We start from the raw sequence: 115,343 nt of genomic DNA, 5'->3' as shown, positions 1-115,343 counted from the left end.
AACGGGAATGGCCGCAAGAAAGCCTCGGGTCCTCAAGCTCAGGCCCGCGCTCCTGGACATCACATTGTGGAGATCGCCGACGGATCGGCGGAGATCGGGAGCGACTCGATCGCCCGCCGGTTCGTCGCCGAGCTTGAGAAGACGCTCGTCCTGCTGGCGCGACTGCCCGGCGCCGGGACGGAATGGGTCGACGTCGCGCCGGAACTTCGCGACGTCCGGCGCCACCCGGTCAGTCGGTTCCGTCGACATCTGATCTTCTATCGACCCGTCGAAGGCTGGATCGAGGTCCTGCGCGTCCTGCACGGGGCGAGGGACCTCGATCGCCTGTTTGCCGAGGATGAAGGCGAGTCGTCTTTCGGCCCGACCCTCTCACCCCGGGTTGGCCGCGCGCCAGCGTTCGACGAAGCGGCGGTAGTCCTCGGGGGTGTCGACGCCGATGCTGGGCTCGTCGACGAAGCCCAGCGCGATGGGGAGGCCGGCTTCGAGGACGCGGAGCTGTTCGAGCTTCTCGGCGGCTTCCAGCGGCGAGCGGGGCAGTGCGCCGACCTTCAGCAGGAAGTCGCGGCGGTAGGCGTACAGGCCCAGGTGGAGGAAGGCGGCGGGGGACTTCGGGTCGGCGAAGTCGGGCGAGCCGTCGCGATGGCAGGGGATGGGGCTGCGCGAGAAGTAGAGGGCGCGGCCGCGGGACGAGGCGACGACCTTCACGCACGAGGGGTCGCGGTAGACGGCCTCGTCGCGGATCGGCGTGGCGAGGGTCGCCATCGGGGCCTCGGGGTCGTCCTCCAAAAGCGTGATCAAGCGATCGATCGATGATCCGTCGATCTCGGGCTCGTCGCCCTGGACGTTGACGATGATTCCGGCGCCCGGGATCGTCGCGGCGACTTCGGCCACGCGGTCGGTGCCCGTCGCGTGGTCGGCGCGGGTCATGGCGACTTCGCCGCCGAAGGCCCGCACGGCGTCGGCGATCCGCTCGTCGTCGGTGGCCACGATGACGCGTTGCAGCGATCGCGCGCGTCGCGCGGCCTCGACGACGTGCTGGATCAGCGTCTTCCCGGTGTCGGAAAGGAGGGGTTTGCCGGGCAGTCGGGTGGAAGCGAACCGCGCCGGGATCACCGCGACATTTTCCATTTTTCCTGCGGACCTCGGTTCGCCTCGATTCCGATACAAGGCTCACCGGAGGAGACCCTAGCTCCAACGGGACCTTCCCGAGGCGACCTCAATCTAGTGCGTCCCAAGAGGGGACGCAAGGCGGATGGGGCCGGGTCGGGAGGAGGCGGGCGGTGGCGGTCGGCGTCGAGGCCGATCGGACGCGCCCGTCGCTCCGGCGCCGCAGGACGTGCGTCGGCGGGCCGCCCCGGAAGGGACGGTTCGGAAGGGTCGGGCGTACTGGACGCGCCCGGCCGCCGCTCAGGAGGACGAAGCCGAATCGATGGTCCCGGCCGAGCGCCGAGGGTGTCCCCAGACCCCCGGCCGACCGACCGGACCGCCGTCGATTCTCCGCGCCCGGGCTGAAGGGCCCGTGGCGGAGGAGGAGCGGTCGTCGTCGCGGGGTCTCCGGACCTCGCGGCTCGGCCCGGCCCCTCCCTCGCCCTCGAGCCCCTTCTCGTGCCGAACAACCTTGTCACGCGCTCTGCGGGACTGCGTCCGGGAACCCTCCCGGCCGGGGTCCCCCGGGCCCGAGGGCCTCGCCGGATCCGTCCGGGGGGGCGATCGGCGCCCGCCATGGATGGGGGGCGTTCACATCCGAATCGCGGGGCGGCCTGAGCCAATGGCATGGCGGCCGTCTGGGGAGATTCGTTCCATGGCATGGACCCTGACTGGCCATCGCAGCCGAGATTCTCGACGCAAGCAGCGCCCGGCGCTCGAGGAGCTCGACGTCCGCCGACTGCTCTCGACGGGGCTCGGAGGGGCCCTCTCCGAGCAGGCCGCCGTCAGGCGAGCCGAGGCCGTGCAGCGGATGCGTTCCGCGGCGGTGCACACGACCCACCAGCCCCGCGTCCATGCGGCGGCCGGCGTCCAGAACCTGAGGATCGTGCGGACCGCGACGACCGACTCGGTCGAGTCGCCCGCCGGCTCCGTCGCGTCCGGCGCCACCACCGCCTTCGACCCGATCATCGGCTCCGCCCAGGCACGCCAGGCGTACAACGTCGACGGCTCGGGGCTGACCGTGGCCGTGATCGACACGGGCGTGAACTACAACAACGGCGGCCTCGGCGGCGGCTTCGGCCCCAACGCCCGGGTCGTCGCCGGCTACGACTTCGGCGACCACGACTCCGACCCGATCGCCTCGTCCTCGCAGCACGGCACGGCCGTGGCCGGCCTGATCGCCGGCGGCGACGCGAACCACCTGGGCGTCGCGCCCGGGGTCGACATCGTGGCGCTGAAGGTCACCAACGCCAGCAACACCGCCGACACCAGCAACATCGCCGACGCCCTCCAGTGGGTCGTCGACAACCACTCCAAGTACAACATCAGCGTGGTCAACATCTCGCTGTCCAACGGCAAGAACTACGCCCGCAACTGGTTCGCCGCCGACGGCGGCGTGGGCCAGCGGATGACGCAGCTCGTGGGCCAGCTCAAGGCGTTGAACATCCCCGTCGTCGCGGCCACCGGCAACAGCTTCACCGGCCAGCAGGGCGAAGGGTTCACGGCGGTGCTCGACGGCGTCATCAGCGTGACGGCCAGCGACTCCTCCGACAAGCTCCTGTCCAACGCCCAGCGGTTGGGCTCGGCCCTGGGCGGGGCCACCGCCACCGACCTGGCCGCCCCCGGCTCGGGCCTCGCCGCCCTGATCGACGGCTCGAACTACTCGAACGTCGACGGCACGAGCTTCGCCGCCCCCCTGGTGTCGGGATCGATCGTCCTGCTCCAGTCGATCTACAAGTCGCGGTTCGGCTCGCTGCCCACCGTCGACCAGCTCACGAGCTGGCTCGAGAAGGGCGCGAAGACGATCCACGACGACGTCACGGGCATCGACATCGGCCGGCTCAACGTCCTCGGCTCGGCCGCCCTCGTCCCCGGCACCCCCGTCGTGACGGTCCCGACCACCCCGACGACGCCCGCAACCCCGACGCCGCCCGTGGTCGTGACGCCGCCCGTGGTCGTCACTCCGCCGGCCCAGCAGGTGCTCACGCCGCCGACGATCCCCGTGAACTACACGCCGCCGGCGCAGGCCCCTTCCACGCCGACGCCCCCGGTCACGACGCCGGTCGTCTCGACGCCGCCCCCCGCCGCCCCGACGACCACGCCGACGACCCCGACGACTCCGGTCGACGACGAGGCCGAGCCCACGCCGACGACGCTCGAAGTGCCGGTGTACCTCAACGGCAAGGCGGTCGACGCCCTGACGACCACGTCGGTCGACCAGGCCGCCTCGACCACCAAGTTGGCGAAGGCCGACGTCGGCCAGCTGCTGCGGGCGATGAGCAAGTGGGCCAGCTCCAACGGCTCGAAGTCGGTCCGCGCCTGGAGCGTCACGACGACGAAGTGAGGCGAGCGAGCCCGTCCCGGCCATCGATCGCTTCGACGGCCGGGACGGGTTACAATCCGGGACGACCTCAAGGCCCCGCGCCGGGTGACGAGCGCGGGGCCTTCGTCTTTTGATGAGGGATCAGCCATGAGTCGGAAGCCGGAGACCGCGGTCGTCACGGGCGCGGGGAGCGGGATCGGGAGGGGCGTGGCCCAGGCCCTGGCGGGAATGGGCCTGCGCGTGGCGCTGGTGGGCCGCGACCGCGGCAAGCTCGAGGCCACGAAGGCGCTGCTGGGCGTCGCCGACGACCGCGCGATCGTCGCCCCCTGCGACGTCGCCGACGGCTCGGCGGTGCAGGCGATGGCGACCGAGGTGGAATCGGCCTTCGGCGCGATCGACGTCCTGATCTGCAACGCCGGCACGAACGTCCGCAACCGGGCTCTCGACGTCCTGACGCCCGAGGACTGGGACACGCTGATCCAGACCAACCTGACGGGCCCGTTCAACCTCCTGCGCGCGATCCTGCCCGGGATGCGGGCGCGGAAGGACGGCCTGGTGGTCCAGGTCTGTTCGATCGCCGGCGTGCGCGCGAGCGTCCTGGGCGGGGCGGGCTACTCGGCCTCGAAGTTCGGCCAGGCGGGGCTGGGCATGACCCTGGGCCGCGAGTGCCGCCAGGAGGGGATCCGCTCGACGGTCATCTATCCCGGCGAGGTCAACACGCCGATCCTCGACGCCCGGCCCGTCCCCGTGCCCGCCGAACGCAAGGCCGCGATCCTCCAGCCCGAGGACGTCGCCGCGGCGGTGAAGTTCCTCGTCGAACTCCACCCCCGCGCCCGCGTTCCCGAGCTGGTCATCACGCCGACCGTCGACGACTTTTACTGAGCCGACCGGGTCGCGTCAGCCGGCGACCTGGCCCGCCTCGATGTCGCCGGTGGCGTACTCGTTGAACTCGGTGTAGAGGATGTGGCGGAAGAGCTTGCTCTCGGCCTGGAGCTTCGAGGGGGTGGCGACGCCTTCGAGCCGGCCGTTGTTCAGCAGGATGACGGTGTCGGCCGAGCGGATCGTCGACAGCCGGTGGGGGATGACGAGGACCGTCCGCCCGGCGGACAGGCGCGAGAGCGTGTCGTCGAGCAGCAGCTTGACCTCGTCGTCGACGGCCGTCGGCAGCTCCTCGACGATCAGGATCGAGGGGTCGTGCAGGAACGCGCGGGCCAGGGCGATCCGCAATTGCTCGTCGGGCCGGAGGTAGTGTCCCAGCGGGCCGATGACGGTGTCGTAGCCGTGCGGCAGGTCCTGGATGAAGTAGTGGGCGTGCGACAGCTTCGCCGCCTCGATCACCCGCTGGAGGGTGTTGCGCGGGTCGCCGAGGCCGATATTCACCAGGATGGAGTCGGTGAAAACGAGGTCCGCCTGGAGCACCGTGGCGGCCTGGGCCCGGACCGATTCCAGGGTCATCTCGCGCAGGTCGCGGCCGTCGATCAGCACGCGGCCGGCCTGGGGGTCGATCAGGCGGGGGATGAGGCAGGCGAGCGCCAGCTTCGAATCCTCGTCGACGCCCACCACGACGGTCCGCCCGCCGGCGGGGATCTCCAGAGAGACGTGGTCGAGCAGCAGGCGGCCCGACCGGCTCTCCAGCGTCACGTCGTCGAGGACGATGTTCTCGCGGAGCGGCGGCAGGAACTCGGCCCCGACGTGCTGGTGAAGCTCGGGCGAACGCGCCAGGAACTCGAAGATCTCGGCCGCCGAGCGGTTGGCGTGGCGGACGGCCTGCCGCATCTTGACCCATTGCAGGATCGGGAAGGCCAGCCCCGCGAGCGAGGCGATCAGGATCAGCATCGTGGCGATCGAGATCCGGTCCTTGACCAGGACGTTGTAGCCGAGCAGGCCCAGGGCCGTCGCCAGCGCCGCGCCGTAGAGCAGGGCCGAGGCCGTGGTCAGGTTGTGGTGGGCGAGCATCCGGCGGACGTCTGCGGTCCGGTAGCGTTCCAGGTGGTCGTCGAACCGCTGGCGGTCGTAGTCCTCGACGCCGTAGGTCCGCACCGTCCGCAGCAGGCCCAGGTCTTCGTGGAGCAGGCAGAGCTGGACCGAGGCGTCGCGGAGCGCCACGTCGTAGGCGGTCCGCGCGTCGCGATTCATCGTCCGCGAGATCAAGTAGACCAGGAGGCCGAGCGAGGCGAGGAAGGTCGTGAGGATCGGCGAGGTCGAGAGTGCGATCGCGGCCAGGCCGACGCCCAGGACGATCATCCCGGGGATGACGTGAAAGTCGACGATCAGGGCGTCGCGGATGTCGTTGACCTCGCGGGTCCAGATGTTCACGACCGGCCCTACGCCCTCCGTCGGCAGCGACGACTGGCCCAGTCGGTACATCTGGCGGTGGATCTGGTTGCGCAGATTCGTCGCCAGGTCGGCCACGATCGTCGCAGTCACCGACCGCCGCGCCTGGGTCACCAAGGAGAGGAGCAGGATCAGCGCCAGCCCCAGCGCCAGCAAGGTCGTGAGCGCCCCGATGTTGTTCCGGAGCGGCGGCAGGACGCGGGTCAGCCCGTTGAGCAGCCGCGCCCCGAGCCGATGCACGGGGTTCGGGCTGTAGAGGTTCGACCCGATCAGGGGGAAGAGGCCGGAGTCGGAATACTCCTTGTAGCCGCTCGCGTCGCCGACCTGGCGGCTCAGGGTCCAGGTCGGCAGGGTCGCCGCCGCCTCGCTGGAGATGCTGACTTCGCCCCGCGACGCCATCAGGCCCACGAAGAGGGCGGCCAGGATCAGCAGGAGGAGGATCAGCAGGGCTTCGATGACGCCGAGCGCCCGGGCGAGCAGCGGGGTCCGGCCGGCGGCGAGGAGTTTCTTGGCACGAAGATACGCTTCGGCTTGCATTCAGGAGGCTCCCCGCCAGGCGTCCAGGGCCGGAATTCGGTTCTGCGCTCCGTCTCGCCTCGGACCAACCTCCTGCGGAACGTCGGTCGTCCGTCGGCGGGGCCGCCGCCTGAAATAGGAGGCGGAGCCCGCCGCGTACCTCGCGGGCCGGCCGGGATCAGGCCAGGTCGCGGTCCTCGAAGAGCAGGAAGGCGAAAAAGAGCGCCGCTCCACTGTACAACACGCAGCAGCCCAACGCCGGCAGAACGTAGCCCGCCCAGGGGATGACGGCGCCGGTGGCGATCGACGGGCCGGCGTTGAACAGCTCGAGCGGCGGCAGCACCCAGGCGAAGAGCTGGGCCATGAAGTGGATGAGCTGCTGGCCGTTCTGGGTCGCGGTCACCAGGACCGGGCTCAGGTGGCCCAGGAAGAAGACCATGATGCAGACGATCAGGTTGACCAGCATCGGCAGCCGGGTCGACAGGGCGACGCTGACCGACGTGAGGATGGTGACCTCGAAGAAGCCCAGCACCAGCCCCGGCAGCACCTGCAAGACCTGGCCCAGCCGCATGCCGCTCTCCAGCGTGCCGGCCGACTCGCGGAGGTCGTAGGGGATCTTGTACCAGACGCCGGCCGCGAACAGGCCGCCCAGGATCAGGTAGAGGACCAGGACGCCCATCAGGATGCCCAGCAGCTTGCCCACGATGAACTGGCGGCGGTTGATCGGCTTCGACAGCAGGGTGATCGCCGTCTTGCCCTCGATCTCCTCCGCGACCGTCGAGCTGGCCGTCAGCAGGGCCAGCAGCATGCAGAAGAACGAGATCGTGGTCAGGCCGGTGTCCTTGTACATCTTGATGTCTTCGCCGAACGTGAAGTACGGCACGAAGATCGTGCCGACCAGCAGCGCTCCGGCGAAGAACGCGATCACGAAGAAGGCCGGCTGGCGGATCGTTTCCTTGGCCGTCGCGAGGGCGATCGTGATGGATTTCATGGTGCTCTGATTCGGGGATAAGGATCGGAGGATGCGGAATTCGATGATCGCGGAGCGAGGAGGTCGGCGGGCGGCCGGGCCTCGGGATCAATAACGGACCCCGAAGCCGTCGAGCGGGGGGGCGTCGGTCGTCAGCGGCGAGGCGTCGACGTCGCGGATGAAGCCGCCCAGTTCGCCGCGGACGGCCTCGACGAACTTGTCGAGCTCGGCGTCGTCCCCTTCGGCGACCACCTCGACGCGACCGTCGGCCAGGTTGCGGACGTATCCGGCGACCTCGAACCCCCGGGCCAGCCAGCTGGTCGTCGCCCGGAAGCCCACGCCCTGGACGCGACCCGAGAACAAGATCCGCCTTCGTTCCAGTCCCATGCCGGCCGCGCGACTCGCTCGGGGTGCTTCGCGGCCGGACGCCGCGCCTGGCCGAGGAAAACCTACCGACTCATCGTAGCCGCGTCGGCGAGGGGCCGGCAAGGGCCCCACGCGCGAGGACGCGGCGAGGCTCCTACGACGGCCGCGGCGGGATGGTTCGCCCCGGCCGTCGAATTCCCCGGCCCTCGCCCGGCCGCGGCGGGTGCCGCGGTCCCTCAATACCGCCAGATCAGGTCGGCGATGACCTGGTCGCCGTAGAGCGACTTGTGGTCGGGGCTGACCGGGAACTGGTAACAGAGGCCGAACTCCAGGTGTTTGCTGAAGTTGTACTTCATTCCCGGGGCCAGGGTGACGATGCTGTTGCCCGTGAATCCGGACGTGCCCAGGTCGATGTAACCGGCCCCTTCCATCCCGACCGAGGCCGGCAGGTAGTGCGAGCTCTGGTTGTAGTAGAACCAGTTGGCCTCGAAGAACGGCACGAACTTGCCGATCCGGTAGTCGGTGTGCAGGTGGGTGTAGAAGTAGCCGTTGAGCTGGTTCTGCATGGCGATGTTCTGGCCGAACTGCCCGGAGACGTGGAACGAGTCGCCGAACTGCTTGGCGAAGATGCCGTAGACGCCCAGCAGGCCCGACCCCTGGTTCTGGTAGATGTTGGCGTAACCGGTGGGGGCTTCGTACTGGACGGCCCCGCTGAAGAGGAATTGGTTCTCGACGTCGCGGATGAAGACGTACTTGGCGCCGGCCGCGATGTTCGCCAGGCCCGTCACGGAGCGGCCGGGCTTGGGCGAGAAGCGGACGATGCCGTCCTTGTCCGCGAAGATCTGGAGCCGCTCGGTCAGGGCCAGGCGGAGCTGCAAGGCGTAGACCTGGTAGGTCCCCGAACCGATCACGGGCGTCCCCGGCCGCGCCCAGTTGCCGAGAAAGACCAACCGGGCCTCGGTCAGCGACCGGGCGTCCTTGGCCTGGATCGGGTCGGTCATCGGCCCGACGAAGCCGTCGAAGGCGTGATCGCTCTCGAACGGCCGACGCTCCTGGAAGGCCGCGTCGGCGGCCGCCGTGGCGGCGGGGGCGTAGCTCGGGTCGAAGTAGGTCGGTGGGGCGGCCGGCGCCGCGACCGGAGACGCCGAGACGGCCACGGGCTGCTCGGCGACGCCCGCCTCGTCCATCGCCTGGGACAGGGGCGAGTCCGCCGTCGTCGCCGGCAGGGTCGATTCCGGCAGCGGCGGCGCGCCGGCCTGGCCTATCCACGCGGCCGCCATGAATGCGAGTTCCAGCATCGATCGATCCTCCTTGATCGTCGGGTCGACGTCATCGTCGACTTGCGTCTGCTTCCGGCGAGGCTTGCGGCGTCGTGACGCCCCAGCCGACTCCAGCGGGAAGCTCGATCAGGATCGACGATCCGGCGTTTCGACTTGACGGAGGGACCGATTTTGCAGGTCTCGCGATCCTTCGAAACGACCAGGCGGCGGGACTCGTCGCGAGCCCGCCGCCCTGTTCGGAGCTTTCCGGTCGTGTCGGGGCCCTCGATCAGAGGCCGTTCAACTCGACGCCGGCGATCTGCGCCTGGCCCGCCTGGATCGGCAGCAGGGCGGAACGGGCGGGGCCGATGCCGACGGCGTCGAAGGGGACGATCGGCGAGCCGGCGGACGTCCCGGCGCGGACGGTAAGGCCGGAGACCGTGAACGGCAGCCGGTTCTCGACCCGGAGCGTCGTGCTATTGACGGTCCGCTTGGCCGGCTTGACGGTCACGAAGGTCGCCACCAGCTCCTGCTCGACGAGGCGGACGAGGCTCTGCGCGTCGAGCACGGCGGCGGACGAGCGGTCGCGGAAGGTCGCCTTGCCCAGCGGACGCCACTGGTCGTCGACCAGGGTGTAGCCGACCTGCAGCCGTCCCACGGCCTCGCCGGCCTGCGACTCGCTCAGGGCCACCTTGACGTACAGGGCGGGGGCGTTGGCCGACGGGGGCTCCTCGCCCGAGACGACCTGGATCGGCAGGCCCAGCAGCCTCAGGCCGTCGAGCTTGGCGCCCAGGCGGGATGCGTCGTCCTGGATCGCCGCGCCCTCGGCCTGGAGCCGCAGGAAGACGCGGCCCTCGGTCAGCAGGGCCGGGTTGACGAGGTCCTCGGAGCCGCCGGCGTCGACGGCGTCGACGAACCGGGAAGCGAGGCTGATCTCGTAGTCGTTCAGGGACTTGGAGTCGCGCGAGGCCATCTCCTCGAAGGGCACGTCGTTGCAGATCCGCCACATCGAGGCCTGGGCCACGCCCTGGCTGGTCCCCAGGAGCGCCAGGCTCCGGAGCGCCTTGCGGACGCGGACGTCCTGCGTGAAGTCGTCGACGTCCATCAGGGTGAAGGCGTCGCGCGAGGTGGGGGTGGCGACGCCGTAATTGAGGCAGACGGCCGGGATCGAGACGTCGAGGGTCTCGCCCGCGGGGATCGTCACCGCCGAGGTCTCCGAGCCGGCGACCGGCATGGAGCGGAGCCCCGCGGCCGACGAGCCCTGGAACTGGCCGAAGCTGCCGGGGCGGTTGGTGAGCATCCCCAGGCCCATGCTCTGGAAGCCGCCGCCGCCGCGGCCGCCCTGGCCGACGCCGCTCGACGCGACCAGGCCGGGCGGCACGATGACGTTGAGCCGCTTGGAGGAGGTGTTCTGGATGTTCAGGCGGACCTTGTCCTGGCCCTGGCCGCGGGCAGAGACCTTCAGGTCGCCGGCCTGGGCGGCCTTGAGGAGGCCGACGGTCTCAGTCGTCGACGCGTCGGACGGGGCCGTCGTGGGCTCGGCGTCGTCGCTCGACGTCGCGGCCGCGTGCGGGCTCCCGAGGAACATCAAGCTGCTGACCAGTCCCGCGGCCGAGAGGGCCCGGACCAGGTGAAGGCGTCGCCACGGCATGGGGGTATTCCCTTTCTGGACGAGGCCGCGGACGAAGGGGGGCGTCCCCGCTCCCGGCCCTTGATGCGTCGTCGTTTGACCGAATCCGTCGACCGAGCTTCGCGAATCCGGGCCGTCGTGGCCGTCTCTCGAAGGGACGACCGCCGGCGCGCGGTTATTCGAACTCGTCACCTCAGATTCTTCGGCACGACGGACCCGCGGCTTCGCGCGAAATCATCGCGAGTCCGGACTTTCCGCCTCGCCGCGCGTCATTCCTCCACCAGCAGGAGGCACCAGAACGGCGTGCCGTCGTCACCCTGGGCATAACCGATCCCGACGAACCCGAAGGGGCCCATCACGACCTCCTTGCGCGCCTCGTCCTTGAGGATCGCCTTCACCAGTTCCTCGGCCGTCGGCTCGCCGACCGCCAGGTTCTCGGTGAGGTTCTTGAAGCTGACCCCGGCCTCCTGGAACATCGCGCCCAGGTCGGGCGTCTTCTTCTCCTCGGCCGGCTTGCCCGCAGACTCCGCCGCCGAGACGGCGAGCTTGCGGGCGATCCCCGCCACCTTGGGGTCGAGCTTGAACGGATCCTTGCCCGCCTCCTTCCGCGCGGCGTTCAATTTCTCGAACGCCTCCTTGGAAGCCTCATCGGGGTCGAGTTTGGGAATGGGGGTCCCGAAGACCACGCACCAGTAGGGCTCGCCGTCGTCGTCCTTGGCCTGCGCCGCGCCCATCTGGGTGAACTCGCCCAGGATGTTCTTCTTGTGACCGGGGCTGTCCATCCACGACCGCATGACGGACGCGACGTTCCGCTGGCCCGCCGCCACGTTCTCGCCCGACTTGAGGTAATGATAGCCCTCACGCTTGATGCGATCGAAAGGGGAAGAGCCGTCGCCCCCTTCGTGGCTCATCTTGCGACGCTCGGCCATATCCTGAGCGTGCCCACGCGCCGCCTTCGTCAAGAGGTCATCGAGCGTCATCGGCGCCAGCTTGGCCTCCGCGCGTTCGGCGTTGTGGGCCTTGAGCAAGGCCGTGGCGGTCTCATCGATCACGGGCTCGTCGCCGCAGCCCGTCATGGCCGGGATGGACGCGACGACCAGGCAGGCCGACCAAAGAGCGGCGCAGTTCATACAGGCCTTCCTCCGGGTGCGAACCGGGGCGAGTTTTCATTGACGTGGGTGGATGAACCCCATTACCTTTGAGAGGCGCGATTTCGGTCGGCTTGGGTGGTCCTGGCGAGCAGGCGAGGGACTCTATGAGCTTAGGCGAGGACGGCGGCAGCGAGGTCGAAGTCGAGACGATCCACGGCCGCAACTGGCCCAGCGTGACCCAGTTCTCGGTCTTCCTGGAGAACCGCGTCGGGCAGTTGCTCGAGGTCGTCCGCTCGTTCCAGGGGAGCAAGGTGAAGATCGTCGGGCTCACCATCTCCGACTCCGCCGACTGCTCGATTCTCCGATTGATCCTCAGCCATCCGGAACAGGGTCGCGAGATCCTGTCCCTGAACAAGCACGCCTTCGCCGAGAACGAGCTGGTGGCCGCCGAGCTGCCGGCCTCGGCGTCGTCGCTCGCCGACATGTGCCTGGCGCTGCTGCGGGCCGAGATCAACATCCACTACGCCTACCCGCTGATCGTCCAGCCTCACGGACGACCCTCGGTCGCCATGCACATCGACAACAACGAGCAGGCCAGCCGCTCGCTGCACGACATGGGCTTCGAGATCCTCTGCGAGGCCGACCTTTCCAATTGAACCGTGATGCAGATGCCGCGCCCAGGTGGCCGGTTATCGGCCAGGTCGCCCCTCACGTCGCCGCGTGACGCCGGTCGAAGGGGTTGCGCTCGTCGTCCGTCCCACCGCCCCTTCGCTCGACGAATCGACGTCGCCGTACTGTGGAAGGCGGAGCCATGAGCATCGACGCCGTTGATTCCGAGCAGCCCCTTCCGCCCGAGGCCATCGTCCCGACCCCGGTGAAGCCTTACCCTTCGATCGCCCAGAGCTGGGCGATCGCCGGTATCGTGGTGTTGACGACGTTGGTCTGCTCGCCTCTCGTCCTCTCGGCGCAACTACTCGGCCCCGAGGGGGCCATGCTGGCCTATTATGCCGTCGCCTTCGGGCTGGCGACCTATATCGTCGACGGCATCCGACGACGCAAGCTGGGCCGCTCGGGCTACAACTTCGCGATCGGATCGTGGCGGCTGGGACCTCCGATCGTCGTCGGCACCGTCGGGCTGCTGTTCGGGGTGATCACGCCGCTGCAAAGCCTGATCCCCATGCCGGACGCGATCGGCCAGGGGGTGAAGGACCTCGTCGGGCAGACGAGCGCGGCGACCTTCCTCTACTTCGTGATCCTCGCGCCGATCTTCGAGGAGATGATCTTCCGGGGCGTCATGCTCGACGGCCTGCTGAGGCGGTACCGGCCCTCGACCGCGATCCTGACGTCGAGCCTGCTCTTCGGGATCGTCCACCTGAATCCCTGGCAGTTCGTCACGGCCTTCGTCCTGGGCTGCTTCTTCGGCTGGATCTATTACCGGACCGGCAGCCTGGGCTGCTGCGTCCTCGGCCACATGGCGGCCAACGGGAGCGGCTATATCCTGCGCATCCTCTTGGCCCAGGGCGTCGGCGGCGGCCTGGGCGACGGGAACCCCCTCGTCCACGTCGGGTTCACCGCGCTGGCGGCCGTCTCGATCGAGCTTCTCCGCCGCGAGTTCCGGGCGGACCGCCACCGTCGCGTCGTTCCCGAGGATTGGACCCCTGATCAAGGGGCCGCTCCCGCAGAGATCGATCCGACTCCCATCCCCGAAGATCCGGCCGCTTGAACGGCGAGATCGCTCAGGCGTCGGCCGAGCGCGGGCGGCGCGCGACGAACATGAGGTTGCTGGCGATCAGGTTGACCGGCCACACCCGTTCCAGGACGCCGTTGAGGCCCCAGACCGCCCCGTGCAGCTTGCCGTAGGCCGACTTGACGAGGCGGGGGAAGCCGTTGAGCATCGTCGGAACGAGCAGCCGGCGCTCCCACGCGAGCACCTCGAACCCCGAGGCCCGCAACTGGTCCGACGCCGAGCCGATCGTGTACAGGCGGTCGTGGGCGGCGTGGCCCAGCCGGCGCTGGAGGGCCTCGGTGTAGCTGTAGCGGTTCGGCAGGCAGGCGACGAGGAAGAGCCCGCCGGGCCGGAGCACCCGGAACAGCTCGGGGAGCGAATTGGCCTCGTCCAGGACGTGTTCCCACACGCCGTTGCTGGTGACGACGTCGAAGAAGCCGTCGCGATAGTCGAGCTGATAGGGGTGGCGGACCGTCTGGTACTGCAGGCCGCTGTATTCGTGGAACGGTCGATAGGCTTCGGGCTCGACGTAGTCGCAGCCGTGGAGTTCCAACGAGCTTCCGAAGCGGCGTCGGTAGATGCACGAGTCGACGCCGTGCCGGCATCCCCATTCGAGGACGCGGTCGCCGGGCCGGATCTCGCGGGCCAGCCAGTCGATCATCGCCAGACGACGGCGGAGCGTGAGCGGCATGGCGAAATGGGCGTCGAGGTAGCCTTGCTCTTCCTCGTCGAGCACGTCCGCGGCCGCGGAAGCCTTCTGACGCGCCCAAAGCTCGCGGATGAGGGCGGCCTCGGCCTGGTGGTCGGGCCGGATCGGGATGGTCCCGTCCGCCGCGCGGGGCCGGGTCGCCTTCAGTCCGAGAATGCTCATCGGTCGATCCTTCCTGGCGCGACGTCGGCGGAGGGCGCACGCTCGCTAGGGCGCCCGGAACGCGCCGGGAATGTATCGCCTGGTCGACGATCCGGCAAGGCGGACCGATCCGAAGCTTACCGGCCGGCCGCGGCGATCCAGGCCGGTGCGGCCTGCGCGGGGATGCCGAGGGCTTTGAAGAGGATGCGGACGTCCGACGCGGCGGCGGGCCGCGGGAACAACGCCACGGCCTCGGGAGACCTCGCGAGGACCTTCCGGCGCAGCCAGGAGACCGCCAGGGCCAGGACCTCGTCGTGGTCGAACGCCAGGTCCCGAGCCTGATCGACGGCCCGCCAGGCCGCCTCGGCCGCGTCGTCGCCCCCCCGGATCGCGTGATCGCCTGCCGGGAGCACGGCGACGTGGGCGAGGGTGACGGTCCGTCCCCTCGGATCGCGGCCGGGCGCGGCGAAGAAGCCCAGGGGCTCGACGGCCCCGGGGACGACCAGCCCGGTCTCCTCCTCAAGTTCGCGACGCGCGCCGGTCTCGGCGGCCTCGTCCATGTCGAGGAAGCCGCCGGGGATCGCCCACCGGCCTTCGAACGGGTCGTGCTTGCGGAGGATCAGCAGCACCTGCAGGGCGCGGTCGATCCAGGCGAAGACCACCAGGTCGGTCGTGACGGCCGGGCGCGGGTACTTGTAGCAATACGGGGATGACATGGTTCGCGGCCTTGTGCGACGATGACGTGAGGATAGGCGCGTCCGGACCGACGAGGTCGAGGTTAGCATGGGCGAAGCGGCGGTGCACGAAGGCTTCTGGACCGGACGCGACCCCGAGGAATCCCGGATCCTCGCGCTCAGCGACGCCCTCCGCGCGGCCGACGGGCCGGCGGACCTCGACGGCGGCTGGCCGGCGACGCTGTGGGGCCTGCTCAAGGACGCCGGCGCGATGCGCTGGTCGGTCGCCGAGGGGCAGGGGGGGGAGGCCTGCCCGCGGCCGCTGCTGGTCGAGCGCTACGCGCGGCTGGCCGAGGCGAGCCTGACGTCGGTCTTCATCCTGTCGCAGCACGACGCGGCCGTCCGGCGGTTGACGACCGTGGCCGAGCGCCCCAAGGCGGCCGAATGGCTGCGGGCGATCGCCGACGGCCGGGCGATGGCGACGGTCGGGATCTCGCAGCTCACGACCTCGCGACGGCTCGGGGCGCGGGCCCTGGTCGCGACCGAGATCGGCTCCGGCCGCTATCGGCTCGACGGGAGCATGCCCTGGGTGACGGGGGCCGAACGCGCCGACGTGTTCGTCACCGGGGCCTTGCTGGAAGACGGCCGCCAGCTCCTGATCACCCTGCCCGGGGACCGCACCGGCCTGGTCGTGGAGCCGGCGTTCGAGCTGGCCGCGCTTCAGGCTTCGCGCACGGCCGAGGTCGTCGTGACGGGCGTCGAGATCGAGGCCGACGACGTCCTCATGGGCCCGACGACGGAGATCGCCGCCCAGCCGGGGGCGGTCGGGACGGCCGGCCTGGAGACCTCGGCGCTGGCCCTCGGCCAGGCCGCCGCCGCGATCGGCGGGCTGGCGGGCCTGACGGCCGAACGCGCGGACCTCGTCCACCCCGTCGATCAGCTTCGTGAGAACTGGGACCAGGCCTGGGCCACGCTGACGACCTGCGCCGAAGGACACGGCGACGCGGCGACGGCCGCATCGCTCCGCGCCCAGGCGAACGCGCTGGCCTTGCGGTCGACGCAGGCCTTCCTGACCGCCCGTCGGGGGAGCGGATTCCTCCGCACCGACCCCGCCCAGCGCTGGGCGCGCCAGGCCCTCTTCTTCCTCGTCTGGTCGTGCCCCTCGCCGATCGCCCAGGCGGCCATCCGCGACCTGGCGGGGCTCTGCCCGGCCTGAAGCGAGCCGGTCATTCGGGGAGCTTGCGGTCGCCCTCGGGCGTCTTCAGCTCGATCGTCTTCCCGTCGGGCGTGCCGTTGGGGCCCTCGACGGAGTTCAGCTCGATCGCCGTCGCCGCGTCGCGGCGATCCACCTGGAAGGCCGTCGCCGGGCCGGGGTCGGCGTCGACCGGGCCCCAGAAATAGGCGTGGTTGCGGCGGAAGACGACGCCGTCGGCCCCGGCGCCCGCGTGGTAGCCGACCCGAGCGTCGCGGACCACGTTGAACTCGACGATCGTGCCCGCGACGCCCGCCGCCGCGTCGACGACGCCCTCGGTCGGCCCCCGGCCCTGGAGGATCACGCCGTCGGTCCGGCTGCGGATCAGCGAATTGCGGCGCACGACGTTGCCGAGCGCCCGCGGGAAGTCCACCGGCAGCCGGCCCGATTCGCCGCTGATGACGAGCAGGCCGGGGCTGCACTCGTCGGCGAGGTTTCCCTCGGCCACGTTCCACGACGTCGGCGCGATTCCCTCGTTCCATGTCCGCGGCATCGACGACGCCAGGTTGGTGGCGGTCGCGTAGATGAAGACACCCGCCTTGCGTTGGCGGTGGATGGAGTTGCCGGCGACGACGTTCTCGACGCACGAGATCCAGAGCTGCACGCCGGTCATGCCGTCGGGCGTGGCGTTGCCGACGATCAGGTTCCGATGGAACATGACGCCCACGGCCACGACCGATCCGGCCCCGGGCGCGACGGCCCAGGGGCGGTCGAGCGTCAGCCGACGGCCCTCGCGGCCCACGACCCGACGGGTCTGCCCGCAGCCTCGCCCCGACATCACGGTGACGAAGTATTCGCCCAGCGGCGGCTCCTCGCCGCCGTCGTCGGCCGCGGGGGGCTGGAAAGGTGTTTCGCGGCCTTGCGCGTCGTGTGCGAGCTGCTCGCGCTTGACCTTGCCGAGTCGGTCGTCGGGCGTGTCGGGGACGGTCTCGGGGAGGGTCACGCCCGAGGGGTCGCCGGTCGCGATCGGGCCGAAGTAGGCCGTGCGGTGGTTGCCCTCGAAAAGGATCATCTCGCCGACGTTCTGGTCGGTGCCGGCCACGCCGCTGAATCGGGGCGGCCCCGCGACGCGGTCCGCCGAGGCGACCGCCGGCGGCGCTGGGCCGTTGCGGGCGATCCAGTTGTTCGTCACCGATCCGTGCCCGGTCGACAGCCAGATCAAGCGCCGCGCGGTCGCGCCGCCGGCCTCGGCCCCGACGGGCGAGGCGACGACGTTGCCCTCGATGAGGCAGCGGTCGACCGTCTCGGTCCGGGCCAGGATCGCGGCCTCGGCGTTGCCGCCGAAACGGGTCACGGAGACCAGGCGGTTGTCGGCGATCGTGCAGCGTCGCACACCCGAGAGGAACAGCGGGGCTCGGCCCTGCAAGACGCAGCCGCGCACCGTCGCCCGCTCCGCCTTTCGCACGTGCACCGCGCAGTTCTCGCCCTGCTTGCCGTCGAGATCGGCGACGCGCACTCGCTCGATCCGGACGCCGTCCAGCCAGGTCAGGGGATCGGGCGACCGGATCGCCGCTCCCAGGCTCGTGCGGGCGTCGCCGAGCAAGGTCAGGTCCAGGAGCGCGGCGTGATCGCCCTGGAGCCAGGCGATGGCGCGGTCGCCGCCGGGCAGAGTGCCGGAGGTCGTCCGGAAGGCGTCGCAGTCCTCGCCCTGCCAGACGACGAGGCCGGGCCCGCTGGCGGGGAACGGCGCGGGCGGGGCCGGCGGGACATACGCCGGATCGGCGGCGAGCGCGAAGGCGTCGAGCGACACGCCGCCCCCCTTCACGTTCGCCCAGGTGAGCTTCGAGCGGCCGGCCGGCAGGTCGAGCGCGGCCGCCTTCGTCCAGCGGAACTTGCCGAAACCGCCGGTGTTGTCCATGTCGACGAGCGGGACTCCGGGCCCGTCGGCGACGGCCATCGTGTGGTTGCCGGTCACACCCGGCTGGTTCCAGGGGGCCATGTCGGTCGCATAACGGGCCCAGAGCGACCATTTGCCCGCCGTCGGGACGTCGACGGTGTACTCGATCCGGTCGCCCACCGTGTGGATGGCGCCCGGGGCCTGGTCCCAGCCCGCACCGGCCAGCCGGGGGAATCGCGCGGTCGGGTCGCGGACGATCTGCACCACGGTCCGGTCGCGGCCCGCCCCGGCCACGGTGACGTTCGTCGGGATTCGCAGCGTGGTCGCGATGTCGTAATAGCCCGCCGCGAGCCGGACGGTCCCCCCCCCCGCCGCGGCCGTCGCGTCGACGGCCTCCTGGAGCGGGTGGCCGGGGGCCACGTCGATCACCTTCGCAGGCGCGGCCGGCGGAGGTGCGATCTCGATCACGAGCGGCCCGCCCCATCCGTATTCGCCGCCCGAACCGGCGTGCAGCCAGACTTCGTACCGTCCCGGTTCGGTCGCGGCGGGGACGACGAACTGGACCTCGTACTTGCCCGCCGAGGCGATTGCGGCCCAGTTTCCCAGGGTGCCGCCGGCAGGCTTCAGGTATACGAACGCCCGGACGAAGTCGGGCCGACGCGCCAGGTTCCGGCCGAAGACCCGTACCGTCGAGCCGGGGGCCACGCGATCGTCCGGCGCGCACCACCAGGGCTGAGGTGCGTTGAGGACCACCGGCGACGACGCGCCGCTCGGGCCTTTCACCTGCGCGACGAAGACGCCGTCCGGGGCCGATTCGGGCAGGGTCGCGGCGAGCAAGCCGTCCTTGAGGAACTGGACCTTCGGCGTCCACGCCCTTCCCAGCGGTTCGTCGGCCGAAGGGCCCCAGACCGACAGGTCCTTCGTCAGGCCCTCGCCCACGATCAGGAAGGTCTCGTCGGGCCCGGCCTCGCCGCCGTTCTCGAAGACGGCCGGGCCGCCATCCTTCGCGGGGTCGAGCGAGGGGGTCATGGGCGAGCCGGGAGCCGTCACGCCCGGAGGCCCGTGCTTCGGCCCCGCTACCTCGCCCGGAAAGCCGCCGATCCCCAACGCCGCGACGAGCACCATGACACCGGACATGACAGGCTTGCTCCGACCGCCATCAGTCAATCCTCGACTGGCGGGATCGTAACGCGCGCCGGAGCACCCCGACATAGTCCCGCCGCCGGTCAGCCCGGGAACTTGCAGAGCGAAGCCACGTGGTCCCGGCCGCCGTCGGTGACCCAGCCGTCGAGCTGGGCGGCGTCCTTGAGCTGCTGGCCGCGGCGACGATCGACGGAGAGGTATGAACAAGGAAGGTCCGGCAGCGACGTCAGGTCGCTCCAGAGCTTCTCGAACTGGGCCACCGGCAGAACGTCCTCCTGGCCGTGCCCCCAGCGCCGCTTGACGTCCTTGATGGTGACGTAGGTCGGCACCCGTGCTGCCAGCGACCGTACCGCGGCGGCGACCTTCGCGGGCGAGCGGCCGAGGTCGTCGCGCGTGAGGTGGAGGGCCTGGAGCAGGCCGTCGATGCGGACCCAGGTCGTCATCGAGTTGTAGTACCGCAGCGCGAATTCGGAATCCTCGCGGGGCTGGGCCAGGCCTTCGAGCAGCCGCAGGCGGCCGCCGACGCGGGCCAGGCCGCCGCCGCGGTCCTCGATGCGCCGGGGGATGACCTCGAAGCTCAGCGTCGAGCCGGCCTCGACGACCAGCCCGAGCACGCCCGGATCGACGGTCGCGCCCAGGGTGTCGATGTTGTGGACCATCAGCCATTTCAGGTCCGGGTGCTTCTCCAGCATCTTCGCCAGCAGGCCGTTGCGCAGGAGGTTGGGGACCTCGTAGAAGTGCCCCGGCGGGGTGAAGCGCTGGAGCGGCACGTTGTCGGTGTAGTCGCTCCCCTCGCCCTGCGCCTTCGCCCATTCGAGGATGGCGCGGCGGCCGGCCTCGCGGACCTTCTGCTTGTTCTCGTCGAGCGTCTCGTGCGTCGACTCTTCCCAGAGGAACGTCAGGTCGCGGGCCATCGGCACCAGTCGCTGGCCGATCGACTGGCCGCGCGACAGGTACACCGGGCCGTCGTGGCCGTAGTTCGCCGTCGACCTCAACCGGCGTTCGATGGCCTCGTGGGTCAGGTAGCTGGTCGTGACGATGTGGGGGATCGTCGCCCCCAGGGCGTCCTGGACGGCCTTCGTCTTGGCGAGGTGGACCTCCAGGAACGAGCGGTGACGGCCCTCCAGCATGACGAACGGGTTGATCGCCTTCACGACCCCCGCGCCGCTGGTCCAGCGGCTGCCGACGCCCGCTGCGAGCGAGACCACGGCGACCTCGCCTTTGCGGATCATCCGATCGCCGATTGCGACGGTCGCGCGGGGGATTTGGTCGTGGGCGTCGACCAGGTCGGTGTCGTCGACGTCCTGGATCTGCATGTCGACCGGCAGCCGGTTCCGCGCCAGGCCGATCCGGCCGCGGATCAGGTCCTCGCGGAGCGACTCGTGCTGGACGGGGTCGAAGCCGTTCTCGCGGCGGATCGTCTCGGCCTCCTCGTCCCATCGGGAGGTGGACGAGTCGGCCGCGGCGCCGCGCGCGACGGGGAAGAGCTTGTTGACCATCGTCCGGAAGACGCGGAGCAGCTCGGGCGTCTCGTCGCAGCGGTTGGCGAAGGCGTCGACGTCGGCCATTCGCAGGGAGGCCAGGCCCGCCGTCCCGCCGGCGATCATCCGGGGGATCTGCAAGGTGTAGTAGCGCGGGGGCATCAGGGCCCCGTCGCCTTGCAGAGTGGCCCAGGTGCCGCGGGGATTGATCCGGAAGTCGTAGACGACCGGCTCCATCGCGAACGGCAGGGCGTCGTCGAGCGACCGCTTGACCCGGCCCATGATCTCGCCGATCCGGGCCTGGAACTCCTCGTGCCGCGCGGGGTCGACCATGAAGGCCATGCCGCCGCCGGACATCCCTCCCAGCATGAGGAAGCCCCAGAAATCCTCGCCCATCGCCTCGCGGGCCTCGCGGATGATTCCCTCGGTGAAGGCGCTGGTGATCCAGGGGATGATGCCCTTCAGGGGCCCTTCCCAGTTCTGGGTGGTCCAGCCGCCCAGGGCCCGGACGTCGGCCTGCTCGACGGCCTGAGCGACGCCCTCGAAGATCCGCAGGGCCTCCCCGCGGGCCCGCCATTCGGCCTCGTCGCGCAGGAGGTATTTGGCGGTCACCATGTTCAGGATCGGGCCCACGTTCTGGGCCATGCCGCCGTGGACGAGCACCATGCTGCTCGCGAGGGCCTCGGCGAACGAGGCGCCGGGCGTCCCCTCGGCCTTGGGCTGGACGTCGACCAGGCGATGCTCGGGGAGCAGGCGGCCCCGGCTGACGCCCCACTCGGGGTCGGCCTCGCCGGCCGGCACGCCCATGATCAGCTTCACGCCCGGGAAGACGCCGCCCGAATCCTGCCAGCCGCCGCCCGAGCCGCCGATCCACTCGCCCAGGATGGCCCGCGCGACGACCACCCGCGCCTCCTCCAGCTCCAGGGCGCCGGTCAGGTTCTTCGCCTGGCCGGTCGCGCGCATCAGCATCGCGATCAGCGAGGCGAGCAGGTTCGTCGACACGGCCAGCCGCGAACCCTTGGGGATGTCGTTGACCTTGCTGACGATCTCCAGGCCGTGCCCCGGGCGGACGACCCTCGCCAGCAGGTCCGCGAGCGACGCGGACGTCCCCTCCAGCGACGGCGGCACGAGGCCCGAGGCGATCACGCCGGCCTTCACCAGGCCGAGATAGTCGTTGCCGAAGTTGAACAGCTCGGCGAGCGTGTCGACGTCCTTGGTGGCGTCGAGGTCGATGCTCGTGAGCCGGAGGATGGGCTCGGCGATCACCCGCAGGCGGCACTCGATCGGCGGCGTCGGCGCGTCGTCGCGGCCGTGGACGCCCAGGTCGACCGAGATGTTCATAACCCGGGCCCCCTCGGGGAAGTCCATCCCGAGGAAGAAGATGTCCGACCAGCCGCTGTGCGAGAGGTCGAGCCGCACCGGCGTCTGTTCGGTCAGGATCGGGAATAGATCGTCGGCCGAGGCGCGTTCCAGGAGCCGACCGTCGAGCCGGAGCGGGTGCTCGTCGACGCCGCCGACGCGGAACATCCAGCGGTTGCCGGGACAGCTCCGCACCGACCGCCTCACCTGGTCGGCGAGGGTCTGGAAGGCGATCTGGTCGTAGGCCTGGGCCAGGGCGCTGCAGATCGCCCCGTTGGGACGGTCCGCCTTGAGCACGGCGCGGAACGCCGTCACCGCCTGCTCGTAGCGGCGGCCCATCAGGTCCATGTAACCGTCGAACGGGATCAGCCCGCTGCGACGCACCGAGGGGTCTTCCTGGATGTCGTAGCGGTAGATCGCGTGCAGGAACAACGACGCCCGCACGCGCTCGTAGAGGTTGTCGGCCCGCCGCCGGAAGTGCTCGAGGTCCTCGCAGGCCTGCAGCTTCTCGGCGAGGCTGGCGCCGGCGACGATCGCGCGGACGGAGCGGTCGCGGAGCGCGGGGTCCGCGGCGGTGATGGTCTCGATGAGGGTGGGGCCGAGTGGAGCCATGGTCGTTCGCGGGTTCCGGAGGGTGGTTCGGGGGAGACGCGCGGCGCCGAGCGGGTCTCAGCGCGGGGAGGCCTGCTCGATCCGCGCGGCGGCGTCGAGCAGGACGGCCAGGATCCGCTCGCGGTCGACGCCCGACATCGCCAGCGCGACCTGGGCCTCGATGGTGCCGAACTTGACCCCCAGGTTGAACCGCTGGCCGCGCGTCTCCAGGGCCAGGTACTTCTCGCGCCGGGCGAGGACGTTGAGGGCCGGGGTGAGCTGGATCGCCCCGTTCTCGCGGTCGTCCCGCCGCACGGCCTCGTCGAGCAGCTCGAAGATGGTCGGGGTCAGGACGTGCATGCCGAAGAAGCAGAGGTAGTGCCCCGCGCGGAGGCCGGGGACGTGCAGCCGCAGCTCGGCGAGGGTCGGGTTGGGCTTCTCGATGATCTCGTCGATCGCGTAGACGTCGGGCCGATCGGCCAGGCGGCGGCCGGCGAGCGTGCCGTACTGGTGGATCAGGTGCTCGCGGGTCGCCTGTACGGCGGAGACCGCGCAGCCCTCGGCCGTCGCCAGGTCGAGCAACTGGCGGGCGCAGCGGCGGGGATCCGACGAGACGTAGAGGTGGTCGCCGAGCAAGAGCAGGAAGGGGTCGCCGCCCGCGAACTCGCGGGCGCACCAGACGGCGTGGCCGTAGCCCTGGGGCTCGTCCTGCACGGCGAAGGTGAGCCGTTCCTCCAGGTGGAGCAGCCGCTTCGCCTGCTCGTCGGCCCAGTCCACGTCGCGAAAGCCGGTCCGCAGCGTGTTCGCGTAATTCCGGAAATGGTTGCGATAGACGGCCTCGTCGCCGGGGGCGACGACGACGCAGACCTGTTCGACGCCGCTCTCGAGCGCCTCCTCGGCGATGATCTGGAGGACCGGCTTGGTCAGGCCGTCGCGGTCGACGATCGGCAGCATGGCCTTCTGCACGGTGTCCGAAGCGGGATACTGCCGCGCGCCCCGGCCCGCGGCGGTGATGACGGCCTTCGTGATGAACACGTCGCATTCCCCTCAACCGAAAGTACCGCTCGACGACGCCCGGCCGCGATCGGCGGATCGTCCCCACATGATACTCGACGCGAGGAGCCTCCGCCTCCCGGCCCGCGAACCCGTCGGCGCCGATCCTCGCCGGCCCCCCCACGACCCTCGGTCGCCCGCCTTCTCGCGCCGCGGTCCGGTCCGGGATGCTTAAGCACCGCGAGAGTGACTCCCGGATCTCCTTTACTTGCAAAATTAAATCTGGTAAATCTTATCTAGGATTAATCACTTCGGAGTTCGGCGAGCGTGTCGCGCTCGATCTCTCGCGTCGTCCTAGTTTTCCGAGGAGTCCCCTCTCATGACAGGTTCCTGCGGTGTGAATCAGCCCAGGCGTCGAGGCTTCACCCTGATCGAATTGCTCGTGGTCATCGCCATCATCGCGGTCCTCATCGCCCTGCTCCTCCCGGCCGTACAATCGGCCCGCGAGGCCGCGCGGCGGATCCAGTGCACCAACAACCTCAAGCAGTTCGGCCTCGGGATGCACAACTACCACTCGTCCAACGAGGTCTTCCCGATGGGGGCGTCGTTGTGCAACTACAATTACGGCGGGGGCGTGTACACGACCTGGAACAACTGGTCGGCCCACGCCGCGCTACTCAACTACATGGAGCAGGGCCCGCTCTACAACTCGATCAACTTCAGCCTCGAAGGCCGCGGCAGCGATTACGCCAGCTCCGCGAACTCCACGCCCTATAACGCCAAGGTCGCCATGTTCCTCTGCCCGTCGGATCCCAACGGCGGCCGGGTGAACGACAACTGCTACTTCGGCAGCGTCGGGACCTCGACCAACGCCGGCGGCGACGTCCCGCCCCGCACGGGAGGCGCATCGGCCCCCAATTTCTCCGACCCCACCTCGGGCGTCTTCGGATTCCGGCTGGCCTATGGCATCCGCGACATCACCGACGGGTCGGCGAACACGATCGCCTTCTCCGAGGGCCAGGCGGGGGCCCAGACCCAGATCGTCGCCCCGGGCAACATGATCATGTCCGCAGGGCTTTCGGGCAACGCCTACTACCTGGACGCGAACCAGAACCCGGCGCTGGTGATCGCCGACCTGCAGACCTGCTCGGCGAAGTACGTCGCCTCGAACTCGGGCAACATCTCGGTCGGCCACGGGCACGACTGGGGCATCGGCGGCATGGGGGCCACGCTCTTCAACACGATCGTCCCGCCCAACAGCACCCAGTACACCTGGTCCGCCTGCCGGACCGACTGCAACGGCGGCTGCGACGGGGCGAGTATGGACTATTCCAACGCCCAGAGTTACCACCCGGGCGGCGTGAACGCCCTGCTGGCGGACGGCAGCGTCCGGTTCCTGAAGAATTCCGTCGCCATGCCCACCTACTGGGGCCTCGGCACCCGCGCCGGCGGCGAGGTCGTCAGCTCGGATTCCTACTGAGCCTGCCGAGGCCCGGCGCCCTTGCAATCGATACACTGCAGGCCCCCGGACCGCACCGGGGGCCTGCGTTCGTTTCGGGCCCCGTGGCCGATCTCGCAAGATCCCGTCGGCCGCGCTCTTCGATGAGATCCACCCGCCCGAGCGACTCTGCCGAATTTCTCCGGAGTCGATCGTCATCGGTCTTGAACCGCGACCGCCCGCGGCGTTATACTTCCTCTCGTCGTTGGCACGTGCGACCTGAGACGCGATCGACGCCCCGCCCCACGGGCCAAAACGATCGACGCATAAGCCGACGATGAACGCTCTGGGGATGTAGCTCAACTGGTTAGAGCACCGGCCTGTCACGCCGGAGGTTGCGGGTTCGAATCCCGTCATCCTCGCTTTTCTCGATCTCCCTGCCGCGCCTTCCCCGGGCCGGTAGGTTTCAACCATCGCGGTTGACTTGCAAACCCGGATCGGTGCTCGCCCGTTCGAAGGGGCTTCTCGTCCGCACGCCCCTACGGTCGGCCGGATCGCCCCTCGTACCGATCACGCAGATCGACTCGCGCCGACATTCCGTCGCAGCCGCCAGGCCGGCGTGAAGGTTCGACGGGCGCGCGGGCCGGTCGTAATGGCAAAGGGAACGGGCGGGCACGATCCGAATGGACTCGGCGTGGGTGGCCTTGATGCGGGACGACCCACGCACGATAATCCACACTTCATCAGATCGAGCGCGGCGTGCGGAGACGACGCGGGCCCATCGCATGTAGCGGGTCGGTCGAGGTCCCACCATGGACCCGGCCGGCGCGGGAGGACTCAAGCCAGAGATGTACGTACCAGCGAAGCTGTTCTTCACCAAGGGAGTCGGCACGCACCGCGAAAAATTGACCAGCTTCGAGTTGGCCCTCCGGGACGCCCGGATCGCCTGCTACAACCTGGTGCGGGTTTCCAGCATCTTCCCGCCGCGCTGCAAGGAAGTCTCGATCGAACAGGGCCTGAAGGAACTCCAGCCCGGCCAGATCGTCCACGTCGTCATCAGCGAGTGCGCCACGGCCGAGCCCAACCGGCTGGTCGCGGCCAGCGTCGGCGTCGCCATCCCGCGCGATCGCGACCAGTTCGGCTACCTGTCCGAACACCACGCCTACGGCCAGACCGCCAAGTCGGCCGCCGACTACGCCGAGGATCTCGCCGCCGAGATGCTGGCGACGATCCTGGGCGTCGAGTTCAACCCCAACAGCTCGTGGGACGAGAAGCGCGAGCTGTGGAAGATCGCCGACGTCATCTACAAGACGAAGGAAGTCACGCAGACGGCCGTCGGCCACAAGGACGGCCTCTGGACGACCGTCATCGCCGCCTCCATCCTGCTCCCCTGATCGTCCACTTTTCCGGAACCCCGCCCCAGCCCAGGCCGAGATCGTCGTGATCCACACGCGGGTGATCGCCGTGGCTCGCGACGAGCCCGAACCGGAAGCCCTCGACGAGGCCGCCGCCGTCCTGCTCGGCGGCGGCCTCGTCGCTTTCGCCACCGAGACCGTGTACGGACTCGGGGCCGTCGCGACCGACGCCAACGCCGTGCGGGGGATCTTCGAGGCCAAGGGGAGGCCCTCGTCCAACCCGCTGATCGTCCACGTCGCCGGGATCGACCAGGCTCGCTCGTTCACCGCCGAGTGGACCGACGAGGCGGAACGCCTCGCCCGGAGATTCTGGCCGGGTCCACTGACGCTCATCCTCAGGAAGACCGAGGCCGTCCCGGACGTCGTCACCGGCGGCGGGCCCACCGTCGGCCTGCGCGTCCCCGCCCCGACGGTCGCGCGACGGTTGATCGAGCGCGTCGGGCTCCCGCTCGCCGCGCCGAGCGCGAACCGGTCGAATCGAATCTCGCCCACCCGGGCGGAACACGTCGTGGCCGACCTGGACGGACGCGTCCACCTCATCCTCGACAGCGGCCCCACGAGAGTCGGCCTGGAGTCGACCGTCCTGAACCTGACGACCGACCCGCCCGAGGTCCTGCGACCGGGGCCGATCCGCCCAGAGGAACTCTCCGAGGCGCTACAGTTCGGAACCGTGTGCCGACGCGCCTCGACCGAGGTGGCGGAATCGGGCCGACCGCAGAGCCCGGGGATGCTCGCCGTGCACTACGCGCCGCAGACCCCGGCGGTGCGCGTCGAATCGATCGAACACCTGGCCGGGATCGCATGGCCCGGGGGCTCCGGCTTGCTCGCCTTCGAGCCGATCGGGGCGGAGATCACTCCGCCGGACGTGGTCCGGATCGTGCTGCCGGACCCAGAAGTCGCGGCGCGGGGATTCTACGAGGCCTTGCACGACCTCGACGGCCGTCGTCTGGAACTGATCGTGGCCGTCGAGCCGCCGGCCGGTCCGGCGTGGGATGCGCTTCGGGATCGGCTGAGGCGGGCGACGACTCCGTATCAGAGGAACAGCCGGCGCTGAGGATTGAGGAGGTCGTCCTCGGGGTCGACTTCGGGTTGGGCCAGGCCGAGGTGGCGGTAGGCGGCTGCGGTGGCCACGCGACCGCGAGGGGTCCGCACCACGAACTCGCGACGGAGGAGGTAGGGCTCGACCTCGTCGCGGATGGTGTCGACCGAGAGGGTCATCGTGGCCGCGAGCGCCTCGGCCCCGGTGGGGCCGCCCTTGAACACGCGGATCAGGGTGTCCAGGTAGCGGCGGTCCTGCTTGTCCATCCCCTCGGAATCGATCTCCTGCATCGCCAGGGCGTCGCGCGAGATCGAGAGGTCGATGGCACCGTCGGCGCGGGCGATGGCGTAGTCGCGGACCCAGCGGAGACGGGAGTTGGCGATCCGCGGGGTGCCCCGGCTGCGGCCGGCCAGCTCCCAGGCGGCCTCGTCGCTGATCGTCGCCCGCAGCTTGGCGGCGTTGATGGTGATGATCCGCGCGAGGTCCTCGGGGTCGTAGAACTCCAGGTGCTCGTGCATATGGAACCGCTCGCGGAGCGGCGCCGAGAGCATGCCGCTGCGGGTCGTCGCGCCGATGATGGTGAACTTCTTGAGCGGCAGGTTGATCGTCCGGGCCGCCATCCCCTCGCCGAGCACGACGTCGACGCGGAAGTCCTCCATCACCGGATAGATGAACTCCTCGACCGCCCGGGGCAGGCGGTGGATCTCGTCGATGAAGAGGATTGAGCCCTCGGCCGCGTTGGTCAGGTAGGGCATCACGTCCATCTTCTTGTCGAGCGAGGCCCCGCTGGTCAGGTTCAGCTCGACGCCCAGCTCGTTGTGCAGGACGCCCGCGAAGGTCGTCTTGCCCAGGCCCGGGGGGCCGTCGAACAGGATGTGGGGCAGGGGCTCGTTGCGCTTCTTGGCCGCGGCCAGCGCGATCGAAAGCCGCTCGGCGACCGCGCGCTGGCCGATGATCTCGGAGAGCCGCTGCGGACGCAGCTTCTCCTCGACCGCGTCGGGGGGCGGCGGCGGGGCGTGCCGGTCCTCCCCGGCCCCGGGCTCGCGGTCGTCGTCCGGCTTCCCCTTGATCTTCACTTCTCGCGCCATGGCGTCGTCCTCCCGTGCGGCGTCAAGACCGGACGTCGGCTCAGGACTTCTCCTGCTGGTAGATCGCTTCGATCAAATCGGCCACCGACTTGAATTTCTTCCGACCGGCCAGGACCCGATCGATGGCCGCGCGGGCCTGCATCTCGGTGTGGCCCACGGCCAGGAGCGCAGCGTAGGCGTCGCTCACCACGTCGGGCTCGGCGTGGCGGGCCTCGCCGTTGGTCGCCGCGGGGGCCGTAGCGGTCCCGTCGGGATTGACGATCAGGGCGAAGATGCCGACCTTGCGCCTCAGCTTGGCCACGATCCGCTCGGCCATCGCCTCGCCGATGCCGGGGAAGGTGGCCAGCATCTTCACGTCCTGCTCCTGGATCGTCCGCGCGATTTCGCGCACCGGCCGGACCATGGCCCGCAGGGCCTTCCGCATCCCTACGCCGTCGACCGAGCAGAAGGTGTCGAAGAACTCGCGGTCGACCGTCGAGAGGAAGCCGATCAGCCGCGGCGTCATCCGCGCGCCCATCGCCTGGCCCTCGATGTAGAAGGTCGTGTGCAGCGTGACCGCCTCGCCCACCTTCCCCTGGACCTGCCGCCGCGTGTGCTCGGGGATCAGCACCTCGAGTTCGAAGGGGTCGACCGCCAGGGTCAAACTCTCTTCTCCCACCGCGCGTATGACGCCTCGAATCTGGGTGATCACCGGAACCCCTCGATCTCTCGACGGTCGTGTGGTTTTGTTCAGTCATTGTAGACCGCGATCGACGCCCCTGCAAGCGGGGAAATCGATCGACGTTCAAAGCCGGCGAAGCGGCCCCAGGACCTCGTCGATTGTGACGATCTCGCGGAGCGTCGAGAAGCCGACGTCGGGTCTTTCGGGCCGCGAGTCTCGACGTCCGGTCGTCCCTCACGAACGAAGGCCCTCGTCGGGCCGCATCTCGATCGAGAGGATCAGGGCCGGCCGCATCATGGTCGCGGCGCGTCGCGGGCCCGACGCCTCCGCGTCGATCGGACGCCGTCGTCCCGACAACCTTCCACCAGGCGATGAAGGATGCCCGCCCAGGTCGTCGCGCCATGTCGCATCGATCGAGACCACTCGCTTCGGGTCACGTCGCGTCGAAACGCGGGCACCGTCGACGCCGGTCGTCGGCGCGCCGAAACGACCTCCGCGCGGACCCCTCGAGATGGACGTCGAGGCGACCGTCCCCACCTCGTCGCGCCTCCCCTCGGGCCGTCGAATGATCGGCGGCGAGGGCCTACGCATCGGCGATGGCGGATGGACGCGGCGCGGCCGTCGGGGCCGCGCTCGCGCTCGTCGAGTCGGCACATGGCCGGCGAGGACCATCATCGATACGAGCCTCTCGCGCCCCTTCGGCTCACCGCCCTCGCGGGATCGGAGAGATTCCTGCGCGCGGCGTCGCGCCGCGCCCTTCGAAGGCCGCGCGCGTGGTCGAACCGAGGCCGCATCGCGCAGAGGCTCGACTCGATTCCACGTCAAAAACCCTGGAAAACAGGCGACGAAAGCGTCATACGTGAAAGTACATAGTTTTCAAGAAGTCTTCAATTCATGCAAGGAAAGGGTACCAGACTACGCTGATGCGAAGGGGCCGCGAGGCCGAAAAACCCGAAAATTTCCACGAAAAACGGCGATTTCGGAGGATCTTCCCCTTCCACTATTTCAAAGATTTGGTATGAATTGGCGCAGGGACCGCTCAATGAGAGACGGTCCGTCACGAGAACATGTCTGAGACGAGGTGCCTCGATGGCCACGAAGAAAGCGACACCCAAGAGCAGCGCACCCAAGGCCGCTCCCAAGAAGGCCGCCGCCCCGAAGAAGGCCGACAAGGCCACGGCCCCCGCCCCCAAGGCCGCCGCCCCCAAGAAGGCCGCCGCCCCCAAGGCCGGCGCCGTCAAGAAGGCCGCCCCCAAGAAGCCGGCGATCAAGCTCTCCGACCCTCAGGCGAGCCTCCTCAAGGAGATCGTCGGCGCCGGCGAGGGGGGCGTCACCGCCACCAAGAAGATCCAGAAGCAGCTCGACTCCCTCCAGTCCAAGAAGCTGATCAAGAAGGGCAAGAAGGACGGCGAGTTCTTCAAGTACCACGTCACCAAGATCGGCGAGAAGCACCACTCCAGCTCCGGCTCGACCCCGGGCGCCTCGGCCTGACCCGACGCCCGTCGCGACCGCGACGGGGCGAGCCGAGCCGAATCGCACCGAGCCGCAACGACGGGCCGGGTCCGCATCCTCGACGGGCCACGGCCCTTTTTCCTGCGCGGCGGCGGCCGCCGACCGGCTTCGGCCCGGGCGAAACCCGCTATTGGCGGGACGGGCGATCGTCGCTATGATCCCCGCGCCGCGTCGACCGACGCCGGCCGCTCGCATCGCCCTTTCTCGCGAGGCGGCCCGACCCGAGGACGTCACCGACCCCGACCTCCCCCGAAGGATGGTTCCACGCTCATGGACGACCGAGCTTTCAGGAACGGCGCGACCCGACGCGCGGCGGCCCGATGGGTCGTCGTCCTGGCCGCGTCCGCGGCGGGCTGCAGCACCTACGTGGGCACCACCGCGCGGAGCTTCCTCGGCCACGTCCGCAGCAACCCCGACCCCAACGTCCGCTACGTCGCCTATTCGAAGCTCGCCTCCAAGGACGCCTACGGCACCGACGCCGAGCGCGCCGAGGCCGTGACGACCCTGATCGAGAAGTACGAGAAGGGGAACGAGCCGCTGGCCATCCGCGCGATCATCTGCCGCACGCTCGGCGAGCTGGGCGACCCCCGCGCCCGCGACGTCCTCCTCAAGGCGGTGCACCATCAGGAGCCCGTCGTGAAGATCGAGGCCTGTCGGGCGCTCGGCAAGGTCGGCCGGCCCGAGGACGCCACGGTCCTCGCCCAGACGATGACGCTCGACAACCTCGAGGACGCGCGGATCGCCGCCATCGAGGGCCTCGCCGACCTCAAGAGCCGCGACCCGCGCATCTACAAGGTCCTGCTCGACTCGATGGAGCACGACGACCCGGCCATCCGACTCGCCTCGCTCAACGCCCTGCGGAAGATCACCGGCAAGGACCTCGGCACCGAAATCGCCGACTGGCGGCGCGACCTGGAGCCCATCATGGCCGCCACCCCCTCGGACATGGCCGCTCCGGCCACCATGACGTCCGCCGCCGACGAGGCCGCCGCCAAGACCACCGCCGCCAAAACCGCCGCGCCGCGTCGCTGAACCCGCCACGCCGCGACGCGCGACGCTCCCCGGCCCGCCACTGGGATGGTCCCGGACGGGGCCGGTCCGTCATAATCGAATCATGACGCGAACCCCCTCTCGACCCGGATCGTCCGAAGAGGATTCTCGCGCGGCCGGTTCGCGGCCTCGATCGCGCGTCGGCATCCGAGAGGCGAAATGGACAGGCATACGCTCGAGCTGCTAGGCGTTTCGAAGGTCCTCGCACTGGTCGCCGCCCGCGCCGCGTGCTCGCTGGGCAAGGAGGCCGCGCGGGGGCTGGAGCCCTCGGGCGACTTCGGCGCGATCCACGCGCGTCACGCCGTCACCACCGAGATGGTCGAGGCGATGCGCTCGGGCCTGCGGCCCCCGCTGGGCGGGCTGCACGACATCCGGCCGCTCGTCCGTCGGGCCCAGGTCGGCGCGATGCTCGAGGCCGAGGAGCTGGCCGAGGTCGCCGAGACCCTCCGCTCGATCGGCGGCCTGGCGGTCTGGCTGGAACGGATGGGCGACAACTTCCCGCGGCTCGGCGGCATGCGCGCGGAGGTCGGCGAGTACTCGTCGGTGTCGACCGCGATCGAGGGCTGCCTGGACAATCGGGCCAAGGTCCTGGACACCGCCAGCCGCCGCCTCTCCATGATCCGCCGCGAGATGGAAGAGGTCGAGGAGCGCATCCAGGAGAAGCTCCGCTCGATGCTCCGCTCGCCCGACGTGAAGCGGGCGCTCCGCTATTCCAACTTCACCATGGTCGGCCACCACTACGTCCTGCCCGTCGCCAAGGAGTATCGCGGCGAGATCGCCGGCTCCGTCCAGCGCACCAGCGCGAGCAACGAGACGGTCTACATCGAGCCGACCGCCATCGCCGAGAAGTCGGCGCAGCTCTCCTATCTTCGGGCCCGCGAGTCGAAGGAGATCCGCCGGATCCTCCGCTGGCTCACCGCCCAGGTGGGACTCGTCGCCGACTCGCTGCTCGGCACGATGGAGGTCATGGCCGAACTCGACCTCATCTACGCCAAGGGCCGCTACAGCATCGACTACCAGATGCGCGCGCCCGACCTGAACGAGGACCGCAAACTCGTCCTGAGACGGGCCCGCCACCCGCTGCTCGAGGCGATCCTCCGCAACGATCCCGCGCTGGCCGTCCCGACCGCGCCGCCCAATCCGGTCGAAGCGGCGGGCGAGGGCGGGGCGGACGTCGCGGCGACGTCGGCGCCGCGCGAGGCCGAGGTCGTGCCGATCGACGTCCACCTGGGCCTGCGGTTTCAGACCCTCGTGATCACCGGGCCGAACACGGGCGGCAAGACGGTGGCCCTCAAGACGGTCGGCCTGCTGGCGGTCATGGCGCAGATGGGTCTGCACGTCCCCGTCGCCGAGGGCTCGCAGCTCCCCGTCTTCGACGAGATCCTGGCCGACATCGGCGACGAGCAGAGCCTGGAGCAATCGCTGTCGACCTTCTCCTCGCACGTCCGGAGGATCTCCGAGATCCTCGGCAAGGCCACCGAGCGGTCGCTGGTGATGTTCGACGAGCTGGGGGCGGGGACCGACCCGGCGGAAGGCGCGGCGCTCGGGAGGGCCATCCTCGACGAGCTGGACTCGATCGGCGGGCTGGCGATGGTCACGACCCACATCGGCGACCTCAAGACCTACGCCCTGACCAACCCCCGCGCCGAGAATGCGGCCGTCGAGTTCGACATCGAGACGTTACGGCCCCGCTACCACGTCCACATCGGCGACGTCGGCCAGTCGAACGCCCTCAAGATCGCGCGGCGACTTTGCCTGCCCGAGCACCTCGTCGCCCGCGCCGAGCGCTACCTGGAGCAGGCCCAGGGTTCGACCGTCCCCGAATGGGACCTGATCGCCAGGATGCGGCGCGAGGCCGAGGCGGCCCGCCAGGACGCCATCGCCGCACAGGCCGACGCCGAGCGCGCCCGCGACGTCCTCACCGATCGGCTCCAATCGCTCCACCTCGAAAGCCGTCGCGAGGAAGACCTCGCCGACGCCCGCGCGCGGCTGCAACCGGGCGACAAGGTCGTCGTCCCCAAGATGGGCTACGACCGGCCCGGCCGCATCGTGAAGATCGACCCGCGCAAGAAGACCGCCATCGTCGCCATCGGCCACATGACCTGGAACGTCGCGATCGACGAGCTGCTCCCTCAGGACGCCCCCGCGCCCGCCGCGGGCAAGCCCGCGCGGGCCAAGGGGCCCCGGCTCGAAGACTTCGAAGGCTGAAGGCCGGGCCGATCCGGAGGATTCGCGGCGTCGATCAACTGAGCGACTGCGGGTCGCCGGCTTTCGGGGCCTTGAGGAAGAGTACGCCCAGGGGCGGGACCTTGAGCGAGATGTGGAACGGGCGTCCGGCGTGGGGCTCGCGGACGGCCCAAACCCCCCCCTGATTGCCGACGTTCGAGCCGTTGTAGATGTCGGCGTCGGTGTTCAGTAGCTCGCGGTAGAAGCCGCCGGCGGGCACGCCCACGCGGTAGTCGTAGCGGACGACCGGCGTGAAGTTGCAGACTACGACGATCGCCTCCTCGGGGTCCTTGCCGCGTCGCAGGAAGGCGAGAACGCTGTTCTCCCAGTCGTGCAGCTCCAGCCACTCGTAGCCTTGCCAGTCGAAGTCGATCTGGTGAAGCGCGGTCTCGCTCTTGTACAGCGCGTTCAGGTCGGTGACGAGCTGCGCGACCCCCTGATGGTCCTTCCACTGGAGAAGGTGCCAGTCGATGCTCTCGTCGTGGTTCCACTCCCGCCACTGGGCGATCTCGTCGCCCATGAACAGGAGCTTCTTGCCGGGGTGGCCGTACATGTAGCCGTAGAGCAGGCGGAGGTTGGCGAACTTCTGCCAGACGTCGCCGGGCATCTTGTCGAGGATCGACTTCTTGCCGTGGACGACCTCGTCGTGCGAGAGCGGCAGCACGAAGTTCTCGGTGAAGGCGTAGATCATGCTGAACGTGAGCGCGCCGTGCTCGTATTTGCGGTGGACGGGATCCTTCGCGATGTAGCGGAGGGTGTCGTTCATCCAGCCCATGTTCCACTTGAGGCTGAAGCCCAGCCCGCCGAGGTACGTCGGCCGCGAGACGCCGGACCAGCTCGTCGACTCCTCGGCCATCGTGAGGATGCCGGGGTGCTCGCGGTGGCAGATCTCGTTCAGCTGCTTGAGGAAGTCGATGGCCTCGAGGTTCTCGTTGCCGCCAAAGATGTTGGGGATCCACTCGCCGGGGTTGCGCGAGTAGTCCAGGTAGAGCATCGAGGCCACGGCGTCGACGCGGAGCCCGTCGATGTGGTAGCGGTCCAGCCAGAAGAGGGCGTTGCCCAGCAGGAAGTTGCGGACCTCCGGCCGGCCGTAGTTGAAGATCTTCGTGCCCCAGTCGCGGTGCTCGCCCAGGCGGGGGTCGGCGTGCTCGTAGAGGTGGGTGCCGTCGAAGTAGCCCAGGCCGTGGACGTCGGACGGGAAGTGGGCCGGGACCCAGTCGAGGATCACGCCGTAGCCGTGCTGGTGCAGGTAGTCGACGAAGAACGCGAAGTCGTCGGGCGTGCCGTGACGGGCCGTGGGGGCGAAGTAGCCGACCGGCTGGTAGCCCCAGCTGCCGTCGAAGGGGTGCTCGGTGATCGGCATCAGCTCGACGTGCGTGAAGTGGGTCTTGTCCAGGTACTCGACCAAGTCCTTGGCCAGCTCGCGGTAGCCGAGGAAGCCGTTCTCCTTCTCGACCTTGCGCTTCCACGAGCCGAGGTGGACCTCGTAGAAGGCCATAGGCTTGTCGAGTGCCTGGTTCTCGGTGCGGCGGGCCATCCAGTCTTTGTCGCCCCAGGAAAGGCGGTCGATGTCCCAGACGACGGAGGCCGTCTTGGGCCGCATCTCGGAGGCGAGGCCGTAGGGGTCGGTCTTCTGCACGGTGTACCCGTGGTTCCGGCTCTTGATCTCGAATTTGTAGACCTCGCCCTCGGCGAGATCGGGGATGAAGATCTCCCAGATGCCGGTGGCGCCTCGGCTGCGCATGGGGTGGCGGCGGCCGTCCCAGTGGTTGAAGTTGCCGACGACGCTCACGCGCTGGGCGTTGGGGGCCCAGACGCCGAACAGCACGCCCCGAAAGCCCTGATGCGTGATCAGGTGGGCGCCGAGCTTCTCATAGTTGCGGAGGTGGGTCCCTTCGCCGAGCAAGTGAAGGTCGAAATCGGTCAGGATGGGGTCGAAGGCGTAGGGGTCGACCGACTCCCACGAGTGGCCTTCGTGGTTCTCGATGCGGAGCCGGTAGGGGAAGGGGCCGGTCCGGTCGGGGAAAACGGCCTCGAAGAACCCGTCGGCGTGGGTTTTCTCCATGGGCCCGAGCTTGCCGGGCTCGCCCTTCGACAGGTCGACGATCCCGGCCTTGCGGGCCTCGGGCAGGAACGCGCGGACCGTCCAGGCCTTCTTGCCGTCGCTGGTCGTGACCGGGTGCGGCCCCAGGATCGTGTACGGGTTCCAGTGCTGGGCCTGGGTGATCAGGTCGAGATCCGACTGGGAGACCGTCGAGTACTGCCGTGTCATCAGGGCCATGGTTCGCGACTCGCTCTTTCTTCTCGGAACTCGTTCCGACGTCGGCCACGCGGCGTCCGTGATGCTCTTTCCCTCTTACTTAGCCGTCCTTCGGACGCCATGCAACCGCGCGCCCCCGCCCGGGCTCGCGAATGCACGCGAAGGGGCGGGCCGGTCCGATCGCCCGGGTCACTTCAGCTCGAGCATCCGGCGGAGCGACTCGCGACCCCAACGCTTCACGTCTTCGGGGACGCTCACGCGGTTCGCCGGCGTGCCGCGCGACAGGTTCTCCAGGCACCAGGCCAGGTGGGGCAGGTCGATCCGGTACATCGTGGAGCACATGCAGACCATCGGCGACAGGAACTGGACCTTCTTGTCGGGATGGGCCGCGGCCAGCCGGTTGACCAGATGCAGCTCCGTGCCGACGGCCCACGAGGAGCCCGCCGGGGCCTGTTCGATCGTCTTGAGGATGAACTCCGTGGACCCGACGACGTCGGCCGCGTCGACGACCTCCATCGAGCATTCGGGGTGGACCAGGACCCGGACCTCCGGATCCCGCTCGCGGAACTGCGCCACGTGCGCCGGCTTGAACATCTGGTGGACCGAGCAATGACCGCGCCAGAGGATGACCCGGCTCTGCTCGACGGCCTTGGGCGAGTTGCCGCCCAACTCGCGACGCGGGTCCCAGACGGTCATCTGGTCGAGCGGGATGCCCATCGCACGCGCCGTGTTCCGGCCCAGGTGCTGGTCGGGGAAGAATAGGGCCCGTTTCCGCCGGGCGAAGGCCCAGTCGAGCACCTGGCGGGCGTTGGAGCTGGTGCAGACGATGCCGCCGTGGCGGCCGCAGAACGCCTTCAGCTCGGCCGTCGAGTTGATGTAGGTGACGGGCGTGACGTCCTCGACGTCGATCACCTCGGCGAGGTCGGCCCAGGCCGCCTCGACGGAGTCCAGGTCGGCCATGTCGGCCATGCTGCAGCCGGCGGTCATGTCGGGCAGGTAGACCGCGACCTCGTCGCGGGACAGGATGTCGGCGGTCTCGGCCATGAAGTGGACGCCGCAGAACACGATCGACCGGCAATCGGTGCTGGCCGCGGCGAGCTGGCTGAGCTTGAGGCTGTCGCCGCGGAGGTCCGCGAAGCGGATCACCTCGTCCTGCTGGTAATGATGGCCGAGGATCAGCAGCGACGGGCCGAGTTCGCGCCGGACCGCCTCGATCCGCGCGTTCAGGTCGGCGTCGGGGGCGTTGCGGAACTCCTCGAACGGGAGGCTCTCGGCGGCGACCGCGGTGGTGGTGGCGCTCATGGGTTCAGACCGGATCCTGGGGAGCGAGCGGGGGGACGCGTGGCCCTGATGAAAATCCTGCGCCGAACTCGGGGCGACTCTCGCCTCCGAGCGATTTCGGCCACCGGCATTGACCGGCCCAGGTATTATATCCGAGGATCGGGATATGGAAGCGTCGCCGTCCCTGGGCGACGCCGAGCGGGCGGGGATGCGGGCGTGCATCTTTCGCAGCCGCGAGAAGCCGCCTTCCCGAGCCGCCTGCCGCGATCCCCGAGGAAACCGTCCGTGGAGTCCGAGGCCACAATCCTGGTCGTCGACCCCGTCGACTCCGAACGGACGGCCCTGCGCCAGGTCCTTTCGCGGGGCGGTTACACGGTCCACGAGGCCGTGGGGACGTGCAACGCCGTCGCCGACGCGACGCGGGTCCGACCCCACCTGATCGTCCTGGGCCTGAGCCTCTCGCAGGCCGACGAGACCGCGCTCTGCCGGTCGATCCGGGCCGAGGCCGCCCTGTCCGGCACGCCCGTCCTCATCATGAGCGCGGCGCACGCCGACGCGGTGGTGCTGGCGGGCCTGGAGGCCGGGGCCGACGACTACGTCGTGTTCGACTCCGCGCCCGAGCTGATCCTGGCCCGAGTCCGGCGGCTCATCCAGGATCGCAAGATGGCCGGGCTGGCGATGCTCGACCGCCAGCTCGTGCAGATCGGCCGCCTGCTCGCGGGCATCGTGCACGAGATCCGCGGCCCCCTCTCGGTCATCCGCGGCAGCGCCGAGCTGCTGCGGCTCAGCCTTCAGGAGCGCCCCGACGACCTGCAATGGATCGATTCGATCCTCCGCGGCTCCAGCCTGCTGCAGCTCAGGCTCGAACACCTGATGGGCGCGGTGCGAACCGGCCCGATCCAGATGCAGCCGATCGACGTCTCCTCGCTGCTGACCGAGACCGTCGACCTGTTCGTCCGCGGCCTGCCGCCGAACCACCGTCAGGTGACCGTCAAGGCCGAATGCGCATCGTCCTACCAGATCCAGGGCGACGCCGGCCGACTGATGCAGGTCCTCTTCGACCTGCTGACCAACGCCCACCAGGCGATCGTCGGCACGGGCAAGGAAGGCGCGATCCTTCTGAAGACCCGGCACGTCCACGAGGACGACCGCGACTGGGTCAGGCTCGACGTCCTCGACGACGGCCCCGGCGTGCCGGGCGTCTACCTCCAGCGCATCTTCGAGCCTTTCTTCACCACCCGCGAGGGGGGCAGCGGATACGGCCTCTACCTCGCCTCCGAGATCGTCCGCGACCTTGGAGGGCGTCTGGAGGCCTGCAACAATCCCGGCGGCGGCGCCTGCTTCTCGGTCCTCCTGCCTCTCGACCTCGACGACGAGTCGGACCGCCGACGGGTCTGACGTCGCGCCGCCGATCTGCGTTCACGCCGTCTCCCGGTCGCGGCGCAGCCGCAGGCTCATGAAATCGCGGGTCTGCCGCGCGACGGCCTCTTCGGTCGGGAGTCGTTCCATCGAACTGGCGCCGTAGAAGCCGTCGAGGCCGGCGACGCGGTCGAGGACGTAGCGGGCGTCGTCGGGCATGGCGATCGGGCCGCCGTGGCAGAGGACGAAGACGTCGGGGCGGACCGACCGCGACGCGGCGACGATCGCCTCGACCTCGCGCACGCAGTCGTCGAGCGACCGCGCGGTCTTCGCGCCGATGCTCCCCTTCGTCGTCAGCCCCATGTGCGCGACGATCACGTCGGCGCCGGCCTCGGTCAGGGCCCGGGCCTGGTCGGTGTCGAAGGCGTAGGGGGTCGTGAGCAGGTCCAGCTCGTGGGCGCGACGGATGCAGTCGATCTCCAGGCCGAAGCCCATCCCCGTCTCCTCGAGATTGGCGCGGAAGACGCCGTCGATCAGGCCGACGGTCGGGAAGTTCTGCACCCCGGCGAAGCCCAGGGTCTTCAACTCGGCGAGGAACGGGTCCAGCAAAAGGAACGGGTCGCTCGCGCAGACGCCGGCGACGACCGGAGTCGTCTTGACCGCGGTCAGGACCTCGTAGGCCATCTCCTTGACGATGGCGTTGGCGTTGCCGTACGGCATGAGGCCGGCGAGCGATCCCCGGCCGGCCATGCGGAACCGGCCCGAGTTGTAGATCACGATCAAGTCGATCCCGCCGGCCTCCTCGCACTTGGCGCTCAGACCCGTCCCCGCGCCCCCGCCCACGATGGGCAGGCCGGCGTCCACCTTCTTCCGGAACCGTTCCAGGATCGTCGCACGAGACTCGGCCATGTCGTCTCTCCGGTCCTTCTCGTCGAACTCAATCACGCACCCGGCCTGCAAGCGTCAGGAAGGCTTGCACGAGCGCCTGGGCGAACTCCGGATCGTTGATGTGCCGCGGGCACCTCTGGATCGCCCGATCTTCGGTCGGCACGACGACCTCCTCGATCGCCTCGAGAAGGGCGGCGTCGGCTTCCGGGTCGTGGAATGGCTGGCCGGGAGCGTCGAGGCCCGACAGGCCATGCTCCGGGATCAGCAGCGCGACCGGGGTCTTCCAGCCGTTCAACTTGGCGCCGATCCAGCGGCCCATCCGGCGGTTCTCCTCGGGCGTCGTCCGCATGAGCGTGATCTGGTCGTTGTGGCGATGGAGCCGCCGGCCGCGATACTTCTCGGGGACCGTGTCCAGCGCGCCGAAGTTCACCATGTCGAGCGCGCCGAGGCTCAGGACGCAGGGGACGCCCGCCGTAATCTGAGCTTCGAATCGATCCTCGACGCAGGGGAAGATTCCGCCCATGAAGTAGTCCGCGACCTCCGTGGTGGTGACGTCGAGGACCCCTTGAATCATCCCGGAAGCGACGAGGTTCTCCATCGCGCGGCCGCCGACCCCGGTCGCGTGGAAGGCCAGGGGATCGTAGCCGAGCGCCTCCAGGGCCACGCGTGCGGCGTCCACGCACGGCGTGGTGAGACCGAACATCGTGAGGCCGAGTGCGGGACGTTCGACCTTCACGGGCCTGAATTCCCGGACCATCCCCGCCATCGCGTGCGCGGCGTTGGCGAGCACCGTCCGCGAGACGACGTTCAGGCCGGCCACGTCGACGACCGATGGCGTCATGACCAGGTCGCTGCAGCCGACGTAGGCCGAGACGTCGCCGCTGGCGACGGTCGAGACCATGAGCTTCGGCAGCCCGATCGGCAGGGCCCGCATCGCCGGCGTGATGAGCGCGGTCCCGCCGCTGCCGCCGATCCCGACGACCCCCGCGACCCGTCCCAGGCCGTGCTCGGCGACGAGGAAGCCCGTGAGGACCTTCGACGCGGCCGAGACGGCGTCGGCCCGGCTGGAAGGCCCACCTGATTCGGCCTTGTGCGGCGGGGGGAAAAGCTTGCGAAGGGAGAGGTCGGGCGTCGCCTGGGGTTCGTGCTGGGTGCCGACGTCGACGGTGCGGACCGCGACGCCGGCCTCGCGGAGGCGCTCGGCGACGAACTGCAGCTCGCGGCCCTTGGTGTCCATCGTGGCGATCGCATAGACGGCCGGCTGCATCGCGGGGCTCTCCTCGTCGAGGCGTGGCTCGCGGTCGAGATCATGATGCGCCAACCATCGCCGGGCCCGGGGCCCGCGTCAAGTCGCGGGCGGGCCTTCGTGCAGCGAGGCGGCGAGCCGGCGCAGGCCTTCCTCGATGCCGACGTGGGGGGCGTAGCCGAGGTCTCGGCGCGCGGCTTCGAGGTTGTACCAATGGGCCGTGGACAGCTCGTGGGCGAGGAACCGGGTCATCCTGGGCTCGCCTTTGAGCCGGAAGGTCCGGTAGACGCCCTCGAGGGCCCTGCCGATCGCGATCGCCAGGCCGCGCGGGACGGTCCGCCTCACCGGAGGCAGGTGGGCGATCTCCAGGAAGCGGTCGACCATGTCCCAGAGCGGCACCGGCTGCCCCTGGGCGATGAAGTACACCTTGCCGGCGATCGCCGAGCCCACGTCGAGCTTGTCGGCCGCGAGCAGGTGCGCCGCGGCGGCGTTGTCGATGTAAGTCAGGTCGATCAGGGGGTTACGACGGCCGATCCGGAAGAGCCGATTGGCGCGGGCGCGGGCGTAGATCCGCGGCAGGATGTTGTTGTCGCCGGGCCCCCAGATCAGATGCGGCCGGAGGACCACGGTCGCCAGGGCCTCGTCGTTCGCCTCCAGCACGAGCCTTTCGGCGATGGCCTTCGTCTCGGGGTAAGCGGCCTCGTAATGGTCGGGGTAGGGGACCGACTCGTCGACCCCTTCGAGGTCGGTGCCGTGGAAGACGACGCTCGGCGAGCTGGTGTAGACCGCCTTGCGGACGCCGTGCTTGCGGCAGGCGGCGAGGACGTTCTCGGTGCCGACGACGTTGGTGCGGCGGTATTCGTGCTCGGGGCCCCAGAGGCCCGCCTTGGCCGCGACGTGGAAGACGGCCTGGCAACCTGCCGCGGCGCGGTCGACCGTCGCGACGTCCGCGACGTCGCCCTCGACCTGCTCGGCCCCCAGGGCGTCGAGGCGCGGGTAATGCCTCCGCGTCAGGGATCTCACGGGCTGGCCGCGTTCGCGGAGCATCGCGACCACGGCCGAGCCGAGGAATCCGCCGCCGCCGGTGACCAGCACGGGCCGGTCGGGATCGAGGCTCATGGCGTCTTCCCCGCGGCCCACGCCGCCAGCTTCTCGCGGAAGATCTTGGAATTGTGGCGGATGTCGACCGGGAACGAGCGGTGGAACAGGATCGTCTTGATCTTCCGCGTGTGCTCGTGCTCCGCGCCCAAGGCCGTCAGTTCGTCGCGGACCCGGGCGCGATCCCTCCGGCCGAGGCGACGGGCCGGCTCGACGCAGAGGACCGGGACCCTGCCCGAAGGCCGGTCGACCCCGACGAGCGCGGTGCGGGCCACGTCGGGGTGGGCGTTGAACACCCCCTCGCAGCAGATCGTGAAGAGCGTCTCGTCGACCAGCACGACCCGATGCGACTTCCGGCCGCAGAACCAGAGCCGGCCGCGATCGTCAAGGTAGCCGACGTCCCCCATCCGGTGGTGGAACGTCCCACGCTCGGGGTCGGCGATCTTGGCGAGGGCGGTGGCCTCGGGGCGGCCGAAGTACTCCCGGGTGACGACGGGGCCCGAGACGACGACTTCGCCGATCTCGCCCTGGGCCGTCTCCAGGTCGTCGCTCCAGGTCGCGATCGGGCCGTCGTCGATGCGGATGATGCGGACCTGGACCGTCGAGCAGGGGAAGCCGACGCAGACGCCGCGGCCCCGATCGGTTTCGTGACGAGTCTCGCCGAGGATCTCATCGCTGCCGATCGAGGCGACCGGGAGCGACTCCGTCGCGCCGTAGGGCGTGAAGACCTGCGCGGGGGGGGCGAGCAGCCGGGCGAACGTCTCCAGCACCCGGGGCGAGGACGGGGCGCCGGCCGTGACGACCCGCCGCAAGGTCGGCAGCTTCATCTCCGCGGCCACGCCCGCCGGTCCGACTCGCTTCAGCAGCGCCGGCGAGCCGAACAGGTTCGTGGGCCCGAAGTCGTCGACCGCCTCGAACAGGCTGGCGGGCTCGACCTTCGCCGGCCGCGTCGGGTTCATCCGCGGCACCACCGAAGTCATCCCCAGGGCGGGGGCGAAGAGGGCGAAGAGCGGGAAGGTGCAGAGGTCGACCTCGCCGGGCCGGATGTCGTAGAGGTTCCGAAAACAGGCGACCTGGGCCTCGAAGATCGCGTGCGTGTAGACCGCCCCCTTGGGCGGGCCGGTGCTCCCGCTGGTGAACAGGATGGCCGCCGGCTCGTCGCCGCGGACGCCCCGCATGACCGGGGCAGCGACGTGGCCGCCGGCGATTGCGGCGCGCCCGCGCGAGCGCAGGTCGTCGAGCGATCGCCCGCGGAGAATCGGCAGGCGACCGCCGCGGCCCGCGAGGATCGTCCGATGCACGGTGCGGCCGCCCCATCCCAGCAGGCGGCGGGCGACCAGGGCCTTGCCGATGCCGATGAAGAGCGCAGGCTCGGCCTCGTCCATGCACTGGCCGAGGCTCCTGAGACCCATCCCCGGGTCGATCAGGACCGGGACGACGCCCGCCTTGAACAGGCCGAAGACCAGGGCGAAGAAATCCAGGCCGGGGGGCACCATCACGGCCGCACGCGTCCCCCGCTCGACGCCGTCGGCGATCAGGCCGGCGGCGAGGGCGTCGCTGTCGGCGTCGAGCTGGCGGAAGGTGAAGTGCGCGTAGCGCATCTTCCCCGCCGCGCCCCGGCCCTGCGGGACCACGACCGCAGCGCGGTGCGGCTGGAGCAGGGCGATGTCGTGGAGCCGGCCCGCGATGTTGGTCGAGGCGCCGGGCCTGCCTTCGACGACCGCGTCAGCCCTCGGAGCCATCGGCTCGCCCCCCCGTCGGCCTGGTTCCGGTCCCGGCCAGGAAGTCCCGGATCCGGGGGACCAGGCTCGCGGCCTCGTCTTCCAGGACGTAATGGCCGGCGTTCGGGTAGCGGTGGACCTCGGCGGCCGGGAAGCGACGCTCCCACTCTTTGAGGAACGGCTCGTCGAAGACGAAATCCTTCATACCCCAGGCCAGGAGCATCGGGACCTCCGCGAGCAGCGGAAGGCGGTCCTGGACCCAGCTCACCAGGTCGTACGCCCGGTCGCCGGGGCGGAGCGGGATGTCCTGGACGAAACGGTGGATGGCGATGCGGTTGGACCAGTCGTCGTAAGGCGCGGCGTAGGCGTCGCGGAGCGACCGCGGCATCCGCTCGTTCTTGCAGCCGATCCAGGCCGTGCCGCGTGCGAAGGCGTTCAGGCCTCGGACCGTCCAGGCGCCCAGGGGCGTGTCGCGGCAGACGTGGAGCGCCCAGGGGAACGACTTGGCGGCCGGCATGTGGAAGCCGGCCGTGTTCATGACGACCATCTTCGCGATCCGCTCGGGGTGCCGAGCGGCGTAGGCGGTCCCGATCATCCCGCCCCAATCGTGGACGACGAGCGAGACGCGTTCGCGGACGCCAAGGTGGTCGAGCAGGCGTTCCAGGTCGTCGACGCGGCTCTCCAGGGTGTAGCGGTACCGCGAGTCGTCGGGCTTGTCGGAGAGGCCGCAGCCGATGTGGTCGGGGACGATTGCGCGGTGGGTCGGGCTGAGCGCCTCGACCAGCCGGCGATAATAGAACGACCAAGTCGGGTTGCCGTGGACCATCACGACCGGCGGTCCATGGCCCTCGTCGAGGTAGTGCTGGCGGATCCCGTCGCGCTTCCAGTCGCGGCCGGGGTGGGCGGCGAGGAACGCGGACAATTCGGGGCTCGAAGTGCGAAGCGCGGCCGTCGTCGTCATCCCGATCACCACTCCAACCCCAGCATCAGGCAGTTCAAACCGCTGCCGATCCCCAGGAACGCGGTCCGATCGCCGGGGCGGAGGACGCCGCGGTCCTCGGCGATGGCGGCGGTCAGGGGCAGGGCCACGGTCCCCATGTTGCCGAGGTAGGCGAACGTCGAGAAGTCCTTCTCGATCGGCACCCCGATCGACCGCAGGATGGCGTCGCGGTGCGAGCCCCCCACCTGGTGGCAGATCACGCGGTCGACCTTCTCCTTGATCCAGCCCAGGCTGCCCAGGAACGCCTGCCAGGTCTTGACCCCCAGCTCGACTCCGTGGCTCAGGACGGCGGCGGAGTCGGTCGACGTGAACGCGCGGAGCAGGCCGGGCGTCGCCGGGTCGGCGTCCTCGACGCCCCAGCGGCAAAGCTCGTGGTGCTGCGGGGCCGTGCGCACCGCGCCGCCGAGCAGCCGTCGCCGCTTCGAGCGCGAGAGCGAGGCGTCGGTCAGCAGCACGGCGACGGCCCCCGAACCGCCGGTCAGCGTCGCCAGGGCGTGCTTGAAGAAGTCCATCGTGGGGTTCTGGAGCATCCGCGCGATCATCACGTCGTTGATCTCGCGGGCCGTCTCGCAGGCCACGACGAGCCCCGCGCGGATCTGGCCCAGCTCGATCCGATTGGCGACGTCGATCATGCCGTCGATCACCCCGAGGCAGGCGTTGCTCACGTCGTGGACGACGGCCCCCGGGTTGACGGACAGCTCCGACGCAACCCGGCAGGCCGTGGCGGGCTCGTAGTGCTCGCGGCAGACGCCGCCGTAGACCACGGCCTCGACCTTGTCGGCCGGCAGGTCGGCCGCCTCGAGCGCCCGCGAGGCCGCGACGACCGCGCCGTCGGAGACGCGGTGGCCCACCTCCCACCAGCGCCGCTCGACGATCCCGGTCAGGGCCTCGAGCTGGCCGACGTTGAGGTGCAGCCGGTCGTACACCGGCGCGAGCCGCTCTTCCAGCTCGGCCGACGAGACGACCACCGGGGCGACCTCGTAGCCGAACGCCTCCACGAAGACGTTCTGATATTTCATCGATGCCATCAGGGCGGCCACCGGTTGGCTGGGAGGATGTCGATCACTCGGGGCGGACGTCGAGCGTGTAGTTCGTCATCTGGTAGATGACCTTGCCGTCGACGGAGAGGAGGCCGTCGGCCGTCACGCGCCGTCGCGCGTCGTCGACGCCGGTGATCCACGCCTGGGTCGTCACGACGCGGTTGCCGGGCGTGATCTGGCCGCGGTAGGTCCAGCCGTGCTCCGCGCCGATCCCGGGCGAATCGAACACGGTGCGAGCGTCGACGCCCCATCTCGCTTCAGCAAAGACTTTAAGGAGTTGCAGCAGCGATTCCAAGCCCAATGACCCGGGCCAGACCGGGTCGCCCAGGAAATGCGCCTGGAAGAACCAGGCCGAGGGATCGACGTCGGTCTCGCCCGCCGCGAAGCCCAGCCCGCGCGGGCCGCCGGTCATGGTCAGCGCGACGATACGGTCCACCATCCGCCAGCGCCGCTCCGGCAGCGGCGCGCGATCCGGGAGGGGGAACGACCGCGACTCCGCCCGATCCTCGGGCGTGAGCACGTACGGCGACGCCTCGCGGATCCCGACCTGGTTCTCGAGCGCCTGGAGCGGGAAGAAGCCGAAAAAGGTGTCGCCGTCGAAGACGACGCCCTCGCGGTCGCGGACGCTCATGTCGAAATGGTGGAGGATCATCCCGCCCGAGCGGTTGATCTTGGTCACGCGGACCGTCGTGGTAATAAGGCCGCTGCTCCGGTCGATGACCCGATGCTGCGTCGCCCGGCCGCCGAGGTTGCGGTACTTCATGGGCTCGTCGCTCAACAGCGCCGAGCCCATGAAGGCCGAGACGAAGCCGCAAGGCTGGAGCGCCGCTTCGAGCAGCACCGCGTAGGGCATGTGGGGCTGGCGGTCGGCGTCGAAGTACCAGGCGTCGGGCGGTACGGCGTATTCGGCCACGGCCGTCGTCCCGACGGATTGCTCGCACAGCGCCCCTTGGAGGATCGTCGCTCGGTCGAGGAACTGGTAAGGCGGTCGGGGCAAGCGGGCGATGAATCGGCCCTCGTCGAACGGCCGGAAGCGATCGCCGAAGCACTCCGACGGCTTCCCCTCGACGAACGCCGCCATCTGGTCGGGCCCGTAGACCAGGGCCGACGCGGCCGGGCCGCCTTCCTTGGAACGGGCCGCATCCCAGAGCGTCTCGACCTCGGCGCGGTCGGTCCCGGCGAGGCGGAGGCCCATGTCGGTGAACTCGACGACCGGCTTGCCGTCGGCGTACATCAGGGCGTCGGCGATCGCGAACGGCTCGGGACCGTAGCCCAACTCCTTGATCGTCACCTCGTAGGTCACGACCCGGGTCGACTCCGTCACCTGGCCCCGGCATCGCAGGCGGTTGGCGACGCCCGTCATCGGCTCGAAGCGGACGCGGTCGGCCGCGCCCACCCATCCCATCCTGGTCAGGAGGATGCGGAGCGTGTGCAGGCAGCACTCGTACATGAGCGTGCCGGGCATGACGCGGTCGTCGACGAAGTGGCAGACCATGAACCAGTCGTCGGGATGGACGTCGGCCTCGGCGCGGATCTGGCCCAGGCCGAAGCGGCCCCCCTTCGGGTCCAACGCCTCGACGCGATGCACGAGCGTCATCCGCCCGCCCGGCAACGTCAGCGGATCCGCGAGGTCGAGCCGGTCGAAGGGCGAACCGAACGCCGCGGCCAGGTCGCCGGCGCGGAGGGCGTCGACCTGGGCGGCGTCGAGCCTGCAGGGCGTGGTCGGGGCCAGCTCGCGCCAGTCTTCGGGCCGCTTGCCCGCGCGGGGCTGGGAGTCGAGCGGCCGGGGGACGATCCCCTTGCCGGCGGCCAGCTCTCCGGCCGAGAAGAACCCCGCGCAGCCGTCCTTCATCGTCAGCAACGGCTCGCCGTCGACGGTCCCGACGAACTCGAACCGGAAGAGGTGGGTCTCGCCCTGGCGGAAGAAGCCGCTGATCCGGATGTCGTAGCGGATCACCGAGCCCGGGGCGGGCAGCGGGCCGTGGAACGTCACGGTGGCGTCGAGGAGCCGGTAGACGGCGTGGCCCTTGGTGACGAAATCGATCCCCAGCCAGCCCGAGAGGAAGAGGTCGGCCTGCCCGGCCTCGATCGCCACGCAGGCCGCGATTCGGCCGCCGTCGAGATACCAGCCGTCGTGGAGCACGTCGTGCTCGGTCACGACCCGGCCATGGTCGAGCGAGAACTGGGTCCCCTCGACGCTCATAATCCGGTCGACGAGCATGAGCGGCTCGTCCGGCAACCGCACCCTCGTAGGGTGGGCGTCGATCTCGGCGTACTCGGGCCCCAGAACCGCCGCGATCGAGCCAACGGCGTATTCCAGGCACTGGTCGCGGTCCAGGGCAACGTCGGACCGCCGCGGCGCGAGGGGCGTGACTTCGGCGACGGGCGTCGCCATCGCGGGGCTCCACGACTCGCCCGAGCCGATGGCGTCGAGCACGGCCCCGGCTTGCCGGCCGAGCGCATCGGTATAAGAGCGTGAGAGCCGCAGGAAGACCTCGTGGGCGTCGGCCGTCGCCTGCTGCGAGGCCAGGAAGCTGCGGCTCAACGGCGAGAGGGTCGGCGTGAGGATCGGTTCGGGCATGGCTGGCGTGAGGCTCGCGGCAGGGTCCGGGATGGAGATCGGTTCAGTGACGACGGACGTAGAGACGGCCGCGACGGGACGCGCGATACGGGGAGGCGTCGGCAGCCGAAGAGGCGGGTCGCGGCGCACGACGACGATCTCCCGGACGCCCTCTTCGCGGCCCGCGGCCGGGCGATCCTCTACGCGAGCGTAGAGGAAGTCCAGGTCGACGGGCACGCCCGCGGCGATCAGGGCCCCGATGGCCCGTAAGACGGATCGGAGCGCGTCGCCTTCAGCCTCGTCGGCGGCGACCGCCAGGTGGGGACGGCCCTGGAGGATGCGACCGACGAGGCGGGTGCAGCCGGCGCCGGGCCCCATCTCGACGAACACGCGGACGCCGTGGGCGTAGACCTTCTCGACGACCGCCGGATAATCGATCATCCGCGAGGCCTGCGCGGTGACGGCGGCCGTCGCGGTGCCGTGGTCGGGATGGTAGCCGCTCCCCCAGACGCCGCTGTAAAACGTGACGTCGGGCACGGGCGACGTCTTCAGCTCGTGGAGCGTCCGGTAGGCCGGCTCGACGTCGCGGCCGATCGGGCAGTGGACGGTGCTGACCATCGGCAGCGGCAGGACCGGGCACCCGATCGTCTCGATCACGCGACGCACGGCGTCGCCCCGACCGCCGATCACGACCTCGTCGGCCGCGTTGCGAATCAGGACGTACACGCGAGCTTCGAGACCGATCGCCGACTGCACCTGTTCGAGCGAGCGCGGGACGAGCGCCGCGACCCAGTCGACGGGCTCGTCGTCCGCGAGCCCCCAGACTCGCCGCGCGGCCAGGCAGGGGCCGGCCAGCTCGGTGGCGAAGAGCGGCGAGTCCATCAGCCGCCGAACCATGGCGTCGCGATCGTCCCAGGCCCCGAGCGAGACGAGCGCGGCGGACTCGCCCAGGCTGTAGCCGACCGCGGCGACGGGGCGGACGCCCAGTTTCTGGAACAGCGACGTCATCAGCGAGCCGACCGAGATCTGCCCCAGGATCGCCGGCCGGTGGTCGTCGCACGGGATCGATCCGGGGCCGTTCCACCATCTTTCGGGGACGAACTGGTCGCGCAGCGTCGCGTAGCGCTTCTCCAGGTCGCGCATCAGTTCGGGCCAGAGGGCCGAAACCTCGGCGCCCATCTGGGGATAAGCCGCGCCCAGGCCCGGATAAGTGAACGCGACGAGCGGCGGGCCGTCACCGTCTGCGGCCGGCTCGAAAACCTCGACGTCCGCCGTCGGCCGTGACCGCGAAGCCGGATGGCCGCTCGTCAGGTCGTCGCGAGCCTCGGCGACGGCCCTCGCGAGGGAGGCGGCGTCGGCCGCCAGGAAGCTCAGGCCCGGACCGTCGGATGCATGCTCGCAAGCCACGCGCCACCATGCCGCCGCCATCTGATCGATCGTCCGCTCGCCTACTCCGGAAACGAGGGTCGCCAGCTCGTCGAGCCGGCGCAGCCGCTCCTCGACGCTGCCGCCGTACACCGAAAAAAGGGCGATCGGGGCGGGATCGAGCGGTCGGACGCCGTCGCTCTCGACAGCCTCCAGGACGATCGACCGAGACGTGCCGTCCAGCCCTCGCACTTCGACCCGACTTGATCGTGTCCCCTCGTCGCGGTTATGGGGCCAATAGCTCGGCGACCGACCGTCCGCCGTCCCCCCGGACCAGCGGCCCGAAGGGGGGACGACCGAGCGGTCTAGGGCCAGAGCCGCCGCGGCGACCGTCGCGAGGCCCTCGGCCGCGCCGGTCCAGCCGAGAGAGCCGCGCGGGGCGTCCAGGATGATCGCGGGTAGGCCGCTCTTGTGGTCGCCGAGGATCGCATAGATCCGGTCGCCGTCGCGCAGGGCGTCGTTTCGGCGTTTCAGGACCATTGCCACCACGCAGTCGCCGGTCTTGAGACCCTCCAGCCCGGATTCGGCAGCCAGCCTGCGCGCCGCGAGGCTCGTGCGGGGATCGGCGGCGAGGTCCACGGCGGCGACGATGGCCGAGTCCAGCTCACCCCGCGCCAGCCAGTCGGCGGCGATCCGCAGGGCGTCCAGGCCCGATCCCTCGTCGCTCGACGTGGTGAAGCTGGGCCCGCCGATGCGGAACTCCCTGGCGATCCGGCTGGCGACGAGGCCGCCGAGCGATCCCATCGTCCGGTTGGCGGTGAGCGCGGGCTGGATCGCGTCGCAGGCCTCGGCGACCCACGCCGCCAGCTCGACGTCGGTCAGCTCCCAGCCCTGCTCCCGGTTCCATGCCGACGCCCGCGATTCCAGCCACCAGCGAAGCTGGAAGTTGGTGGCGTTCAGGTCGAGGCCCAGGCCGACGAGCACGCCCGAACTCAGGGCGGACTCGGGCGACCAGTTCGCGTCGGCGATCGCGTCGGCCGTGACCAGGAGCGTCGCCGACTGCTGGAGCAGCATCTCTTCCAGTTCGCGCGGGGGGATCCGAAAGCGGCCCAGCCGGAGGCCTAGTTCTTCGATCCTCGCCTCCCGCCCCACCTCTCCCGGCTCGCCGGCCAGGACTCGCCGCTCGAAGGCGTCCAGGTCGGAATCCCGGCCGAATCGGGCCGCCAGGCCGACGATGGCGACGGCCTCGGCCGCCGAGGCCTCGCGAGCCGTCGCCGGCCCCGCATTCTCGCCCGTCCACTCCTCGATCAGGACGTGGGCGTTGATCCCGCCGAAGCCGAAGCCGCTGATCGCGGCGCGTCGAGGGCGGCCTGCCGCGGGCTCGGGCCAAGGTTCGGCGGCCCGGAGCACCCGGAACGGGCTCCCCTCCAGGGGGACGCGGGCCGAAGATGTCCGATGGTTGGCGGTCGGCGGCCTGGTCCTGTGCTGGAACGCGAGCAAGACCTTCAGCAGTCCGGCCGCGCCGGCGGCCGTGAGCATGTGGCCGACGTTCGACTTCACCGACCCGAGCACGCAAAAGCCCGGCTCGACGGGCCGGGGCAGGTCGGCCCATAGGGTTTTCAGGCTCTCCAGCTCGACGGAGTCGCCGAGCGGAGTGCCGGTGGCGTGACATTCGATCAGGTCGACGTCGTCGGGCTCCCAGCCGGCCTGCTCATAAGCCGAGCGCAAGGCTCGCAACTGGCCCTCGCTGCTGGGGGCGAGCAGGTCGCCGCGGACGTCGTTGGAGAGGCCGACGCCGCGGATGACGCCGAGGACCGCATCGCCCTGTTCGACGGCGTCTTCGAGCCGTTTCAGCACGAACAAGCCCGCCCCCTCGCCGACGATCAGGCCGTCGCCCTCGGCGTCGAACGGAGCCGCGCGGCCGCGGGCCGATAGGGCCCGGAGCTGCGAGAAGCCCATCTGGGTGTAGAGCGCGTCGGGCCGCGAGACTCCGCCGGCGAGCATCGCGTCGGCCCGGCCCGAGAGCAGCTCGTCGCACGCCAGCTTCAGGGCGTAGAGCGACGACGCGCAGGCGGCGTCGATCGTGTACGCCGCGCCGCCCAGGCCCAGGGCCTGCGCCACGAGCCGCGCCGGCGCCCCGGCCGGGAAGGCGTTGCGGGGCTCGAACTGATAAGGTTCGAGGGCGGCCACGCCGAGCGCCTCCTCGATCTCCCGGCCGATCGTCGCGCGCGTGAACGCCGAGGTCGTCTCGGTCGGCAGGACGATGTGGCCGAAGATCACGCCGACGCGCGAGCGGTCGACGGCCGACGTCCGCGCCGAGCGCCACGCCTCGGTCGCCGTGCGGAGGGCCAGCCGGAATGCGGGGTCGAGGCGATCCACCAGCGCGGGATCGACGTCGAGGCCTTCGCAGTCGACTTCAAGAGCCTCGTCGGCCAGGAACGCGCCGCGCGTCGTGTAGACCCGGTCGGGGCGGGCGATCTCGGGGTCGAAGGCTTGCGCCGGGTCGAGCAACCATCGTCCCGGGGGGACTTCGGTCGCCGCGTCGCGAGCCTCGGACACGAGCCGCCAGAAGGCCTGCGCGTCCGAGGCCCCCGGGAAGGCCGCGCCGAAGCCGACGATCGCCACCCCGCCGGTTCGTCGCGTGGTCATCGGGGGTTTGCAACCGCCTGGTGGTGGGTCAGCCGGTTGCGGCGGAAGGCCTGGTTCAGCGAGGCGTCGACGACGCACTCGTACGACTCGATCCGGGCCACCAGCCCGCCTCGATCGTCGAGGAACTCGACGTCGGCGACGGCCGTCAGGTCGGTCGCCCGCTGGATCACCGCCACGACGCGGACCCCCTCCGCCGGGAACCTGCGGCGGAACTGGCGGTACGAGCCGACGGCCGTCGGCAGCGAATTGGCGTTCAACATCTGACGGCACCAGAGGATCATCAACTGGAACGCCGCATCGATCGCCAGCGGGTCCGTCAACCACTCGCGACGGAGGGGCCGGGCGATCCATTCCGCCGGCGCGGGGGACGTCGAGGCCCGGGCCGCGATCATCCGATCGTCGCACCCTTCCACCCGCTCCAGGGCCTGCATCGCCGGGCCGTGGAAAAGGACCCGGTCGTAGATCGCCTCGCGATCGTCGTCCATGGCGAAGAGTGTGCTCTCTTCGAGAGTCCTGGCCCCCTCGACGTGCCGATCGGCGAGGGTGACGGTGGCTCGCGCGTGGACGACCTCGCGGCCTTCGCCGAGCCTGCCACGCATCTCGACGGGGACGACCCACGATCCGTCGCGAAATTCGCCCTTGCCCGCCCGCAGCGACACGGGGACGGCCTTGTGGTCGCGGAGGACGACACCCTTGAATAGTCGGAAGTCGTCGAGACCCGCCACCACCAGTCCGGGGTGTCGATGCACGGCGGCCTCGCAGAGCCATTCCATGATCAGGGCCATGGGCAGGACCGCATGGCCGTCGATGACGTGCGAACGAAGTACGGGGAACGCCTGGACGTCGACGAGCCGCTCGAAGGCGGGCCTCAGCTCGGCGTCGACGGCGTCGGCCTCTCCCGACGTTGCGACTCGCTCCGGCTCCGCTCGACCTTCCGGCCGGCCCGGCCCGGGCTGCGGGGGGTCGGCCAGCACGACGATCTCGATCGGGTTCTCGCGCGATTCCTGAAGCTCGCGTGCGACGAGGGCCGCGCCCTCGGCCATGGGGATCAGGCCGACGCCTTCCCGCTCGAAGACGGTGCGGAGGGAAGGCGTCACCATGCCCCCCTCCCACGGGCCCCAGTTGAAGGCGACGACACGGCATTCCGGCAGCCGACGCGCCTGGGCCTGGCACCACTTGTTGAGGACCTCGTTGGCCGCGGCGTATGCCACCTGGCCGACGCGGCCGAGCCGGGCCGTCGACGACGAGAAGGCCGCGATGGCGCGGAGGTCCCCAGGATCGACGGCCTCGAAGACCGAGAGCAGTCCATCGATCTTGGTGTCGTAGACGAGGTCGAACTGGGCGTCCGTCTGGTCCTCGATGCGGCGATCAGCGAGGACGCCGGCGGCGTGGATGACGCCCCGAACGTGACCGAAGCGGCCCTGCGCCCGGGTGATCGCCGCCCGCACGGCCTCGCGGTCGCGGACGTCGACGGCCTCGTAGACCGCCTCGGCGCCGGCCGCGCGGATGCGGTCGAGCGCGACGGCGATCTCGCGGCGGGCGAGGATCAGGCGAGCCTGCTCGTTGACCTTCGGCGGGGGCGTCGGTTCGGTCGCGTGGCGAAGCAGCGCGGAGCGGACAGCCGCCTCGTCGCCCGCGGCGGCGAGCCAGGCGGGCTCGGGTCCGGTCGGGGCAGGAGTCCGTCCCAGGAGCAGCAGGGCGGGATGGTACGTCTCCGCGAGGGCGACCGCCGCTTCCGCAGCGATGCCCCGCGCCCCGCCTGTGATCACCACGAGGTCGCCGCGATCCAGGACCGGTCGGCGGCGGTGGTTGCCCGAGGTCCACTCGACCCGTTCGAGCGCGATCTCGACCGTCCCCCGGGCCGACAGGCCGATCTCGGCCGGGCCCCGCCGCATCAGCTCCTCGACGATGCGCCGGGCGGCGTCGGCGTGGTCGCTCGTCGCGCGGTCGAGGTCGACCGCCTTGCAGCTCACCTCGGGCCACTCGCGCCCGGCGGTCTTCGCCAGGCCGGCGAGCCCGCCGGATGTCGGCTCGATCGCCGGATCGAGCCCGTTCAGGCCGAACGCCCCGTCCAGCCGCGAGACCGTTAGCAGGGCCGACGCGCGACGACCGCGGAGCCCTGGGCCGACCGTCCGGATGAGCCGAAACGCCTGCTTCAGAAAGTCCGAATCGGCCCGGTCGGGAGCGACGAGGATGAGGCCGCTCGGAGTCGCGGCCGTCACCTGGAGCCCTTCCGGCCCGACGACCCGCGGCTTGAAACCACGCTCTTTCAGGGCCGCATTCAAGGCGGGCGTCAGCGGAGAGCCGTCTTCGGTGATCCAAATCTCGGCACCCGCGGCGAGTTCGACCCGCTCGCGATGATCTACCGACGCGACGGCCCGGGGCCTCGGGGCCAACCGCTCCAGGCGGGTCGGCTGCGGGGAGGGCTCGGCCGCCTCAGAATTCACGCGCGGAACGGCCGCGGGTGCCGGCGCTATCATGGGACCGACCTGGAGGAGGGCGACGATGTCGCCGAGGGAGTGGATGGAGCCGAGCTGGTCGGGCCCGACGGCGGGGGCGTCGGGGAGGCGGTCCTGCAGGGCCGAGAGGATCTCGACCCGCTTGATCGAGTCGATCCCCAGGTCGGCGTCGAGCCGCATGCCCAGCTCCAGCATGTCCTCCGGGTACCCCGTCTTCTCCGACACCACCGACAGAAGCACCGCCGCCACGTCGGGGCCGGCAGCGGCCGGAACGGCGGCCGATGCGGGGGCCGCGACCGGCGTGGCGACGCCGAGGAGGGCGACGATGTCGCCGAGGGAGTGGATGGAGCCGAGCTGGTCGGGCCCGACGGCGGGGGCGTCGGGGAGGCGGTCCTGCAGGGCCGAGAGGATCTCGACCCGCTTGATCGAGTCGATCCCCAGGTCGGCGTCGAGCCGCATGCCCAATTCCAGCATGTCCTCCGGGTACCCCGTCTTCTCCGACACCACCGACAGAAGCACCGCCGCCACGTCGGGGCCGGCAGCGGCCGGAACGGCGGCCGATGCGGGGGCCGCGACCGGCGTGGCGACGCCGAGGAGGGCGACGATGTCGCCGAGGGAGTGGATGGAGCCGAGCTGGTCGGGCCCGACGGCGGGGGCGTCGGGGAGGCGGTCCTGCAGGGCCGAGAGGATCTCGACCCGCTTGATCGAGTCGATCCCCAGGTCGGCGTCGAGCCGCATGCCCAATTCCAGCATGTCCTCCGGGTACCCCGTCTTCTCCGACACCACCGACAGAAGTACCGCCGCGACCGGAGACGCCTCAAATGGGGCCGCGACGGAGACCATGGGAGCCGGCGTCGGCTCGACCCGGCGGGCCTCGACCTTCACGGCTTCGGGGCGAGGGGCGGCGACGGTGGTTCGGGCCGGGATTGGCGGGGACACGACGACGGGCTTCGCGGATTCGACCGCTCGGGCGGCGGCGCGAACGGGCTCGACGACGGGGTGCGGGGCCGTCGGCGAGGGGACGAACGATCCCGGTCGGAGTTGATGTTCGAGGAGAAGCTGGAAGGTGCGCTGGGCGGTCTCCTGACCTTCCAGAAACTGCTGGTGCAGGCGGGCCGTCTGCTGCGCGAGCTGCTGGAACGCGATCAGGTGGTCGTGGGCGTGCTGGAGCGCGGGGGCCGACTCGGGTGCAGGCGCCGGCCGGGGCGATTCGCGCTGCGGCTCGACGGGGTGCGCGAGTCCGTGGGCGTGTCCATTGCCATTCGACGAGGGGAGATGCAGGCGGTCGGGGGCGTTCATGGTCCGCTCGAAGGGGGCTCGTGGCTGGGTTGGCCCGGAAGGCGCGGGAAGGGTCCCGTTGCGCGCCGGCGGTTTCTCGGCCGCGTCGATCGCGACGGTCGGCTTGCTGGCTCGTTGGGGTGTCGCCGAAGGTTTCGGGGCGTGAAGGGCCGGCTCGGGCGGTCGATTCGGGGTCGGGTGCGCGCCGCAGACCGGGACGGTGAGGCCGGCCTTCTTGCCGACGGGCGCCGCGGAGGGGTGGCCCGCGTCCCAGCGAGCGAGGTCGACGGGGCGGCCCGAGGCGGCGATCGCGGCGAGCGTGACGGCCAGACCCACCAGGCCGTTCGTCTCGCGGGCGGCGTCGATCGCGACGCAGGCGTGGTCGCGGCCTTCAAGGATCGCGGCGACGAGCCCGGAGAGCTTGGAGTCGGGCCCCACCTCGACGAACAGGCGGGCCCCTTCGCGGTGCATGGCCCCGATCATGGCCTCGAACTCGACCGGCCGGGCGAGTTGGTCGGCCAGGAGGTCGCGGGCGATGGCGGCCGCGTCGGGATACGGCTCGGCGGTGGAGTTGGCGAAGGTCGGGATCGCCGCGGGGCCGACCACGACGCCGTCGAGCGTTTCCCGGAAAGGGCGGCGGGCGTCGGCGACGAACCGGCTGTGGAAGGCGGCCGCGACCGGGAGCCGCCGGGCGCTGACCCTGGCCTCGCGGAGCAGGCCTTCCGCGCGGGCGATCTCCGCCGCGGGGCCGGACAGGACGCACTGTCGAGGGGCGTTCTTGTTGGCGACGACGACGTCCAGAGCGTGCTCTCGGATCAGATCGGCGAGCACGTCGGCCGGCGCGAACGCGGCGAGCATGGCGCCGGCGTCCTCGCCGCCGGCGCAGCGGCCCATCAAAGCCCCGCGTTCGGCCGCCAGCCGCATCAACGAGGCCGCGTCGATCCGCCCCGACGCGTGCAAGGCGGTCAACTCGCCGAAGCTGTGGCCGCCGGTCATCTCGGGCCGGACGCCGAAGTCCTCCAGGATCCCGAGCATCCCCAGCGAGACGGCCCCGATGGCCGGCTGGGCGCGGCGAGTATCGCGTAGCGCGTCGTCGTCGCGAGCCCGTCGCTCTTCCGAGAAGGACGGCGCAGGGAAGATATGGTGGCTGAGCCTGGTGCCGTCGAGCGCGGCCGCGGTCTCGCGATCGGCGAGTTCCAAGGCGGCGAGCATGCGGGGGAATCGGCAAGCCAGGTCACGCGTCATTCCCACATACTGCGAGCCCTGGCCCGGGAAGAGGAACGCCAGCCGACCGGCGACTTCGCCCTTCCCGAGGAAGATCCGCTTCGTAGGCGTCGCAAGGGTGCCTGAGAGCCGCTCGCGGGCCTCTGCGATCAGCGCCTCCGGCGTCGTCTCGCCGCGCTTCGCCACGATCAGGAGTCGCAGCGGGCGGTCGGCGCGGAAGGCCTCTCGGCTCCTCGCCCCCTCGGTCCGGACCTGGGCCCAGGTCGTGGCGTCGGTCCAGGCCGGCAGGAGGGCCTCGATCGCTCGGGCGTCGTCGGCCGCGTAGGCGAGGACCTGGACGTCGCCGCCCCAGTCGACGGCCGGCCGGTCGGGCCGGGCCTCTTCGAGGACGCAGTGGAAGTTGCTGCCGCCGAAGCCGAAGGCGCTGACGGCGGCGCGGCGGGGATGGTCGGCCGAGCCCAGCCAGGGCCGGATGTCGGTGTTGAGGTAGAACGGCGAGTCGTCGGCCGCCAGGCGTTCGAGGGGCCGGTCGACCTTGATCGTCGGCGGCAACACCTTATGGTGGAGCGCCAGGGCCGCCTTGACGAGCCCCGCAGCGCCGGCCGCCGCCTTCGTGTGGCCGATCTGCGACTTGACCGACCCCAGGGCGCACGAGCGGGCCCCGGTGCCTCCCGCTCGGAAGACTTCTTCCAGGGCCTCGACCTCGATGCCGTCGCCGACTCGGGTGCCGGTGCCGTGGGCCTCGACCAGCTCGACGGTCCCGGGGGCGATGCCGGCCTGCTGATAGGCCCGCCGCAGGGCCTTGGCCTGGCCGGCGGCCTTGGGGGCGTAGATCGCCTGGCCGCCGCCGTCGCTGGCCGAGCCGATCGAGCGGATGACCGCATAGATCCGGTCGCCGTCGCGTTCGGCGTCTTCGAGCCGCTTCAGGACGAGGATCCCCAGCCCTTCGCCCAGGGTCGTGCCGTCGCCTTCGGCCGCGAACGGCCGGGCGTGGCCCGAGGGCGAGAGCGCCGGGGTCTTGCTGAAGCACATGTACATGAAGATGTCATTGAACGTGTCGAGGCCGCCGGAGAGGGCGACGTCGCAACGGCCCGAGGCCAGCTCGTGCAGCGCCAGGTTCACCGCCCCCAGAGAGCTGGCGCAGGCGGCGTCGACGACGCAGTTGGAGCCGCCCAGGTCGAGCCGATTGGCGATCCGGCCGGCGGCCACGTTGCCCAGCAGGCCCGGGAACGACGCCTCCTGCCAGCCGACGTACGAGCCGGCGATCCGGCGGACGACGTCGTCGGCCGTGTCGCGGTCGACGCCCGCCTCGGCCAGCGCCCGCCGCCAGATCGGGTGGCCCAGACGCGCGCCGAGGGGGATCACCAGCTCGAGAGTCCCCGTCACCCCCAGGATGACGCTCGTCCGGTCGCGCGAGAATTCCCGTCCGCCCGCCCCGTAGCCGGCGTCCTCCAGCGCCTGGCGCGCCACCAGGAGCCCCAGGAGCTGCGACGTGTCGGTCGCCTCGATTGCGTTGGGGGCGATGCCGAAGTCGAGCAGCGGGAAGTCGACCGGGGCGAGGAAGCCGCCGCGATGGGCGTAGGTCCGGTCGGGCGCCTTGGGGTCGGCGTCGAAGTAGTCCTCGGCGCGCCAGTGCGTCTCCGGGACCTCGGTGATCGCGTCCAGGCGGTCGCGGATGTTGGACCAGTAGCGCTCGAGGTCTTCCGCTTTCGGGAACAGGCAACCCATCCCGATGATGGCCACCGGGACGGGAGGCGGGGAATCGGCCTGATTCAAGTCACTTCCCTTTCGAGCGTCGATGCGGGCCGGGTGGGGATCTCGGTCGACTGGGCGGTTCAAAGGGGGCGAGGGGCGATCGTCCATCTTAAGGATTCGCCCCCAATTTCTCAATCTCTTCACGGGGCATGGGGGCCAGCCGCGGCGTCCCCTCCGGGAGGGGCACGCCCTGCATCGTCGCCATCCGGGCGCGAAGCAGGACGGCGGCGCCGTACAGGATGTTCAGGGCCACGTCGGCCGCGCGGCGGTTGCCGGGCTCCTGGAGGAACGTCCCTCGCGTCCAGTCGTTGAACGCCGCCATGGCCGGCCCGCACCAGATCTGGTAGTCGACGGCCCGGGTCGGCTCGCCGACGTTCGCCCAGTGCGAGGACCGGCCGAGATACCAACGGAATACCAGGGCCATCTTGACCTTGGGGTCGGCCTCGGCGCGGGCGATCTGGCCCGGATCGCGGCGTGCGAAGAACGTGCGGGTCTGCTCCCAGACCTCGGAGAGGGGCGTCCGGAAAATGGTCTTCTCCAGGGTCGCGCGATCGGCTTCGGGGATCGTCGCGAGCCCGTCGTAGGCCCGATAATACTCGTAGAGCTTGGCCGCCCTCATCGCGAACATGGTCCCGCGCTTCAGGACCTGCACCTTGACGCCCATCTCGAACATGTCGGCCGCCGGGGCCATGGCGATATCGGCCTGCTGGGCCTGGGCGAGCATCGTGCGGACGACGTCCGACGTCCCGGCCTCGACGCACGCCTGGTTCACCGAGCCGGTCACGAGATAGCCGGCCCCCATCGCCAAGGCCCCGGCGGCCGCCCAGGGGGTCGAGATCCCCCCGGCCGCCCCCACGCGGAGCGGACGGTCGTAGTCGTGTTCGGCCGCGAGCCGATCGCGAAGGGCCAGGAAGGTCGGCAGCAGTACGACGAGAGGCTGGTTGTCGGTGTGACCGCCGGAATCGGCCTCGGCCGTCAGGTCCTCGGCCATGGGGATCGTCGCGGCCATGGCGGCCTGGTCGGGCGTGATGACCTGCTGCTCGACGAGGTTTCGCAGCATCTTCTCGGGAGGTGGCGCTAGGAACCGCCGCGCCACTTCGACCCGCGACGCCTTGGCGACCACGCGGTTGGGGACGACGACCCGCCCGCGCTCGTCGCGGTGGATCCCCGCAACGCGGTAGCGGACCACGGGAAGCGTCAGGTTCAGGAAAGCCGAGGCTTCCACCAGCCGGACGTTGCGTCGCAGGTAGAGGTCGACGACGGCCGACTCGATCGCCGGCTCGTTCGGGCTGTGGATCAGATTGAAGCCGTACTGGGCTTTATCGCCCAAACTGCTTTGAAGTCGGTCGACTGCCCGCTCTACGGCGTCGACTCCCAGGCCCGCGGCGCCGAAAATTCCCAACATCCCGGCCCGGGCCATCGCCTCGACGAGCTCGACCGAAGCGATCCCGTTGGCCATGGCCCCGGCGACGCAGGCGTAGCGGACGCCGTGCAGACGGCGGAATGAGGCGTCGCCCAGGCGGTCGATCGGGCAGGGGGGGATGAACGCGGCGCGGTCGGACGTCGCGTCCGGCGTCGGCTCCTCGAAACGGGCGAGGCCGTCCTCCAGAGTCACGGCGACGCCGCGGCCGACCCGGCCGAGGGCCTCCTCCCAACCCGCACGATCCGCCTCGACGCGCTGCACGATCCTGCTCCGCCTTCCGCCGTGTGATGCGAGGCCCGGCGGCGCGAACGACCGGGCGTCGCGCGTCGGGCGCGACGGTCCCCGGGGGGCCGTCGGGAGGGCGTCCGCATCATCAAGGAAACGAGCAGATATACCAGCGCGCGGCTCTCGCCGACAGGGGACATCCGTCGCCTCGTTCGAGGACGGGCCGTCCCTCAAGACGACCGCGAGCCCGTCGTTTCTCGCCTCGACGGGCCCGCATGGCGTCTTAAACCGATCTGGCGTGCAAAGCGTGCGGGTCCCGTCCTCTCAAACCTCGGCGGCGTGTTCGACGGATGCCGGGGAGCGGAGGTGGAAGTGGGGCGCGGGGTAGAGCGGCGTCGGCTCGGCGGCGATCGCCTCGTTCAGCAGGAAGGGGGCCGGGCCGCGGTGGACCTTCTGGGCCACGGCCTGGAACCCCGCACGGTCGAGGATCTCGCGGAACCGCTTCGCCGAGGCGTGGTGGACGTTCCCCTCGCGATAGGTGACGCAGACGTCGTAGATGAACCAACCCCAAGGGGCGTCGCGATAGCCGTCGATCAGCAAGAGCCGGCCGCCCGGCTTGAGCACGCGGTGCATCTCGGAAGCCGCCTGCTCCTGGTTGGGATAGTGGTGGAAGCTGTTGGCGCAGGTGACGAAGTCGAACGCCCCCGACGCGAACGGCAACCGCTCGCTGTCGCCTTGGACCGGATGGACGGCCTCGGCGAGCGCCCGCCAGCGGTGGGCCCCCCGGGTCAGCATGTCGGAGACCAGGTCGACCCCGAAGACTCGCGCCTGGGGCAGCGCCGTGCGGATTCGCGAGGCGAACACGCCGGTCCCGCAGCCCACGTCCAGGATCGTGATCGGCCGATCCCCAGCAACGGCGTCGATCCGCCGTATCAGCGAGCGGTGCGAGGGGCCGAACAGGAGCCATTGCAGCACGCTGCGATCGTAACTCTCGCTCCAGCGACCGAACTCCTCGGTCGCTTGCTTCTTGTCGTACGCCACCTCGGCCTCCTGCCGTGCCCGGCTCGTTGCGTATGGTTGGTCATCCCTGAGGGGCGGCGAGGACGGCGCGAACGCCGCCGGTCGCCTCGCGCGTCGCGGCAATCGGCGTTGTACAGCGGGACTCGCATCGCCGCAACCCGGAGTTGCCGCATTGACGATGGACCAGCCCCCGCGACTTGATCGCCGCAGGCCCCGCGGCTAAGATCAATTGTGCAGTATAAGGTGTGAAAAACCCGCCTCGTGAGGTCCGTCCCCGGTGACCAGGCAGGCCGTCTATCTCGACAACCACTCGACGACGAAGCCCGACCCTCGCGTCGTCGCGGCGATGATGCCGTATTTCACCGAGATCTACGGCAACGCAGCCAGCGTCTCGCACCGATTCGGCTGGGACGCCGCCGAGGCCGTCGATCACGCCCGCGGCCGGGTCGCCGAGGCCATCGGGGCCGATCCCAAGGAGATCGTCTTCACGGCCGGGGCGACCGAGGCGAACAACCTGGCGATCAAGGGGGCCCTGCCGCTCCTGAAGCGCCGCGGCGACCACGTCGTGACGACCGCCGTCGAGCACAAGTCGGTGCTGGACGTCGTTGAACGACTCGGTCGCGAAGGGGGCTGGAACGTCTCGATCGTCACCTGCGACGAAAACGGCCTGGTCGAGGCCGACGCCGTCCGCGAAGCGATCCGGCCCGAGACGGTCCTGGTCTCGGTCATGACGGCGAACAATGAGGTGGGCACGATTAATCCGATCCGGGAGATCGGCGCTCTCTGCCACGAGCGCGGGGTGGTCTTCCACACCGACGCCACCCAGGCGGTCGGCAAGCTCGACCTGGACGTGCAAGCCGACCACATCGACCTGCTCAGTCTCTCGGGGCATAAAATTTACGGCCCGAAAGGAATCGGCGCTCTCTACGTACGACGGCGGGATCCCCAGGTGAGGCTCAAGCCCCTGTTCGACGGCGGCGGTCACGAACGAGGGCTGCGGAGCGGCACGCCGGCCGTCCCCCTCATCGTGGGCCTGGGGGAGGCGGCCGCCCTGGCGATCGCCGAGCGGGCGGTGGACCTGCCCCGGATCCGGACCCTACGCGATCGCCTGGAGGCGGGCATTCGCGAGCGTACGTCGGACGTGCGGCTCAACGGCCACCCGACGGCCCGACTCGACGGAAACCTCAACCTGAGCTTCGCCTACGTCGACGGCGAGGCGCTCATGATGGCGATGCGCGACGTCGCCGTCAGCTCGGGAGCCGCATGCACCTCGGCCGAACCCGAGCCCAGCCACGTCCTCCGTGCGATGGGCCGCGATGAGGATTCCGCACGGGCCAGCTTGCGATTCGGGGTCGGCCGGTTCAATTCGGCCGCGGACGTGGAATATGCGATCGAGGTCGTCGCGAAGGCCGTGTCGACGCTCCGAGTCCACAGCGCCGCCTGGTCTGCCGGGCCTTCCTCGAAAATCCGCGAACACGATTGATGTTGACGTCGTGGTATGATTCGACGTGCGGGAGCCTGCCGCCCCTGGGTGGATTCCCTGCCGTTCCGAGCGAGACACCGAACAAGGAGATCGTGAGATGGGCGTGACGCTGACCGAGAAGGCGGCCGACGAAGTCAAGAAGATCATCACCGACCAGAGCCTCCCCGAGGGGACGGTCCTCCGCATCGGCGTCCAGGGCGGCGGCTGCAGCGGCTTCTCGTATAGCCTGAACTTCGACACGGACACCAGCGAGCGCGACCGCGTCGCCGAGCAGCACGGCATCAAGCTGGCCGTCGACAAGAAGTTCGACCCCTACCTCGACGGCACCGTCCTCGACTTCTTCGACGGCCTGGAGAAGCGTGGTTTCGTCTTCAACAACCCGAACGTCGTCAAGAGCTGCGGCTGCGGCTCGTCGTTCCAGGTTTAATTCAGATAACGACTTGCGATCACGCCACGGCCGGCGCGGGGAATCGTCCCCGCCCGGCCGTCGTGCGTTACGGCCAAATCACCACGTCCAGCCGTCCCGCAGCGAGCCGTCGACCACGCACGGCGACGGCCACCGGCCCTGATAGAGGTCGACGATGCATTGGGCGGCCCCCTGGGCCATCTCTTCCATGGCGCCCGCGTCGGTCCCGCCGACGTGCGGGCTGAGGATGAGGTTCGGAGCCCCCAGCAGCGGGCATCCCGGCGCGGGCGGCTCCTGATGGAAGACGTCGAGACCCGCCCCGGCGAGTCGGCCCGATTCGAGCGCGGATCGCAGATCTGCGTCTACGACCATGCCGCCGCGCGCAGTGTTGATGAGGTACGCCCCCGGCTTCATCCCGGCCAGGAACCGTTCATCGACGAGATTTCGTGTCTCGGCCGTCAGCGGGATGTGCAGACTGACCACGTCGGCGACGGCCAGGAGCTCCTCGACCGTGACGCGCTTGATTTCGAGCAGGGCGTCGGCCTCGGCAGGGGGCTGGAGGTCGTGAGCGACGACGCGCATCCCAAAGGCTCGGGCTCGCACGGCCACGGCGCGGCCGATGCGTCCTAAACCATAAAGTCCCATGATCTTGCCGCGGATCGGGACGCCCACGCGACGGTCCCAGCCGCCGGCGTGGATCGTCGCGTCGTTCGAAACGACGTCGCGGGTCAGTGCGAGCAACATGGCGAAGACATGTTCTGCCACGCTCTCATGGTTCGCGCCCGGCGTGATCGTCACGACGACCCCATGCGCGCGGGCGGCGGGCAGGTTGATCCCGTCGTAGCCGACGCCCGTCCTCGCGGCGACCCGGAGTCGGGGCGCGACGGCGAACAGCTCAGGCGTCAGCCGTTCGCCGCCGACGATGACGGCTTCCACCCGAGGTAGCCAGGTCCGAAGGTCGTCGGCGGTCAGGATGTTCCCGCCCACGGCGTCGATGGGCTCGAAACCTGCATTGGTGAGGATGTCGCGGAAGCGGCCGGGCCGATTCCGGAGCATGTACTGGCAGATGAGCACGGAGGGCATGTCGTCGGCTCGGGGGCGGGTGCAGCGGGGTCGACCCGTCGCAGAAACGTATCCGGACGTTGCGGGGCCTCGCCTTCATCGGCGGCGTGGTGGCGTCGGTCGGGGAACCCGACTCAAGTCGGGTCACGGAATCGTCGACGTCCCTAATGAAGATTAGCGATCGGGAAGGCGAGCGGGAACGGGTCGGGTAGGCCCAGGTCCGCGGCTGGACGGAGCCCGGTCGACTGGTCAACGCCTCGGAACGCCGATATTCTTTTGTAGATGAGGCGGGATCCCCGCGAGGGTGCGAGCCCCCCGGTCGCGACCGACCGCCGCCGCCGCTCGGCCCCGGAACGCAGGCCCAAGATCTCGGGTGGACGCAAGGCATGGGGGTTCTCAAGTTCAGGCTGCCCTCGAACGAGATCGCCGGGAAGTTGGCGAGCCAGCGTCGCGTCTACACGACCGGCCTGGACCGGACCCCGGGCCGGCTGGGCCTCGATTTCCGCAACGGCCTGATGACCTGCACGAGCGATTCGAGCGAGAGCGGCCGGCTGTTCACGCCCTGGCCGATCGCCGGCTTCGGCTCGCCCGTCGTGGGGACCGCCACGCTCGGCGAGCGGGCCGCCCCGTACGTCCTGGCCCTGGAGCTGGCTCGCGGGAAGCTCAACGACGTGCGAAACCAGTCGGCCGACTGGACCCAGCTCGGACTTCGGACCGAATCGACGCTCGACGACCTGATGCGCACCTCCCGCCGCGCCTTCGTGCGCGCGGCCTTGCTCGCCGACGATCCCGACGCCTCCTACGCCGCGGCGCAGGAGAGCCTGGAAGCGTCCAGCCTCGCCGGGGCCCAGCTGACCGAGACGTACCTCGCCCAGGTGCTCCAGAACCGCCTCGCCGTCGCCGGCCGACTTTCCACCAACCTCGGCTGCGTGCTTTCGGGCGATCCCGATAAGGCCGCGGGTTCGGCGACTTGGCCCTCGACCTTCAACACGGCGCAGACGGCGGCGTCCTGGAAGGACGTGGCCCCTTCCGAGGGCAAGCACCGTTGGGACTTGCTCGACGCCCAGGTCGCCTGGGCACGCAAGCATCACCTGAACGTCGAGGGCGGCCCCCTGATCGAGTTCCGGGCGGCGTGCCTCCCGGACTGGATCTGGCTCTGGGACGGCGACGTCGACACGATCAGCAGCTTCGTCGCCGACTACGTCCGCCAGGTCGTCACCCGCTACCGCGGCAAGGTCCCCATCTGGCACGTCGCCCATCGCCCGGCCGGGCACGACGTCCTGGGCCTCGGCGAGGAGGACCAGATCCGAATCACCGCCCGCGCGCTCCAGGTCGCCCGCCAGGCCGATCCGGCGGCGCAGCTCTGTTTGGGTATCGACCGGCCCTGGATGGAATGGATGAGCTCCAGCCGGTTCCAGCTCGGTCCTCTGCACTTATGCGATTACCTGATCCGGTCGGACGTGGGGATCTCGAGTGTCGCGCTGGAGATCGCCCCAGGCTACTCCAACCCGGGGAGCGACGGCCGCGACCTGTTCGAGTTTTCACGGCTGCTGGACCTGTACTCGCTGCTCAACGTCCCCCTCAACGTGACGCTGGTCGCGCCCTCGGCCGCGACGCCGGATCCGAACGCCGACGCGAACGTGAAGGTGGAAGTCTGGCAATGGCCCGCCCCCCCCACTGAGGCGAGCCAGGCCGAATGGGCTGCGCGCTGGACCTCGCTGGCCGTCGCCAAGCCCTTCGTGCGTGCGGTGAACTGGCTCCAGCCGAGCGACGGGATCACCCACCTCTACCCCCACGGCGGCCTGCACCGGCCCGACGGCTCCCCCAAGGCGGCCGTCGCCCGACTCCGCACGATCCGGGGCGACCTGCTGGCGTGATGCACGCCGTTCGACTTCGAGCGAGACCGGTCTGGGAAGCGAGAATCGTCCAGCACCAGGAGACTTGCATGCGCCTCATTCGCCAGCTGCACTCGGACTCTCGGTGGACGACGTCCGCCTGGGCCTTGCTCCTCGCCGTCGCGGCGACGCTCACGGCTGCAGGCTCGGCGTTTGGGGCCTGCCTCCAGGTCCCCCTCACGGTCGAGCTTGACGAGGTTTCGAACTACTCCCACGTCAAGGTGAAACGGGAGGGGAGCATGCGGACGCTCTACTTCGTCCGCGACAACGGCGAGGAGGTCATCGAGAGCCAGGTCGACCTCAAACGTCCCGACGACCTGCGAATCCCTTACACGAGGAACATGTTCCTCAGCTACATCTTAAGGCCCCAGCCGAAGCGAGCCTTGCTTGTGGGACTGGGGGGCGGGGCGATGGTCCATTTCCTCAAGATCCACGACCCCGCGGTCAAGCTGGATGTCGTCGAGATCGATCCCCTGATCGTTAGCGTCGCCGACCGCTTCTTCGGCGTGAAATCGGGCGGGAACGTCGACGTCAAGCTGTGCGACGGCCTGGTACATCTCCGAGAATCCGACGCGAAGTACGACATCATCTACATGGACGCCTTCCTCCGCCCATCGGGGGGCACCGACGCGACGGGTGCCCCGCTGCACCTGAAGACCCTGGCCTTCTACGAGCAGGTGAAGCAGCGGCTCGCCCCCGCCGGGGTGGTCGTCTTCAACCTCAACCCCCACAACTCCGTCCTGCAGGACATGAGCGACATCCGCAAGGCCTTCCCCAACACCTACGCCTGCAAGCTGCCTAACGGCGCCGGCTTCGTGGTGATCGCCTCCACAGCCGAGAAGCCGGAGCCCGCGGACGCGATCGAAGAGGCCGCGACCGCACTGGACGAGCGGTTCAAGGCCCCGTTCTCCTTCCGGACGATGGCCCGCCGCCTCAAGCGGCTGTAACCGCGCCGGCTTGAGACGGGCCCGAACGGTGACGGAGGCCCGCGCTTGAAAACGCGTTGCCAGGCCCGAGATCGGGCGTTATGATGGTCGATTCGCGACCTCCTCCGCCCGTGGATCCCAAGACGAGTCATGTTCGACGACCTGCAAAAGCGCCTGTCCACCGCCTTCAAGCGGTTCCGCGTCAGCGGCGTCCTGACCGAAGCCAACATGAAAGAGGGCCTGCGCGAGGTGCGCACGGCGCTCCTGGAAGCCGACGTGAATTACAACGTCGTCCAGGACTTCATGGCGCGCGTCCAGGAGAAGGCGGTCGGCACCCAGGTCGTCAAGAGCGTCCGGCCCGAGCAGCAGATCGTCAAGCTCGTCCACGACGAGATGATCGAGACGATGGGGCCGTCCGACCCCACGATCCGGTTCGAGAAGTCGGGCCCGACCGTCATCATGCTCTGCGGCCTGCAGGGCTCGGGCAAGACGACGACGTCGGGCAAACTGGCGAAGCTGCTGGTCGCGCAGGAGCGGCGGCCGATGCTCGTCGCGGCCGACCTCCAGCGGCCGGCCGCCGTCGAGCAGCTCAAGGTCGTCGGCGAGCAGGTGGGGGTGCCCGTCTTCTCGGAGACCGGGACGAACCCCGTCAAGCTCTGCCAGGACGCCCTGATCGAGGCCAACCGAAGGGGCTGCGACACGCTCATCCTCGATACCGCCGGCCGGCTCCACGTCGACGACGAGCTGATGGCTGAGCTGGTCCAGATCGAGAAGAAGGTCAGGCCCCATCAGGTTTTCTTCGTCTGCGACGCCATGACCGGCCAGGACGCCGTGGCCTCGGCCGAGGCGTTCAACAAGGCCCTGGAACTCGACGGCGTCATCCTCACCAAGCTCGACGGCGACGCCCGCGGCGGCGCGGCCCTGTCGGTCCGCAAGGTGACCGGCGTCCCGATCAAGTTCGTCGGCAAGGGCGAGAAGCTCGACAAGCTGGAGCCGTTCGACCCCGAGCGGCTCGTGGGCCAGATGCTCGGCATGGGCGACATCGTCGGCCTGGTCGAGGCCGCCCAGTCGGCCGTCGACGCCGAGGAGGCCCGGCTCCAGCAGGAGAAGATGGCCAAGGGGAAGTTCGACCTTGAGGACTTCCGCAAGCAGATCGTCCAGATCAAGAAGATGGGCTCGGTCCAGGACGTCATGGGCATGTTCCCGGGCATGGGCCAGATGTCCGAGAACCTGGGCAACATCGACGCCGACGCCGAGATCCGCCGGATCCAGGGCATCATCGACAGCATGACGCCCCGCGAGCGCAGCCGCCCCGACCTGATCGACATCGCCCGCCGCCGCCGGATCGCCGCCGGCGCGGGGGTCGAGCCGTCGGACGTCTCCGGGCTGGTCAAGCAGTTCGACGCGATGGCCTCGTTCGTCAAGCAGATGGCCCAGATGAGCATGCTCGACAAGATCAAGGCCATGACCGGCCTGGGACGGGCCGCGGCCAGCAACCCGATGGCCAAGCTCATGACCCCCAAGGTCGGCACCGGCAAGCGGCTCTCCCCCAAGGAGCGCGAGAAGCTCCGCAAGCAGCGCGAGAAGGAAGAACGCAAGAAACGCCGCGAGGAGCGCGACCGCCCCGGGGCCTGAGCCCCGCCCCGCACCAGACACGAGGAAGCAACCGCCCCAGCCCGCCCCTGCCGACTTCGAGCACGGCGAGAGCCCCGGGGCATTTTCGGCAGGACCGAGTTCATCCCCGACCACGCCCGAGCCGGTCGTTCCGGCGGGGCCCGATCGGGGGACCTGGAAGTTCGAGAGGAGTCCGCGAGTGGTTCGTATCCGGATGAAGTCGATGGGACGACGGCACAGGCCTTTCTTCAGGATCTGCGCCATGGACTCCCGCAGCCCGCGCGACGGCCGCTCCATCGAGGAGCTGGGCCACTACGACCCGATGTCGCGGAACCCCGAGACCCAGACGGTCCTGAACGCCGACCGCATCCGCTACTGGCTGAGCGTCGGCGCCCAGCCCTCGGACAAGGTCGCGGCGATCCTCCGCCGGTTCAAGGTCGCCAAGCCCGGCCCGGGCGAGCCCTGGGAGCTGCCCAAGCCGGCCCCGACTCCGGCCCCGGCCGCCGTCGCGCCCGCCGCCGAAGCCGCCCCGCAGGCTTCCTGACCCCGGGACGGGCCGGCCCATGTCACCCGCCTCGCCGCCGCTGCGGATCGACATCCTCACGCTCTTCCCCGGCCTCTTCGCCGGGTTCCTGGGCGAGAGCATCGTCGGCCGGGCGCTCGCCAAGGAACTCGTCGCGGTCCACCTTTGGGACATCCGCGAGTGGGCCGAAGGCCGGCACAAGCAGGTGGACGACCGGCCCTTCGGGGGCGGCCCGGGGATGGTCCTGATGGCCCCCCCCGTCGTCGCTGCGGTCGAGGCCGTGCGGTCCGCGGTCGAGCCCCCGGGCGAGTTGATCGTCCTCTCCCCCCAGGGGAGGCGGTTCGATCAGGCGAGGGCCGCGGAGCTGGCCGGGAAGGGACGGTTGACCCTGGTCTGCGGGCGGTACGAGGGCTTCGACGAGCGCGTCGTCGAGATCCTCAGGCCCGAGTTGCTGTCGGTGGGCGATTTCGTCCTGTCGGGCGGCGAGCCGGCCGCGATGGTCGTGATCGACGCGGTCGCCCGACTGGTCCCCGGCGTCCTCGGCGACGCCGAGAGCGCGGTCGACGAGTCGTTCGGGCCCGACGGCGGGCTCGAATACCCCCACTACACCCGCCCCCGCGACTACCGCGGGCTGGCCGTCCCGGAAGTCCTGCTCAGCGGCGACCACGCGGCCATCGCCCGCTGGCGCCGCGAACACCGCCGCTGAACGACGCCGTCGCCGGCCGCGAGCCAAGACAACGCCCAGACACCCCACGAACGAAAGTCCGATGCACGCCGGCCCGCCGGACGGGCCGCTCGAAAGGCAGAGCCATGCAAAATCGATTCATGACCGCGGTCGAACAGAGCAGCATGAAAGACAAGCTGCCCAAGTTCGAGATCGGCGACACGGTCGACGTCCACGTCCGCATCCTGGAAGGCGACAAGGAGCGCATCCAGCTCTTCAACGGCGTGGTGATCGCCCGCTCCGGGGCCAACACCCGCGAGATGTTCGTCGTCCGCCGGATCGTCCAGGGCGAGGGCGTGGAGCGGAAGTTCCCGATCCACTCGCCGCGGATCGCCGACATCGTCGTCAAGCGCTCGGGCAAGGTCCGCCGCGCCAAGCTGTACTACCTCCGCGAGCGTTCGGGCAAGGCCGTCCGCCTCAAGGAGCGGTTCAGCACCGGGGCCGCCGCCGCCGACGCCAAGGCCGCCAAGGCCGAGCGCCGGGCCGCCAAGCAGGCCACCAAGAAGGCCAAGGCCGAGGCCGCGGCCAACGCCAAGTGACCCCCCGCGCCGCGGCGTCCCCGGACGCCCGCGGCGCATCCTCCGACCCAGGGACTCCCGCGAGCATGCCCCAGCGCGTCGTCCTGGCGATGAGCGGCGGAGTCGACAGCTCCGTCGCCGCGCACCTGTTGAAGGCCGACGGTTACGACGTCGTCGGCCTCTTCATGCGCACCGGCTCGCACGGCGAGTCCGAGGAGCGACGCTCCAAGACCTGCTGCAGCGTCGCCGACGCGCTCGACGCCCGCCGGGTCGCCGACCGGCTTGAGATCCCGTTCTTCGTCCTCGACTTCGAACGCGAGTTCGGCCGCATCCAGGACTACTTCGCAGACGAGTACTTCGCGGGGCGCACGCCGAACCCCTGCGTCATGTGCAACATCTGGCTCAAGTTCGGCCGGCTCTGGGACTATGCCAAGCAGGTCGGGGCCGATTTCGTCGCGACCGGCCACTACGCCCGGATCGCCCGCGCCGCCGACGGCTCGACCCGCGTCGGCCGCGGCCTCGACCGGGACAAGGACCAATCGTACGTCCTTTCGGGGCTCGCCCCCGAACTCCTCGAGAGCATCCTCTTCCCGATCGGGCAGTTCGCCAAGGCCGAGGTCCGCGCCCTTGCGAAGGGACGCGACCTCCCCGTCCATGACAAGGCCGAGAGCCAGGAGATCTGCTTCGTCCCGGACGACGACTATCTGGAATTCGTCCGCCGCCGCCGGCCCGAGCAGGAGACGTCCGGGACGCTCGTCGACGAGGACGGCGCGGTGCTCGGCGAGCATTCCGGCATCGAGAAATTCACCATCGGCCAACGCCGGGGGCTGGGCGTCGCGCTCGGGGCGCCCCGTTACGTCGTCCAGATCGAGCCGACCTCCCGGACGGTGACCGTGGGCCGCAAGGAGTCGCTGGCCCGTCCCGGCCTGGAGGCCTCGCGGTTCAACTGGCAGGGCCCTACACCCGATGGCCCCGCGTCGTGCCTGGCCCAGATCCGCGCTCGGCATCACGCCGTCCCCGCCGTGGTGGAGCCGCTGGCGGATGGTCGCGTCCGCGTCCGGTTCGAGGTCCCGCAGCCCGCGGTCGCCCCCGGGCAGGTCGTCACGCTCTACCAGGACGACCTCGTGCTCGGCGGCGGCTGGATCGAGCGAGCCCTCGCCGAGTGATATGGCCCCGCGTTGAAGGACCGCCCGCCTCATGAGCCTCATCAGCCTGATCGTTCCCGGGACCCGAGACGAGCCGTTCCGCAACGGCGAGTTGGCGACGTATCGCCGCCTTCTCCTGGAGCAGGATGGCGTCGACGGGGTCGAGGTGATCTGGGCCGGATCCACGCCGGGAGAGCGCTCGATCGTCGGCGTCCACCCGATGATCCAGGTCGTCGACGAGGCCGCCGACAACGTGAGCCTGCTGCGGCAGGGCCTGACCGTCGCCAAGGGCGAACTGCTGGTGATCCTCGACCCTTCGCGCGAATACGGCCCCGAGGCGCTTCTCCAGGTCCTGAACGCCCTGAGGACGAGCACGGCCGACGTGGTGGTCGGAGTCCCCCGGTCGAGCCGTCGCCTGCTGAGCCCCGGCGGCGTACGCGGCAAGACCCTGTCGATCCTCGGGCGGCTGGCGCTGGGGACGTCCGACGGGCTCTCAGGCCTCGCGGCGCTGCGTCGCTCCGCGGTCCGGTCGCTGGTCATGGAGAACCAGAAGATCTCCGGCTCGCGGATCCTCCTGGACGTCCTCACGTGGTGTTCGGGCCGGCTGGTAGACGTCCCGGTGAACACGGGCCGGAACGATCAGCGCCGGATCGACGCGGTCCGCCTCGACGACGTGAGGCAGCTCAAGCGGGTGCTCGACCATCGCTTCGGGACGCTCTCGCGGCTGGTCCAGTTCTGCCTCGTCGGCGCCTCGGGGATGTTCGTCGACCTCTCGCTCTACGCCCTCCTGCTCTGGTTCCTCGCTTCGGTGGGCTTCGGAGGGACCGTCGACCCGGGCCGGGGCTTCACCTGGCCCATGTTCGTCGCGGGCTCGCTCTCCATCTGGGCGGCGATGAGCTGGAACTTCCTGCTCAACCGCCGCTTGACGTTCAACGACACTCGCGCGGGCTCGATCGTGCGGCAGTATTTGACCTACGCCCTGGGGAACGCCCTGGGGATCGTGGTGAGCCTGACCTTGCGGCTCTACCTGCCGAGCCGGTTCGGCGTGTTCGCGCGGCACCGCCTGGCGGCGGCCGTCGTCGGCATCGTCGTGGCGACCGGGATCAGCTTCTCGATGTCGCGCTGGATCGTCTTCCGCCGCAAGCCCGGCCGGCCGGGCCCGGTGGCCGAGGAAGCGACACCGGACGCCTCCGATCCCGAGAAGGCCCTGGTCTGAGGGCCGACGCTCACGACCCCATGCGGCGGGGCCAGGTGGCCGAAGAGGCGATCAGCGCGATCGCCGGCGTGATCGGGGCCCGCATGCGCAGGTCGGTCCAGTAGAACGAGTGGACGACCGTCAGGCCGAGGATCAGGCTGGGCGCGACGATCCCCGGCCAGCGTCGGAACGTCGGGCTCGCCAGGCCGAGCAAGAGGGCCGCCCAGAGCGGCAGGGTCCAGGCGAGCGTCAAGGCCCGGGCCCGCCCGCCGTACACGCCCGCCGCCGGGGTGGGGCTCCAGAAAGTCGCGAGCCTCGCCGCGCAGGCGTGGGCGAACTTCGCCGGCTCGCGGCGGGCGAGTTCGATGGCCTCGTCGCGCATCAGCCGGTCGGCCGCCGGCTCGCTCATGCCGGCGGTCCGACGATTGACCGAGTCCCACCAGAGCCATTGCTCCCGGCCCGTCCAGACTCCGCCGGCAGGGCCGTCGAGGACCTGCCGGTAGTAGACTTCGTTGTTCGCCAGGGCTAGAGTGTAGCCGCCGTGGGTCGTCGTCCAGACGGCCTCGCCCAGCGCGATCTTATTCCGCACGGCCCAGGGCGTCAGCACAGCCGCGACGGCCACCCCGAGGCCGATCCCGCGTTGCAGTCGCTCCCTGTGAGTCCCAGGTGCTGCGAGCGCCGCGGCCAGGGCGGCCAGGCCCGCGCCCGGCAGGATGCTCGGCCGGCAGAGCGCGGCCAGACCCAGTGCGACGCCCGCTCCGGGAGCGGCCCAGCGACATTCATGCGCGGCCAGGGCGAGCGCCGCGGCGATCAGGAAGGCCGTCGGCGTCTCGGTCATCACCGATCGCGACTGCCAGACCAGGACTGGATCGAGGGCCACGATCAGTCCCGCGACGAGGGAGCGTCGGGCGCTCGTCCCCATCCGACGCGCCGCGAGGATCGTGCACCCCGCGGCCACCGCGCCGAGGGCGATGTGCAGGATCGCCAGCCCGAAGGTCGGCCGATCGCCCGCGACGGCCGTCAGCGGGGCGAGTATCAGGGGGTAGAGCGGCGGCCGGTATGCCGTGGGCCGGCCACGCAAGGTCAGGCCCTCGCCCGCGGCCACCGAGCGCGCCAGGGGCAGGTAATTGTCGGGATCCTCAAAGCGGCCGCCGGCGGCGATCACGACCGCCAGGCGGGCGGCGACCGCCGCGAGGACCACGAGCCAGGCGGCCAGGGGCGGCGACCACGGATTGTCACGAGTCATGTTGGGACTTAATCTAGGACCACCGAACCCGGAGGCGACGTCCGGGATCTTCCCCATGATAGTAGCTCGCGCCCCGGGCGTCAGCGACGCATCGCCGACGCCCGCGCATTCCTCTCAGCTTCCCTGGTGACGCGCCATGCCGGACCGGCCGATCGTTCTCATGCTGACGGGTATGGATGAAGCCGGCCTGCGGCTCGTCAAGGAAGCCGCCCAGGTCCGCATGGTCGACCCCAAGGACCGCGAGGCCGTGGCGGCGGCGGCCCGCGACGCCGATGCGATCATCACCCGCACCGCCGGCGCGATCGACGCGCCGCTGCTGGGGGCGGCGAAGCGGCTGCGGGTCGTCGGACGGCACGGCGTCGGCTTCGACCACATCGACGTCCCCGCGGCGACCGCCCGCGGCGTCCAGGTCGTCTATACGCCGGGGGCCAACACCGAGGACGTCTGCGAGCACGTCATCGCCATGATGATCGGCCTTTCGAAGCACTTCCCGACCATGATCCGCGAGCTGGAGGCCGGCAACTACGCGGTTCGCACCACGATGCGCGGCCGCGAGATCCGGGGACGCACCCTGGGGATCGTCGGTTTCGGACGGATCGGCCGCCGCCTGGGGGAGGCCTGCCACCTGGGTTTCGGGATGCGCGTCCTCTACCACGACATCGTCCAGGCCCCCGAAGAGGTCGAGCTGCGAGCCGGCGCCCTGCGCGTGGGTTACGTGGAGCTGCTGCGACAGTCCGACTACGTGAGCCTGCACCTCCCGCTCGACGCAAGCACCCGCAGGATGATGGACCGTGCGTCCCTGGCGAACATCAAGGAGGACTGCATCCTCATCAACACTTGCCGGGGGCCGGTTGTCGACGAGGAGGCCGTCGCCGACGCGCTCGACGCGCGGCTGCTCTGGGGCTACGGGGCCGACGTGTTCGACGTCGAGCCGCCACCGCTCGACCACCCGCTGATCGGCCGTCGCGACGTCATGCTCACGCCCCATAGCGCCGCACAGACCGAGGAAGGCCTGCGAAACATGGCCACGATGGTCGCGCGCGACGTCCTCAACGTGCTCTCCGGCCGGCGGCCCGACAACCCCGTCAACGACCCGTTCGCGGTCGAACGGGAGCGGACGGCGCTGGGCCTGGAACCGCTCTATCGATGATCCTCTAGCCGTGAAGCGTCGGCTCAACGCGGCTCGCCGACCTGCGCGACGCGTGCCCCCCCCTGGGCCTTGTCGAGAGCCTTGGTCAGGAACTCCTGGAAGACTGCCGGCTCGTTGTAGCCGCCGATCGACGAGACGACTTTACCGTCGGGCGTCATGATGACGTAGAACGGATTCGTCTGCTCGGCGGCCAGGTCGAGCTGCCGCTCCTGGTTGAGGAGCGCCAGGTCCTCGCGCTGCCTGGCCGTGAGCGAGGCGATCGGCACCCGGTCAGTGTAGAGCTGGACCGTGACGAACTTCTTGAGGAGCTTCACGACGTCTTGCCGGGGCAGGACGTTCCGCTCCATCAGCCGGCAGTTGGCGCAGTTGACGCCCGTGAAGTCGATCAGCACCGGTCGCCCCTTGGCGGCGGCCTCCTCCTTCGCCTGGTCGAGGCTCATGCCCCAGAGGACGCCGTGAAGGTTCTTCTGCTCTCGCTCGGCCTTCGCGGGGTCGGTCGACGTCGCCTTGACCTCGTCGACGGCCTCGCCGGCTCCGGTCCCGGCAGATCGGACCTCGGCGACCAACTCGCTCGAGTCGGGGGGGAGTATGCCTACGATCATGCGGTCCCAGATCAGGCCCTGGGGAGGCCGGCCGAAGAGGGCGGGCGTCATGTAAAGGCCCAGGCCGAGGAATAGGCAGCCGAACAAAATCCGGCCGGGGCCGACCTTCACCTCGTCGTAATCGTGGTCGGTGCGGAAGAGGCCGAGGAGATAGACGCCGCAGACGATCGCCAGCACGATCCAGGCGGTCAGCACGACCTGGGCGTCGAACCAGGCGTTCTCGGGGGTGACGTAGCCCAGCTCGGCCGTGTTCAGGAACTTGAGCGCCGCGCCGATCTCCACCAGGCCGCCCACGACTTTGACCGAGTTCATCCAGTCGCCGCTGCGGGGCATCTTCGAGAGCAGGCCAGGAGCCAGGGCCAGCAGGAAGAAGGGCAGGGCGAGGACCGTGGCGAAGGTCGCCAGGCCGATGATCGGGTAGAGGAAGTTGCCACCGGCCGCCATGACCAGCAGCCCGCCCACGACCGGGAAGGTGCAGGTGAACGAGGTGATCGTCAGGGTCAACGCCATGAAGATGACGCCGATCAGCCCGCCTCGGCTCTCGCCCTTCGACGAGGCGTTGAGCAGGAAGCTCGGCAGGCTGATCTCGAACAGGCCCAGCAGGCTCAGGCCGAACGCCAGGAAGAGCGCGGCGACGACCAGGTTGAGCCAGGGGTTGTTCGCCAGGTTCTGGAGGAACGCGGCCGAGAAAAAGAACGAGAAGAAGACGCCGACCATCGTGAAGATGCCGATGATCGCCAGGCAGTAAGCGAACGCCAAGCCCGTCGTCTTCGACTTGCCCTCCTTCCCCTGCTTGAGGAAGAAGTTGACGGTGATCGGCACCATCGGCCAGACGCAGGGCATCACCAGCGCGAACAGGCCGCCCAGAGCCGAGGCGATCAGGAACGGGATCAAGCCCTGCTGCGCCGTGCGGGCGATCTCGCTGATCGGGGCGGCGGCCGAAGCGACCGAGGGTCCTTCGGGTGCCGTGGCCGTAGCGGCCGCAGGTGCGGGAGCGGCCGCGACCAGCGAGGCCGCCGGCGACGCCTGCGGAGGGGCCGCCGCGACGACCGGAGTAGCCGGCGTCTCCTTGGGAGCTGTGAAGAGGGTCGGGGTCACGGCCGACGGCGCCGTCGGCGTCTGCGTCGGCGCGGGACTCGCAAATGCGACGGCCGGGCTGGCGGCGGCCGGGGACCCCACCTTCACCACGACTTCCGGGAGCGTCTGATAGGTCGGCGGGAAGCAGGCGTTCTCGTTGCAGATCTGGTAGGTGATCTGGGAACGGATCGGATGGTCGCCGGGCTTCGCGTCGGCGGGGACCTTCAATTCGACCGTCCAGGCCGCCTCATCCTCGAAGAAGGCGACGACGACGTTCTCGCCGAACGCCGGCTCGGGCTTGAGGATCGGGTCTTGCGAGGCTTTCCAGGTCGTCGGGTCGGCCACGAGGCCCCCCGTCTCAAACAAGTCGAACGAGGTTGGGATCGGGCCGTCGTAGCCGTCCCGGGGCTTGGCGACGTCGTAGATGTGCAGGCCGTGGTCGAGCTTGACCGCCACCTTGTACCTCACCGTACCGCCGGGCTTCACCTCGACGGGCTCGACCGAAGGCGTCGGCGAGACGCCCTTGATGCGGAGGTGTTCGGGCGTGTCCGGCCGCTTCGGGGCGGCGATCGGCGCGGCGGCCGGCGGCGGGTTCGCGGTCTGGCCGCCGACCACGGTCAGGCTCGCGCCGGGAAGGGTCCAGCGGCCGGGGAAGCTGCAGCTCTGGGCGTTGCAGATCTGGTAGCTCGCCTGCACTTGCACCGTTTTCTTGCCCGGGGCGGCGTCGGCGGGGACCTTCAGGTCGAGCGTCCAGGCGACCTCGTCCTCGAAGAATTCGAAGGTCTTGTTGTCGAACGCGGGCTCGGACTTCGACTCGGGCTCCTTCGAGGCGGTCCACGAACCGGTCTTCTCCAGTCCGGCGAGGTCGAAGGCGTCGAACAGGGTGTGGCGCGGGCCGGCGTCGCGCTGTTTCTCCGCATAGGTGTAGATGTGCCAGCCGGGCTTGAGGTTGGCGACGACCTTGAGCTTGACCACATCGCCGGGCTTCGCCTCGCCCGGCTCGACGGTCGCCGTGATGGTGACGTCCTTGGGCTTCGCGCGGACGTTGCTGTCTTTCTGGGCGGGCTGGGGGCCGTCGGCGAAGGCCGGGACGGCGATCAGGGACAGCAGGAGGGCCACGGCGGACGCCAGGAACGGCGCGCGGCGGCCGGACGACCCGACGAGAGGAAGGTGCGGCATGGGGAGACCCTGAGGGACACGGTCGCGGCGGGCACCGCGCTCTTCTGAACTCCTTGGTCAGACTTATCGTATGTCGGGCCGTCCGGAGGGGCAAGCCGTCGCGGACTCGGTCGACGACGGCGGCGGTTCGGATTGACCGTTCGGCGGCCGTCGCCTACCATCCCGGCCGCCTCGGAACGGCTCGCTCCTCGCGTCCCCCCACCGACCGATCGACGTCCGGGCGCCCGGGAACCAGAACGGTTCGACTCTTCAGCGACAGGATGGGGCTGAATGCGCAGAATCCTCCTCGGCGCGATCTTCGCGACGGGCGCCGCCGCCGCCGTTTGGATGGCCGTGCTCGACCGCCAGAACCGCCTGCGGTGGGACCACTGGGACGTGGTCAAGCCGGGCGTCCTCTACCGCAGCGGCCAACTCACGAGCGGCCAGCTCGACGAGGCCGTTCGCCGCTACGGGATCCGGACCGTCGTGAACCTGCAGCTCCCGGGCGGGGAGATGCAGGCCGAGCGCACGCAGGCCCGGCGGTTGAACGTCGGCTTCGTCAACCTACCGATGCCCGGCGACGGCTTCGGACGCGAGGTGCAGTTCCGTAAGATCCTGGAGGTGGTCGACGACCCCGAGCGTCGTCCGGTGCTCGTCCACTGCGCCCGCGGAACCTGCCGCACCGGATCCGCCGTCGCCCTCTACCGCTTCGAGCGCGACGGCTGGACGATCCAGGACGTCGCCGCCGAGACCCGCCGGCAGACCTACCGCGAGGGTTGGATCCCGGGGTACATCTTCGCCATGGCCCGCAACAAGCCCGACTCCGACCTGCACCACCCCATCACCATCGATGAGCGGAACGCGCCCACAGCGACGTCGCCCGAGGAGGCCGCCGATGAGCATTGACGGCATGCAGACCACGCGGGTCGACGCCCCGAAGCGGTTCCGGGCCGACGAGGGCAAGGTCGTTTTGAGGCTCCCCGAAGTCCGCGCCTGGTGCGCGCCGGTGCTGGTCGTCCTGGGCCTGGCGTACGTGCTGGTCGGCGGTTCCGACGCGGACCTGACGGGGGCCGACGCAAGACTTGGGCTGGCGGCGAGCGAGGGCTTCGGCCCGCTGGGGCAGGTCTACGGCCAGTGGCGGCCCGACATCTGGCCTCTCCGTGCGGCCCTGGCCCGATCGGTGTACCTCCTCGGCGAGCCGGGCCGGCCCGACGGCGGGGTCGTCCTCTGGCCGTCGGCGATCGCCGGCCTGACCGCCGGCTGGATCGTCGCACGTCGGCTGATCGCCCTCGGCCGGACGACCACGGCCCTCCTCTTTGGCTTCGCCTGGTTCGGCTCGCTAGCGCTCCTGAACCACGCGGGAAGTTCGGGGATCGACTTTCTCTCGGGCTTGGCGACGATCGCCGCGCTCGACCGATTGCTCGGCCGCCGCTCCGATTGGCTCACCGGATTCTGGGCGTCGGTCGCGTTCCTTGCCGGAGGTTGGCCGCCTTTGCTGCTCTTGGGACTGGCCGTGCTCGTGCTGGGGCGTCGCGACGCCGATTTCTCAATCAAGATGGTCGCGCCCCCGGTGCTGACCGCTCTGGCATGGCTGGGCTGGACGGTGCAGGCCGCCTCCGCCGAGGCCGCCGCCGCGGCTCTCGTCTGGCCGTTGACCCAGAAACTCGCCTGGACCCTGCCCAATTCGGTCGGCTCCATCGCCGCCGCCCTGGCCGGCCCGCTGAGCCAGAGGCCGGCCTGGGCGTACCCCTTGGGCGTTTTCCTGATCGGCCTTCCCCTCTCGCCTTTCGCGTTTCTGAGCCTCAGCGGCCCGTTGCGGCGCGATCTTCAGGAGGAGGGTGGAGGGATCGTGCTGGATTGGCTCCGAGTTGGCGTCGCGGCCCTCATCGGTGGGGCCGTGATTCCTGGTCTAGCCTCGGCCGCTGCACCGGTCGCCCTGATGGGTTTGCTCGTCGTCGCAGCCGCCGGCCTGGACGCCGCCTGGTCGGGCAAGCTCGCGACGCGGGCGCGAGGCGGATTCCTCGCCATGGTAGTCGTCCTGACGGCGGGCTGGGTGTTCGTCGCGTTTTACGGGACTTACCTCCTGACGATCGTCTTCACCTACTACCGTCCCATCGGCATCGTCTTCGCGGTCGCCAGCCTGGGCGTGGCCGCGCTGGCATGGCGGGCCTTCGAGACGCGCAGCGACCGCCGCGCGGTCATCGCGATGCTCGTCCTGACCGCGTGCTTGAAGTGGGCGCATTGGGGCTATTACACCCCCGAGTGGAACTATCGATACGGTCAGGGTCCCTGGGGACGAGCCATCGGCCAGTGGCTCTTGCCGCACTGGACGATCCACACGCTCCACGAATGGCCCGAGGACCTCGCCTGGGCGATCGGCCGGCCAATCCGCGTGCTCCACAGCCCGCAGCACCTGGCCTTCCCGGCGACCGATGAGAGCCGCCACGTCCTGCTCCTGGAATCCGAGTACGAAAACTGGCCGCCGAGCGCGCCCAAATTGGTCAAGGTCGCCACCTTCGAGCCCCCCAACCCGGCCGGCAGTCGGCGGATTCTGGCCAGGACGGAAGGCGTCCTCCTGACCCCATCGGGACGCCTCGTCTCCCGAGTGCCCGCACCTGGCTGATCCGCACAGACCCGCCAAGCGGAAAACCTCCCAGCGGCCTCGACCTCTCGCGCCTGGAAAATTCCCTCATCTTTCGCAAGACGAACGCTTTAAGGGTTTTGGAAGATCCTAAGATGGATGGTGGCTCATCCCGAGAGACGGGGGAAATTCGACTGAATCCTCGTCACAGCCGGCCGAATCCTTCGTAGTGCCGTCGGGAGAGAATCCGGATTTCAACTCTCCACACTCATGGCGACGCACCCGACGCACCGGCCTCGGGACGAACTCGATGACCGACCCGCACCGCTATCATCCACGCAGAAATTCCCTGGCGGACCTCGCCCGGTAGCATGACAGGAGGGCGTGGCGACATGATCGGTAAACTCAAAGGGATGTTCGTCACGACCGCCGCGCAGGGCGGGAGCCGTCGCACCGGCGTAGACGTCCAAAGGCGATTCCTGATCCAGTCGGACGTCTCCTCTCAGGGGAGCATGTCGCGGGTTTACAAGGCGATCGACTCCGAGACGGGCAAGAGCGTCTGCCTCAAGGTCCAGGATCGCGAGAAGAACGAGGTCGCGTTGGCCAGGGCGTCACGCCACGAGGAACGCCCGCCTGAAGGGGCGATTGCGATCCAGATCCGCCATCCCCACGTCGCCCGGACGTTCGAATATGGGACGACCTCGCGCGGCGAGCAATATCTCGTGATGGAATACATCAACGGGATCAGCTTCGAACGCATCCAGGAGGAAGGCCTCGGCCGGACGGCCCAGAAGCTCGAATGGCTCGCCCAGGCGGCCGAGGGCCTCGACGCCGTCCACCGCGCCGGATTCATCCACCACGACGTCAACCCGCGCAATTTCCTGGTCGATCGCGGCCACGACCATCACGCCAAGGTGATCGATTTCGGCCTGACCGTCCCCAGCACGCCCGCCTTCCGCAAGCCCGGGAACCGGACCGGCTGCCTTTTGTATATGGCTCCCGAGTTGATCCGCCGTGAGGCCATCGATGAGCAGATCGACGTCTTCGGCTTCGGCGTCGTAGCCTTCCACTTCATGACCGGCAAGCTGCCATATGACGTCGCGGCGTCCCCTAACGCCCTGCTCCAGCGCTTCCGCACGCCCCCCAGCGACCCCCAGGCGATCAAGGCCAAGCTCTCGGACGAGGTCCGGGACGTCCTCCTCAAGCTCGTCGCCGTCGACAAGCGCGACCGCTGGCCCTCGCTGGCGAATCTCGCCGACCACCTCCGCGCCATTCCCCCCAAGCGCCCCCTGCGCTAAGTTCCTCCCGGCCCGTACGCCCTGGACGACTGCCGCCGGATTGCGCGCCCCTCCGACGCGCCGCACGGATTTCACGTCACCCTTTTCGCATGTTACCGGACATCCGGGTGTTGGCGGCCGCGCACAATTCGTCGCAAGGCCCAATGACCTCGTTGACATTTGGTCGCGATCTCGATAAATTCTCGAACTGAGACTGAATCTCAATTGCAAGTGTGCGGTAGAGCCTCTTAAGTGTCACGGGGCTGGAACGCCGGATTCACCGCACCCAATCGCCATTCGACGGAGCATCATCCATGATGAAGATTTCGCGGGACGGTCGCACCAGGGGTTTCACGCTCATCGAGCTTCTTGTGGTGATCGCGATCATCGCGGTCCTCATCGCCTTGCTCCTGCCCGCAGTGCAGTCGGCGCGTGAAGCGGCTCGGCGGATCCAGTGCACGAACAACATGAAGCAACTCGGGCTGGCGGTGCACAACTACCTCGACTCGCACAACGTCCTGCCCCCGGCCGCACAGGGGGGCCTGGGCGCAGTCTACATGAACTACACCGGTTACAGCTTACTGCTGCCTTACATCGAACAGACCAACGGCTACAACCTGTTCAATTTCAGCCTCAACTCCGGCGGGGCGTCGCCGATCCAGGGCTGGTCGAAGCCGGGCAACAGCACGGCGTTCGCGCTCCAGTTCGGCCTCTTTCTCTGTCCGTCGAACCGGGCGACGGGCGAGGTCGGTGCGACCACCAGCGACGGCTGGTCGCTGGACAAGGTCGCAGTAACGGATTACCTGTTCAGCGGCGGGGCCAACCGTTACGTCCTGAAGGGCTACGGCGAGACCAACCGGATGGGCCCGTTCGGCTTCGACACCGCGACGCGGCTCGCCGAGATCCAGGACGGCACGAGCAATACGTTCCTGATGGGCGAATCCGCCGGCGGCAATCAGCGCAACAAGTTCTACGCCGCCGGGACGACGAACCGCGTCTGCATGCCGCTGGCCTCCTACAACACGGCCGGGCCGGTCTACTACGACAACCTCATGTTCATGGCCTACGGGCGGTCCCGGACCTGGACGGTGGGCGGCTCGACGGCACGGATCATCGGCGGCCTCGTGGCACGAACCGTCGACTCGGTGGGCAACGCCTACCCGGTCAACGACTGCGCCGGCGAGTCGTACACCGACGTCTTCGACGCCGCGCCCGGCCTGGCCTATCCCGCCTCCGGCCAGAAGCTGACCAACTTCCGTTCCACTCACCCCGGCACCACCAACTTCCTCTTCGGCGACGGCACCGTTCGCGGCGTCAAGGACTCGATCTCCCCCGCCGCCTACCAGGCGCTTTCGACGGTCGCCGGCGGCGAGGTCGTCTCGTCCGACGCGATGTAATCGACGCCGCCCCATACCTCGACCTCGTTCAAGCAGGAGTGCGGGACGTTGAAGTTCCCCCAACGCTCGATGGAAACGCTCGCCGTCCTGGCCCTGGTCTGGGCCGGGGCCGCATCGTCGGGATGCCACGACGCATCCCCCCCGCCCGTGAGCCCCGTCGTCTCGGCGGACTCGGAGGCGGGCAAGAAAGCCCTGGCCGAGGACGAGGCCGAACGTCGCCTCCGCAAAGAGCAGGAGGCGAAGGCCGCCACGAAGAAAAAGTTCCGGAATCTCCCACAGGAAGGCTGAGCCGCGACGTTCCGGCCCAGGAATTCTGACGCACCCTGATCACCTTTAGATACAGCGAGCAAGCCCCCATGCGATCCGCCCGTTCCCGCAAGTTCTTTTGGGCCCTCCTCGTCGCGGCCGCCCTGCCGCAAACGGCCCGGGCCCACTTCATCTGGCTGAAGGCCGAGCCCGGCGCGAAGCCCGGCGAGACCGTCGTCCAGGCGTTCTTCAACGAGGACCCCGAGCCCGACGCGGCCTTCCAGAAGCACCTCCGCGACCTCAAGCTCACCGTCGACGGCCAGGTCGTCCCGTCCGAGCTGACCGCGGCCACGCGCAGGGCCGGCTGGGGAGGCAAGCCCCCGATCCTCGTCGACGCCGAGCACGACCTGGGCTTGATGACGAAGGGGGGCAAGTCTTACCGCCTCTATTACACCGCCCGCGCCCAGACCGAGGCCGTCGCCGACAAGACCAAGGAAGCCGCCGACAAGCTCCGCGCCCGCCTGGTCGCGACCGACTCCGGGCCGGTGCTCGAAGTCCTCTTCAATGGGTCGCCCGTCGCCAAGGCCCGCGTGAAGGTCTATCCGTCCGAAGGCGCGGCGACCGAGGCGACGACCGACGAGAGCGGGCGACTCGCGATCGCGGGCCTCGCCGAAGGCCGGACCGCCGTGTGGGCGAACCACGTCGACCCCACGGCCGGCGAGGTGGCCGGCAAGCCTTTCACCGAGACGCGGTTCTACGCGACCCTGACCTTCACCCCGGCGTCGACCCTGCTGAGCGGCAAGGCCCCGCTCGAAGCGACGACGATCGCCAGCATCCCCGACCCGGCCGTCAACAGCTTCGGCGGGGCCGTCCAGGGCAAGTGGTTGTATATTTACGGCGGCCACGTCGGCAAGACCCACAGCTACGACGTCAACACCACGTCTAGGCATTTCCGCCGGCTGAACCTCGAGGACGGTAGGACGTGGGAAGAGCTGCCGATGGAGAGGGACCTGCAAGGGCTCGCCCTGCTCAGCGACGGCCGGTACCTCTATCGGCTGGGCGGGATGGCCGCCCTCAACCAGCCCGGCGACGAGCACGACCTGCACTCGGTCGCCGAGTTCGCCCGCTTCGACCCCGAGGCGAAGGCGTGGACCGCCATGGCCCCGCTCCCCGAGCCGCGTTCGACCCACGACGCGGTCGTGATCGGCCGGACCATCTACGCCGTCGGCGGCTGGAATATGAAGGGAGCCACGGAGGAGTCGACGTTTCTCGAGAACGTGGCCGCGTTCAACCTGGACAAGCCCGAAGACGGCTGGAAGACCATCCCCCAACCGTTCCAGCGCCGGGCCCTCTCGGCGGCCGGGCGTGAGGGCAAGCTCTACGTCCTGGGCGGCCTGGTCGGCGGTGGCATGACGGTCGACCGCCGCGTCGACGTTTACGATCCGGCCTCGGGCGCCTGGTCACGCGGGCCCGACCTGCCGGGGGGCGGCCGCACGGAGGGCTTCGGGACCTCGGCCTTCGAGGTCGCCGGCCGGATCTATTACAGCGGTGCGTCGGGGCGGATCTTCCGCATGAACGACGCCGGCGACGCCTGGGAGGCCGTCGGCGCCTGGGCGCTCCCGCGCCTGACGCATCGCCTCTTGCCCGGCCTGGGCGACACGATCCTGGCCGTCGGCGGCAACGCCCGAGGGGCCGCCCAGACGGCCGTCATCGAGGCCGTGCGCATCGAGGGCCCCCGGCCGACCACGACCGCGTCGACGACCCGCTGATCGAGAAGGTTGCTTCCACGAGGCCGGGCCACGCACGTCACATGGGCGTGCGCGCCCGGCCTTCGCGTTTCTAAGACCGCCGACGTGGCGACCACGTTTTGACCCTTACCATCCCGCCCTCGACGCCTATCTCGGATTGACAGCCGGCTCCGAAAGTCTAAAATCATTTCATGTAACGTCGAATCGACGCGTGCGTTCCTCCCACCCTCCCGGACGCACGAAGATGATTGGTGTTATCATGGGATTCCGCTCGTCCGCCGGACGTTCGGAACCGTCCGCCCCGAAGCGGAGGCCCGGAATCTCGGTTGGGCGCGGCTAGCGACGTCGCCTGGACGTCCACCGAGAAGAAGACCGATGACGTTCTTCAAGGTTGCGCCCCTGGACGCGGCGGCAGGCCGCGCGTCGAGCCCGCGTCTCCTTCCTCGAGGATCCGGAGCGGACCACTCGTGAGTCCTACACACGTCGAGGCGACTGAATCGCACGCGGCCGTCGACGGCGAATCCCACCTCGCGCTGCTGGCCCGTTCGATCGAGCACGCGGCGCACTACCTGCCGTCGCAAGGGCCGATCTCGGTCTTCGTCCATCACAACACCCTGCACGCGTTCGAGGACCTGCCGTTCGAGCGCGCCGTCGTCGCGGCGACGTCGATGTATGGTTCCGACCCGTACCTGAGCGAAGACCACTTTCGTCGCGAGCTGGCCCGGGGCCGAATCCTCCCGGAAGATCTCTCCTGGGCGCTGCTGGAAAGCCTGGGCGACGAGGCCGATCGGCTGATCGGCTTCATGGGCACACGCTACCACCTGCGGCTGGCCATGCTCGAACATGCTCTCCGTACGGGAAGCGACGCCGAGCTTCAGTGGGTCATCGCCGAGACCGACGCATTGCAGCGGTTCCGCTCCGAGACGCCCGCTGAGACCCGCGGCCGGCTCATCGACCAGACCCGGCACTGGATCATGCGGGAATACGCCGGCTCCCGGGAAGGGCCAGAGAAGCCGGCTCGCGACGTGGTCGACGTTCTCCTGGAGTCGCGCGACTTCCGGGGGGCGAGCGTCAAGCAGTGGACCGAGGCGACCTGGGAGGCCTTCACGCTCACGCTCCTCTGGCGAGTCTGCCACCACGGGGCCCACGGCGTCCGACGCGCACATCCTCCGGCCCCGTCGCCGCTCCGTCATCGCGACGGCCTTCGGGCGGCCTCGGGCGTCGACACGGACCAGCTCGTCCACAAATACCTGATCCGATTCTCCTCGGCGTTCCTCGACCAGGGGTTCGCGGCCTGGGCCTTGCCGAACCGCGACCAAGGCTATTTCGGGGCGTTTCGCGAACTGTACAAAGACGCGAAGCCAATCGCCAAATGGCTCCAACCCTTGCCGGGGGAGCTGAAGCGGATCGAGGCCGCAGGGATGACGCCCTTGCAATCGATCGCCGAGTCGCTCCGCGAGCTGGGAGTCCCGGCCTCCGAGGCGTTCGATTACATCCGGCACACGCTGCTCGCCTTGCGGGGCTGGGCGGGCATCATCTGGCAGCTCGAGACGAACGCCGAATGGGCGGCTCGGCCCGCCCCCGCCGGCACCCTGGTCGATTACGTGGCCGTCCGCTTGCTCCTCGAACGGCTGGCCATCGCCTGGGCGTCCGAGCAATTCCTCGGCGAGGCGGTCCCCCTCCGCGACCTGCGGCGCGTCCTGGGCCGCCTGCGTCCCCACCCGCCGAGGGCCAGCGTCGACCGTCGGGCGTTCCTGGTCTTCCAGCTGGCGCAGGTCCGAGGCTGGAGCCCGAGGGAGCTGGCCAGGCTCTCGAAGGACGAGTGGACCCGGTTGGCGACCGAGATCGAGGAGTTCGACGGCCTGGGACGAAGGCAGGTCTACCAGCTCGCCTATGAGCGTCGGTACCAGCTCAAGGCGGCGCAGGCCCTGCTGGCGCACCGCCCGGCCGCCCGGCCCGCCGTGGTGCACGACGACCGACCCGGCGACCAGGCCCCGCTCTTCCAGGTCGTCTGTTGCATCGACGAGCGCGAGGAATCGCTGAGACGGCATCTGGAGGAGGTCGAGCCCCGTTGTGAAACCTTCGGCATGGCCGGCTTCTTCGGCGTGGCGATCTACTACAAGGGCGTGGCCGAGGCCCAGTTCCGGCCGCTCTGCCCGGTCAACGTGAAGCCCAGGATCTTCGTCCGCGAGGAGTCGTTCCGCTCGCTCACCCGCGCGAGCCGATTCCAGGAGGGGATGAGACGCGGGTTCGGGACGCTCGCGCATCGAGTCCATATGGGGTCGCGGACGTTCCTCGGCGGGGTCCTGACCGGCATGCTGGGCGCCTTCGCCACCATGCCGCTGCTGGCCAGGGTGCTTTTGCCACGCGACACGGCGCGGCTCCGCGGCCTTTGGAACCGGGTCATGACGCCGCCGCTCACCCAACTCCGCCTGGAGCGGGGCAAGCAGGAGCCGGGGCCTGAGAACGGGGGCCTTGGCTTCACGGTCGCCGAGATGACCGACGTGGTCGCCGGCGGTCTAAAGATGATCGGTCTGACCGACCGCGACCGCTTCGCCCCCCTGATCGCGGTCGTGGGGCACGGCTCGTCGAGCCTGAACAACCCCCAGAAGGCGGCCTACGACTGCGGCGCCTGCGGCGGGTCGCAGGGCGGACCCAACGCCCGCGCCTTCGCCCAGATGGCCAACGACCCGCGGGTGCGGCTGGCCCTGGAACGACTCGGGCTGACGATCCCCGACGACGTCTATTTCGTTGGCGGATATCACAACACCTGCGAGGACTCGGTCGGCTTCTTCGACCTCGACCGGCTGCCGTCCTCCCACGAGCACCGGTTCGAGGAGGCGGCCGCCGCCCTCGACGCGGCGCGCAAGCGGAACGCTCACGAGCGGTGCCGCCGCTTCGAGTCGGCGCCGCTCTCGCAGTCGTTCGACGACGCGGTCCGGCACGTGGAGGGGAGGGCGGAGGATCTGTCGCAGACCCGTCCGGAGCTGGGCCACGCGACCAACGCCCTTTGCGTCGTCGGCCGCAGGGCGCGGACCCGGGGCCTCTTCCTCGACCGCCGCTCGTTCCTCACCTCGTACGACGCCTCTCAGGACGAGGACGGCGCGATCCTCACGGGGCTGCTCCGCGCGGTCTTCCCCGTCTGCGGCGGCATCAACCTCGAATATTACTTCTCGCGCGTCGACCCGACGGGCTACGGCTGCGGGTCCAAACTGCCGCACAACATCACCTCGCTCCTGGGGGTGATGGACGGCGCGTCGAGCGATCTGCGGCCCGGCCTACCCTGGCAGATGGTCGAGCTTCACGAGCCGATCCGGATCCTCATCGTCGTCGAGACCACGCCGGAGCGGCTCACCCGGGTGCTCGAGGCGAACGATTTCATGATCCAGATGGTCCGCAACGGTTGGGTCCGGATCGCGACCCTCGACCCCGAGGCCTCGGTCCTCCACCAGTTCCGCGGCGACGGCTTCGAACGCTACGACGGAGCGGTCCCCGACCTGCCGAAGGCGCCCTCTTCGGTCGATTGGTATCGCGGGTGTCGCGACCACCTCGGGTTCGCCTCGATCGTCCCCACCCCTCCCGCGTCGCCGGCCCCCGCCATGGGCCAGGAGCCTCGATCGTGAACGAATGGGTCGCCCGCTTCTTCGGGCTGGGGGCCGTCGGGGCCCCGCTGCTCCTGCTGTCGACCTTCGGGCTGGCGACGTTCTCCGACCGGAAGTTGAGCGAGCGGACCATGGCGCGGCTGACCGCGTCGTGCGTCTCTTACGGGCTCTTCTCGGTCGTCGCCATGTTCCTGATGATGCTCTGGACGGGGGATCGCGAGGTGCCCGTCGAGGTCGGCGACTGGGTCGCCCTGCCAGCGGAGGACTTCCACTTCCGGCTCAAGTTCCTCTTCGACCGCCTCTCCGTCCCCTTCTCGGCGCTGACGTTCATGCTGGTCGGCGTGACCGGTGCGTTCGCCAATCGCTACCTCCATCGCGAGCCGGGCTACCGCCGGTTCTTCCTGTACTTCGCGGTGTTCCTGATGGGGATGGTGGTCGCGGCCCTCGCGGGGACGATCGAGACCCTGTTCATCGGCTGGGAGCTGGTGGGCCTGGCGTCGGCGCTCCTTGTGGCCTTCTTCCACGAGCGTTCCGCTCCCGTCGTCAACGCGCAGCGGATCTGGACCGTTTACCGGATCTCGGACGCGGCCTTCCTGATCGCCGCCCTGACGCTGCACCACCTGTCGGGCGCGGGCGACTTCGCGGCCTTCACGGGCTCGGGACCCTGGCCGCAGTCGGAGACGGTCATCGCGCCCGGACAGGCCTTCGGGGTCGGGCTGCTGCTGCTGATCGCGGCCGCGGGGAAGTCGGCGCTCGTGCCGTTCTCGGGATGGCTGCCGCGGGCGATGGAAGGGCCCACCCCGTCGAGCGCCGTGTTCTACGGGGCCCTCTCGGTCCACCTGGGAGCGTATCTGCTCTTGCGGGTGAGCCCGATCCTGAACGCGTCGTGGCTTCTCTGCGCCTGCGTGGTGGCGATCGGCGCGGCCTCGGCCTTGTTCGGCGTCGTCGCCGGCCGGGTGCAGACGGACATCAAGTCGGCGCTCGCGTACGCCTCGCTGACGCAGGTGGGCGTGATCACGGCCGAGATCGGCCTGGGCTTCCGCTACGTCGCGCTGATCCACATCATCGGCCACGCCTGCCAGCGGTCGCTCCAGCTGCTTCGGGCGCCTTCGTTGCTCAACGACTACCGACTGCTGGAGAACGCCCTCGGCGGCCCGATCCCGCACGTCCCGGGCGTCACCGAGCAGCGGCTTTCGCCCGAGACGCGGCTGCGGCTCTACCGAATCGGCATCGACCGCGGTCAGCTCGACGCGTCGCTCGATCGGTTCGTCGTCCGTCCGTTCGTCCGCTGCTTCCGATGGTGCGACCGGATGGAGAGGGGCTGGACCGACATCCTCGCCGGGCGTCGCAGCCGCCCTCCCGATCACGCACGCCACCGCCATCTCGATCAGGTCGTCTCGAAGGCGACGTCGCCGCCCATCGAGGAACCGTCATGAGCTCGATGCGATTCCCCTGGCTGGAACTGGCGATCATTCTGCCGGTGCTGGGCGCGATCTGGGTCAAGTTCCGACGCGACCCCCGGGTCGCGCGGCGGCACGCCCTGGCGATCACGGCACTGACCCTGCTCGCCACCCTGGGGGCGTGGGCCGACTTCGCGAATCTCGGCACCCGTACCGCCCAGGATCCCTCGCATCCGCTGTCGCAGTTCACGGGCCGCGACCTGCTGGCGATCGACGCCCTCAACGCGCCGCTCATGCCGCTGGGGGCGCTCCTCAATTTCCTGACGATCCTGAGCACGCTGCGAACCAAGTTCCGGGAGTTCTCTCTCCCCCGCACGCTGATCTCCGAGTCGATCCTGCTCTCGATCTTCTCAGCCTCGACGTCGTGGGGGGTCGTGACCATGATGGCCCTCGCCGTAGTGCCGCGGTTCCTGGAGTCGATCCAGCAAAGGCAACCGAGTCGCGTCTACCTCGCGCACATGGGGCTGTTCGTAATCCTCCTCGTCCTGGGAGAGATGGGAGTGTCACGCGCGGCGACCCCGCAGGAGCAGCCGCTGTGGGCGATTTTGATGCTCACCCTGGCCGTGCTCCTCCGAGGCGGCGTCGTCCCTGTCCATTGCTGGATGACGGACCTGTTCGAGCACGCCTCGTTCGGGACGGCGCTGCTGTTCGTCACGCCCATGACCGCGGCGTTTGGCGTGACGCGGCTGGTGGTGCCCGTCGCACCGACGTGGGCGTTGCAGATCATCTCGGTGATGTCGCTGATCACGGCCATCTACGCCGCCGGCATGGCGCTCGTCCAGCGCGACGCGCGGCGGTTCTTCTGCTACATCTTCCTCAGCCACTCGTCGCTGGTTCTGGTCGGGATCGAGACGGCCACGCCGATCGGCCTGACCGGCTCGCTGAGCCTCTGGCTGTCGGTCTCGCTGTCGCTGACCGGCTTCGGGCTGGTCCTCCGCTGCGTCGAGGCGCGGGTGGGGCGGATCTTGCTGACCGAGTTCCTCGGGCTGTACGACCAGATTCCGATGATGGCCGGGCTCTTCCTGCTCACGGGGCTGGCGAGCGTCGGCTTCCCCGGCACCGCCGGGTTCATCAGCATCGAGCTGATCGTCGAGGCCGCCGTCCAGGCGCTGCCGTTCGTGGGGCCGCTCATCGTGATCGTCACGGCGCTCAACGGCCTGGCGGTCACCCAGGCGTACTTCCGGATCTTCGCCGGAAGGTCGGCCTCCTCTTCGATCGACCTGAGGATCCGGAGGCCGGAGCGGATCGCGGTGATGATCACGACGTTCCTGATCATCGGCGGCGGCTTGTTCCCGCAGTGGGGCGTCACGAGCCGCTACCACGCGGCCCTCCAGCTCCTGGCCGAGCGGGCGAGGGTCGCCGAGGCGGCGCGACCGGCCCCGTGGCCCGCGCCGCCGGTCGCCCACGTCCGTCCAGCCCCGCCCGCCGGTTCTGGCGGCCGTCAGCGATGAGGCCCGCACGCCACCGCCCCCGTCGGGGCGGCCGCATTCCCGGGCTTGAACGCGGTGACGATCTCCCTCGCCAGGGCCGCGAGTTCCTCGGGGCGTCGGGGGGCGTGGGCCAGATTGACGTGATCCGCGTTCGATCGCTCATAGGGGAGCGTCGGCATGCAGACCTGATGGACCCGCACGTCATAGACCCCGTAGAGGACGTCGATCCCCTTGTGGCCCGTCTCCTCGACCTCCTGCTGGATCGCCAGGGCCGTGTGGGCGGCGTTCAGGCAGACGGCGCACTCGATCAGCGCGTCTTCGTAGCCCGGCATGGTGGCGGCGCTAGGTCCCCAGACTTCCCGGAGCATGTTGTCCGACTCGCGGACCGCCACGAAGATCTCCTGGAAGATCGCCCGAAGTTCGGGAGAATAATCCGTCGACCAGAACGACCCCGGGTTCAGATAGGCCTTCACCGCACCCTTCACCGCCCCGCAGTTCGTGTGGCCGAGCGAGACGATCACGCGGACGCTGTCGCGGAGAGCCAGGAGCGTGAAGTCGATGCTCCCCATCGCGACCTCGCCCAGGACGTTGCCCGCGTTGCGGACCACGAAGAGGTCGTTGAAGCCCTGGCCGAACAGCATCTCCGTCGGCACCCGCGCGTCGGAACAGCCGACGACGACGGCGAACGGCTTCTGCGTCGGGAATTCGTGGGCCTCGGACGACAGAATCGAGCTTAATCCGCTGGCGTTCGTGACGAACTGCTTGTGCTCGCCGTCGGCCGCGCGGCACGACTTCATCCATTCGGAGAACGAACGATTGCCGGCCATCAGCGTCTGACGGGCCTCCTCCGCCGTCCCGGGCTGGGGGGAGGAAGGCCCGTTCGAAGGATCGTAGCGGAACGTGTAATCGATCATCGCGCGGCTCCCTGGCCTCGGTCCAACCTTCTTCGACGCGCCGCCGCGGCGACCAAGATCGATCGCGCGGGCGCGGCCCTCGCTCTTTCATTTGATCGCGAAAAACCGACGCATATCAAGCGCGAAGAGATGAAACTCCTATCATGAGACGTTCGTCATGAGGCCGCGAAGGCTCCGGGACGGCCGTCGCGACGGCCTCGGCGGGTCAGGGCGTGCGAGTCGCATGGATGACGCGCGGGTGCCCCTGGAGGTCCCGGACCGTGGGGAGGAGTTGGTATTCGGCGCGTTCGGCGAACAGCCGACGCACCGCCTCCTCCTGGTCCGAGCCGATCTCCAGGATCAGGCGGCCGCCGGGCTTGAGCAGGGGGATCGCCTGCTCGACGAGCCGGGTCACGAGCGCGAGGCCGTCGGGCCCGCCGTCGAGGGCGAGCCGGGGTTCGTAGTCGCGGACGCCCGGATCGAGGCCGGCGATGTCGCCGGTGGGGATGTAGGGCGGATTGGAGACGATCGCGTCGAACGGCGGCCGACCCGCCGCCGGCCCGAGCAGGTCGCCCTGCAGGAACTCGACGCGATCCGTCACCTCGTGGCGGGCGGCGTTCTTGCGGGCCACCTCGAGGGCCTCGGGCGAGAGATCGATCGCCGTGAAGCGGGCCCCAGCGTGGCGCCGCGCGCAGGCCACGGCCACGCAGCCGGACCCGGTGCCGACGTCGGCGGCGACGGGGGCCTCGATCTCCTTGGCGAACTCCAGGAAGCCCAGCACGACGTATTCCGTCTCGGGCCGGGGGATCAGCACGGCCGGCGCGACGTCGAAGCGGAGCGAGAAAAATTCCTTGCGCCCTACGAGGTAGGCGACGGGCGCGCCCTCGGCGCGGCGGCGGACGAGGTCGCGAAACCGAGCACGCGCAGCCTCGTCGACGACGTCTTCGAAGTGCGTGTAGAGTTGGACGCGCTCGTAACTGAGCACGTGAGCAAGCATGACTTCGGCGTCGAGACGAGGGCTCTCGGCCCCACGTTTCTTGAGATAATCGGCGGTCCAGGCGAGGAGCCGGCCGATGGTCCAGGGGGCCTCGGCGCGGGGGCCGGGGGCCTCGCCGGCCGACGCAGAATCCGGGGTGTCGGGCCGCATCGCGCTCCTCTCTCCGTGAGGACCGTTCAGAGGTCGCCCAGCTGCTCGCGGCGATCGTGGTCGACCAGGGCCTTCAGCAGGCCCAGCAGGTCGCCCTGGATCACCTGGTCCAGGTTGTAGAGCGTCAGCCCGATCCGATGGTCGGTGACCCGATTCTGAGGATAGCTGTAGGTGCGGATCCGCTGCGAGCGGTCGCCCGAGCCGATCAGCGAGCGGCGGGCCTGGTCGCGCTTCGATCGGGTCTGCTCCTGGAGCAGGTCGTAGATCCGCGAGCGGAGGACCCGGTAGGCCTTGGCCTTGTTCTTGTGCTGGCTCCGCTCGTCGCGGCAATTGACGACGATCCCGGTCGGCAGGTGCGTGAGCCGGACGCCGCTCTCGGTTTTGTTCTGGTGCTGGCCGCCCGGGCCTCCGGAGCACATCAGGTCGACCCGGACGTCCTCGGTGCGGATGTCGATCTCGACGTCTTCGGGCTCGGGGAGCACGGCGACGGTCGCGGCCGAGGTGTGGATCCGGCCCTGCGCCTCGGTCTGGGGCACGCGCTGGACGCGGTGTCCGCCGCTCTCGAACTGGAGGAGCCGGAAGGCCCCCTCGCCGGAAACGCTGAACGAGACCTCGCGGAAGCCCGCCAGCTCGGTGGCCTCCATGTCCAGCAGCTCGAACTTCCAGCCCATCGACTCGGCGAAGCGGCGGTACATCTCGTACAGGTCGCGGGCGAAGAGCGCGGCCTCGTCGCCGCCGGCGCCGGCCCGGATCTCCATGATGAGCGCGGCGCGGTCGGCACCCGACTCGCGGTCGTAGAGCAGGTTGCGGAGGGACTCGGCGTCGACCTCCCGGCGCTCGCGGAGGGTCGCGATCTCGCCCTCGGCGTAGGTGCGCATCGCGGCGTCGGGCTCGGCGTCGACCAGGGTCTCGGCCTCGTCGATCTGCTTGCCCAGGTCGAGATAGCGGCCGTACAGGGTCGCGACCTTCGCGATCTTGCCGCGCTCACGGGAGAGCGTGGTCACGCGCGCGGAGTCGGCCGTCACCGTGGGGTCGAGCATCGCCTGCTCGATCTCGAGGAAGCGTCGATAGTCCGCCTGCAGCTTCTCGAACACGGCCTGAAGAACCTACCAGGAGCGAGGACCGGAGAACGATCGGCCGCCTCTTGCGCGGGATCAAGCGAAACGGCCCGGCGGACTCGGTCAGACCGTCCCGCGGGCCGTGGCTTGCTGCGTCGAAGCGAAAGGGCTAGACCTTGGCGGGCTCGGCGGCCTTCTTGGCCTTGCCGTAGGTGCCCTGGAACTTCTTGTTGAACTTGTCGACCCGGCCGGCCGCGTCCACGAATTTCACCGAGCCGGTGAAGAACGGGTGGCACTTCGAGCAGACTTCGACCGCGATCTTGGGCTTGGTGCTGCGGGTCTCGAACGAGTTGCCGCAACCGCAGGTGACCACGGAGTCGACGTACTTGGGGTGGATGCCGTCTTTCATCGCCGTCTGTCTTTTCTCGGTTGAGAGTGGCGACCGGGCCCGATCTGGCTCGAGCCTCGGCCGAAGTCGTCAGCATATCATATCCCGGCGGGGGGTCCCAAGGTCAATTCGAGGCGCCGAGACGCTTGATCACTTCCTTCTCTACTTCGTCGTACGTGAACTGATTGTTCGGGTCGTCCCAGGTGAAGCGCATCACCTCCTGGCCGTCGGGGCCGAACAGGAAGACGGCCGGGATGGCGCCGACGTTGAGCTTCTCGAAGCCCACGCCGGACTCCTCCTTCAGGAGCACGTTGGTGAACGTCGCCTTGTTGTCGCGGAGGAACTTCTCGGCGTCAGCGACGGCCTTGACGTCCTCGATGTCGTCGAGTGACAGGGAGATCACCGCGAGCCCCTTGGGGCCGTACTTGCGGTGCATCTCGACGACGTGGGGGAAGTTCTCCTTGCAAGGGCCGCAGTTCGTGGCCCAGGCGTCGACCATGATCCACTTGGCGTCCTTGTTGGAGGCCAGGTGTTTCTGAAAGTCGGCCCAGGTGAGCTGACGGAGGGAGACGGCCTCGGTCTCCGGGTCTTCGGCCCGGGCCGGCGCTTGGGCGGCGAGCGCGGCGACGAGGCAGGCCGTCAACAGGGCGGTCGTGCGGATCATTGTCTTGCCGGTCCTCCGGGGGGTGGTCGATCAGGCGGGCGACGCCGGGGGGTAAGCGAATCGAGCCGTCGGACGCGAGGTCCGACGGCCCGAGGGGTTTCGACGTCACGGCGAGCGCCTGGGCGCACGCTCGACGGCCGAGGCGATTACTTCTTGTACTGGATGCCGCAGCCGGCGGCCTGCGACTCTTCGACCGCGGGCGACTTGCCGGCCAGCAGGGCGTCGACGGCGTCCTTGACGTAGTGCTTCGTGACCTTCTCTTCCTTGGCGTTGTCGTCGAAAGCGCCGAGGTAGCGGATGGTCCGCTCCTTGTCGAGGACGAAGAAGTACGGCGTCCGGGTGGCGCCGTAGGCCTTACCGACGGCCTGGGTCTCGTCGTGGCCGTAGACGTAGTTGATCTTCTTGTCGTTCTTGTCGGTGACCCGCTTCAGGATGGCGGGGAGCTTGTCTTCCTCGATGTCGTTGACGCAGATGCCGACGACGCGGACGCCCTTGTCCTTGTACTCGCTGGTGAACTCGTTGAGGCGGTCCTCGACGCCCACCACGGCGGGGCAATGGTTGGCCAGGAAGACGACGACGACCACGTCGTCCTTCAGGTCGGACAGGGTGAGGCTGGTCTGCTCGCCGGAGGGCGAGTAGGCGGGGACGCCCGAGAAGGTGGGGGCCTTGTCGCCGGGCTTCACGACCTTGTTGTAACGCTCGCCCGCGAAGGCCGTGCCCGCCAGGGCGACGGCGACCATGCTAAAAAGGACATTCCGCATCGATGCTAACTCCGTCTGGGGTGTGAGGTCTGGGCCGGTAGTCGAAGGAGCGACTCCCTCGCCCACAGGACGAACCACCGATCGGTCGAGGCGAAGGCCGCGCCGGCCGACGGCGCGTCCCTCGGAACGTTCAGCTTTCTGGAGAAAGCGTTGTAGCTGGTCTTCCCGGCCTGTCGATTCGCGTATTTCGCAGGATGAGGACGCGATGGACGAGCTGACGCATTCGCCGGCGACGTCCGCTCGATTATAAGAACCACGCCCGGCCAGTCAACAACCCAGCCGTCGCCCCGCAGGTCGCCCGCCGCCTGATCCCACGCATCCTCGGACCGGCTCAGGAGCGGCGCGCGCCCCAGACCACGGCGTTCGCGATCGACCGCCGGACCGACGGGTGGAAGAGCACGGGGAAGGATTCCGGGCCGGTCCGGAGGTAGACGACCCGCCCCTTGCCGACTGACCAGGTCAGGCCGCTGCGGACTGACTCGCCGCGCTCCCAGTTCGAGACGAAGACGATGGTCTCGGGCTCGGGGACGGCGAAAGGCTCGGAGAACATATCGGACTTGAGGATGGTGAACGGGACGACACCGGCGGCGATCGGGTGCTCGGGGGCCTTCACGGCGACAAACTCGGGCCGGCCGTCCTCGCGCCAACTGCCGGGCTCACAGGGCATGCTGTTCATCAGCAGGCGGAAGGGCTTGCTACCGCACGAGGCGTAGAGCGCCACCAGCCCCATCCGGCCCTCGCGGACCCGCGTCGCCACGGCCTGGGCGCGCTCGTCGGGGACCTCGTCGTGGCGGGCGCGGCCCCACCAGACCAGAACGTCGGTCGCGTCGAGGTCGCCGTCGCGCAGTCCCGCGTGAGGGTCGCCGAGCCGTCCGCGAGTCACCTGCAGGTCCGGCCGCCGCGACAATCCGTCGGCGAGGGCCGCGTCCACCCCCTCGGGATAAGCCGAGGTCGACGTCTCGCCTTCGCACCAGATACGCACCCGGACCGGCGGCGACGTCTGTGCCGACGCCGAGGCTCCCACGAAGGCCGCGACGAACGGCGCGACCAAGACGAGCCTGGGCAGGAACGATCGACGATCGACGTTCAAGAGAGACCTCCTGGAGGGGGGATCCAGGTTCGGAGCGGGGCGTGGGGCGGGGGCGAGTGCGGGTGGAAATCGGAATTCGCAATCGATTTCAGCGTTAATCGTACAGCACGTCCGAGCCAAACTCAACTGAAAGTCGACGTTACCGAAAAGTGCGCGGGTCGAACCACGCCGAAGGGCCGGGCCACGCCTTGAGGGGCGTGGCCCGGCCCGGATGCGAAGCGTCGTCGTTGCGGACCGGCCGTCAGCGGCCGTTAAATCGGACGTCCTGAATGATGTCTTCCTGCGAGTGTTCGATGAAGTGCCAGGAGCACTCGTTGGCGACCACCTGCAGCAGCTTGCTCTTGAATGTCGACTCGCCCACGCCCGAGTCCATCGGGATGGGGCCGCGGATCGGGAAGGTCGTCTCCTGATAATCGTCGTAGATCGACTCGGATTCCTTCTCCTGGTCCTTGATCGCCTTCCCCTTGCTGTTGGTGGGGTGCTTCAGCTCGAACGCCTGGATGTGGACCTTGGACGTCCCTTCCAGGACGTTGAGGCTCCCCGGGTGTCGCGTCTGGAACTGCTCGACCTCCAGGACGACCACCACGTCGGCCTCGAAGTCGCGGGCCGCCTCGGAGGGGTCGGACCAGCCGGGATGGCCCTGGATCCAGTCGGCCACCTTCTCGGAGTCGACGGTCGTGATCTTCTTGTTCTTCTTGAGGTTGCTGTTGAACTGCCGCCCCAGGTCGCGATCCAGCCCGGGGTACTTCGCCAGCGTGGCCTCGTCGGCGCTGGCCAGGACGACGACCTTCTTATTCTTGAGCGACGGCCCTGGAGCCGGAATCGTGGGCTCGAAAGGCTGGAGGAAGTAGAAGAGCGTCCGCGGGTCGCAGCCCGCCAGGGTCAGAAGCAGGCCCACGGCCATCGCGGCGGGGGCCAGACGTCGCATCCTCGTCATCGTACGGGGGGTCATCGTCCACCCCCTCCTTCCTTGGTTCGGGCGCGAGCGGGACCGGGCCGAAAGCCGGCGCCACGCCGGCGGGGGCCAGGTAGGCCGGGCCGTCAAGAAATCGCATCAACCAGAATGCGGAACCCACCAGGACGAACAGGAACAGCAGGCCCACCAACGGCGCCCCAGGCGATTGGAAGCCCGGAGGCCTCCGCGTGACTACGCCCAAGAGCAGCCAGACGATCAAAGGTCCCGAGAGCACGCCCAACAGCGCGCCCGCCGGATTCGCCCGCCAGGCCCGGTCCATCCTCCCCCTCGTCGTCTCGGCCACGGCCGTCGTCGCCCCGCAGAAGGGGCACAAACGGCCGGTCGCGAGCAGGAAGGAGCAGGGAGCGAGCCCGAGCTGTTCGTGCGAGCCGAACCCGCGTGGGTCCGGCTCCAGCCGGCGGGCGACCGCCAGCATGACCATCAGTCCGACCGCCAGGGCCGCGAAGGACCACCGGATCGGCTGCGAGAGGAGGGGTCGATTCGAAAGAGGAGCGTTCATCGCAGGGAGACCGGGAAGGCCCGTCGAGAGGCCGGCCGTCGGACGCGAATCATCGGGAAATGCCGACGCACCGTACAGCCCCGGCCGATTCCTGGCAACCCCGAATCAGAGCATCTCGACCCACGCCTCGGCCTCGACCATCGCCGCCTGCATCCGCCGCTCGATCTCCAGGCGGCCGGCCTCCAGGGCCTCGCGGTCGGCGTCGGGGGCGATGATCACCGGCGCGGGCGTCACGGCGGCGGCCTTGGAGCCGGGCTTGGGGATGCAGAATCGGTCCCAGCTCTTCGCTCGCCAGGCGTCCTTGAACGCCAGTCCCGTCCCGACGACCGGCAGCCCGGTGCGGCTGGCCAGATAGGCGATGCCCTGGTGGACATGGCGCCGCGGCCCGCGGGGCCCGTCGGGCGTCACACAGAGGTTGCCGTCGATCCGGCCGGTCATCTCGCGGAGCGCCCGCGCCCCGCCGCGCGTCGACGAGCCGCGGACGACGCCGAATCCCAGCCGCTTGACGACCTGCGTGATCATCTCGCCGTCGCGGTGGTCGCTGATGAGGATATGCATCGTCGGCCAGTTCCAGTAATAGGCCGGGAAGAGCATCACCTCGTGGAAGAACGCGTAGATATAACGTTGGCCCGACCGCCGGGCGACCTCCGGGTCCGCTGCGGGATCCTCGTAGCGGAAATGGAAATCCCAGGTCCGGCCCAGCGATCGGATCATTTGAGAGCCGACGCAGCCCACGGCCTGGATGAGCAGCGGATGCTGGATCTTCATGCCCGCCTCGCCTTCCTTCCCTGGAAGTGAACCGCCCGCCCCGATCGATCGCCGACGGATCGGGGGCGCGAGGAGGAGCTTATGCGAAACCTCCGATCGACGCCAGGCCAGCTCGATCGAGCCTCGGGCGGCTCATCGGCCCCTCACGAGCCGGGCGGAGTGAAGTCGAACCGCTCGCGAGGGATCTCGACGTCCATACGCGGGCGATACGTGGTCGTCGTCTCGACCGTGTGCCCGGGGATCTTCATCGTCGAAACGATCCGCCGCACCATCAACGTCGTCTTGTCGACCCAGATCGTCTCGACCTCCCCCTGGAGATTCTTCCCCTCGAACTTGCGGCAGGCGGACTCGTCGACCACCTCCTCGCCGGCGAACTTGAGGCCCTTCAAAACTCGGAGCCTGTTCGCCATGATCGTCTCGGGCATCAGCAGCGCGGGGATGATCGTGGCCGACCCGCCCGAAATCCCCGCTCCGCTTCCGAGGGCCAGGTGCAACGACTCGTCCTGGATTTCGGGCCGGAGGGTCCACCAGATCTTCGATCGCTCGGGGGCCGCGTCCGTCCAGACGACGTAGCGACTCTTCTCTTCCTCGCCCTCGCCGTTTCGCGCCGTGAACTCGTAATAGAAGAGCTTCGGCCGCACGAATCGCGTCGAAAAGGGCTTCTTCACCGTGCGCCTGCCGCCCGCCGCCGAGATGAACACGGCCGTCGACTCGCCCTCGTCCTCGTACGACTTCGCGCCAGCATAAGTCTTGAAGACTCCGGCGAGAAACTGCTCTGGGGTTTCCGACGCCGGTGCGCCGGAGGCCGCACCCTGGACCGCCGCTTTCGCGGCCTCGGGATCCTGGGCGGCACCGGACGCGAGGACCATCATGCCGGCCGTCGCCAGTGCGGCAAGGGCTGAGAAGTACCGTAATCGAGTCCAAAGCATGGCTGTGAGAACTCCTCTCGATAACGCAGAAACGTTCGTCGCGACCGATGCACCGTCATCTCTGGCCATCCGCAGAACGGCCCGCGCGGTGGATGCCGCCAGAGCTTTCGGCAACGAGGACGAAACCGCTCGCGTTGGCGACCACGCCGCAGCGAAACTCGTCGAAAGGACCAGGCCGCGGCGGACCAGGCGCCGACGCAGCCGTTCGCGGCCCCGAGACAGGCGACTGCCGACGGTCCCCAAGGCGCATCCGAGTCGCCGAGCGGCCTCCCCGTGCGCCACACCCCCGATGTCGCACAGCTCGACCACCGCTCGGTACCGCTCCGGAAGCCGGGCGATTTCGTCGTCCAGGACGGCGAGCAACTCGGTTCGATCGGGCGCGACGTCGGACGCCGACACCCTTTCGTCATGGCCGCCTCCAAGGACCGGCCGACGGACCTGAGACTTCCTTGCCCTCAACGCCACCTTGCGGCTGACTCCATGGAGCCAACGACCCAGCGAGTCCTCGACGCGGATCGCGGGGGCCTTCCGCACCAGGACCAGGAACGTCGATTGGAAGGCGTCGGCGGCGTCGTGGGGCTCGTTCAGGATCCGCGTACAGACGCCCCAAACCATCGGGCCGTGACGCTGAACGAGGACTTCGAAGGCCGATTCGGCCAATCCCCCCCGGCTGTTCACGAACATTTTGAGGAGCTGAGCGTCGGAGAGTCCGCCGATCGCCCCTGTGCCGAACAAGATCCCGAACTCGTCGACCATGGCCGACGGATGTCTCCCGCTCATGGGCGTGCCTCGCGTCCGGTGTGAAGGACCCAGCCCCGCGATCAGGACGTCGGGCGGCGGCCGTCTACCCTGAACATGCAGCTTCTCGCGATTTCCTTCCCGGTATTTCCAAAAAACTGGGAATCGCTCCCAGGCCGACGTCCCCAGCTTCTTGCGAAGCCTGCTTTCGCCGACTCGGTCGGCGATCGATTCGAGCCTCGTCGGCTCAACTTCGCTCGTTGCGGCGGGCGAGTGCGTCGGCGGCGGCGAAAGTGAGGATGACCAGGCCGGTGACGAACGTCCGGTACTCCTCCGGGAAGCCGCTCATCGTGATCTGGGTGCGGAGGGCCTGCAGCAGCAGGCAGCCCGCCGCCGCGCCTAGGATGCTCCCGCGGCCGCCCTGGAGCGAGACGCCGCCGACCACGCATGCGGCGATCGAGTCGAGCTCGTATCCGGTGCCGGTGTCGGGCTTCGAGACCCGCAGCCAGGACAGGAAGAGGATCGTCGCCAGCCCCGTCGCCAGGCCGCTGATCGCGAAAGTCCACGTGCGCAGGCGGACCGTCCTCACCCCCGCCAGCCGCGCGGCCTCGGCGTTGCCGCCGAGCGCGTAGACGTACTGGCCGAAGATCGAACGCCGCAGGACGACCCAGGCGGCGAGCGTCACCGCCAAGAAGATAAGGCCGCGGTACGGGATGAAGGTCGCCCCGAACTGAAATCCCGAATCGACGGCCTGGAAGACGCGGATGTTCGCGATCGGCCGCCCGCCCAGCGCGATGAAAGCGGCACCGCGGAAGATGAGTAACGTGCTGAGTGTCGTCACGAACGGGTTCGTCCGCACGACCGAGACGAAGAAGCCGTTGATCGCCCCTAGGCCCAGGCCGACGACGAGCGCCGCAGCCACGCAGACCAGCGGAGGCCAGCCCGCCTGCGAGAGATGGCCGACCGTCGCCGCGACGAGCGCGAGCATCGCCCCCTGCGAGAGGTCGAAGCCGCCGCCGATCAGCACGAACGCCTGGCCGATCGCCAGCACCCCTACGATGCTCGCCTGGGTCAGGATGCTCGTCAGCGTTCCGGGAGTGAAGAACCGCTCGGTCCGGAACATCAACCCCAACGCCCCCGCGATCAGCAGGATCTGGGGAAGTCGACTCAGCACAGATCGCAGCGTGCGGGGCATGGTGGTTTCCCTGGAACTCAAGGATGGCGCGGCTCAGCCCTCGACCACGGCGGCCACGACCGCATGCTCGCTGATGGCGGGGGGCTCGAGGATCTTTGCGACCTTCCCCGCCCTCAGGACGACGCAGCGGTCGGCGAGCCGGACCAGCTCCTGGGCGTCGGACGTGATCAGGAGGATGCAGCGGCCCGAGTCGGCCAGTTCGTCGATCCAGCGGTGGATGGCCTCGCGAGTCTTCACGTCGATCCCCCGCGTCGGCTCGTTGAGGATGAACAGCTCCGGGTTCCGCGCCGCCCACCGCGCGAGCAGCACTTTCTGCTGATTCCCGCCCGAGAGCGTCAGCACGCGTTGGGTGAGGCCCGCCGAGGCAACCTCGAACTTGCGGCACCAGGCCTGGGCCAGCTCGCGTTGGGGGCGGCGGCGTATCCACCCGCTTCGGGCGAGCTCGTGATAGCTGGCGAGCGTGAGGTTCTCCAAAATCCCCTGCGAAGGGATCAGGCCCTGGCCGCGACGGTCGGAGGGGACCATCGCCACGCCCTGCCGGGCCGCGTCGGCCGGGTGGCGGGGGCGGAACGGACGGCCGTTCCAGACGATCTCGCCCGCCGTCGGTCGCGAGGTGCCGAAGAGGATCGCGGCCAGCTCCTCCTGCCCCGAGCCGGCGAGGCCGGTGAGGCCGACGACCTCGCCCGGCGCAACGGCCAGGTCGAGGCCTCTCAGGGTCGCCCCCGCGGCCCCGGTCACGCGGAGCCGGGGCTCGCCGAGGGCCTTTCGGGGCGGCCGTTCCCGGAAGTCGACGGCCTCGCCGACCATGTGCGCCACGACCTCGTCGAGCGTCAGCTCCGACGCAGGCCACGAGCCGACGCGAGATCCGTCCCGAAGGACCGTAATCCGGTCGGCGATCATGAAGACTTCCTCCAGGTGATGCGAGACATAGAGTACGGCGATCCCACGGCGTCGGAGGTCGCGGAGGACGTCGAACAGCCGTTCCGATTCGGCCCGCGAGAGCGCGGCGGTCGGCTCGTCCAGTACCAGCACCCGTACGTCCCGCCCCAGCGCCTTGGCGATCTCGACCTGTTGACGCTGGCCGATCGTCAGCGAGCCGACGCGGGCCCGGGGGTCGAGCGCGAAGCCCAGCTCGTCGAGCCGCCGTCGCGCCTCGCGGATCATCGCCCGGCGATCGATCCAGGGCCCGCAGCGGGGCTCGTTCCCCAGCGCGAGGTTCTCGGCGACGGTGAACTCGGCGACCAGGCTCAACTCCTGGTAGATGATCGCGATCCCCTCGTCGATCGCGGCGGCGGGGTTCGCGAACCGGACGGGGCGGCCGTCGACGACGATCGAGCCCGCGTCGGGGCGGACGACGCCGCCCAGGATCTGGATGAGCGTGCTCTTGCCCGCGCCATTCTCGCCGCAGAGGGCGTGGATCTCGCCGCCGCGAAGCTCCAGATCGACCCCCTTGAGCGCGCGCACGCCGGCGAACGAACGCGTCAGTCCGTTCAGCGCGACGCGGCGGGGCGGGGGGCTTTCTGGGGTCATGCGGCGGCGAGTTTCGGGGGACGTCGCGACAGTCTCAGGGACGTCGACGCGGGTGCTGGCCGGGGAACTTGCTCTTGGGCTCGTCGGACGCGGCCGACTTCTTGGGCCCCGCAGTGCGGACGCGGCCCGACGACGGCTTGACCGGCTGGGCCTTGGCCGGTAGGTCGTCGAAGAGCTTGGGCAAGACGTCGTCGAGCGTGTCGACGAGCCGGAAAGTCAGGTCCGCCTTCACGTCGGCCGGCAGCTCGACCAGGTCCTTCTCGTTGTGCCGGGGGAGCAGGATCGTGCGGATCCCAGCGCGGCGGGCGGCCAGGATCTTGTCGCGGACGCCCCCCACGGGCAGCACTCGGCCGGTCAGCGTGACCTCGCCGGTCATGGCCAGCTCCTTCCGGATCGGCCGATCGCGGAAGAGGCTGATCAGGGCCGAGGCGATCGCCACGCCGGCCGACGGCCCATCCTTCGGAACCGCGCCGGCGGGGACGTGGATGTGGACGTCGGTCTTGCTCAGCTTGGGGATGTCCAGCGCCAGCAGTTTGGCGTGGCTGCGGAGGTAGCTCATCGCCGCTTGCGCGCTCTCGCGCATTGAGTCGCCGAGCAGCCCGGTAAGGGTCAGGCCCCCCTTGCCGGGCATGCCTGTGGCCTCGATGAACAGGATCTCGCCCCCGGTCGGGGTCCAGGCCAGGCCGGTGGCCACTCCCGGAATTCCGGTCCGGTCGGCCAGCTCGCGGAAGTAACGCGAGGGCCCAAGTAGGTCGGCGACCTGGCCCGGGCCGATCGTCACAGCCTTCTTCTTGCCCTCGGCGCGACGGCGGGCGACCTTGCGGCAGACGGCGGCGACCTCGCGTTCCAGGTTCCGCAGGCCGGCCTCCCGGGTGTAGTCGGCGATGACCTTGCGGACCGCGTGGTCGGTGATGTCCAGATCCGCGGCGACCAGGCCGTGGGCCTCGAGCTGCTTGGGGATGATGTACTTCTGGGCGATCAGCGTCTTCTCTTCTTCGCTGTAGCCGGGGAGGTTGAGCACCTCCATCCGGTCGAGCAGCGGCGACGGGATCGTATCCAGGACGTTGGCCGTAGCGATGAACATCACCTTCGACAGGTCGAAGTCGACGTCGAGGTAGTGGTCCCGGAAGGTGCTGTTCTGCTCGGGGTCGAGGACCTCCAAAAGCGCGGCGGAGGGGTCGCCGCGGAAGTCGTTGCCCAGCTTGTCGACCTCGTCGAGCATGAAGACGGGGTTGTTGGTGCCGGCCTTGCGGATGCCCTGCACAATCCGTCCCGGCATGGCGGCGACGTAGGTGCGGCGATGGCCCCGGATCTCGGCCTCGTCGTGCACGCCTCCCAGGCTGACGCGGATGAACTCGCGGCCGAGGGCCTTGGCGATGCTCTTGCCCAGCGACGTCTTGCCGGTCCCCGGCGGCCCGGCGAAGCAAAGGATCGGCCCCTTCATGTCCTGCTTGAGCTTGCGGACCGCGAGGTATTCGAGGATCCGCTCCTTGATCTTCTCCAGGTCGTAGTGGTCGGCGTCGAGGATCTTGCGGGCGCGGCGGAGGTCGAGGCGATCCTTGCTGGCCTTGTCCCAGGGCAGGAGCGCGAGCCAGTCGAGATAGGTCCGGACGATCGAGTACTCGGCCGAGCTGGGGTGCATCGCGACCAGCCGCTCAAGTTCGCGTTCGGCCTCGCGCTGGACCTCCTCGGGGGGGTTGGCCGTTTTGATCCGCTCCCAAAGCTCGGCGACCTCGGGGTTCTCGGAGTCGCCCTCGCCCAGCTCTTCCTGGATGGCCTTCAACTGCTGGCGTAGGAAGTGGTCGCGCTGGGCCTTGGACAGCTCCGACCCGACCTGTTCCTGAATCTTGGTCGACAGCTCCAGCACCGCGAGCTGACGCGAGAGGAACTGCGAGAGCCGCTCCAGGCGGAGCCGGACGTTGATCTCGCCCAGCATGATCTGCCGTTCTTCGATCGAGAAGGGGAGGCTCGAGGCCAGAAGGTCCGCGAGCCGGCCGGGCTCGCGGGTGTTCATGGCGGCGACCTGCAACTCCTCGGGGATCTGCTGGCTCTGGTCCACCATCCGCTGAAAAAGACGGTTGATATGATGCACCAGGGCGTCGATCTCGACCCCTTCCTCTTCGACCTCCTCCAGCGGCTCGACCTCGCCGATCAAGTAGGGCTCGGTTTGGACGACCCTCACCAACTTGGCGCGCGTCTGCCCCTGGCAGACGATCCGGGTGGAACCGTCCGGGAACTTGAGCATCTTGAGGACGGTGCCCACGCAGATCGTCGGAAAGAGGTCGTTCATCCCCGGATCATCGATCTCGGGATGGAGCTGACTGGCCAATCCGACCAGCCGCTCGCCAACCAGGACCTCGTCCATCAGCCGGATCCCGCTGGGCCGGTTGATCACCAGCGGGACCACCGTCTGCGGGAAAACCAGATCCGAACGTAAGGGCAAAAGAGGCAATCGGTTGGGACGCGATGGCACAGGGTTTTCGATGCCGTCCGAGGTCGTCGCCGGTCGCGACCCGCTGCGCCCCTCCGTGGTCGAAGCCTCTTGCCTGGTCCCCGACCGTTTCCTCGAAGGGACTCTCTTCGTGCGTGAGTGCATGAATCCCCGTTCTGCTCGTGCTCTCGATCGACGCTTATGTCGGCCAGGAGGCGGACTCGTGAATTGTGGTCCATACCGTTCCCAAAAGGAAGGGGGGACTCTATGCGCCCATATGATCTAACGCAAACGTTTATTCAACAAAGCTTTATGAAATCAATCCCGAAGTGTCTGGCGATGCATTTTGGCACAGACGTTCACTTTCTCCACCAGTCGTCTTGCTGGTAGCCGAATCGCTTCGCTTCATGCATGGATTGCAGGATTTGAAAGTTGGTGTATGCGAAGTAGCCCATGAAGAGGGTGATGAACAAGCTGCCGCTCCGCACACCCAGGAAGATCGCCAGCGCCCCCGCCGTCAGGAACGAAATGATGTGGCTGCGTCGCACGCCGTTACGACGATCCACCTGGGACAGGACGACCTGCGTCGCCTGGCCGCCGTCGAGCGGCCAGATCGGCAGCAGGTTGATGATCGTCCAGTATAGGTTGATCTGAACCATCATGAAGTACGCCTGCGCAGGCATACCGTCGCCCAATTTCGATCTGCCGCCGAAGTAGGACTCGGGGTCGTGGGGCAGGCCCATCAGCCGGAGCACCATGGCCAGATTTTCCACCGGGGAAATGCGATCGACGACCCCGGCGGCGATGAGAGTGGCGAGGAAGAGCAAGAAGCCGGCGCCCGGCCCGGCGAGGATGACCGCCAGGCGCTGCCAAGGCGTCCGTTCCGATCCCGAATAGCAAAGGCCGCCGAGGCTGTAGAGGAGGATCGACGGCGAGCCTCCGAAGCGTTTCCCCATCAAGGCGTGGCCGAACTCGTGGACGAGGATCGAGAGGAAGACGCAGCCGACCCAGAGGGCGACCAGGCTCAGGTCGTCCTGGTTGCCGCTCAGGCCGAGCATGGCGCTGAAGAGCCAGAAGAAGGGGTGGACGCGGACGGGGACGCCCAGCAGCCGGAAGTTGAGGTCGTAAGACGTCGGGGGCGCGGCGGTGCTCATCGGATCCTCGCAGTTCCCCAAGGCGGGGACGGGCGCTGGTTGCCTGATCGGGGTCGAGCCTACAATGTTACCGTCGCGCCCACCCCTCCGGCCAACGGGTGGGCCGCCAGCGAAGATCCGGCCCCGCCCTCACGACCTCATCCCGCCTATGAAATTCACCAAGATGCACGGACTCGGCAACGACTACGTCTACGTCGAGACCTTCTCTCAACCCGCCCCGCCCGACCCATCATCGCTCGCGCGTGCGGTCAGCGACCGTCATTTCGGCGTGGGCTCGGACGGCTTGATCCTGATCATGCCCAGCTCGAAAGCCGACGCCCGTATGAGGATGTTCAACGCCGACGGCTCCGAGGGCGAGATGTGCGGCAACGGCGTGCGCTGCGTCGCCAAGTACGTCCACGACCATGGCCTGGCGCGGAGGCCTCGCGTCACGATCGAGACCGGCCGGGGCGTCCTGACGCTCGACCTCACGATCGAGGCCGGCCGGACGAAGCTCGTACGAGTCGACATGGGGACGCCCATCCTCGATTCCAAAGCAATCCCGACCACCCTGCCGGGCGATCCCCCGATCGACGTGCCGATCGAGATCGGCGGCAAGGATCTCCGGCTCACGGCCGTCTCGATGGGGAATCCGCACGCCGTGCTGTTCGTCGACGACGTCCGGGCCTTCCCGCTCGAAGCTCTCGGCCCCCTGATCGAACGTCATCCGACGTTTCCCAAGAGGGTCAATTTCCACGCCGTCCAGGTGATTTCGCCGAACGAGGTCCGGATGCGGACCTGGGAGCGAGGCTCGGGCGTCACCCTGGCCTGCGGCACCGGCGCGTGCGCCGTGTGCGTGGCCGGCGTCCTGACCGGCCGGACGGGCCCCCGGATCCTCGCCCACCTGCCGGGAGGCGACCTCGAGTTGGAATGGCCCGCCCGCGAGGCCTCCGTCCTCATGACCGGTCCGGCGACCGAAGTCTTCTCCGGCGAGTGGTGCGGGGCCTGAGCTTCGCCTAGGAGTCGTCCAATCAATATGCGGGCTGATGCTGGTCGACGCTCGCCCTGTTGATGAGGCGGAGCGGGGTGACGATCTCACGGTCGATGGTCTCGCCTTTGAGCTTGGCGGCCATGACCTCGACGGCCTTCGCGCCTTGCTCGCGGGGGTCCTGGAGGACCGTGGATTCCAGGCGGCCGTCGCGGACGGCTTCGAAGGCCGCTTTGCTTCCGTCGAAGCCCAGGACGACGACGTCCTTCCAACCCTCGGCCTGCGCGACCTCGGCGGCGGGGAGGGCCATCTCGTCGGACTGGGCGACCACGGCGCGGATCTCTCCGGGCTTGAAACGGCGGACGAGGTCGGTCATGACCCCCTTGGCCTTATCCTCCTGGAAGCCGGCGAACCGGCTGTCGGCGATCACGATCTCGGGATGCTTCTGGAGCACCGCGGTCAGGCCGGCGTTCCGCTTGCGCTGGGGGCTGGAGCCCTCGGTCCCTTCCAGGTAGATGATCCGGCCCCCCTTAGGGCCGAGCACCCGCACCAGCTCCTCGCCCTGGAGGACGCCCCCCTCGGCGTCGTCGGCCCCGACATAGCTGACGACGTCGCCGCCGTTGATGCGGCGGTTCACGGCCAGGATTGGCACGTTGGCGCGGTTGGCCGCCTCGACGGCCGGGGTCAGGGCGTCCTCGTCGCGGGGGCAGAGGATCACGGCCCGGCAGCCCAGGTTGAGCAGCGTCTCGACCTGGCCGATCTGCTTGGCGTCGTCGTCCTGGCCGTCGCGGACGTCGACGTCCAGGGCCAGCTCTTTCGCCTTGGCCTCCATCCCGTCCTTCATCGCCAGGAAGAAGGGATGACTGAAGGTGGGAAGGACCGCCCCGATCTTTCCCGACCCGGCCTTCCCGCGGGAGGAAGTCGGCGTCGACTCCGTCCCGCATCCGGAGAGCAGGGAGGGCAGGAACGAAAACAGGATCAGCCGATGCAGTCGCTTCGTCGTCAACATCGCTTCGGCTCCGGTTACGACGGGTCGCGGACGGGGGACTGTCGCTCGCACGAGGCCCCATTGTGCCGGCGAGGTCCCGGGTCGGTCAACGCGCCGTCAGCGGAGTTCCAGGGGATCGATCGTCACCTTTCCCTGGACCCGGAGGATGGGCAGGAACGACTCGAACGGCGAGACCCCTTCGAGGCTCGATTCCGACAGCTTGATGTGGGTGGCGTCGACCTGCGATTGGTCGAACGAGGAGTCGAGGGCGACCCAGCGGTTGTTGACGTAGACCTCGTGCCACATGTGGAAGCCGAAGCCCTTGGACTTCATCTGCTTGTTGTCGACGTAGATCAGGCCCACGGCGACCCGCGACGGGATGCCCTTGGCGCGCGACATTGCGGCGGCCAGCACCGAGTGCTCGGTGCAATCGCCGGTGAGGTTGAGCGCGGCCTCGCTGGCCGGCGCGAAAGTCGTCTCGAAGTTGCTCCGCATGTTCTGGAAGACCCAGTGGTTGATGCGGACCGCCTGATCCCAGGGGTCGACCGACTTCTCGACGGCCCGGTCGGCGAGCCGCTTCACGCGGCTGTCGGCGCTCGTGATCATCCCGTTGGGGCGGAGGAACTCGGGGCCGAGGGCCGCAGTCGCCGCCTGGCCGTCGTTGGGACCCATCGACTGGATGACCAGGGTCGCCGACTTGCCGTCGCCGGACGACTGGACCGACTGCCTGCGGTCGGCGGGGATCACCTTGGCCGGATCCTCGTCCTTCAGCGTAACCTGGTATTTGACGTACTGGGTCTGGTACGGGGTGGGGATCTCCCGGCCCGACTTGACGATGGTGCCGCGGATCTGGTCGTACTTGATCCGGCCGCCGGGGGCCTTGGCACCCTGCTCGGTGGTACGGTAGGTCGTCATCCCGCCCAGGAGGTCGACGTCCTGCTTGAGGACTTGCCCGGCGGCGTCGACCCAGAGCACGGCGTTCAGCTCGGGGCGAGGCTTGCCGTCGAGCGTCGCAAGCTGCTCGACCTTCCGCAGCGGCCGCTTGAGGCCGTCGCCCAGCTCGATGTCGGCGTTCGCGCCCGCCTTCAGCTCGACGTCGACGATGCGGTTGAGGTCGGGGATGTACATCTTGAGCGTCCGGCTCTCGCCCTCGGCCATGGGCTTCTTCGCCATCGTCTGCTCGGCGGCGTAGGGGCCGCGGACCTCGGGCCCCCAGGGGATGACCTGCTCCTGGCGCTGCTTGGTCCCCTCCAGGATCAGCTTCATCTGGCCCTTGACGGCGTCGCCGTACACGCGGATCTCGTTGTCGCTGGTGAGGGTGCGCGTGTCGAGCCGGAGGACCTCGCCCTCGGTCGTCTCGATCGTGCCATACATCATCTTCTGGGTCACTACGTCGTCGCCGCGGCGGAAGCTCAGGACCGTGTCGACCCGGACCCGGTTGAGCGGCCGGCCCTTCTCGCTGACCTTCTCGATGAAGATATGGATATAACCGATCTTGTTGCCGGCCAGGAAGACGGCGTCCCACGAGTCCTGCGCGCGGGCGGCGGCCCCCTGGGCGGCGAGGAGGGTCGTCAGCAGGATGAGCGAGCACGGGCGGCGTAGGCGAATCCGGTTCATGACCCTGGACCCTTTCCCTGGACGAGCAGCGAGGCCGACTCGGGCGCGCCCTGCGCGCGGAATCCCTCCGTCTCACTATCGGCGAAAGCCGGAGGGGCCTCAAGCTCAAGTGCTCGGCGGCTTCTCGGGCCGAAGTCCCGCTGCTAGACTGGCGCATCCGGACCCAGAGCCCCGTCATCCGCGATCACGACCGCCGGTCGGCTTGGACGATTGCCATGGAGACCCTTGAAACCGAGCGGTTGATCCTGCGCCAGTTCCGCGATTCCGACCTGGACGCCTACGCCGAGATGGCCGCCGACCCCGAGGTGATGCGTTACCTCGGGGCGGGCCCCATGGGCCGCTCGGAAGCCTGGCGCAACATGGCGATGATCCTGGGCCACTGGAGGCTGCGTGGCTTCGGGATGTGGGCCGTGGAGGAACGCGACACCGGCGAGATGGTCGGCCGAGTGGGCTGCTGGCGGCCGGAGGGCTGGCCCGGCCTGGAAGTCGGCTGGACCTTGCGGCGGGCTTATTGGGGCCGCGGCTACGCCACCGAGGCGGCCCGCGCCTCGCTGGACGTGGCGTTCGAGCAGATTGGCGAGCCTCACGTCATCAGCATGATCCACGGCGACAACCTGCCGTCGATCCGCGTCGCCCGCCGCCTGGGGATGCGGCTGGAAGGGCGGACCGAGCTTTTCGACGACATTCCGGTCGCGGTCTACGGGATAAGGCGCGGCCGGAGGCCGGCTCCAGTCGCGCCCAAGAGCCCCTAGCCGACGCTCAGCTCGCGCTCTTTTCCTTGTTGCGCTTGCGGGTGGCCGCGGCTTTCTTTGCGGCTTCGGACCGGGCCGAGGCCGGCCGTGCGGCGGAGGCGGCTCCGCCGGCCTTGCCCCCCCTCTCGCTGGAGACGTTGGTGTCGGCCTTGCCGCGGCCGCTGCCTGACTTGTTGCCGCCGCCGGTCTCCTTGTTGACCGTCGCCCAGGCTCGGTGCTCGGCCTCGGCGTCGGGGACCCCGCGATCCTCGTAGCCCTCGGCGATGTGCTCGGCCTGTCGCTTCTGCTTGTCCGTGTATTTCGACTTGTCACCCCTTGGCATCGCTCACGTCTCCGCTGCGGGTGGAGGTGTGGGAGGAAAACTCAAATGTGTTCCGAGTATTCAAAATCCGGGCCGACCTCGCCGAAAGACGCCTGATTTCCGCGGATTCGAGGAGACGCGAGGATCCCCACCGTCTGGCCGGGACGACTACGGAACGTTAGAATGGAAGAATTTCGAGAATCCGCCCAGAGATGCGGAATCGATCTACCATTGCAGTCGCAAGGTCCCTATACTTTGGCTTGGCTGGAAACCGAACGAGCGCGTGCCGCAGATCCCAATAAGAGCTTCTCGTCTGCCTCATCCGCCTTTCCACCACTTGGGCCGGTCCCCCGGCCCCTTTCAGGACCCGGAAAGTGAGTAGTGGGTCGAGTCGAGTCGCCACGCTAGGAGTTAGCAGGTGGGCAAGAAACTGTATGTCGGGAATCTCTCGTACCGCGTGAACAGCTCCGACCTGGAGCAGTTGTTCTCGCAGTTCGGCACCGTGGAGAGCGCGGAGGTCATCTCCGATCGCGAGACCGGCCGCAGCAAGGGGTTCGGTTTCGTCGAGATGAGCTCGGACGCCGAGGCGCAGGCCGCCATCGACGGCCTGCACGATCACGAGTCGGACGGTCGGCGTCTGACCGTCAACGAGGCGCGTCCTCGTGAGCCCCGCTCCGGCGGCGGCGGTGGCGGCTATGGCGGCGGCGGTGGTCGCGGCGGCTACGGCGGCGGCGGTGGCGGCTATGGCGGCGGTGGCGGCGGCTACGGCGGCGGCGGCGGTGGTCGCGGCGGCCGGGGCGGTTACGACCGTGGCGATCGTTATTGATCGCTGAATCCAGCGATGCGTAAAACACGAAACGCCCCGCGGCTCCCATCTCTGGGCCGCGGGGCGTTTCTCGTTTCGGGCCGCGGGTGAGGCCGCGAACGCCCTCAGGCGTCTGGACGCGAGCGAGCCACCGCCAGGGGGCGGAGCACGGCGAGCATCGTGTTCAGGTGGGCCAGGCGGGGGCCGAAGCGATCGACGAAGTCACTCAGGGCGAAGTCGCCGTCGAGCAGGTTCTCGTGGTTCTCCTCGACGTAGTCGGCCAGTTCGCCGATCAACGAGGCGTGGACCTGCTCCAGGCGGCCGAGCGCCTCGCGGCTGGAGTCCAGGACGCGTTGATGGCCGTTCTGCCAGCGCTCCAGTTCGGCGATCTGGCGGGCGCGTTGCTCGCGGTTGACCTGGACGATCTCGCGGGTCAGTTCCAGTTCCTGCCGACTCATCTCCAGGTTCTGGCGGAGGACGTCGAGCGTCTGGTTCTGCAGGTTGACCAGATGGTGGAGCAAGACGATCGGATCGTTCGGCCCGGCGGCCGACCCCGAAGAGCCCTGGCCGGTCGGCGAAACTTCCATGCGATACGTCCACGACGCCGAGGATGGATTCTCGGGGGCTGACACTCCGACCTCCTTCGCTACATCTGGCGGGGCAGAGGGATGAGGACGCTCGCCGAGGGGGCGGTTCCAGAGGTTCGCCCGACCGGACTCGATCGGACCGGGAGAGGCTTTCAAGTATATCCTATCCGATACGAATCGTACAGGGCGCGTCCGCACCGTCCGCCGATCCCACAGGGTCAGCGCAGACCGCATCATCGGCATCTGGAAGGCCGCCGCCCCACCTCTTTTTCGAGGCGGGCGGCCGGATCTCTCCGCGCTTACTCGACGTCGTCTTCCTCTTCGTCGATTTCCTGCTCACGGACGCCATGGTGAAAAGCGTCAGGCAGGGCGTCGGCGATGTCGCCGGCGATGAGGCCGACTTCGCCCGAGTCGTCCCGGGCGATGTCGCCGGCGAGGCCGTGGGCGTACACGGCGAGTTGGGCGGCCTCGAAGGCGGCCAGCTTCTGGCCCAGCATCGCGGCGACGACGCCGGTCAGCACGTCGCCCGCGCCGCCGGTCGCCATCCCGGGGTTGCCGGTCGTGTTCACGTAGACGCGATCGCCGTCCGTCACCAGCGTGCCGCCCCCCTTGAGCACGACGACCAGGTTCGCATTCCGGGCCGCGAAGGCCGCCGAGCGAGGCTCGCGCTCGGCCTTCGCCAGCTTCGTCGTCATACCCGTCAAGCGCGCGAACTCGCCGGGGTGCGGCGTCACGACGGTCGGCGTCTCAAGCCGGTCCACAAGGCCGACGTCCTTGGCCAGGGCGTTGAGCGCGTCGGCGTCCAGGACCAGCGGCTTG

The 115,343-nt window shown here is 69.4% G+C and carries 83 protein-coding genes, 1 tRNA gene and 3 pseudogenes (2 of these 87 only partly in view); 37 read left to right on the top strand and 50 right to left on the bottom strand.

Annotation, left to right across the window (positions count from 1 at the left end):
- Window positions 1–255 (top strand): annotated as a pseudogene (locus PZE19_RS33145) (type II toxin-antitoxin system ParD family antitoxin) (its annotated part extends 258 nt beyond the left edge of the window); the annotation flags it as partial.
- 114 nt (window positions 256–369) lie between these two features.
- Here PZE19_RS33145 and kdsB read toward each other — a convergent pair.
- Window positions 370–1,128, bottom strand: coding sequence for a 3-deoxy-manno-octulosonate cytidylyltransferase (gene kdsB, locus PZE19_RS21105; RefSeq protein WP_277862576.1), 759 nt, complete (start codon window positions 1,126–1,128; stop codon window positions 370–372).
- A 673-nt stretch (window positions 1,129–1,801) separates the two neighbouring features.
- On the opposite strand from kdsB, the gene PZE19_RS21100 reads away from it, so the two are divergent.
- Both PZE19_RS21100 and PZE19_RS21095 read left to right on the top strand, forming a co-directional pair.
- Window positions 1,802–3,490 carry a S8 family peptidase gene (locus tag PZE19_RS21100; RefSeq protein WP_277862575.1) on the top strand — a complete coding sequence of 563 codons (1,689 nt, stop codon included), beginning with the start codon at window positions 1,802–1,804 and terminating at the stop codon, window positions 3,488–3,490.
- A gap of 126 nt (window positions 3,491–3,616) precedes the next feature.
- Window positions 3,617–4,351 carry an SDR family oxidoreductase gene (locus PZE19_RS21095; RefSeq protein WP_277862574.1) on the top strand — a complete coding sequence of 245 codons (735 nt, stop codon included), beginning with the start codon at window positions 3,617–3,619 and terminating at the stop codon, window positions 4,349–4,351.
- Window positions 4,352–4,366: 15 nt separating this feature from the next.
- Here PZE19_RS21095 and PZE19_RS21090 read toward each other — a convergent pair whose 3' ends face one another.
- From PZE19_RS21090 to PZE19_RS21065, 6 genes are all read right to left on the bottom strand, one after another.
- Window positions 4,367–6,340 carry an ABC transporter ATP-binding protein gene (locus PZE19_RS21090; protein ID WP_277862573.1) on the bottom strand — a complete coding sequence of 658 codons (1,974 nt, stop codon included), beginning with the start codon at window positions 6,338–6,340 and terminating at the stop codon, window positions 4,367–4,369.
- 157 nt (window positions 6,341–6,497) lie between these two features.
- Entirely contained in the window at window positions 6,498–7,310 is an 813-nt protein-coding gene (locus tag PZE19_RS21085) for an ABC transporter permease (protein WP_277862572.1), read from the bottom strand.
- Between the two features lie 87 nt (window positions 7,311–7,397).
- The gene (locus tag PZE19_RS21080) at window positions 7,398–7,676 is read right to left on the bottom strand and encodes an acylphosphatase (RefSeq protein WP_277862571.1); all 279 of its coding nucleotides are present in this window, start codon (window positions 7,674–7,676) and stop codon (window positions 7,398–7,400) included.
- Between the two features lie 215 nt (window positions 7,677–7,891).
- Window positions 7,892–8,953 carry a hypothetical protein gene (locus PZE19_RS21075; protein WP_277862570.1) on the bottom strand — a complete coding sequence of 354 codons (1,062 nt, stop codon included), beginning with the start codon at window positions 8,951–8,953 and terminating at the stop codon, window positions 7,892–7,894.
- 250 nt (window positions 8,954–9,203) lie between these two features.
- Window positions 9,204–10,565, bottom strand: coding sequence for a hypothetical protein (locus PZE19_RS21070; RefSeq protein WP_277862569.1), 1,362 nt, complete (start codon window positions 10,563–10,565; stop codon window positions 9,204–9,206).
- A 248-nt stretch (window positions 10,566–10,813) separates the two neighbouring features.
- Window positions 10,814–11,674: a CAP domain-containing protein gene (locus PZE19_RS21065; protein WP_277862568.1), complete on the bottom strand. Its 861-nt coding sequence runs from the start codon at window positions 11,672–11,674 to the stop codon at window positions 10,814–10,816.
- A 125-nt stretch (window positions 11,675–11,799) separates the two neighbouring features.
- Between PZE19_RS21065 and PZE19_RS21060 the strand changes: the two genes are divergently transcribed.
- Window positions 11,800–12,291: an ACT domain-containing protein gene (locus PZE19_RS21060; RefSeq protein ID WP_277862567.1), complete on the top strand. Its 492-nt coding sequence runs from the start codon at window positions 11,800–11,802 to the stop codon at window positions 12,289–12,291.
- Window positions 12,292–12,446: 155 nt separating this feature from the next.
- Window positions 12,447–13,358, top strand: a complete 912-nt coding sequence (locus PZE19_RS21055; RefSeq protein ID WP_277862566.1) for a CPBP family intramembrane glutamic endopeptidase — start codon at window positions 12,447–12,449, stop codon at window positions 13,356–13,358.
- A 13-nt stretch (window positions 13,359–13,371) separates the two neighbouring features.
- Here PZE19_RS21055 and PZE19_RS21050 read toward each other — a convergent pair whose 3' ends face one another.
- Both PZE19_RS21050 and PZE19_RS21045 read right to left on the bottom strand, forming a co-directional pair.
- A complete protein-coding gene (locus tag PZE19_RS21050; RefSeq protein ID WP_277862565.1) occupies window positions 13,372–14,232 on the bottom strand; it encodes a class I SAM-dependent methyltransferase in 861 nt (286 codons plus the stop codon).
- 116 nt (window positions 14,233–14,348) lie between these two features.
- A complete protein-coding gene (locus PZE19_RS21045; protein WP_277862564.1) occupies window positions 14,349–14,927 on the bottom strand; it encodes an NUDIX domain-containing protein in 579 nt (192 codons plus the stop codon).
- 67 nt (window positions 14,928–14,994) lie between these two features.
- On the opposite strand from PZE19_RS21045, the gene PZE19_RS21040 reads away from it, so the two are divergent.
- Window positions 14,995–16,101, top strand: a complete 1,107-nt coding sequence (locus PZE19_RS21040) for an acyl-CoA dehydrogenase family protein (protein ID WP_277862563.1) — start codon at window positions 14,995–14,997, stop codon at window positions 16,099–16,101.
- A 10-nt stretch (window positions 16,102–16,111) separates the two neighbouring features.
- Here PZE19_RS21040 and PZE19_RS21035 read toward each other — a convergent pair whose 3' ends face one another.
- The 3 genes from PZE19_RS21035 to PZE19_RS21025 all read right to left on the bottom strand — a co-directional run bounded on the left by PZE19_RS21035 (window position 16,112) and on the right by PZE19_RS21025 (window position 23,583).
- Complete coding sequence (locus PZE19_RS21035; protein WP_277862562.1) at window positions 16,112–19,111, bottom strand: hypothetical protein; 3,000 nt, start codon at window positions 19,109–19,111, stop codon at window positions 16,112–16,114.
- A gap of 89 nt (window positions 19,112–19,200) precedes the next feature.
- Window positions 19,201–22,569 (bottom strand): UTP--glucose-1-phosphate uridylyltransferase, encoded by a 3,369-nt coding sequence (locus PZE19_RS21030; protein ID WP_277862561.1) that lies wholly within the window; start codon window positions 22,567–22,569, stop codon window positions 19,201–19,203.
- Window positions 22,570–22,626: 57 nt separating this feature from the next.
- The gene (locus PZE19_RS21025; protein ID WP_277862560.1) at window positions 22,627–23,583 is read right to left on the bottom strand and encodes a UTP--glucose-1-phosphate uridylyltransferase; all 957 of its coding nucleotides are present in this window, start codon (window positions 23,581–23,583) and stop codon (window positions 22,627–22,629) included.
- Window positions 23,584–23,920: 337 nt separating this feature from the next.
- On the opposite strand from PZE19_RS21025, the gene PZE19_RS21020 reads away from it, so the two are divergent.
- The 4 genes from PZE19_RS21020 to PZE19_RS21005 all read left to right on the top strand — a co-directional run bounded on the left by PZE19_RS21020 (window position 23,921) and on the right by PZE19_RS21005 (window position 27,448).
- Complete coding sequence (locus PZE19_RS21020) at window positions 23,921–25,021, top strand: DUF1559 domain-containing protein (protein WP_277862559.1); 1,101 nt, start codon at window positions 23,921–23,923, stop codon at window positions 25,019–25,021.
- 306 nt (window positions 25,022–25,327) lie between these two features.
- A tRNA-Asp gene (locus PZE19_RS21015) sits at window positions 25,328–25,401 on the top strand.
- 426 nt (window positions 25,402–25,827) lie between these two features.
- The gene (locus PZE19_RS21010) at window positions 25,828–26,373 is read left to right on the top strand and encodes a pyruvoyl-dependent arginine decarboxylase (protein ID WP_277862558.1); all 546 of its coding nucleotides are present in this window, start codon (window positions 25,828–25,830) and stop codon (window positions 26,371–26,373) included.
- Between the two features lie 46 nt (window positions 26,374–26,419).
- Complete coding sequence (locus PZE19_RS21005; protein WP_277862557.1) at window positions 26,420–27,448, top strand: L-threonylcarbamoyladenylate synthase; 1,029 nt, start codon at window positions 26,420–26,422, stop codon at window positions 27,446–27,448.
- On the opposite strand, the gene ruvB is transcribed toward PZE19_RS21005, so the two are convergent.
- On the bottom strand, window positions 27,427–28,521 hold the full coding sequence (gene ruvB, locus PZE19_RS21000; RefSeq protein ID WP_277862556.1) for a Holliday junction branch migration DNA helicase RuvB: 1,095 nt from the start codon (window positions 28,519–28,521) through the stop codon (window positions 27,427–27,429). The two genes, PZE19_RS21005 and ruvB, sit on opposite strands and share 22 nt — an antisense overlap.
- Before the next feature lie 40 nt (window positions 28,522–28,561).
- Complete coding sequence (ruvA, locus tag PZE19_RS20995; protein ID WP_277862555.1) at window positions 28,562–29,212, bottom strand: Holliday junction branch migration protein RuvA; 651 nt, start codon at window positions 29,210–29,212, stop codon at window positions 28,562–28,564.
- 1,059 nt (window positions 29,213–30,271) lie between these two features.
- Between ruvA and PZE19_RS20990 the strand changes: the two genes are divergently transcribed.
- The 3 genes from PZE19_RS20990 (at window position 30,272) to PZE19_RS20980 (ending at window position 33,952) form a co-directional block, all read left to right on the top strand.
- Window positions 30,272–30,673 (top strand): hypothetical protein, encoded by a 402-nt coding sequence (locus PZE19_RS20990; RefSeq protein WP_277862554.1) that lies wholly within the window; start codon window positions 30,272–30,274, stop codon window positions 30,671–30,673.
- 291 nt (window positions 30,674–30,964) lie between these two features.
- Entirely contained in the window at window positions 30,965–31,726 is a 762-nt protein-coding gene (locus tag PZE19_RS20985) for a HEAT repeat domain-containing protein (protein WP_277862553.1), read from the top strand.
- Between the two features lie 177 nt (window positions 31,727–31,903).
- A complete protein-coding gene (locus tag PZE19_RS20980; RefSeq protein WP_277862552.1) occupies window positions 31,904–33,952 on the top strand; it encodes an endonuclease MutS2 in 2,049 nt (682 codons plus the stop codon).
- 34 nt (window positions 33,953–33,986) lie between these two features.
- Here the strand turns inward: PZE19_RS20980 and glgB are convergent, their stop codons facing one another.
- Window positions 33,987–36,251: a 1,4-alpha-glucan branching protein GlgB gene (gene glgB / locus PZE19_RS20975; protein WP_277862551.1), complete on the bottom strand. Its 2,265-nt coding sequence runs from the start codon at window positions 36,249–36,251 to the stop codon at window positions 33,987–33,989.
- 168 nt (window positions 36,252–36,419) lie between these two features.
- Window positions 36,420–37,532 carry a quinolinate synthase NadA gene (gene nadA, locus PZE19_RS20970; RefSeq protein ID WP_277862550.1) on the bottom strand — a complete coding sequence of 371 codons (1,113 nt, stop codon included), beginning with the start codon at window positions 37,530–37,532 and terminating at the stop codon, window positions 36,420–36,422.
- Window positions 37,533–37,796: 264 nt separating this feature from the next.
- On the opposite strand from nadA, the gene PZE19_RS20965 reads away from it, so the two are divergent.
- Window positions 37,797–38,909: an ATP-binding response regulator gene (locus PZE19_RS20965; RefSeq protein WP_277862549.1), complete on the top strand. Its 1,113-nt coding sequence runs from the start codon at window positions 37,797–37,799 to the stop codon at window positions 38,907–38,909.
- Between the two features lie 21 nt (window positions 38,910–38,930).
- Here PZE19_RS20965 and PZE19_RS20960 read toward each other — a convergent pair whose 3' ends face one another.
- The 10 genes from PZE19_RS20960 to PZE19_RS20915 all read right to left on the bottom strand — a co-directional run bounded on the left by PZE19_RS20960 (window position 38,931) and on the right by PZE19_RS20915 (window position 61,842).
- Window positions 38,931–39,779: a phosphoenolpyruvate hydrolase family protein gene (locus tag PZE19_RS20960; RefSeq protein WP_277862548.1), complete on the bottom strand. Its 849-nt coding sequence runs from the start codon at window positions 39,777–39,779 to the stop codon at window positions 38,931–38,933.
- Between the two features lie 28 nt (window positions 39,780–39,807).
- Window positions 39,808–41,025 (bottom strand): Tm-1-like ATP-binding domain-containing protein, encoded by a 1,218-nt coding sequence (locus PZE19_RS20955; RefSeq protein WP_277862547.1) that lies wholly within the window; start codon window positions 41,023–41,025, stop codon window positions 39,808–39,810.
- Between the two features lie 78 nt (window positions 41,026–41,103).
- Entirely contained in the window at window positions 41,104–42,123 is a 1,020-nt protein-coding gene (locus PZE19_RS20950; RefSeq protein WP_277862546.1) for an NAD-dependent epimerase/dehydratase family protein, read from the bottom strand.
- The gene (locus PZE19_RS20945; RefSeq protein ID WP_277862545.1) at window positions 42,120–43,844 is read right to left on the bottom strand and encodes a fatty acid CoA ligase family protein; all 1,725 of its coding nucleotides are present in this window, start codon (window positions 43,842–43,844) and stop codon (window positions 42,120–42,122) included. The genes PZE19_RS20950 and PZE19_RS20945 overlap by 4 nt, the downstream gene beginning before the upstream one ends.
- Window positions 43,828–44,784, bottom strand: a complete 957-nt coding sequence (locus PZE19_RS20940; protein ID WP_277862544.1) for an alpha/beta fold hydrolase — start codon at window positions 44,782–44,784, stop codon at window positions 43,828–43,830. The genes PZE19_RS20945 and PZE19_RS20940 overlap by 17 nt, the downstream gene beginning before the upstream one ends.
- Window positions 44,785–44,789: 5 nt before the next feature.
- Entirely contained in the window at window positions 44,790–45,842 is a 1,053-nt protein-coding gene (locus tag PZE19_RS20935; protein ID WP_368411375.1) for a 3-oxoacyl-ACP synthase III, read from the bottom strand.
- Window positions 45,843–45,885: 43 nt separating this feature from the next.
- Window positions 45,886–52,437 (bottom strand): beta-ketoacyl synthase N-terminal-like domain-containing protein, encoded by a 6,552-nt coding sequence (locus tag PZE19_RS20930; protein ID WP_277862542.1) that lies wholly within the window; start codon window positions 52,435–52,437, stop codon window positions 45,886–45,888.
- Window positions 52,434–59,174, bottom strand: coding sequence for a type I polyketide synthase (locus PZE19_RS20925; protein ID WP_277862541.1), 6,741 nt, complete (start codon window positions 59,172–59,174; stop codon window positions 52,434–52,436). Before PZE19_RS20925 ends, PZE19_RS20930 begins: the two co-directional genes overlap by 4 nt.
- Window positions 59,175–59,262: 88 nt before the next feature.
- A complete protein-coding gene (locus PZE19_RS20920; RefSeq protein WP_277862540.1) occupies window positions 59,263–60,837 on the bottom strand; it encodes a PfaD family polyunsaturated fatty acid/polyketide biosynthesis protein in 1,575 nt (524 codons plus the stop codon).
- Window positions 60,838–61,125: 288 nt separating this feature from the next.
- Complete coding sequence (locus PZE19_RS20915) at window positions 61,126–61,842, bottom strand: class I SAM-dependent methyltransferase (protein WP_277862539.1); 717 nt, start codon at window positions 61,840–61,842, stop codon at window positions 61,126–61,128.
- A gap of 256 nt (window positions 61,843–62,098) precedes the next feature.
- Here PZE19_RS20915 and PZE19_RS20910 point away from each other — a divergent pair, with 256 nt between their 5' ends.
- Window positions 62,099–63,304, top strand: coding sequence for a cysteine desulfurase family protein (locus tag PZE19_RS20910; protein ID WP_277862538.1), 1,206 nt, complete (start codon window positions 62,099–62,101; stop codon window positions 63,302–63,304).
- Between the two features lie 97 nt (window positions 63,305–63,401).
- Window positions 63,402–63,731: a HesB/IscA family protein gene (locus PZE19_RS20905; protein WP_277862537.1), complete on the top strand. Its 330-nt coding sequence runs from the start codon at window positions 63,402–63,404 to the stop codon at window positions 63,729–63,731.
- Window positions 63,732–63,809: 78 nt separating this feature from the next.
- Here the strand turns inward: PZE19_RS20905 and PZE19_RS20900 are convergent, their stop codons facing one another.
- Window positions 63,810–64,793 (bottom strand): phosphoglycerate dehydrogenase, encoded by a 984-nt coding sequence (locus PZE19_RS20900; RefSeq protein ID WP_277862536.1) that lies wholly within the window; start codon window positions 64,791–64,793, stop codon window positions 63,810–63,812.
- Window positions 64,794–65,158: 365 nt separating this feature from the next.
- On the opposite strand from PZE19_RS20900, the gene PZE19_RS20895 reads away from it, so the two are divergent.
- The 8 genes and pseudogenes from PZE19_RS20895 (at window position 65,159) to PZE19_RS20860 (ending at window position 73,333) form a co-directional block, all read left to right on the top strand.
- Window positions 65,159–66,649: an endo-1,4-beta-xylanase gene (locus tag PZE19_RS20895; protein WP_277862535.1), complete on the top strand. Its 1,491-nt coding sequence runs from the start codon at window positions 65,159–65,161 to the stop codon at window positions 66,647–66,649.
- Between the two features lie 68 nt (window positions 66,650–66,717).
- On the top strand, window positions 66,718–67,614 hold the full coding sequence (locus PZE19_RS20890; RefSeq protein WP_277862534.1) for a spermidine synthase: 897 nt from the start codon (window positions 66,718–66,720) through the stop codon (window positions 67,612–67,614).
- 129 nt (window positions 67,615–67,743) lie between these two features.
- Window positions 67,744–69,228 (top strand): signal recognition particle protein, encoded by a 1,485-nt coding sequence (ffh, locus tag PZE19_RS20885; RefSeq protein ID WP_277862533.1) that lies wholly within the window; start codon window positions 67,744–67,746, stop codon window positions 69,226–69,228.
- A 193-nt stretch (window positions 69,229–69,421) separates the two neighbouring features.
- Window positions 69,422–69,751 carry a 30S ribosomal protein S16 gene (gene rpsP / locus PZE19_RS20880; RefSeq protein ID WP_368411374.1) on the top strand — a complete coding sequence of 110 codons (330 nt, stop codon included), beginning with the start codon at window positions 69,422–69,424 and terminating at the stop codon, window positions 69,749–69,751.
- A 19-nt stretch (window positions 69,752–69,770) separates the two neighbouring features.
- The gene (gene trmD, locus PZE19_RS20875) at window positions 69,771–70,436 is read left to right on the top strand and encodes a tRNA (guanosine(37)-N1)-methyltransferase TrmD (RefSeq protein WP_277862532.1); all 666 of its coding nucleotides are present in this window, start codon (window positions 69,771–69,773) and stop codon (window positions 70,434–70,436) included.
- Window positions 70,437–70,540: 104 nt separating this feature from the next.
- A pseudogene (gene rplS, locus PZE19_RS20870) lies at window positions 70,541–70,882 on the top strand (50S ribosomal protein L19); the annotation flags it as partial.
- 176 nt (window positions 70,883–71,058) lie between these two features.
- Entirely contained in the window at window positions 71,059–72,138 is a 1,080-nt protein-coding gene (gene mnmA / locus PZE19_RS20865) for a tRNA 2-thiouridine(34) synthase MnmA (RefSeq protein WP_277862531.1), read from the top strand.
- A 31-nt stretch (window positions 72,139–72,169) separates the two neighbouring features.
- A complete protein-coding gene (locus PZE19_RS20860) occupies window positions 72,170–73,333 on the top strand; it encodes a GtrA family protein (RefSeq protein WP_277862530.1) in 1,164 nt (387 codons plus the stop codon).
- Between the two features lie 10 nt (window positions 73,334–73,343).
- On the opposite strand, the gene PZE19_RS20855 is transcribed toward PZE19_RS20860, so the two are convergent.
- Entirely contained in the window at window positions 73,344–74,558 is a 1,215-nt protein-coding gene (locus PZE19_RS20855; RefSeq protein WP_277862529.1) for an ArnT family glycosyltransferase, read from the bottom strand.
- A gap of 160 nt (window positions 74,559–74,718) precedes the next feature.
- On the opposite strand from PZE19_RS20855, the gene PZE19_RS20850 reads away from it, so the two are divergent.
- On the top strand, window positions 74,719–75,708 hold the full coding sequence (locus PZE19_RS20850; RefSeq protein ID WP_277862528.1) for a hydroxyacid dehydrogenase: 990 nt from the start codon (window positions 74,719–74,721) through the stop codon (window positions 75,706–75,708).
- Between the two features lie 23 nt (window positions 75,709–75,731).
- On the opposite strand, the gene PZE19_RS20845 is transcribed toward PZE19_RS20850, so the two are convergent.
- Window positions 75,732–78,566: a protein-disulfide reductase DsbD family protein gene (locus tag PZE19_RS20845; RefSeq protein WP_277862527.1), complete on the bottom strand. Its 2,835-nt coding sequence runs from the start codon at window positions 78,564–78,566 to the stop codon at window positions 75,732–75,734.
- A gap of 270 nt (window positions 78,567–78,836) precedes the next feature.
- Here PZE19_RS20845 and PZE19_RS20840 point away from each other — a divergent pair, with 270 nt between their 5' ends.
- From PZE19_RS20840 to PZE19_RS20800, 9 genes are all read left to right on the top strand, one after another.
- Window positions 78,837–79,451, top strand: a complete 615-nt coding sequence (locus PZE19_RS20840) for a fused DSP-PTPase phosphatase/NAD kinase-like protein (protein WP_277862526.1) — start codon at window positions 78,837–78,839, stop codon at window positions 79,449–79,451.
- Window positions 79,441–81,168 carry a hypothetical protein gene (locus PZE19_RS20835; RefSeq protein WP_277862525.1) on the top strand — a complete coding sequence of 576 codons (1,728 nt, stop codon included), beginning with the start codon at window positions 79,441–79,443 and terminating at the stop codon, window positions 81,166–81,168. Before PZE19_RS20840 ends, PZE19_RS20835 begins: the two co-directional genes overlap by 11 nt.
- Before the next feature lie 350 nt (window positions 81,169–81,518).
- The gene (locus tag PZE19_RS20830; protein ID WP_277862524.1) at window positions 81,519–82,424 is read left to right on the top strand and encodes a serine/threonine protein kinase; all 906 of its coding nucleotides are present in this window, start codon (window positions 81,519–81,521) and stop codon (window positions 82,422–82,424) included.
- Window positions 82,425–82,717: 293 nt separating this feature from the next.
- Complete coding sequence (locus PZE19_RS20825) at window positions 82,718–83,800, top strand: DUF1559 family PulG-like putative transporter (RefSeq protein WP_277862523.1); 1,083 nt, start codon at window positions 82,718–82,720, stop codon at window positions 83,798–83,800.
- A 48-nt stretch (window positions 83,801–83,848) separates the two neighbouring features.
- The gene (locus PZE19_RS20820) at window positions 83,849–84,088 is read left to right on the top strand and encodes a hypothetical protein (RefSeq protein WP_277862522.1); all 240 of its coding nucleotides are present in this window, start codon (window positions 83,849–83,851) and stop codon (window positions 84,086–84,088) included.
- A 68-nt stretch (window positions 84,089–84,156) separates the two neighbouring features.
- Window positions 84,157–85,815, top strand: coding sequence for a kelch repeat domain-containing protein (locus PZE19_RS20815; RefSeq protein WP_277862521.1), 1,659 nt, complete (start codon window positions 84,157–84,159; stop codon window positions 85,813–85,815).
- Window positions 85,816–86,261: 446 nt separating this feature from the next.
- Window positions 86,262–89,417, top strand: a complete 3,156-nt coding sequence (locus PZE19_RS20810; protein ID WP_277862520.1) for a DUF2309 domain-containing protein — start codon at window positions 86,262–86,264, stop codon at window positions 89,415–89,417.
- On the top strand, window positions 89,414–90,832 hold the full coding sequence (locus tag PZE19_RS20805; RefSeq protein ID WP_277862519.1) for a proton-conducting transporter transmembrane domain-containing protein: 1,419 nt from the start codon (window positions 89,414–89,416) through the stop codon (window positions 90,830–90,832). The genes PZE19_RS20810 and PZE19_RS20805 overlap by 4 nt, the downstream gene beginning before the upstream one ends.
- Window positions 90,829–92,307 carry a proton-conducting transporter transmembrane domain-containing protein gene (locus PZE19_RS20800; RefSeq protein WP_277862518.1) on the top strand — a complete coding sequence of 493 codons (1,479 nt, stop codon included), beginning with the start codon at window positions 90,829–90,831 and terminating at the stop codon, window positions 92,305–92,307. Before PZE19_RS20805 ends, PZE19_RS20800 begins: the two co-directional genes overlap by 4 nt.
- Here the strand turns inward: PZE19_RS20800 and PZE19_RS20795 are convergent.
- From PZE19_RS20795 to PZE19_RS20730, 16 genes and pseudogenes are all read right to left on the bottom strand, one after another.
- Complete coding sequence (locus tag PZE19_RS20795; protein WP_277862517.1) at window positions 92,298–93,200, bottom strand: carbonic anhydrase; 903 nt, start codon at window positions 93,198–93,200, stop codon at window positions 92,298–92,300. The two genes, PZE19_RS20800 and PZE19_RS20795, sit on opposite strands and share 10 nt — an antisense overlap.
- Before the next feature lie 205 nt (window positions 93,201–93,405).
- Window positions 93,406–94,326 (bottom strand): peptide chain release factor N(5)-glutamine methyltransferase, encoded by a 921-nt coding sequence (gene prmC, locus PZE19_RS20790; protein WP_277862516.1) that lies wholly within the window; start codon window positions 94,324–94,326, stop codon window positions 93,406–93,408.
- Window positions 94,327–94,352: 26 nt separating this feature from the next.
- Window positions 94,353–95,420, bottom strand: a complete 1,068-nt coding sequence (gene prfA / locus PZE19_RS20785; RefSeq protein WP_277862515.1) for a peptide chain release factor 1 — start codon at window positions 95,418–95,420, stop codon at window positions 94,353–94,355.
- Between the two features lie 133 nt (window positions 95,421–95,553).
- Window positions 95,554–95,793: a 50S ribosomal protein L31 gene (gene rpmE / locus PZE19_RS20780; protein WP_277862514.1), complete on the bottom strand. Its 240-nt coding sequence runs from the start codon at window positions 95,791–95,793 to the stop codon at window positions 95,554–95,556.
- Between the two features lie 103 nt (window positions 95,794–95,896).
- Window positions 95,897–96,436 (bottom strand): TlpA disulfide reductase family protein, encoded by a 540-nt coding sequence (locus PZE19_RS20775; protein WP_277862513.1) that lies wholly within the window; start codon window positions 96,434–96,436, stop codon window positions 95,897–95,899.
- A 146-nt stretch (window positions 96,437–96,582) separates the two neighbouring features.
- Window positions 96,583–97,197 carry a redoxin family protein gene (locus PZE19_RS20770; protein WP_277862512.1) on the bottom strand — a complete coding sequence of 205 codons (615 nt, stop codon included), beginning with the start codon at window positions 97,195–97,197 and terminating at the stop codon, window positions 96,583–96,585.
- A 331-nt stretch (window positions 97,198–97,528) separates the two neighbouring features.
- A complete protein-coding gene (locus PZE19_RS20765) occupies window positions 97,529–98,287 on the bottom strand; it encodes a ThuA domain-containing protein (RefSeq protein WP_277862511.1) in 759 nt (252 codons plus the stop codon).
- 241 nt (window positions 98,288–98,528) lie between these two features.
- Window positions 98,529–99,191: a hypothetical protein gene (locus tag PZE19_RS20760; protein ID WP_438269998.1), complete on the bottom strand. Its 663-nt coding sequence runs from the start codon at window positions 99,189–99,191 to the stop codon at window positions 98,529–98,531.
- A complete protein-coding gene (locus PZE19_RS33370; RefSeq protein ID WP_438269981.1) occupies window positions 99,079–99,678 on the bottom strand; it encodes a DUF2752 domain-containing protein in 600 nt (199 codons plus the stop codon). The genes PZE19_RS20760 and PZE19_RS33370 overlap by 113 nt, the downstream gene beginning before the upstream one ends.
- A gap of 189 nt (window positions 99,679–99,867) precedes the next feature.
- Window positions 99,868–100,530 (bottom strand): lysophospholipid acyltransferase family protein, encoded by a 663-nt coding sequence (locus PZE19_RS20755; RefSeq protein WP_277862509.1) that lies wholly within the window; start codon window positions 100,528–100,530, stop codon window positions 99,868–99,870.
- 143 nt (window positions 100,531–100,673) lie between these two features.
- A complete protein-coding gene (locus PZE19_RS20750) occupies window positions 100,674–101,459 on the bottom strand; it encodes a hypothetical protein (RefSeq protein WP_277862508.1) in 786 nt (261 codons plus the stop codon).
- Between the two features lie 198 nt (window positions 101,460–101,657).
- Window positions 101,658–102,143: pseudogene (locus PZE19_RS33135) on the bottom strand (RNA polymerase sigma factor); the annotation flags it as partial.
- A 301-nt stretch (window positions 102,144–102,444) separates the two neighbouring features.
- Window positions 102,445–103,392 (bottom strand): ABC transporter permease, encoded by a 948-nt coding sequence (locus PZE19_RS20745; protein WP_277862507.1) that lies wholly within the window; start codon window positions 103,390–103,392, stop codon window positions 102,445–102,447.
- Window positions 103,393–103,425: 33 nt separating this feature from the next.
- Entirely contained in the window at window positions 103,426–104,922 is a 1,497-nt protein-coding gene (locus PZE19_RS20740; RefSeq protein ID WP_277862506.1) for a sugar ABC transporter ATP-binding protein, read from the bottom strand.
- A gap of 34 nt (window positions 104,923–104,956) precedes the next feature.
- The gene (gene lon / locus PZE19_RS20735) at window positions 104,957–107,518 is read right to left on the bottom strand and encodes an endopeptidase La (RefSeq protein ID WP_438269980.1); all 2,562 of its coding nucleotides are present in this window, start codon (window positions 107,516–107,518) and stop codon (window positions 104,957–104,959) included.
- Window positions 107,519–107,712: 194 nt separating this feature from the next.
- Window positions 107,713–108,507, bottom strand: a complete 795-nt coding sequence (locus PZE19_RS20730) for a site-2 protease family protein (RefSeq protein ID WP_277862504.1) — start codon at window positions 108,505–108,507, stop codon at window positions 107,713–107,715.
- 148 nt (window positions 108,508–108,655) lie between these two features.
- Here PZE19_RS20730 and dapF point away from each other — a divergent pair, with 148 nt between their 5' ends.
- Window positions 108,656–109,495: a diaminopimelate epimerase gene (dapF, locus tag PZE19_RS20725; protein ID WP_277862503.1), complete on the top strand. Its 840-nt coding sequence runs from the start codon at window positions 108,656–108,658 to the stop codon at window positions 109,493–109,495.
- A 22-nt stretch (window positions 109,496–109,517) separates the two neighbouring features.
- Here the strand turns inward: dapF and PZE19_RS20720 are convergent, their stop codons facing one another.
- Together PZE19_RS20720 and PZE19_RS20715 are read right to left on the bottom strand one after the other, a co-directional pair.
- The gene (locus tag PZE19_RS20720) at window positions 109,518–110,483 is read right to left on the bottom strand and encodes a sugar ABC transporter substrate-binding protein (protein WP_277862502.1); all 966 of its coding nucleotides are present in this window, start codon (window positions 110,481–110,483) and stop codon (window positions 109,518–109,520) included.
- Window positions 110,484–110,579: 96 nt separating this feature from the next.
- Window positions 110,580–112,079, bottom strand: a complete 1,500-nt coding sequence (locus PZE19_RS20715; protein WP_277862501.1) for a transglutaminase-like domain-containing protein — start codon at window positions 112,077–112,079, stop codon at window positions 110,580–110,582.
- 215 nt (window positions 112,080–112,294) lie between these two features.
- Here PZE19_RS20715 and PZE19_RS20710 point away from each other — a divergent pair, with 215 nt between their 5' ends.
- Window positions 112,295–112,831 (top strand): GNAT family N-acetyltransferase, encoded by a 537-nt coding sequence (locus PZE19_RS20710; RefSeq protein WP_277862500.1) that lies wholly within the window; start codon window positions 112,295–112,297, stop codon window positions 112,829–112,831.
- 7 nt (window positions 112,832–112,838) lie between these two features.
- Here the strand turns inward: PZE19_RS20710 and PZE19_RS20705 are convergent, their stop codons facing one another.
- Window positions 112,839–113,153 carry a hypothetical protein gene (locus tag PZE19_RS20705; RefSeq protein WP_277862499.1) on the bottom strand — a complete coding sequence of 105 codons (315 nt, stop codon included), beginning with the start codon at window positions 113,151–113,153 and terminating at the stop codon, window positions 112,839–112,841.
- A 397-nt stretch (window positions 113,154–113,550) separates the two neighbouring features.
- On the opposite strand from PZE19_RS20705, the gene rbp reads away from it, so the two are divergent.
- Window positions 113,551–113,958: an RNA-binding regulator gene (gene rbp / locus PZE19_RS20700; RefSeq protein WP_277862498.1), complete on the top strand. Its 408-nt coding sequence runs from the start codon at window positions 113,551–113,553 to the stop codon at window positions 113,956–113,958.
- Window positions 113,959–114,062: 104 nt separating this feature from the next.
- On the opposite strand, the gene PZE19_RS20695 is transcribed toward rbp, so the two are convergent.
- A complete protein-coding gene (locus tag PZE19_RS20695; RefSeq protein ID WP_277862497.1) occupies window positions 114,063–114,524 on the bottom strand; it encodes a hypothetical protein in 462 nt (153 codons plus the stop codon).
- A gap of 299 nt (window positions 114,525–114,823) precedes the next feature.
- Window positions 114,824–115,343, bottom strand: the 3' portion of a protein-coding gene (locus PZE19_RS20690; RefSeq protein WP_277862496.1) for an NAD(P)H-hydrate dehydratase. It continues 389 nt past the right edge of the window; 520 of the gene's 909 nt are visible here — the last part of the coding sequence; its start codon lies beyond the right edge, outside the window; its stop codon occupies window positions 114,824–114,826.

The sequence above is a fragment of the Paludisphaera mucosa genome (assembly GCF_029589435.1).
GTDB lineage: Bacteria > Planctomycetota > Planctomycetia > Isosphaerales > Isosphaeraceae > Paludisphaera > Paludisphaera mucosa.
The sequence above is the reverse complement of the archived record's forward strand: the minus strand, read 5'-3'. Positions and strand labels throughout refer to the sequence as shown.

Coding starts and splice junctions, on each gene's coding strand:
- kdsB (WP_277862576.1), bottom strand. CDS start 1,128: ATGGAAAATGTCGCGGTGATCCCGGCGCGGTTCGCTTCCACCCGACTG.
- PZE19_RS21100 (WP_277862575.1), top strand. CDS start 1,802: ATGGCATGGACCCTGACTGGCCATCGCAGCCGAGATTCTCGACGCAAG.
- PZE19_RS21095 (WP_277862574.1), top strand. CDS start 3,617: ATGAGTCGGAAGCCGGAGACCGCGGTCGTCACGGGCGCGGGGAGCGGG.
- PZE19_RS21090 (WP_277862573.1), bottom strand. CDS start 6,340: ATGCAAGCCGAAGCGTATCTTCGTGCCAAGAAACTCCTCGCCGCCGGC.
- PZE19_RS21085 (WP_277862572.1), bottom strand. CDS start 7,310: ATGAAATCCATCACGATCGCCCTCGCGACGGCCAAGGAAACGATCCGC.
- PZE19_RS21080 (WP_277862571.1), bottom strand. CDS start 7,676: ATGGGACTGGAACGAAGGCGGATCTTGTTCTCGGGTCGCGTCCAGGGC.
- PZE19_RS21075 (WP_277862570.1), bottom strand. CDS start 8,953: ATGCTGGAACTCGCATTCATGGCGGCCGCGTGGATAGGCCAGGCCGGC.
- PZE19_RS21070 (WP_277862569.1), bottom strand. CDS start 10,565: ATGCCGTGGCGACGCCTTCACCTGGTCCGGGCCCTCTCGGCCGCGGGA.
- PZE19_RS21065 (WP_277862568.1), bottom strand. CDS start 11,674: ATGAACTGCGCCGCTCTTTGGTCGGCCTGCCTGGTCGTCGCGTCCATC.
- PZE19_RS21060 (WP_277862567.1), top strand. CDS start 11,800: ATGAGCTTAGGCGAGGACGGCGGCAGCGAGGTCGAAGTCGAGACGATC.
- PZE19_RS21055 (WP_277862566.1), top strand. CDS start 12,447: ATGAGCATCGACGCCGTTGATTCCGAGCAGCCCCTTCCGCCCGAGGCC.
- PZE19_RS21050 (WP_277862565.1), bottom strand. CDS start 14,232: ATGAGCATTCTCGGACTGAAGGCGACCCGGCCCCGCGCGGCGGACGGG.
- PZE19_RS21045 (WP_277862564.1), bottom strand. CDS start 14,927: ATGTCATCCCCGTATTGCTACAAGTACCCGCGCCCGGCCGTCACGACC.
- PZE19_RS21040 (WP_277862563.1), top strand. CDS start 14,995: ATGGGCGAAGCGGCGGTGCACGAAGGCTTCTGGACCGGACGCGACCCC.
- PZE19_RS21035 (WP_277862562.1), bottom strand. CDS start 19,111: ATGTCCGGTGTCATGGTGCTCGTCGCGGCGTTGGGGATCGGCGGCTTT.
- PZE19_RS21030 (WP_277862561.1), bottom strand. CDS start 22,569: ATGGCTCCACTCGGCCCCACCCTCATCGAGACCATCACCGCCGCGGAC.
- PZE19_RS21020 (WP_277862559.1), top strand. CDS start 23,921: ATGACAGGTTCCTGCGGTGTGAATCAGCCCAGGCGTCGAGGCTTCACC.
- PZE19_RS21010 (WP_277862558.1), top strand. CDS start 25,828: ATGTACGTACCAGCGAAGCTGTTCTTCACCAAGGGAGTCGGCACGCAC.
- ruvB (WP_277862556.1), bottom strand. CDS start 28,521: ATGGCGCGAGAAGTGAAGATCAAGGGGAAGCCGGACGACGACCGCGAG.
- PZE19_RS20990 (WP_277862554.1), top strand. CDS start 30,272: ATGGCCACGAAGAAAGCGACACCCAAGAGCAGCGCACCCAAGGCCGCT.
- PZE19_RS20985 (WP_277862553.1), top strand. CDS start 30,965: ATGGACGACCGAGCTTTCAGGAACGGCGCGACCCGACGCGCGGCGGCC.
- PZE19_RS20980 (WP_277862552.1), top strand. CDS start 31,904: ATGGACAGGCATACGCTCGAGCTGCTAGGCGTTTCGAAGGTCCTCGCA.
- glgB (WP_277862551.1), bottom strand. CDS start 36,251: ATGGCCCTGATGACACGGCAGTACTCGACGGTCTCCCAGTCGGATCTC.
- nadA (WP_277862550.1), bottom strand. CDS start 37,532: ATGAGCGCCACCACCACCGCGGTCGCCGCCGAGAGCCTCCCGTTCGAG.
- PZE19_RS20960 (WP_277862548.1), bottom strand. CDS start 39,779: ATGGCCGAGTCTCGTGCGACGATCCTGGAACGGTTCCGGAAGAAGGTG.
- PZE19_RS20955 (WP_277862547.1), bottom strand. CDS start 41,025: ATGCAGCCGGCCGTCTATGCGATCGCCACGATGGACACCAAGGGCCGC.
- PZE19_RS20950 (WP_277862546.1), bottom strand. CDS start 42,123: ATGAGCCTCGATCCCGACCGGCCCGTGCTGGTCACCGGCGGCGGCGGA.
- PZE19_RS20945 (WP_277862545.1), bottom strand. CDS start 43,844: ATGGCTCCGAGGGCTGACGCGGTCGTCGAAGGCAGGCCCGGCGCCTCG.
- PZE19_RS20940 (WP_277862544.1), bottom strand. CDS start 44,784: ATGACGACGACGGCCGCGCTTCGCACTTCGAGCCCCGAATTGTCCGCG.
- PZE19_RS20935 (WP_368411375.1), bottom strand. CDS start 45,842: ATGAAATATCAGAACGTCTTCGTGGAGGCGTTCGGCTACGAGGTCGCC.
- PZE19_RS20930 (WP_277862542.1), bottom strand. CDS start 52,437: ATGACCACGCGACGAACCGGCGGGGTGGCGATCGTCGGCTTCGGCGCG.
- PZE19_RS20905 (WP_277862537.1), top strand. CDS start 63,402: ATGGGCGTGACGCTGACCGAGAAGGCGGCCGACGAAGTCAAGAAGATC.
- PZE19_RS20900 (WP_277862536.1), bottom strand. CDS start 64,793: ATGCCCTCCGTGCTCATCTGCCAGTACATGCTCCGGAATCGGCCCGGC.
- PZE19_RS20895 (WP_277862535.1), top strand. CDS start 65,159: ATGGGGGTTCTCAAGTTCAGGCTGCCCTCGAACGAGATCGCCGGGAAG.
- PZE19_RS20890 (WP_277862534.1), top strand. CDS start 66,718: ATGCGCCTCATTCGCCAGCTGCACTCGGACTCTCGGTGGACGACGTCC.
- ffh (WP_277862533.1), top strand. CDS start 67,744: ATGTTCGACGACCTGCAAAAGCGCCTGTCCACCGCCTTCAAGCGGTTC.
- rpsP (WP_368411374.1), top strand. CDS start 69,422: ATGAAGTCGATGGGACGACGGCACAGGCCTTTCTTCAGGATCTGCGCC.
- trmD (WP_277862532.1), top strand. CDS start 69,771: ATGTCACCCGCCTCGCCGCCGCTGCGGATCGACATCCTCACGCTCTTC.
- mnmA (WP_277862531.1), top strand. CDS start 71,059: ATGCCCCAGCGCGTCGTCCTGGCGATGAGCGGCGGAGTCGACAGCTCC.
- PZE19_RS20860 (WP_277862530.1), top strand. CDS start 72,170: ATGAGCCTCATCAGCCTGATCGTTCCCGGGACCCGAGACGAGCCGTTC.
- PZE19_RS20855 (WP_277862529.1), bottom strand. CDS start 74,558: ATGACTCGTGACAATCCGTGGTCGCCGCCCCTGGCCGCCTGGCTCGTG.
- PZE19_RS20850 (WP_277862528.1), top strand. CDS start 74,719: ATGCTGACGGGTATGGATGAAGCCGGCCTGCGGCTCGTCAAGGAAGCC.
- PZE19_RS20845 (WP_277862527.1), bottom strand. CDS start 78,566: ATGCCGCACCTTCCTCTCGTCGGGTCGTCCGGCCGCCGCGCGCCGTTC.
- PZE19_RS20840 (WP_277862526.1), top strand. CDS start 78,837: ATGCGCAGAATCCTCCTCGGCGCGATCTTCGCGACGGGCGCCGCCGCC.
- PZE19_RS20835 (WP_277862525.1), top strand. CDS start 79,441: ATGAGCATTGACGGCATGCAGACCACGCGGGTCGACGCCCCGAAGCGG.
- PZE19_RS20830 (WP_277862524.1), top strand. CDS start 81,519: ATGATCGGTAAACTCAAAGGGATGTTCGTCACGACCGCCGCGCAGGGC.
- PZE19_RS20825 (WP_277862523.1), top strand. CDS start 82,718: ATGATGAAGATTTCGCGGGACGGTCGCACCAGGGGTTTCACGCTCATC.
- PZE19_RS20815 (WP_277862521.1), top strand. CDS start 84,157: ATGCGATCCGCCCGTTCCCGCAAGTTCTTTTGGGCCCTCCTCGTCGCG.
- PZE19_RS20800 (WP_277862518.1), top strand. CDS start 90,829: ATGAGCTCGATGCGATTCCCCTGGCTGGAACTGGCGATCATTCTGCCG.
- PZE19_RS20795 (WP_277862517.1), bottom strand. CDS start 93,200: ATGATCGATTACACGTTCCGCTACGATCCTTCGAACGGGCCTTCCTCC.
- prmC (WP_277862516.1), bottom strand. CDS start 94,326: ATGCGGCCCGACACCCCGGATTCTGCGTCGGCCGGCGAGGCCCCCGGC.
- rpmE (WP_277862514.1), bottom strand. CDS start 95,793: ATGAAAGACGGCATCCACCCCAAGTACGTCGACTCCGTGGTCACCTGC.
- PZE19_RS20775 (WP_277862513.1), bottom strand. CDS start 96,436: ATGATCCGCACGACCGCCCTGTTGACGGCCTGCCTCGTCGCCGCGCTC.
- PZE19_RS20770 (WP_277862512.1), bottom strand. CDS start 97,197: ATGCGGAATGTCCTTTTTAGCATGGTCGCCGTCGCCCTGGCGGGCACG.
- PZE19_RS20760 (WP_438269998.1), bottom strand. CDS start 99,191: ATGGCCGTGGGCCTGCTTCTGACCCTGGCGGGCTGCGACCCGCGGACG.
- PZE19_RS33370 (WP_438269981.1), bottom strand. CDS start 99,678: ATGCTGGCGGTCGCCCGCCGGCTGGAGCCGGACCCACGCGGGTTCGGC.
- PZE19_RS20755 (WP_277862509.1), bottom strand. CDS start 100,530: ATGAAGATCCAGCATCCGCTGCTCATCCAGGCCGTGGGCTGCGTCGGC.
- PZE19_RS20750 (WP_277862508.1), bottom strand. CDS start 101,459: ATGCTTTGGACTCGATTACGGTACTTCTCAGCCCTTGCCGCACTGGCG.
- PZE19_RS20745 (WP_277862507.1), bottom strand. CDS start 103,392: ATGCCCCGCACGCTGCGATCTGTGCTGAGTCGACTTCCCCAGATCCTG.
- PZE19_RS20740 (WP_277862506.1), bottom strand. CDS start 104,922: ATGACCCCAGAAAGCCCCCCGCCCCGCCGCGTCGCGCTGAACGGACTG.
- lon (WP_438269980.1), bottom strand. CDS start 107,518: ATGCACTCACGCACGAAGAGAGTCCCTTCGAGGAAACGGTCGGGGACC.
- PZE19_RS20730 (WP_277862504.1), bottom strand. CDS start 108,507: ATGAGCACCGCCGCGCCCCCGACGTCTTACGACCTCAACTTCCGGCTG.
- dapF (WP_277862503.1), top strand. CDS start 108,656: ATGAAATTCACCAAGATGCACGGACTCGGCAACGACTACGTCTACGTC.
- PZE19_RS20720 (WP_277862502.1), bottom strand. CDS start 110,483: ATGTTGACGACGAAGCGACTGCATCGGCTGATCCTGTTTTCGTTCCTG.
- PZE19_RS20715 (WP_277862501.1), bottom strand. CDS start 112,079: ATGAACCGGATTCGCCTACGCCGCCCGTGCTCGCTCATCCTGCTGACG.
- PZE19_RS20710 (WP_277862500.1), top strand. CDS start 112,295: ATGGAGACCCTTGAAACCGAGCGGTTGATCCTGCGCCAGTTCCGCGAT.
- PZE19_RS20705 (WP_277862499.1), bottom strand. CDS start 113,153: ATGCCAAGGGGTGACAAGTCGAAATACACGGACAAGCAGAAGCGACAG.
- PZE19_RS20695 (WP_277862497.1), bottom strand. CDS start 114,524: ATGGAAGTTTCGCCGACCGGCCAGGGCTCTTCGGGGTCGGCCGCCGGG.